This is a genomic window from Sedimenticola hydrogenitrophicus, assembly GCF_029017505.1.
Classification (GTDB): Bacteria; Pseudomonadota; Gammaproteobacteria; order Chromatiales; family Chromatiaceae; genus Sedimenticola; species Sedimenticola hydrogenitrophicus_A.
The window spans coordinates 1-115,343 of record NZ_JAQGEI010000010.1 but is presented as its reverse complement, the minus strand read 5'-3'; the positions used below and the strand labels follow the sequence as shown (position 1 = coordinate 115,343).

The 115,343-nt window shown below is 58.9% G+C and carries 104 protein-coding genes and 1 riboswitch (1 of these 105 running past the window's edge); of the genes, 69 read left to right on the top strand and 35 right to left on the bottom strand.

Features of this window, described 5'->3' with window-relative positions; genetic code table 11:
- From amrB to O9K64_RS08255, 3 genes are all read right to left on the bottom strand, one after another.
- Positions 1-2, bottom strand: a 2-nt sliver of a protein-coding gene (amrB, locus tag O9K64_RS08265) for an AmmeMemoRadiSam system protein B (protein WP_275097603.1). Its footprint begins 787 nt before the window's first position; a 2-nt sliver of its 789-nt coding sequence is all that appears in the window; the start codon is cut by the window's left edge — 2 of its three bases fall inside, at positions 1-2; its stop codon lies beyond the left edge, outside the window.
- Positions 3-314: 312 nt separating this feature from the next.
- Entirely contained in the window at positions 315-452 is a 138-nt protein-coding gene (locus O9K64_RS08260) for a hypothetical protein (RefSeq protein WP_275097602.1), read from the bottom strand.
- A gap of 5 nt (positions 453-457) precedes the next feature.
- Positions 458-856 carry a PilZ domain-containing protein gene (locus tag O9K64_RS08255; protein WP_275097601.1) on the bottom strand — a complete coding sequence of 133 codons (399 nt, stop codon included), beginning with the start codon at positions 854-856 and terminating at the stop codon, positions 458-460.
- Between the two features lie 489 nt (positions 857-1,345).
- Here O9K64_RS08255 and O9K64_RS08250 point away from each other — a divergent pair, with 489 nt between their 5' ends.
- The 4 genes from O9K64_RS08250 to rdgC all read left to right on the top strand — a co-directional run bounded on the left by O9K64_RS08250 (position 1,346) and on the right by rdgC (position 5,637).
- Positions 1,346-1,960 (top strand): response regulator transcription factor, encoded by a 615-nt coding sequence (locus O9K64_RS08250; protein ID WP_335342255.1) that lies wholly within the window; start codon positions 1,346-1,348, stop codon positions 1,958-1,960.
- A 67-nt stretch (positions 1,961-2,027) separates the two neighbouring features.
- Positions 2,028-3,479: a PAS domain-containing sensor histidine kinase gene (locus O9K64_RS08245; RefSeq protein ID WP_275097599.1), complete on the top strand. Its 1,452-nt coding sequence runs from the start codon at positions 2,028-2,030 to the stop codon at positions 3,477-3,479.
- 74 nt (positions 3,480-3,553) lie between these two features.
- Positions 3,554-4,639 carry an AmmeMemoRadiSam system radical SAM enzyme gene (amrS, locus tag O9K64_RS08240; protein ID WP_275097598.1) on the top strand — a complete coding sequence of 362 codons (1,086 nt, stop codon included), beginning with the start codon at positions 3,554-3,556 and terminating at the stop codon, positions 4,637-4,639.
- An 86-nt stretch (positions 4,640-4,725) separates the two neighbouring features.
- Positions 4,726-5,637 carry a recombination-associated protein RdgC gene (gene rdgC / locus O9K64_RS08235; RefSeq protein ID WP_275097597.1) on the top strand — a complete coding sequence of 304 codons (912 nt, stop codon included), beginning with the start codon at positions 4,726-4,728 and terminating at the stop codon, positions 5,635-5,637.
- A gap of 120 nt (positions 5,638-5,757) precedes the next feature.
- Here the strand turns inward: rdgC and queF are convergent, their stop codons facing one another.
- Positions 5,758-6,147: a preQ(1) synthase gene (queF, locus tag O9K64_RS08230; RefSeq protein WP_275097596.1), complete on the bottom strand. Its 390-nt coding sequence runs from the start codon at positions 6,145-6,147 to the stop codon at positions 5,758-5,760.
- A gap of 211 nt (positions 6,148-6,358) precedes the next feature.
- Here queF and smc point away from each other — a divergent pair, with 211 nt between their 5' ends.
- The 7 genes from smc (at position 6,359) to ihfB (ending at position 17,310) form a co-directional block, all read left to right on the top strand.
- The gene (smc, locus tag O9K64_RS08225) at positions 6,359-9,865 is read left to right on the top strand and encodes a chromosome segregation protein SMC (protein WP_275097595.1); all 3,507 of its coding nucleotides are present in this window, start codon (positions 6,359-6,361) and stop codon (positions 9,863-9,865) included.
- 102 nt (positions 9,866-9,967) lie between these two features.
- Complete coding sequence (locus O9K64_RS08220) at positions 9,968-10,798, top strand: cell division protein ZipA C-terminal FtsZ-binding domain-containing protein (RefSeq protein ID WP_275097594.1); 831 nt, start codon at positions 9,968-9,970, stop codon at positions 10,796-10,798.
- Positions 10,795-12,810 carry an NAD-dependent DNA ligase LigA gene (gene ligA, locus O9K64_RS08215; RefSeq protein ID WP_275097593.1) on the top strand — a complete coding sequence of 672 codons (2,016 nt, stop codon included), beginning with the start codon at positions 10,795-10,797 and terminating at the stop codon, positions 12,808-12,810. Before O9K64_RS08220 ends, ligA begins: the two co-directional genes overlap by 4 nt.
- 340 nt (positions 12,811-13,150) lie before the next feature.
- A complete protein-coding gene (gene aroA, locus O9K64_RS08210; protein WP_275097592.1) occupies positions 13,151-14,476 on the top strand; it encodes a 3-phosphoshikimate 1-carboxyvinyltransferase in 1,326 nt (441 codons plus the stop codon).
- Positions 14,477-15,142 (top strand): (d)CMP kinase, encoded by a 666-nt coding sequence (gene cmk / locus O9K64_RS08205; protein WP_275097591.1) that lies wholly within the window; start codon positions 14,477-14,479, stop codon positions 15,140-15,142.
- Positions 15,143-15,245: 103 nt separating this feature from the next.
- Positions 15,246-16,922, top strand: a complete 1,677-nt coding sequence (rpsA, locus tag O9K64_RS08200) for a 30S ribosomal protein S1 (RefSeq protein ID WP_275097590.1) — start codon at positions 15,246-15,248, stop codon at positions 16,920-16,922.
- A 79-nt stretch (positions 16,923-17,001) separates the two neighbouring features.
- The gene (gene ihfB / locus O9K64_RS08195; RefSeq protein ID WP_260291736.1) at positions 17,002-17,310 is read left to right on the top strand and encodes an integration host factor subunit beta; all 309 of its coding nucleotides are present in this window, start codon (positions 17,002-17,004) and stop codon (positions 17,308-17,310) included.
- Between the two features lie 597 nt (positions 17,311-17,907).
- Here the strand turns inward: ihfB and O9K64_RS08190 are convergent.
- Positions 17,908-18,078 carry a hypothetical protein gene (locus O9K64_RS08190; protein WP_260291735.1) on the bottom strand — a complete coding sequence of 57 codons (171 nt, stop codon included), beginning with the start codon at positions 18,076-18,078 and terminating at the stop codon, positions 17,908-17,910.
- A 574-nt stretch (positions 18,079-18,652) separates the two neighbouring features.
- Between O9K64_RS08190 and O9K64_RS08185 the strand changes: the two genes are divergently transcribed.
- From O9K64_RS08185 to O9K64_RS08170, 4 genes are all read left to right on the top strand, one after another.
- A complete protein-coding gene (locus O9K64_RS08185; RefSeq protein ID WP_275097589.1) occupies positions 18,653-18,850 on the top strand; it encodes a hypothetical protein in 198 nt (65 codons plus the stop codon).
- Between the two features lie 330 nt (positions 18,851-19,180).
- Positions 19,181-21,517: a Tex family protein gene (locus O9K64_RS08180; protein WP_275097588.1), complete on the top strand. Its 2,337-nt coding sequence runs from the start codon at positions 19,181-19,183 to the stop codon at positions 21,515-21,517.
- Between the two features lie 181 nt (positions 21,518-21,698).
- Positions 21,699-22,541, top strand: coding sequence for a polysaccharide deacetylase family protein (locus O9K64_RS08175; protein ID WP_275097587.1), 843 nt, complete (start codon positions 21,699-21,701; stop codon positions 22,539-22,541).
- 143 nt (positions 22,542-22,684) lie between these two features.
- Positions 22,685-23,026 carry an SET domain-containing protein gene (locus O9K64_RS08170; protein WP_275097586.1) on the top strand — a complete coding sequence of 114 codons (342 nt, stop codon included), beginning with the start codon at positions 22,685-22,687 and terminating at the stop codon, positions 23,024-23,026.
- An 8-nt stretch (positions 23,027-23,034) separates the two neighbouring features.
- Here O9K64_RS08170 and lexA read toward each other — a convergent pair whose 3' ends face one another.
- From lexA to bluB, 5 genes are all read right to left on the bottom strand, one after another.
- Positions 23,035-23,640, bottom strand: coding sequence for a transcriptional repressor LexA (gene lexA / locus O9K64_RS08165; RefSeq protein WP_275097634.1), 606 nt, complete (start codon positions 23,638-23,640; stop codon positions 23,035-23,037).
- Positions 23,641-23,718: 78 nt separating this feature from the next.
- On the bottom strand, positions 23,719-25,443 hold the full coding sequence (locus O9K64_RS08160; RefSeq protein ID WP_275097585.1) for a fused response regulator/phosphatase: 1,725 nt from the start codon (positions 25,441-25,443) through the stop codon (positions 23,719-23,721).
- A 400-nt stretch (positions 25,444-25,843) separates the two neighbouring features.
- Positions 25,844-26,296, bottom strand: coding sequence for a hypothetical protein (locus O9K64_RS08155; protein ID WP_275097584.1), 453 nt, complete (start codon positions 26,294-26,296; stop codon positions 25,844-25,846).
- A gap of 445 nt (positions 26,297-26,741) precedes the next feature.
- Positions 26,742-28,748 carry a sodium-translocating pyrophosphatase gene (locus O9K64_RS08150; protein ID WP_275097583.1) on the bottom strand — a complete coding sequence of 669 codons (2,007 nt, stop codon included), beginning with the start codon at positions 28,746-28,748 and terminating at the stop codon, positions 26,742-26,744.
- Positions 28,749-29,064: 316 nt separating this feature from the next.
- Positions 29,065-29,799 carry a 5,6-dimethylbenzimidazole synthase gene (bluB, locus tag O9K64_RS08145; protein ID WP_275097582.1) on the bottom strand — a complete coding sequence of 245 codons (735 nt, stop codon included), beginning with the start codon at positions 29,797-29,799 and terminating at the stop codon, positions 29,065-29,067.
- 45 nt (positions 29,800-29,844) lie between these two features.
- Positions 29,845-30,045, bottom strand: a riboswitch (cobalamin riboswitch).
- Positions 30,046-30,132: 87 nt separating this feature from the next.
- Here bluB and cobU point away from each other — a divergent pair.
- The 8 genes from cobU (at position 30,133) to O9K64_RS08105 (ending at position 37,632) form a co-directional block, all read left to right on the top strand.
- Positions 30,133-30,660, top strand: coding sequence for a bifunctional adenosylcobinamide kinase/adenosylcobinamide-phosphate guanylyltransferase (gene cobU, locus O9K64_RS08140; protein ID WP_275097581.1), 528 nt, complete (start codon positions 30,133-30,135; stop codon positions 30,658-30,660).
- A complete protein-coding gene (gene cobT, locus O9K64_RS08135; protein ID WP_420493161.1) occupies positions 30,657-31,706 on the top strand; it encodes a nicotinate-nucleotide--dimethylbenzimidazole phosphoribosyltransferase in 1,050 nt (349 codons plus the stop codon). The genes cobU and cobT overlap by 4 nt, the downstream gene beginning before the upstream one ends.
- Entirely contained in the window at positions 31,703-32,341 is a 639-nt protein-coding gene (locus O9K64_RS08130) for a histidine phosphatase family protein (RefSeq protein WP_275097580.1), read from the top strand. The genes cobT and O9K64_RS08130 overlap by 4 nt, the downstream gene beginning before the upstream one ends.
- 4 nt (positions 32,342-32,345) lie before the next feature.
- Complete coding sequence (locus tag O9K64_RS08125) at positions 32,346-33,086, top strand: adenosylcobinamide-GDP ribazoletransferase (RefSeq protein ID WP_275097579.1); 741 nt, start codon at positions 32,346-32,348, stop codon at positions 33,084-33,086.
- Positions 33,083-33,985, top strand: a complete 903-nt coding sequence (cbiB, locus tag O9K64_RS08120) for an adenosylcobinamide-phosphate synthase CbiB (protein ID WP_275097578.1) — start codon at positions 33,083-33,085, stop codon at positions 33,983-33,985. The genes O9K64_RS08125 and cbiB overlap by 4 nt, the downstream gene beginning before the upstream one ends.
- Positions 33,978-34,961, top strand: coding sequence for a threonine-phosphate decarboxylase CobD (gene cobD / locus O9K64_RS08115; protein ID WP_275097577.1), 984 nt, complete (start codon positions 33,978-33,980; stop codon positions 34,959-34,961). Before cbiB ends, cobD begins: the two co-directional genes overlap by 8 nt.
- Before the next feature lie 318 nt (positions 34,962-35,279).
- Positions 35,280-35,714 (top strand): hypothetical protein, encoded by a 435-nt coding sequence (locus tag O9K64_RS08110; RefSeq protein ID WP_275097576.1) that lies wholly within the window; start codon positions 35,280-35,282, stop codon positions 35,712-35,714.
- A 529-nt stretch (positions 35,715-36,243) separates the two neighbouring features.
- On the top strand, positions 36,244-37,632 hold the full coding sequence (locus tag O9K64_RS08105) for a TIGR03013 family XrtA/PEP-CTERM system glycosyltransferase (protein ID WP_275097575.1): 1,389 nt from the start codon (positions 36,244-36,246) through the stop codon (positions 37,630-37,632).
- Between the two features lie 15 nt (positions 37,633-37,647).
- Here O9K64_RS08105 and prsR read toward each other — a convergent pair whose 3' ends face one another.
- Together prsR and prsK are read right to left on the bottom strand one after the other, a co-directional pair.
- A complete protein-coding gene (prsR, locus tag O9K64_RS08100) occupies positions 37,648-38,994 on the bottom strand; it encodes a PEP-CTERM-box response regulator transcription factor (protein ID WP_305793077.1) in 1,347 nt (448 codons plus the stop codon).
- 26 nt (positions 38,995-39,020) lie between these two features.
- Positions 39,021-41,165 carry an XrtA/PEP-CTERM system histidine kinase PrsK gene (prsK, locus tag O9K64_RS08095; protein WP_275097573.1) on the bottom strand — a complete coding sequence of 715 codons (2,145 nt, stop codon included), beginning with the start codon at positions 41,163-41,165 and terminating at the stop codon, positions 39,021-39,023.
- Between the two features lie 453 nt (positions 41,166-41,618).
- On the opposite strand from prsK, the gene O9K64_RS08090 reads away from it, so the two are divergent.
- Positions 41,619-42,644, top strand: a complete 1,026-nt coding sequence (locus O9K64_RS08090; RefSeq protein WP_275097572.1) for an SDR family oxidoreductase — start codon at positions 41,619-41,621, stop codon at positions 42,642-42,644.
- 131 nt (positions 42,645-42,775) lie between these two features.
- The gene (locus O9K64_RS08085; RefSeq protein WP_335342256.1) at positions 42,776-44,092 is read left to right on the top strand and encodes a nucleotide sugar dehydrogenase; all 1,317 of its coding nucleotides are present in this window, start codon (positions 42,776-42,778) and stop codon (positions 44,090-44,092) included.
- A 9-nt stretch (positions 44,093-44,101) separates the two neighbouring features.
- Here O9K64_RS08085 and O9K64_RS08080 read toward each other — a convergent pair whose 3' ends face one another.
- Positions 44,102-44,947, bottom strand: a complete 846-nt coding sequence (locus O9K64_RS08080) for an ExeA family protein (protein WP_275097570.1) — start codon at positions 44,945-44,947, stop codon at positions 44,102-44,104.
- 830 nt (positions 44,948-45,777) lie between these two features.
- Here O9K64_RS08080 and O9K64_RS08075 point away from each other — a divergent pair.
- Both O9K64_RS08075 and O9K64_RS08070 read left to right on the top strand, forming a co-directional pair.
- Complete coding sequence (locus O9K64_RS08075) at positions 45,778-48,306, top strand: AAA family ATPase (protein ID WP_275097569.1); 2,529 nt, start codon at positions 45,778-45,780, stop codon at positions 48,304-48,306.
- Between the two features lie 76 nt (positions 48,307-48,382).
- The gene (locus O9K64_RS08070; protein WP_275097568.1) at positions 48,383-50,644 is read left to right on the top strand and encodes a DUF1631 family protein; all 2,262 of its coding nucleotides are present in this window, start codon (positions 48,383-48,385) and stop codon (positions 50,642-50,644) included.
- On the opposite strand, the gene O9K64_RS08065 is transcribed toward O9K64_RS08070, so the two are convergent.
- Positions 50,622-51,608 carry a GlxA family transcriptional regulator gene (locus O9K64_RS08065; protein WP_275097567.1) on the bottom strand — a complete coding sequence of 329 codons (987 nt, stop codon included), beginning with the start codon at positions 51,606-51,608 and terminating at the stop codon, positions 50,622-50,624. The two genes, O9K64_RS08070 and O9K64_RS08065, sit on opposite strands and share 23 nt — an antisense overlap.
- Positions 51,609-51,943: 335 nt before the next feature.
- On the opposite strand from O9K64_RS08065, the gene O9K64_RS08060 reads away from it, so the two are divergent.
- Positions 51,944-53,980, top strand: coding sequence for an NADPH-dependent 2,4-dienoyl-CoA reductase (locus O9K64_RS08060; protein ID WP_275097566.1), 2,037 nt, complete (start codon positions 51,944-51,946; stop codon positions 53,978-53,980).
- A 179-nt stretch (positions 53,981-54,159) separates the two neighbouring features.
- Here the strand turns inward: O9K64_RS08060 and O9K64_RS08055 are convergent, their stop codons facing one another.
- Positions 54,160-54,837, bottom strand: coding sequence for a Crp/Fnr family transcriptional regulator (locus O9K64_RS08055; protein WP_275097565.1), 678 nt, complete (start codon positions 54,835-54,837; stop codon positions 54,160-54,162).
- 310 nt (positions 54,838-55,147) lie between these two features.
- On the opposite strand from O9K64_RS08055, the gene O9K64_RS08050 reads away from it, so the two are divergent.
- Positions 55,148-55,441 (top strand): hypothetical protein, encoded by a 294-nt coding sequence (locus tag O9K64_RS08050; RefSeq protein WP_275097564.1) that lies wholly within the window; start codon positions 55,148-55,150, stop codon positions 55,439-55,441.
- A gap of 268 nt (positions 55,442-55,709) precedes the next feature.
- Positions 55,710-56,687 carry an HDOD domain-containing protein gene (locus O9K64_RS08045; RefSeq protein WP_275097563.1) on the top strand — a complete coding sequence of 326 codons (978 nt, stop codon included), beginning with the start codon at positions 55,710-55,712 and terminating at the stop codon, positions 56,685-56,687.
- Here the strand turns inward: O9K64_RS08045 and O9K64_RS08040 are convergent.
- Entirely contained in the window at positions 56,668-57,330 is a 663-nt protein-coding gene (locus tag O9K64_RS08040) for a pyridoxamine 5'-phosphate oxidase family protein (protein WP_275097562.1), read from the bottom strand. The two genes, O9K64_RS08045 and O9K64_RS08040, sit on opposite strands and share 20 nt — an antisense overlap.
- 103 nt (positions 57,331-57,433) lie before the next feature.
- On the opposite strand from O9K64_RS08040, the gene O9K64_RS08035 reads away from it, so the two are divergent.
- The 3 genes from O9K64_RS08035 to O9K64_RS08025 all read left to right on the top strand — a co-directional run bounded on the left by O9K64_RS08035 (position 57,434) and on the right by O9K64_RS08025 (position 60,626).
- A complete protein-coding gene (locus O9K64_RS08035; protein WP_275097561.1) occupies positions 57,434-58,906 on the top strand; it encodes a PLP-dependent aminotransferase family protein in 1,473 nt (490 codons plus the stop codon).
- 44 nt (positions 58,907-58,950) lie between these two features.
- Positions 58,951-59,397: a DMT family transporter gene (locus tag O9K64_RS08030; RefSeq protein WP_275097560.1), complete on the top strand. Its 447-nt coding sequence runs from the start codon at positions 58,951-58,953 to the stop codon at positions 59,395-59,397.
- A 284-nt stretch (positions 59,398-59,681) separates the two neighbouring features.
- Complete coding sequence (locus O9K64_RS08025) at positions 59,682-60,626, top strand: DUF3179 domain-containing protein (protein ID WP_275097559.1); 945 nt, start codon at positions 59,682-59,684, stop codon at positions 60,624-60,626.
- A gap of 25 nt (positions 60,627-60,651) precedes the next feature.
- On the opposite strand, the gene O9K64_RS08020 is transcribed toward O9K64_RS08025, so the two are convergent.
- From O9K64_RS08020 to O9K64_RS08000, 5 genes are all read right to left on the bottom strand, one after another.
- Positions 60,652-61,575: a TauD/TfdA family dioxygenase gene (locus O9K64_RS08020; RefSeq protein ID WP_275097558.1), complete on the bottom strand. Its 924-nt coding sequence runs from the start codon at positions 61,573-61,575 to the stop codon at positions 60,652-60,654.
- Positions 61,576-61,700: 125 nt separating this feature from the next.
- Positions 61,701-62,075, bottom strand: coding sequence for a 4a-hydroxytetrahydrobiopterin dehydratase (locus tag O9K64_RS08015; protein WP_420493160.1), 375 nt, complete (start codon positions 62,073-62,075; stop codon positions 61,701-61,703).
- Between the two features lie 73 nt (positions 62,076-62,148).
- Complete coding sequence (locus O9K64_RS08010) at positions 62,149-62,976, bottom strand: transglycosylase SLT domain-containing protein (protein ID WP_275097556.1); 828 nt, start codon at positions 62,974-62,976, stop codon at positions 62,149-62,151.
- Between the two features lie 126 nt (positions 62,977-63,102).
- Positions 63,103-63,903 (bottom strand): universal stress protein, encoded by an 801-nt coding sequence (locus O9K64_RS08005; RefSeq protein WP_275097555.1) that lies wholly within the window; start codon positions 63,901-63,903, stop codon positions 63,103-63,105.
- Between the two features lie 111 nt (positions 63,904-64,014).
- On the bottom strand, positions 64,015-64,851 hold the full coding sequence (locus O9K64_RS08000) for a Rossmann-like domain-containing protein (RefSeq protein ID WP_275097554.1): 837 nt from the start codon (positions 64,849-64,851) through the stop codon (positions 64,015-64,017).
- A 151-nt stretch (positions 64,852-65,002) separates the two neighbouring features.
- On the opposite strand from O9K64_RS08000, the gene O9K64_RS07995 reads away from it, so the two are divergent.
- The 3 genes from O9K64_RS07995 (at position 65,003) to O9K64_RS07985 (ending at position 67,743) form a co-directional block, all read left to right on the top strand.
- A complete protein-coding gene (locus tag O9K64_RS07995; RefSeq protein ID WP_275097553.1) occupies positions 65,003-66,457 on the top strand; it encodes an aminoacyl-histidine dipeptidase in 1,455 nt (484 codons plus the stop codon).
- Between the two features lie 126 nt (positions 66,458-66,583).
- Positions 66,584-67,462 carry a phosphoribulokinase gene (locus O9K64_RS07990; protein ID WP_275097552.1) on the top strand — a complete coding sequence of 293 codons (879 nt, stop codon included), beginning with the start codon at positions 66,584-66,586 and terminating at the stop codon, positions 67,460-67,462.
- Positions 67,463-67,506: 44 nt separating this feature from the next.
- Entirely contained in the window at positions 67,507-67,743 is a 237-nt protein-coding gene (locus O9K64_RS07985; RefSeq protein WP_275097551.1) for a segregation and condensation protein A, read from the top strand.
- 12 nt (positions 67,744-67,755) lie between these two features.
- On the opposite strand, the gene O9K64_RS07980 is transcribed toward O9K64_RS07985, so the two are convergent.
- The 3 genes from O9K64_RS07980 to O9K64_RS07970 form a co-directional block, all read right to left on the bottom strand.
- Positions 67,756-68,670 carry a carbon-nitrogen hydrolase gene (locus O9K64_RS07980; RefSeq protein ID WP_275097550.1) on the bottom strand — a complete coding sequence of 305 codons (915 nt, stop codon included), beginning with the start codon at positions 68,668-68,670 and terminating at the stop codon, positions 67,756-67,758.
- Positions 68,671-68,771: 101 nt separating this feature from the next.
- On the bottom strand, positions 68,772-69,863 hold the full coding sequence (locus O9K64_RS07975; RefSeq protein ID WP_335342254.1) for an agmatine deiminase family protein: 1,092 nt from the start codon (positions 69,861-69,863) through the stop codon (positions 68,772-68,774).
- A gap of 25 nt (positions 69,864-69,888) precedes the next feature.
- Positions 69,889-70,179: a hypothetical protein gene (locus tag O9K64_RS07970; protein ID WP_275097547.1), complete on the bottom strand. Its 291-nt coding sequence runs from the start codon at positions 70,177-70,179 to the stop codon at positions 69,889-69,891.
- Positions 70,180-70,338: 159 nt separating this feature from the next.
- Between O9K64_RS07970 and O9K64_RS07965 the strand changes: the two genes are divergently transcribed.
- Both O9K64_RS07965 and lolD read left to right on the top strand, forming a co-directional pair.
- Entirely contained in the window at positions 70,339-71,586 is a 1,248-nt protein-coding gene (locus O9K64_RS07965) for a lipoprotein-releasing ABC transporter permease subunit (RefSeq protein ID WP_275097546.1), read from the top strand.
- Positions 71,579-72,268 carry a lipoprotein-releasing ABC transporter ATP-binding protein LolD gene (gene lolD, locus O9K64_RS07960; protein WP_275097545.1) on the top strand — a complete coding sequence of 230 codons (690 nt, stop codon included), beginning with the start codon at positions 71,579-71,581 and terminating at the stop codon, positions 72,266-72,268. Before O9K64_RS07965 ends, lolD begins: the two co-directional genes overlap by 8 nt.
- Before the next feature lie 4 nt (positions 72,269-72,272).
- Here the strand turns inward: lolD and O9K64_RS07955 are convergent, their stop codons facing one another.
- Positions 72,273-72,785, bottom strand: coding sequence for a DUF2062 domain-containing protein (locus tag O9K64_RS07955; RefSeq protein WP_275097544.1), 513 nt, complete (start codon positions 72,783-72,785; stop codon positions 72,273-72,275).
- A 273-nt stretch (positions 72,786-73,058) separates the two neighbouring features.
- Here O9K64_RS07955 and O9K64_RS07950 point away from each other — a divergent pair, with 273 nt between their 5' ends.
- The 6 genes from O9K64_RS07950 (at position 73,059) to kdsB (ending at position 78,537) form a co-directional block, all read left to right on the top strand.
- Positions 73,059-75,371 (top strand): DNA internalization-related competence protein ComEC/Rec2, encoded by a 2,313-nt coding sequence (locus tag O9K64_RS07950; RefSeq protein ID WP_275097543.1) that lies wholly within the window; start codon positions 73,059-73,061, stop codon positions 75,369-75,371.
- Positions 75,372-75,497: 126 nt separating this feature from the next.
- Positions 75,498-76,112, top strand: a complete 615-nt coding sequence (locus O9K64_RS07945) for a MotA/TolQ/ExbB proton channel family protein (protein ID WP_260291684.1) — start codon at positions 75,498-75,500, stop codon at positions 76,110-76,112.
- Between the two features lie 6 nt (positions 76,113-76,118).
- Positions 76,119-76,544: an ExbD/TolR family protein gene (locus O9K64_RS07940; protein ID WP_275097542.1), complete on the top strand. Its 426-nt coding sequence runs from the start codon at positions 76,119-76,121 to the stop codon at positions 76,542-76,544.
- Between the two features lie 7 nt (positions 76,545-76,551).
- Positions 76,552-77,565: a tetraacyldisaccharide 4'-kinase gene (lpxK, locus tag O9K64_RS07935; protein WP_275097541.1), complete on the top strand. Its 1,014-nt coding sequence runs from the start codon at positions 76,552-76,554 to the stop codon at positions 77,563-77,565.
- Entirely contained in the window at positions 77,558-77,740 is a 183-nt protein-coding gene (locus tag O9K64_RS07930) for a Trm112 family protein (RefSeq protein WP_260291679.1), read from the top strand. Before lpxK ends, O9K64_RS07930 begins: the two co-directional genes overlap by 8 nt.
- 32 nt (positions 77,741-77,772) lie before the next feature.
- Positions 77,773-78,537 carry a 3-deoxy-manno-octulosonate cytidylyltransferase gene (kdsB, locus tag O9K64_RS07925; protein WP_275097540.1) on the top strand — a complete coding sequence of 255 codons (765 nt, stop codon included), beginning with the start codon at positions 77,773-77,775 and terminating at the stop codon, positions 78,535-78,537.
- A gap of 8 nt (positions 78,538-78,545) precedes the next feature.
- On the opposite strand, the gene O9K64_RS07920 is transcribed toward kdsB, so the two are convergent.
- Entirely contained in the window at positions 78,546-78,833 is a 288-nt protein-coding gene (locus O9K64_RS07920; RefSeq protein WP_275097539.1) for a hypothetical protein, read from the bottom strand.
- Between the two features lie 165 nt (positions 78,834-78,998).
- Complete coding sequence (locus tag O9K64_RS07915) at positions 78,999-79,367, bottom strand: hypothetical protein (RefSeq protein ID WP_275097538.1); 369 nt, start codon at positions 79,365-79,367, stop codon at positions 78,999-79,001.
- Between the two features lie 252 nt (positions 79,368-79,619).
- Between O9K64_RS07915 and O9K64_RS07910 the strand changes: the two genes are divergently transcribed.
- Entirely contained in the window at positions 79,620-80,102 is a 483-nt protein-coding gene (locus O9K64_RS07910; protein WP_275097537.1) for a low molecular weight protein-tyrosine-phosphatase, read from the top strand.
- Between the two features lie 102 nt (positions 80,103-80,204).
- Here O9K64_RS07910 and rne read toward each other — a convergent pair whose 3' ends face one another.
- Positions 80,205-83,408, bottom strand: a complete 3,204-nt coding sequence (gene rne / locus O9K64_RS07905; protein ID WP_275097536.1) for a ribonuclease E — start codon at positions 83,406-83,408, stop codon at positions 80,205-80,207.
- Between the two features lie 557 nt (positions 83,409-83,965).
- Between rne and rluC the strand changes: the two genes are divergently transcribed.
- The 4 genes from rluC to O9K64_RS07885 all read left to right on the top strand — a co-directional run bounded on the left by rluC (position 83,966) and on the right by O9K64_RS07885 (position 87,224).
- On the top strand, positions 83,966-84,928 hold the full coding sequence (gene rluC, locus O9K64_RS07900) for a 23S rRNA pseudouridine(955/2504/2580) synthase RluC (RefSeq protein WP_275097535.1): 963 nt from the start codon (positions 83,966-83,968) through the stop codon (positions 84,926-84,928).
- A 23-nt stretch (positions 84,929-84,951) separates the two neighbouring features.
- A complete protein-coding gene (locus O9K64_RS07895; RefSeq protein ID WP_275097534.1) occupies positions 84,952-85,605 on the top strand; it encodes an HAD-IA family hydrolase in 654 nt (217 codons plus the stop codon).
- A 92-nt stretch (positions 85,606-85,697) separates the two neighbouring features.
- Positions 85,698-86,672 carry a signal peptide peptidase SppA gene (gene sppA / locus O9K64_RS07890; RefSeq protein WP_275097533.1) on the top strand — a complete coding sequence of 325 codons (975 nt, stop codon included), beginning with the start codon at positions 85,698-85,700 and terminating at the stop codon, positions 86,670-86,672.
- Between the two features lie 174 nt (positions 86,673-86,846).
- A complete protein-coding gene (locus O9K64_RS07885; RefSeq protein WP_275097532.1) occupies positions 86,847-87,224 on the top strand; it encodes a hypothetical protein in 378 nt (125 codons plus the stop codon).
- A 227-nt stretch (positions 87,225-87,451) separates the two neighbouring features.
- On the opposite strand, the gene O9K64_RS07880 is transcribed toward O9K64_RS07885, so the two are convergent.
- Positions 87,452-87,655 (bottom strand): DUF1127 domain-containing protein, encoded by a 204-nt coding sequence (locus tag O9K64_RS07880; protein ID WP_275097531.1) that lies wholly within the window; start codon positions 87,653-87,655, stop codon positions 87,452-87,454.
- Between the two features lie 149 nt (positions 87,656-87,804).
- On the opposite strand from O9K64_RS07880, the gene O9K64_RS07875 reads away from it, so the two are divergent.
- The 4 genes from O9K64_RS07875 to O9K64_RS07860 all read left to right on the top strand — a co-directional run bounded on the left by O9K64_RS07875 (position 87,805) and on the right by O9K64_RS07860 (position 92,541).
- The gene (locus tag O9K64_RS07875) at positions 87,805-89,226 is read left to right on the top strand and encodes a PLP-dependent aminotransferase family protein (RefSeq protein ID WP_275097530.1); all 1,422 of its coding nucleotides are present in this window, start codon (positions 87,805-87,807) and stop codon (positions 89,224-89,226) included.
- The gene (locus tag O9K64_RS07870) at positions 89,223-89,849 is read left to right on the top strand and encodes an NUDIX hydrolase (RefSeq protein WP_275097529.1); all 627 of its coding nucleotides are present in this window, start codon (positions 89,223-89,225) and stop codon (positions 89,847-89,849) included. The genes O9K64_RS07875 and O9K64_RS07870 overlap by 4 nt, the downstream gene beginning before the upstream one ends.
- A 263-nt stretch (positions 89,850-90,112) precedes the next feature.
- The gene (locus tag O9K64_RS07865; RefSeq protein WP_275097528.1) at positions 90,113-91,561 is read left to right on the top strand and encodes an adenylate/guanylate cyclase domain-containing protein; all 1,449 of its coding nucleotides are present in this window, start codon (positions 90,113-90,115) and stop codon (positions 91,559-91,561) included.
- Positions 91,558-92,541: a hypothetical protein gene (locus tag O9K64_RS07860; RefSeq protein ID WP_275097527.1), complete on the top strand. Its 984-nt coding sequence runs from the start codon at positions 91,558-91,560 to the stop codon at positions 92,539-92,541. The genes O9K64_RS07865 and O9K64_RS07860 overlap by 4 nt, the downstream gene beginning before the upstream one ends.
- A 9-nt stretch (positions 92,542-92,550) precedes the next feature.
- Here the strand turns inward: O9K64_RS07860 and O9K64_RS07855 are convergent, their stop codons facing one another.
- The gene (locus tag O9K64_RS07855; protein WP_275097526.1) at positions 92,551-93,525 is read right to left on the bottom strand and encodes a PDC sensor domain-containing protein; all 975 of its coding nucleotides are present in this window, start codon (positions 93,523-93,525) and stop codon (positions 92,551-92,553) included.
- A 39-nt stretch (positions 93,526-93,564) separates the two neighbouring features.
- Positions 93,565-94,179, bottom strand: coding sequence for a Maf family protein (locus tag O9K64_RS07850; protein ID WP_275097525.1), 615 nt, complete (start codon positions 94,177-94,179; stop codon positions 93,565-93,567).
- 624 nt (positions 94,180-94,803) lie between these two features.
- On the opposite strand from O9K64_RS07850, the gene O9K64_RS07845 reads away from it, so the two are divergent.
- From O9K64_RS07845 to O9K64_RS07770, 16 genes are all read left to right on the top strand, one after another.
- Complete coding sequence (locus O9K64_RS07845) at positions 94,804-95,049, top strand: OadG family protein (RefSeq protein ID WP_275097524.1); 246 nt, start codon at positions 94,804-94,806, stop codon at positions 95,047-95,049.
- A gap of 67 nt (positions 95,050-95,116) precedes the next feature.
- Positions 95,117-96,895, top strand: coding sequence for a sodium-extruding oxaloacetate decarboxylase subunit alpha (gene oadA, locus O9K64_RS07840; protein WP_275097523.1), 1,779 nt, complete (start codon positions 95,117-95,119; stop codon positions 96,893-96,895).
- Between the two features lies 1 nt (position 96,896).
- Positions 96,897-98,030, top strand: a complete 1,134-nt coding sequence (locus O9K64_RS07835; protein ID WP_275097522.1) for a sodium ion-translocating decarboxylase subunit beta — start codon at positions 96,897-96,899, stop codon at positions 98,028-98,030.
- Positions 98,031-98,205: 175 nt separating this feature from the next.
- Positions 98,206-98,646 carry a YceD family protein gene (locus O9K64_RS07830; protein ID WP_275097521.1) on the top strand — a complete coding sequence of 147 codons (441 nt, stop codon included), beginning with the start codon at positions 98,206-98,208 and terminating at the stop codon, positions 98,644-98,646.
- A 40-nt stretch (positions 98,647-98,686) separates the two neighbouring features.
- Positions 98,687-98,866 carry a 50S ribosomal protein L32 gene (gene rpmF / locus O9K64_RS07825; RefSeq protein ID WP_260293861.1) on the top strand — a complete coding sequence of 60 codons (180 nt, stop codon included), beginning with the start codon at positions 98,687-98,689 and terminating at the stop codon, positions 98,864-98,866.
- A gap of 178 nt (positions 98,867-99,044) precedes the next feature.
- The gene (gene plsX, locus O9K64_RS07820; protein WP_275097520.1) at positions 99,045-100,070 is read left to right on the top strand and encodes a phosphate acyltransferase PlsX; all 1,026 of its coding nucleotides are present in this window, start codon (positions 99,045-99,047) and stop codon (positions 100,068-100,070) included.
- Positions 100,067-101,035 carry a beta-ketoacyl-ACP synthase III gene (locus O9K64_RS07815; RefSeq protein WP_275097519.1) on the top strand — a complete coding sequence of 323 codons (969 nt, stop codon included), beginning with the start codon at positions 100,067-100,069 and terminating at the stop codon, positions 101,033-101,035. Before plsX ends, O9K64_RS07815 begins: the two co-directional genes overlap by 4 nt.
- Positions 101,036-101,237: 202 nt before the next feature.
- Complete coding sequence (gene fabG, locus O9K64_RS07810; RefSeq protein WP_275097518.1) at positions 101,238-101,978, top strand: 3-oxoacyl-ACP reductase FabG; 741 nt, start codon at positions 101,238-101,240, stop codon at positions 101,976-101,978.
- Between the two features lie 194 nt (positions 101,979-102,172).
- Positions 102,173-102,406: an acyl carrier protein gene (acpP, locus tag O9K64_RS07805; RefSeq protein ID WP_029134634.1), complete on the top strand. Its 234-nt coding sequence runs from the start codon at positions 102,173-102,175 to the stop codon at positions 102,404-102,406.
- Positions 102,407-102,504: 98 nt separating this feature from the next.
- Positions 102,505-103,749, top strand: a complete 1,245-nt coding sequence (fabF, locus tag O9K64_RS07800; protein ID WP_275097517.1) for a beta-ketoacyl-ACP synthase II — start codon at positions 102,505-102,507, stop codon at positions 103,747-103,749.
- 268 nt (positions 103,750-104,017) lie between these two features.
- Positions 104,018-104,836: an aminodeoxychorismate lyase gene (pabC, locus tag O9K64_RS07795; RefSeq protein ID WP_275097516.1), complete on the top strand. Its 819-nt coding sequence runs from the start codon at positions 104,018-104,020 to the stop codon at positions 104,834-104,836.
- Positions 104,837-104,885: 49 nt separating this feature from the next.
- Complete coding sequence (mltG, locus tag O9K64_RS07790; RefSeq protein WP_275097515.1) at positions 104,886-105,884, top strand: endolytic transglycosylase MltG; 999 nt, start codon at positions 104,886-104,888, stop codon at positions 105,882-105,884.
- A 6-nt stretch (positions 105,885-105,890) separates the two neighbouring features.
- Entirely contained in the window at positions 105,891-106,535 is a 645-nt protein-coding gene (gene tmk / locus O9K64_RS07785; protein WP_275097514.1) for a dTMP kinase, read from the top strand.
- The gene (locus O9K64_RS07780; RefSeq protein WP_275097513.1) at positions 106,528-107,541 is read left to right on the top strand and encodes a DNA polymerase III subunit delta'; all 1,014 of its coding nucleotides are present in this window, start codon (positions 106,528-106,530) and stop codon (positions 107,539-107,541) included. The genes tmk and O9K64_RS07780 overlap by 8 nt, the downstream gene beginning before the upstream one ends.
- A gap of 7 nt (positions 107,542-107,548) precedes the next feature.
- The gene (locus O9K64_RS07775; RefSeq protein WP_260293873.1) at positions 107,549-107,908 is read left to right on the top strand and encodes a PilZ domain-containing protein; all 360 of its coding nucleotides are present in this window, start codon (positions 107,549-107,551) and stop codon (positions 107,906-107,908) included.
- A gap of 55 nt (positions 107,909-107,963) precedes the next feature.
- Entirely contained in the window at positions 107,964-108,740 is a 777-nt protein-coding gene (locus O9K64_RS07770) for a TatD family hydrolase (protein ID WP_275097512.1), read from the top strand.
- A 23-nt stretch (positions 108,741-108,763) separates the two neighbouring features.
- Here the strand turns inward: O9K64_RS07770 and O9K64_RS07765 are convergent, their stop codons facing one another.
- The 4 genes from O9K64_RS07765 to O9K64_RS07750 all read right to left on the bottom strand — a co-directional run.
- Positions 108,764-109,165: an acyl-CoA thioesterase gene (locus tag O9K64_RS07765; RefSeq protein ID WP_275097511.1), complete on the bottom strand. Its 402-nt coding sequence runs from the start codon at positions 109,163-109,165 to the stop codon at positions 108,764-108,766.
- A 78-nt stretch (positions 109,166-109,243) separates the two neighbouring features.
- Complete coding sequence (locus tag O9K64_RS07760) at positions 109,244-110,389, bottom strand: aminotransferase class V-fold PLP-dependent enzyme (protein ID WP_275097510.1); 1,146 nt, start codon at positions 110,387-110,389, stop codon at positions 109,244-109,246.
- 254 nt (positions 110,390-110,643) lie between these two features.
- A complete protein-coding gene (locus O9K64_RS07755; protein ID WP_275097509.1) occupies positions 110,644-113,265 on the bottom strand; it encodes an AAA family ATPase in 2,622 nt (873 codons plus the stop codon).
- A gap of 16 nt (positions 113,266-113,281) precedes the next feature.
- The coding region (locus O9K64_RS07750; RefSeq protein ID WP_275097508.1) for a type I restriction enzyme subunit R domain-containing protein at positions 113,282-115,343 on the bottom strand (2,062 nt) is incomplete at its 5' end.

Below are 115,343 nucleotides of genomic sequence, written 5' to 3'. Positions count from 1 at the left end.
ATGCGTGCGGGTCCTGGTCCTTGTCGGCAAGGAAAAACGGCCGATGGTTTGCTCTTTCAAATATAGCAGTCAGATGGCCCGGCTACAGGCGGCCCCCGACAGACTTCCGGGATGCGCTGAGCTCAGCGAACCGCAGTGTTGTCCATCGATACGGTCGCTTGCTCGCGGTATTCCGCACGTTTTTCGCTTACCGCCAAGTGGCTCTTCATGCAGCCGAGGCAGCTTGCGCTTTTCCGTGGCATGGCGAGGTTGAGATTCCACAGATCGATATCCGCACGCTTCGGTCGTTCCAGGCAGGTTCGTCCATCGGTTGTCTATTCGACTGTGTAGCCCTCGTCGCGCAGCAGCAGCGCCAGGCTGTCCAGCCTGTGGATGTCGTCATCCACCAGCAGGACACGCTGTCTGTCGGGTCTTTCAGCGTACGGCCGAACCGGGTTCGGCGTAACGGTCATCGCCTTTACCAGATACTGCCGCTGATCGAGGGTGGAGGGGGATCCTCCCGATTGCCATGGCGTACGACGTTCTGCGTCGGCGACTGCAACTGCTGGTTCAGCAGCTTCAGGACCGTATTGGTGTATTCACTATCTGGCGGGGCCAGCATCAGTCCAAGGCCCTGTCCCGAGCGGTGTACCACGAATGCCGACATACAGTGTCTGGTGCCGAGGCACTCCACGCATATCTTCACCAGCGGGTTGCGTCGCAGCCTGATGATCTCGTGCTTGTCCATCGGACTGATTTGCAGAAACAGGCCGTCAAGACTGATATTTTCCGTGGTGTAGGTTCCCCACCACTCTCCGCCATGCCAAAGGCTGACGGCGAGGGATTCCTTGATTCTCGGGCAATAGCGATGTTCCATGCTGCAGGGTCTCCAAGATTGCGATTCCATTTTGAGGGTTCCCCAGACCCTTTTCGGCAATAGCCTTACAACCAATGCGTTAGCCTATTCTGGCAAATAGAACCGCCCCGCCCGATAGGGGAATCCCCCATTCAGGGATCAGGGGATTGTCTTAACCGTACATTTATTGATGTATATCTGTATTTCTGCTTATCGGCTGGCTCTAGAATAGGACTTGGACTAAGGGCTCGCGCAAAAATTAGTTCCGGTATTCGGTCGCCACTGGACCCCGCCTGCGGTGTTACGCTTTTTGGCAAGGGAGCAGCCATTGCCTGCAAAGCGTGCCTTGCCGGAGTGGCCCAGTGACGCCCTCGGTACTACGGAATTATTCTTGCGCGAGCCCTAAGGGATTAAAGGGTAATTACGCACAACCGGACTCTAAGGCGGGCAATCCTGGCAATGGCAAAAAACGACTTGATACCACCTACAGGGCAGACGCGGATTCTCATCGTGGATGACCACCCACTGGTGCGCGCCGGCTTTCGGGCGCTGATCGGCGATGAACCAGACCTGGCGGTCTGTGGCGAGGCGTCCGGTTTCACCGAGGCGATGCGCCTGGCGACCGACCAGCACCCGGACGTGGTGATCGTCGACCTCTCCCTGGCCGAGGGCAGTGGCCTGGAACTGGTCAAACATCTGCACATGCGCCTGCCGGACGTGCGTCTGCTGGTCTGTTCCATGCATGACGAATCCCTGTTCGCCGAACGCGCACTGAAAGCGGGCGCCCGTGGTTACATCAACAAACAGGAGGCAACCGACCATGTGGTGGAGGCCGTGCACCAGGTGCTGCGCGGGGAGATCTACCTGAGCGATGCCATGACCCAGCGCGTACTGCAGGCGGAGGGGGGCGTTCAGCTGGGTTCCGTGGAGGCACTCACCGACCGTGAACTGGAGGTGTTCAGCTTGATCGGCCAAGGCATCGGCACCTCACGGATCGCGGAGCAACTGCACCTCAGTGTCAAGACCGTGGAGAGTCACCGGGAAAAGATCAAGAAAAAGCTGAAACTCCTCTCCGCCACCGAATTATCACGCTACGCCACCCAGTGGTCGCTGGAACGCAACTGACCGGTTATGTGCGGCAATCCGGGTGCTCATATCAAATCCCCGCGCCGGTCCCATCCGATGATCGGCCATGATTGACCGGCCCCCTCCCTCCATGACGGACCCGTGGCAGCGGATTGCCGCACTGGAAGCGGAGAATCGACGCCTGTGCGAGAGCGAGGGGGGATTCCGTGCCCTGTTCGAGCAGGCACCGGTCGGCATCTGCCGGGTGTCCCCGGATGGCAGACCCACCCATGTGAACCGGGCGCTGCAACGGATGCTCGGTTATAGCGAGGCAGAGCTGTGCGGCCGCCACTTCACCGAGTGGACCCATTCCGAGGACGTGACACAGGGGCTGCGCTGGATAGATCGGGTGCGCAAGGGCCGGATCGACAGCTTCAGCATGGAAAATCGTTTCCGCTGCAAGGACGGCCGGACCTTCTGGGCGCAGACTTCGCTCACCGGGGTCCGCGATGCGCGGGGTAAAGTGACCTGCTTCATCGCGGTCATGGAGGATATCCAGGCGCGCAAGCAGGGCGAGCAAGCGCTCGCCGAACAGGAGGCCCGCTACCGCGCGGTGATCGAGACCGCCGAGGACGGTTTCTGGATGCTGGACAGGGAGGGCCGCCTTCTGGCCGTCAATGATGCCTATGTGCGTCGTTCGGGCTACAGCCGGGAGGAGCTGCTCAGCATGGAGGTTGCCGACCTGGCTGCCCGGGAGTCGCAGGAGGAGATAAAAAAACATATCGAGACGGTGGTGTGCCAGGGCTGTCATCTGTTCGAAACCCGCCAACGCACCCGGGATGGCAAGGTCTGGCCAGTGGAGATCAACGTCTCCTACTCGCCGGGGGGGGGCGGTCTGCTTTTTGCCTTCGTCCGTGATATCAGCGAACGCAAATCGTTGGAGCGGAGGATTATCGAAGCGAGCACCGCCGAGCAGGAGCGCATCGGGCGCGAGATCCACGACGGTCTCGGCCAGCAGCTGACCGCACTCTCCATGCTGGCGCGCAGTATTCAGCACCGGCTGGACGCCGGTGGCCTGAAGGAGCTGGCGGGGGATCTGAAGGAGCTCGGGGGACATCTGCAGGCCGCACTGGAGGAGAGCCGTGCCATCGCCCGTGATCTGATCCCGGTCGAGTTTGATCCCGAGGGGCTGGTGGATGCGCTGGTCAAGCTCACCGACCGGGTCCGCCTCAGCAGTGGAGTAGCGTGCCACTGCCGACATGCCGGCCCGGTACGGGTCGAGAACAGCACCGTGGCGATGCAGCTCTACCGCATCGCCCAGGAGGCGCTGCACAACGCCGTCAGGCACGGGCTGCCGCAACGGGTCGAGGTCAGTCTGGAGGGTGGTCCCGACGGCCTGATGTTGAGTGTGCGGGACAACGGGATCGGCATCGGACCGGAGCAGAACCCCGGGAAATGCCTGGGGTTGCGTATCATGCGATATCGGGCGAATAGCATCGGCGCCCGGCTCAGTATTACCCCGGCCGCGGGCGGGGGGACCCTGGTACGTTGCGCGGTGCCGGTCGCGGAGAGCTGGTGATCCATGCCCCATTGGTCTAGGATTTTGATATAGGGTCTGCATCCACTGGGCGGTTCAGATCGCGGAGGTTGAAGATGCCGGCGACGGTCACCGATTATCCCACCAAGTACTGGCATCGGGTCGATGAGACCCGGGTGCAATGCGATCTCTGTCCGCGCGAGTGCAAAATCAAGGAGGGGCAGCAGGGGCTCTGTTTCGTGCGCGCCTGTCATGACGGCAAGATCGTCCTCACCACCTATGGGCGTTCCAGCGGTTTCTGTATCGATCCGATCGAGAAGAAGCCGCTGAACCACTATCTGCCGGGCACCCCGGTCCTGTCATTCGGCACGGCGGGCTGCAACCTGAGCTGCCGGTTCTGCCAGAACTGGGACATGAGCAAATCCCGCGAAATGGACACCCTGGCCGATGCCGCCATGCCGGCGGATATCGCCGCCAGGGCCAGTCGGTTGGGCTGCCGCAGTGTCGCCTTTACCTATAACGATCCGGTGATCTTCATGGAGTATGCCGTGGATACCGCGATCGCCTGTCATGAACTGGGAATCAAGGCAGTCGCGGTGACGGCAGGCTATATCTCGCCGGAACCGCGGGTGGAGTTTTATAAGTACATGGACGCCGCCAATGTCGATCTGAAATCCTTCAGCGATAAGTTCTACCACAAGTTGACCGGCGCTCACCTGCAGCCGGTACTGGACACCCTGGTTTACCTGAAGGAGCAGACCCGGGTCTGGTTCGAGCTGACCAACCTGCTGATTCCTGGGGAAAACGACAGCGACGAAGAGCTGAACCAGATGACCCGCTGGGTGGTGGAGAATCTCGGCCCGGACGTGCCGATGCACTTCTCCGCCTTCCATCCCGACTGGAAGATGCTGGATCATCCGCCCACCCCGCCGGAGACCCTGACGCGTGCCCGGGAGATCGCCCTGAGCAATGGGGTGCACTACGCCTACACCGGCAATGTGCATGACGCCGGCGGCGGCAGCACCTACTGCACCGGTTGCGGCAAGCTGCTGATCGAGCGTGACTGGTACGAACTGGGCGAGTGGCACCTCACGGCGGATGGTCACTGTGCGTACTGCGGCACCGCCTGTCCCGGGGTATTTGAGGAGACCCCCGGAAGCTGGGGCGCGAAACGGGTGCCGGTGCGCATGGGCGGTTGGTGATTAGGGCTGCAGATCACAAGATTGACGCTGGATAGGTAAGCGCGGTTCCGGGATAATGCCGGCTTTTTGCAGGAAACTATACCGGCATGTGGTTCAAGAACCTCCAGATATTCAAGCTCCTCACCCCTTTCGAACAGACCCCCGAAGCATTGCATGAACAGCTGACCGAACGCGCGGCAAGGGATTGTGGCAGCCTCGAACTCTCTTCCTTCGGCTGGCAGCCGCCACTCGGCCGGGGTGCGGAGTTGCTGACCCACGCGGCAAACGGCTGCGTCATGATCTGTGCGCGGCGCGAAGAGCGGCTGCTTCCCGCCTCCGTGGTCCGCGAACTGCTGGACGAGAAGATTGCCGCGCTCGAAGAGGCGGAGGCGCGCAAGGTCCGGCGCAAGGAGCGCGAAGAGCTCAAGGATGAATTGATTTTCGAGCTGTTGCCGCGCGCCTTTGTCAAATCATCCCGCCACTACGCCTATATCGACACCGAAGCGAACTGGCTGGTGGTGGATGCCTCCAGTGCCAAGCGGGCGGAGGAGCTGGTCAGCCTGTTGCGTGAGACGCTGGGTACCTTGCCGGCCAAGCCGTTGGATGTGGCCCAGGCACCGGCGTCGGTGATGACCGCCTGGCTGAACGGCGCTGAGTCATCGGCGGAGTTCCTGATTCAGGATGAGTGCGAGCTGCGGGATACGGTCGAAGCGGGGGGAATCATCCGCTGCAAGCAGCAGGATCTGGAGGGCGATGAGCTGCGTACCCACCTGGAGGCCGGCAAGCAGGTGGTCAAACTGGCCCTGGAGTGGGGCGAGCGGCTGGGATTTGTGCTGTCCGATGACCTGTCGATAAAGCGCCTGAAATTCCTCGATCTGATCCTGGAGGAGGCGGCCTCGGCCGAGGCCGAAGATGCGGCCACCCGCTTCGATGTGGATTTTGCCCTGATGAGCCTGGAGCTGCGGCGCTTCATCGCCCGGCTGGTGGAGACCTGCGGCGGGCTGGCCGAGGAGACCTGAGCCGTCGGCCTCTGTGGGGTGGTCTTGGCGGACACGCTCCGCCCTATAGGATCATGATGACCCTAGGGCGGACCGTGTCCGCCGTGAACCGCGGCCTTGGGAAAAAGCTCGGAAATTAGCTCAGGGCAGGGTGACCGGCACCGGCGGCTGCCAGTTTTCCGCCCGGTGTTCGGCGACCACCGTGGTATAGATACCGCCACGCACATTGAAGTCGGCGGTCAGGCGCATGAAGCGGGGCTGGGTGGCCGCCACCAGATCATTCAGGATCCGGTTGGTCACCGCCTCGTGAAACGCCCCCTCATCGCGGAATGACCAGGCATACAGCTTCAGTGCCTTCAGCTCGACGCAGAGCTTGTCGGCGATGTACTCGATGGTGAGCTCGGCAAAATCGGGTTGCCCGGTCTTGGGGCAGAGACAGGTGAACTCCGGTACCTCGATGCGGATGGTGTAGTCCCTCTCCGGCTGCGGATTGTCGAAGGTTTCCAGGGTCTTGCTGGGTTGGCTTGGCATGTGCGAATGTACTCGATCTGTGGAAGAAATTCGGCGATTATACGGGAGTTGCGGGCCGGTCTGAAGCGAGCGCCCGCGCCGACCGGAAAAATATTAACTATTACAAGTAATTATAGTTAATAATCAATAAGATAAATACACTATTTAAAGTAAAACAACCTGACCCGGTTCGCTTGTGTCCGGGGCCGCCTGTCTGTATGTTACCGAGTCTATGCGATTAGAGAAGATCAAACTGGCCGGATTCAAATCCTTTGTCGATCCGACGACCGTATATATGCCGAGCAATCTGGTCGGCATTGTGGGGCCGAATGGCTGTGGCAAATCCAACGTTATCGACGCGGTACGCTGGGTGATGGGGGAGAGTTCCGCCAAGATGCTGCGTGGCGAGTCGATGGCGGACGTGATCTTCAACGGCTCCACCAGCCGCAAGCCGGTCGGCACGGCCAGTATCGAGCTGGTGTTTGACAACAGCGACGGCACCGCCGGCGGCCAGTATGCCCAGTACAGTACCATCTCGGTCAAGCGCCAGGTCTCCCGCGACGGTCAGTCGAACTATTTTATGAACGGGGGGCGCTGCCGCCGGCGCGACATCACCGACCTGTTCCTTGGTACCGGCCTGGGTCCGCGCAGCTACTCCATTATCGAACAGGGCATGATCTCACGGCTGATCGAGGCGCGCCCGGAAGACCTGCGCGCCTTCCTCGAGGAGGCGGCCGGCATCTCCAAATACAAGGAGCGACGGCGCGATACCGAAAACCGGATTCGTCGCACCAAGGAGAACCTGGACCGGTTGAACGACCTGCGCGAGGAGATCGCCAAGCAGCTGCAGCACCTGCAGCGCCAGGCCAATACCGCCGAGCGTTACAAGGAGTATAAGGAGCAGGAACGGCGCCTGCAGGCCGAGCTGCTGGCCCTGCGCTGGCGCGGTATGGATGACGACATCAAACGCCGCGACAAGGAGATCCTGGAGCAGGAGACCGACCTGGAGGCGGTGGTCGCCCGGCAGCGGCGTCTGGAAGCGGATATCGAACGCGATCGCAGCGGCCATACCGAGGCCAATGACAATTTCAACGAGGTGCAGGGGCGTTTCTACGCGGTCGGCAGCGAGATCGCCCGCCTGGAGCAGTCGATCCAGTACGCCAAGGAGAGTCGTGCCCAATTCGAACATGATCTGCACCAGACCGAGCAGGCGTGGCAGGAGTCCAGCGACCACCGCCAGCAGGACGAGGCGCGCCTCGAAGAGCTGAACGCCAGCCTGGAAGAGCAGGAACCGCTGCTGGAACAGGCGCGGGAGATAGAACTGGAGTCCGCCACCCGGCTGGCGGACGCCGAGCAGGCCATGCAGGCCTGGCAGAATGAGTGGGAGCGCTTCAATCACCAGGCGGCGGAACCGGCCCAGACCGCCCAGGTCGAGCGTACCCGGATCAATCACCTGGATGACAAGGGTAGCCAGACGCAGAAACGGCTGGAACGCTTCATGGAAGAGCTGGAACGGCTCAACGACCAGCCGCTACTGGAGAGTATCCAGATCCTGGAGCTGCAGGAGCAGGAGCGCGAAGAGCAGTCGACGCTGCTGCAGGAAAATCTGACCACAGCGGCCGACAGCATCACCACGATTCGCCAGGCCAACCTGCAGACCGGGCAGCTGCTGGACGAGGCCCGCGCGGCACTGCAGACGGCACGCGGCCGGTATGCCTCGCTGGAGGCGCTGCAGCAGGCTGCCCTGGGCAAACAGGAGCACGCGGTCACCGAGTGGCTGGAGGACCAGGGTCTGGGAAAGGCCTCCCGGCTGGCCCAGGAGATCGAGGTGGAGTCCGGCTGGCAGCGGGCGGTGGAGACCGTTCTGGGCTTCCATCTGCAGTCGGTCTGCCGTGCCGGGCTGAATGACCTGCAGGGTGTCCTGGACACCTTTGAGAGCGGCGCCCTCAGCCTGTTCGATACCAGCATCACCGGGGAGGCCCCGGCTGCCGCGGCCGATGCGCTGCTGCACCGGGTCCAGGCGCCCTGGTCACTGGCCGGGCTGCTGGGCAAGGTACGCACGGCGGCCGACCTGGCCCAGGCCTATGCCCTGCGCGGCAGCCTGCAAGCCGATGAATCGGTAATCACCCCGGAGGGTGTCTGGCTGGGCCGCAACTGGTTGCGCCTGAGCCGGGGCGAGGACGAGACATCCGGTGTGCTGGCGCGTGAACAGGAGATCCGCCAGCTGGGTGAGCGGATCGACCAGTTGGAGGCGCAGGCGGAGCAGGCCGCGGCGGCGCTGGCCGAGGGGCGTGAGCGGCTGCATGCGGCGGAACAGGAGAAGGAACAGGCCCAGAAACAGCTCAACGAGGTGAACCGGGGACTCTCCGAGCTGCGCTCGCAACTGACCGGCAAGCGTACCCGTGCCGAGCATCTGAAACACCGGGGTGAAACCATTCAGCGCGAGATGGATGAGCTGCGCGAGCAGGCCGAGGCGGACCGGGAGGAGCTGGAGCTGTCGCGGGCGCGTCTGCATGCCGCCCTGGACGAGATGGAGACCCTGGGCGAACGACGGGAACTGCTGGTGCAGCAGCGGGAGAGCCTCAGCCGGACCCTGAATGAGATCCGCGAGGAGTCCCACCGGCAGCGCAACCAGGCCCATGCCGTCGCCCTGCAGATCGAATCCATGCGCAGCTCCCACGCCTCCCTGACCCAGAGTCTGGAGCGCATGCAGGGCCAGCTGGCGCACCTGACAACGCGTCGCGAGGAGCTGATGCAGGCCCTGGAAGAGGGGCAGGAGCCGCTGCTGGAGAAGGGCGAGGCCTTGGAACAGCAACTGGCCCTGCGGGTCGAGGTGGAGGCGGAGCTGGCCAGGGCGCGCGCCACCCTGGAAGAGATCGATGTCCGGGTCCGGCGGCTGGAGCAGGAACGTTCGGCCTGCGAACAGGAGGTGATGCGTCAGCGTACCATTATGGATCAGGCGCGGATGGGGCGGCAGGAGGTGCTGATCCGCTGCAAGACCGTGGAAGAGCAGCTGAAGGAGACCGGCTTCCAGCGTGAACAGCTGTTCCTGGAACTGCCGGGCGAGGCCGGTATCGAGGAGTGGCAGCAGCAGGTGGAGCAGATGGATGCCCGCATCCGCCGTCTCGGCCCGATCAACCTGGCGGCCATCGATGAGTACCAGGAGCAGTCCGAACGGATGAAATACCTGGATGCCCAGCATGCCGATGTGACCGAATCGCTGGAGACCCTGGAGAACGCCATCCGCAAGATCGACCGGGAGACCCGCACCCGCTTCAGGGAGACCTTCGACAAGGTCAATATCGGCCTGCAGGAGAAGTTTCCGCGCCTGTTCGGTGGCGGGCACGCCTATCTGCAGCTGACCGGCGAGGACCTGCTGGACACCGGCGTCACGGTCATGGCCCGGCCGCCCGGCAAACGCAATTCCAGCATCCATCTGCTCTCCGGCGGCGAAAAGGCGCTCACCGCGGTGGCCCTGGTGTTCGCCATCTTTGAACTGAATCCGGCGCCGTTCTGTATGCTCGACGAGGTGGATGCGCCGCTCGACGATGCCAACGTGGGACGTTTCTGCGAACTGGTGAAGTCCATGTCGGAGCAGGTGCAGTTCATCTTCATCAGTCATAACAAGATCACCATGGAGATCGCCAACCAGCTTACCGGCGTCACCATGCATGAGCCGGGCGTATCGCGCCTGGTCTCGGTGGATATCTCGGAGGCGGCCGCACTGGCGGCCATGTAGGCACGCCCGTGGGCCTTGCTGAATTGACGAAAAGCGTACAAAAAACGCCAGGGGCGCTGTACTATCAATCGCACAACACAACTCCAGTGAATCTGTAAACGAATGGATGCCGATATACTTCGTCTGATCTTGTTTGTCGCCGGCGTGGGCCTGATCTTGGGGATCTACTTCTGGGATCGCCACAAAAAGATCAATGCCCGGGTGCATGCCATACGCAAGGCGCAGCTGGAGACGGCTGACTCAGCCGAGAGGGCGACCGAACGGGTCGACCCCCGATGGAGCGACACACCGCAAGGCGAGGGTCCGGGGGAATCGCCGGTTGGCCCCACAGCGGTCGCCGCTGCCCATGATGAGACGCTGGAGGCCGACCTGGAACAGCTTGGTCGGATGGTGCATGAACCCTACCTTGAGGCGGAGCCAAAGCGACGTCAGGAGTCCTTCTCGTTTACCGCCGAGGAGCCCGATGAGGAACTGGACGAACTGCTCCGGGACGGGCTGCCGTGCCTGATTCTGCAAATAAACGTCGTCGCCTCAAACGGGACTTTTTCCGGGGAGGATATATTGCGGGTGGCCGGTGATGTGGAGCTGGAACACGGCGATCTGAATATTTTTCACCGCTACGACGCCACCGGCCACCGGCCGCGGGTGATTTTCAGTATGGCGAGCATGCTCGAACCGGGCGTGTTCCCGCTGGATAAAATGGACGCTTTCCGCACCCCCGGTCTGGTGCTGTTTGGCCAGCTGCCGGGGCCTAAGGATGGTCTGGCTGCCTTCGCCGACATGCTGTTTACCGCCGAGCGCCTGGCGGCGCTGCTGGAAGGTGAGCTGCAGGATGAGACCCACAGCGTGCTCAGCAAGCAGACCATCGAACATATTCGCGGGCGCATCCTGGAGCACCGCCGACAGCTGCAATTAGCTCTCAGTAAACGATGAGCATTCCCGCGGAGATTTCACAGCGTGCGGCCGAGCTGCGCGAGCAGCTCGATCTGCATAACTACCGCTACTATGTGCTGGATGACCCGCTGATACCGGATAGCGACTATGACCGGCTGATGCGGGAACTGCAGTCTCTGGAGCAGCAGTATCCCGAGCTGATTGTGCCGGACTCACCGACCCAGCGGGTCGGGGCCGAACCGTTGGGGGCATTTGGCGAGGTGCGGCACCAGGTGCCGATGCTGTCACTGGACAATGCCTTTTCCGATGCCGAGATGGTCGACTTCGATCGCCGGGTACGGGAGCGGCTGGGCGCGCAAGGCCCCATCCGCTACACCGCCGAGCCGAAGCTGGACGGGCTGGCCATCAGTCTGCGCTACGAGGCCGGCATGCTGGTACAGGCCGCCACCCGCGGCGATGGCAGCCGCGGCGAGGACGTGACCCAGAACGTGCGCACCATCCCCTCGGTGCCGCTGCGGCTGCTCGGTGATGACTGGCCGGCGGTGCTGGAGGTGCGGGGGGAGATCTACATCCCCCTGGCCGGCTTCGAACAGCTCAATCAACGGGCCCGGGCCCAGGGGGAGAAGGGTTTTGCCAACCCGCGCAATGCCGCCGCCGGCAGCCTGCGCCAGCTCGATCCCCGGATCACCGCGCAACGGCCGCTGGCCATGTACTGCTATGGCTTTGGCGAGATTGCCGATGGCCCGCTGGCCGAAACCCAGAGCGATAGCATCCGCCGCCTGACCCGCTGGGGACTGCGTATTTCACCGGAAATGCGCACCGTCGAGGGTATCGACGGCTGTCTCGGCTACTACCGCGAGATCGGTGAGAAACGCGACCGGCTGGACTATGAGATCGATGGCGTGGTGTTCAAGGTGGACAGCCTGGCGCAGCAGCGGCAACTGGGCTTTGTCTCGCGCGCGCCGCGCTGGGCCATCGCGCAGAAGTTTCCCGCCCAGGAGGAGATGACCCGGCTGCTGGCCATCGATGTCCAGGTGGGTCGGACCGGCGCCCTCACCCCGGTGGCGCGGCTGCAGCCGGTCACCGTGGCGGGCGTCACCGTCACCAATGCCACGCTGCATAACGAGGACGAGATCCGCCGCAAGGATATCTGGATCGGCGACAGCGTGATCGTCCGCCGGGCCGGGGATGTCATACCCCAGGTGGTCCGTTCGCTGCCGGAACGGCGTCCCGCCGATGCCCAGCCATTCACCATGCCGGCACAGTGCCCGGTCTGCGGCGCCGACGCGATACGCGACGCGGACGAGGCGGCGGTGCGTTGCAGCGGCGGTCTGTTCTGCCCCGCGCAGCGACGTCAGGCGATCCGCCATTTCGCCTCGCGCCGGGCCATGGATATCGAAGGGCTGGGCGACAAGCTGGTGGACCAGCTGGTGACCCTGGGCATGGTGGAGACGCCGGCCGACCTGTTCGGTCTGCAGCTTGCGGCGCTGGAAGGGATGGAGCGCATGGGCCGGAAGTCGGCGGAAAATCTGCTTAACGCCCTGGAGAAGAGCAAACAGACCAGCCTGGGACGTTTCCTGTTCGCCCTGGGTATCCGCGAGGTGGGCGAGACTACGGCGCAGTCGCTGGCCAACTATTTCGGTGAGTTGGAGCCGGTGATGCAGGCCGATGTCGAGGCGCTGCAGCGGGTCCCGGACGTGGGACCGGTGGTGGCCGAACATGTGTTCACCTTCTTTCGTCAGGCGCACAACCAGGAGGTGATTCGGGCGCTGATCGACGCCGGGGTGCGCTGGGAGCCCATCGCCGTGCCGGATGCGGCCAGCCAGACCCTGGCGGGCAAGGTGTTCGTGATCACCGGCACCCTCAGCCGGCCGCGGGAGGAGATCAAACAGCAGTTGATCTCCCTCGGCGCCAAGGTGACCGGCAGTGTCTCGAAAAAGACCGATTACCTGATCGCCGGCGCCGAGGCGGGCTCCAAGCTGACCAAGGCCGAAACCCTGGGGGTGGCCATACTCGATGAGGCGGGTCTGGACCGGCTGCTGGGGGAGTAGGGCGGTGCTCGCCGCGATTGGCGTTCGACGACATTACCTGTCCCGTATCTTAATGCCTGGCCACGTCAGTTAAATACGCAACTGCTTGCGAAAGTGGATCTGACTGTTTGCTTGACGGGTGTCCGCGGCCATGGATGGCCGCGGCAAGCCCCCAGGGATGGGTTTACGGCGTCCCGACAAGTAAGCAGGCAGATCCTCGCCCCACCCGAAGTTAGATGACGCCATCCTGTTTTAATGCACTAACCCATTGTTTCTTATTGTTGTTTGGTGTTTACTTGCGGCCCGTTTGGGGCTAAGCTGTGCGCCCTTTTCCTCCCTTGTCGCTATACTGGAGACTCCGTTGAGTTCAGCCGAAAATCTGGTTTTTCATGTCCGTCCGGGGGGCTGCTTGAGCGGCACCCTGCGCGTTCCGGGCGATAAATCGATCTCGCACCGTTCCATCATGCTCGGCTCGCTCGCCGAGGGAACGACCCGCATCAGCGGCTTTCTGGAGGGTGAGGACAGCCTGGCCACCCTGCGGGCGTTTCGTGCCCTGGGGGTGGATATCAGCGGCCCGGAGGACGGGGCGGTCACCATCCAGGGGGTGGGTATGCACGGACTGAAGACCCCGACGGGCCCGCTAGAGCTGGGAAACTCCGGCACCTCCATGCGCCTGTTGGTCGGGCTGCTGGCCGGCCAGGGACTGGAACTGACCTTGATCGGCGACAGCTCCCTCTCCGGACGGCCCATGCGTCGGGTGACCGACCCCCTGCAGCGCATGGGCGCGCGGGTGGAGACCACCGAACTGGGTACTGCACCACTGCGGATCCATCCGGTCGAAAGCCTGAAGGCGATCGACTACCCGCTGCCGGTGGCCAGTGCCCAGATCAAATCCTGCCTGCTGCTGGCCGGGCTCTATGCCGAAGGGACCACCCGGATCACCGAACCGGCCCCCACCCGGGATCACACCGAGCGCATGCTCAGCGGTTTCGGCTACCCGGTCGAGCGCACCGGGGCCAGTGTCTCCCTTGAAGGTGGCGGAACACTGACCGCCTGCGACATCGACATACCGGCGGATATCTCCTCGGCGGCCTTCTTTCTGGTCGGCGCCAGTATCGCGCGCGGCTCGGATATCCTGCTGCAACACGTGGGGATCAATCCGACCCGGGACGGGGTGATCAATATCCTGCGCCTGATGGGCGCGGATATCGAGATCCTCAACCGGCGGGATGTGGGAGGGGAGCCGGTGGCGGACCTGCGGGTACGCTCGGCCGGTCTGCGCGGCATCAGGATACCGGTGGATCAGGTACCGCTGGCGATTGACGAATTTCCGGCGCTGTTTGTCGCCGCCGCCTGTGCCGAGGGCGAGACCGTGCTGACCGGTGCGGAAGAGCTTCGGGTCAAGGAGAGCGACCGGATCCAGGTGATGGCCGATGGCCTGACCGCGCTGGGGGTACGTGCAACGCCCACCCCGGATGGGATCGTGATCCAGGGCGGGCAGATCCACGGCGGCCGGGTCGGCAGTCATGGTGATCACCGGATCGCCATGGCCTTTGCTATGGCCGCGCTGCGTGCCGAGGGTGAGATTCTGATCGATGACTGCAGTAACGTGAACACCTCATTCCCGGGATTCGTCAGACTGGCCGCCGCCGCCGGTCTGGCCATAGAAGGCGAAAAGGAGAACTGAATGGCACCTGTTATCACCATCGACGGACCCAGCGGCTCCGGCAAGGGGACCATTGCCAGCCGGCTCGCCGAGATCCTGGGCTGGCGTTGTCTCGACAGCGGGGCACTCTACCGGTTGCTGGGATACGCGGCGGAGCGGGCCGGAATTGCCTTCGATGATGTGAAACAATTGGCGCGGATGGCACTCAAAATGGATATCGAGTTCCGCGATGGGCGTGTCCTGCTCGATGGCGAGGATGTCAGCCTGGCGATTCGTACCGAACAGGCGGGCAATGCCGCCTCCAAGGTCGCCGCGTTACCCGAAGTACGCGAGACGCTGCTGACCTGGCAGCGGGCTTGCGCCGTCGAGCCGGGACTGGTGGCCGATGGCAGGGATATGGGCAGCGTGGTTTTTCCCGCGGCGGAGGTGAAGATATTTCTCGATGCCAGCGCGGAGGAACGTGCGCAACGTCGATATAAGCAGTTGATAGAGAAGGGTTTAAGTGCTAACCTAACGAGTCTGATTGCGGAGATTCGCGAACGGGATGACCGGGACCGGAACCGCAGTGTAGCGCCACTGAAGGCCCCTGACGGGGCGTTGATCGTGGACTCAACGGCACTCTCCATCGATGAGGTGCTGGAACGGGTGCTGGCAAGGGTCTATCAAACCCTGCCGGAGCTCGAGTAACTGGTGGCCCGTTAAAGGGCTGTTTTTTTTAACATCAACCCACGTCGACCGTGATGAATTCAGGTCGATATTTAATCGGTTCGCCGATTAGGATTATTAACCCATGACCGAAAGCTTTGCTGAACTTTTTGAAGAGAGCGTCGCGCAAACTCAGCTGCGCACCGGTGCCATCATCGTTGGTACCGTCCTGGAGATCACCAATGACGCCGTGATAGTCAATGCCGGACTGAAATCTGAAGGCGTTATACCCAGGAGTCAATTCCTGAACCTGAACGGAGAACTCGAAGTCTCCGTGGGTGACCAGGTCGAGGTAGCTCTCGACGCGGTAGAAGATGGATTCGGTGCGACCCGTCTTTCCCGTGAAAAGGCCAAACGCCATCACGCCTGGAAGGTCCTCGAAACAGCGTTCGAGGCGGAAGAGAATGTCACCGGCCGTATCAATGGCAAGGTTAAGGGCGGATTCACCGTCGAACTCGGCGAGATTCGTGCCTTCCTGCCCGGTTCACTGGTGGACGTCCGTCCTGTTCGGGATACCACCTACCTTGAAGGCAAGGATCTCGAATTCAAGGTGATCAAGCTGGATCAGCGGCGTAACAATGTCGTGGTTTCACGGCGTGCGGTGGTCGAGACCGAATACAGTGCCGAGCGTGAAGCGCTGCTGGAAAGTCTGCAGGAAGGCATCGAGATCAAGGGTATTGTCAAGAACCTCACCGACTATGGTGCCTTCGTCGATCTCGGCGGCATCGATGGTCTGCTGCACATTACCGATATGGCCTGGAAGCGCGTCAAGCATCCCTCCGAGGTGGTTGAGATCGGTGAAGAGATTGCCGTCAAGGTTCTCAAATTCGACCGTGACAAGCAGCGTGTTTCGCTCGGCCTGAAGCAGATGGGCGACGATCCCTGGACCAATCTGGCGCGTCGTTATCCCGAGAACACCCGTCTCTTCGGCAAGGTGACCAACCTGGCCGACTACGGCTGCTTTGTCGAGATCGAAGAGGGTGTCGAAGGCCTGGTTCACGTCTCCGAGATGGATTGGACCAACAAGAACATTCATCCTTCCAAACTGGTTCAACTGGGTGATGAAGTCGAGGTCATGGTGCTTGATATCGACGAGGAGCGTCGGCGTATCTCCCTGGGCATGAAGCAGTGCAAGAACAACCCCTGGGAAGAGTTTGCCGAGACCCACAAGAAGGGCGATCACGTCACCGGCAAGATCAAGTCGATCACCGACTTCGGTGTGTTTATCGGACTGGACGGCGGTATCGATGGCCTGGTTCACCTGTCGGATATCTCCTGGGATGAGGCTGGTGAAGAGGGTGTGCGTGATTACAAGAAGGGTCAGGAACTCGAGACGGTTGTCCTCTCGGTTGATCCGGAACGTGAGCGCATCTCCCTGGGCATTAAACAGCTCGACAAAGATCCCTTCTCCGCATACCTGGCAAATAATGCCAAAGGCGATATCGTCAAGGGTGTAGTGAAGGAAGTGGACAAGCGCGGTGCGGTCATTACCCTGGCCGAGGGGATCGAGGGCTACATCCGTGGCTCGGAGATCTCCAGGGATCGTGTTGAAGATGCACGTGCCGAACTGAAGGAAGGGGATGAAGTCGAGGCTCGCTTCCTGGGTGTGGACCGCAAGAACCGCACCATTACGCTCTCTATCAAGGCAAAGGACTTTGCTGAAGAGCAGGCGGCGATCAAGTCCTATTCCAGTGCTCCGACAGGTACCGCCACCCTTGGCGATATGCTGAAGGCACAGATGGACGAAGCATCCAAGAAGTGATCCGTTGCGGTAAACGCAGTTGATCTGGTAGCCGGAACCCGGTAACGGGTTCCGGCCTCATCAAGGGGATTCAAAAAGAATGACAAAATCTGAATTGATTGACGTCATCGCAAAAGAACAAAGCCACCTTGCCTACCGTGACGTGGAGTTGGCTATCAAATGCATGTTGGAACAGATGAGTCAGACCCTGGCCTCTGGGGAACGCATTGAGATTCGGGGGTTTGGGAGTTTCTCGCTTCACTTTCGCCCACCGAGACAGGGACGCAATCCAAAGACCGGTGCATCGGTGGCGCTGGCCGGAAAGTACGTTCCACATTTCAAACCGGGTAAGGAGCTGCGTGAGCGGGTGAATGAAAGTGCCGCCGGCGGATCCAAAATAACCGGCTGATCAACCATGACATCCTGAATTTTATGATCTGGCGGATTGTTTAATCTGCCGGATTATTTAATCTGGAAGCGTGGCTTCCAGCATTAAATAATGCTGGCGTCCCGAGGCAGCATTCCGCGGTCCTTTTTCCAGGCGACCCGCTTGCTCGTCGGCAGCTTGCTCTGCTGAGGGCCCGTCAACAAATACTCCCCATCCGGCTGGTCTTTTCGTCGGCGTTACGGCAAGGCTTATATAGTGTGACGGCGCTAAACCACGGATACACACAGATGGACACTGATGGGATAGGTCACGCAATGCGTGTTCCTGAGCCCCGCCGTACCACCGTCCGCCAGTTGGGATGCTTCCTTAACCAAAAATCCGTGTATATCGGTGTCCATCCGTGGTTCACTCCTGGCTCCGCAAACGGTGCATTGCATCCTCGGCTCCGTTATCGGTACATCCCTGTACCACGCCTCCCGCACCACTGCGCACCTCGAAAAGTATGGCTCATTCAATCGCGGGGAGCGATTGGCGTGCAATCCCGAAGGGGTGAAGCAGAGGCATGAGCGGAACGAACCGGCGTTCCCTCGCTACGATCGGTCACACCCGGCAGACATCCTAGACGGATATCGCCATGGCCAGGAAATAGACCGAGGTGACCACCGCAACCGAAACCAGGTGCAACCGCGATTCCGATCGGGAAGGTTTCCTGCTCAGATTGCATGCCATCAAACTGGGTATCTGATTGCGAACCTGATCCTGCATGATATAGCCGTTTTTATAGCTCATTGTGCTCACCTGATAGGTCAACTGTGGGGGCAATTGCGACGTTCACTCCCTGCGACGGTCGCACATCAGGACAGTCCTTGTTCTCTAGTGGTTCTATCCTAGCATCGATAGAACAAAAAGAGAACCACTATTTTGTGCCGGGTCAGGGGTCGGGGATAAAGGAGCAAAGCCGGGCAGCACCGAATGGCACTTACTTACGGCGAATTGCAGGATTTTCGTCATCCCGGCGCAGGCCGGGATCCAGACTGCTTAATGGTGGCGGTATTCCTGGATTATTCGCTTCGCTCACCCTTCGGGCCGACTTTCAGTCGTTCAACGCGCTTCGCGCTTTTGTCCGGCCTGCGCCGGAGAAGTGGTGCAGGGACGCACCGGTTACGGACCTAAGGATGGAATGACGGTGGTTCTTGGCTTAAGTAAGTGCCATCCCGGGTAGAGCCCATGATTTCCATAGTCTTTGCGTGATTTGCGGCTCAGCGAGATTCACGCCGGTCAGATGCAGGCCGGAGAGAGTCCTGGCAGGGGCCGAATAATCTCCTATATAATTGCTGCAGTATTTTTAAACGCTAACGACGCCATGCGGAACATGACTATCGATGCCTGTATAGAGGCAATTTGTAGAACAGGGTGCCAGGAGGTACGGCGTAAAATCCAGTTGTTGGAGCAGGGTCAGGCCTTGCCGGAACTGTCGCACCTCAGGCCGGAGGCGCAACAAGCGGTGCTGGACGAACTCAAATCCATCATGTCCGTTTATGCGGATAGCTGCAGCGTCTGAATCCCGCCGGCTGCTTTTATTCAGGCACCTGTCGGGCATGACCGGTCGTGGCGAGGCAAAGCCCGACAGGCTTCAGGGATGAGCAATTAGCGATTCATCGACATTATCGAATACTGTATTGAGCCGAGCCTGTTGGCCCGGCTCTGTTTTGTCCAGGGATGGACTTATGCCGTGGAGGCCAGGGATGGCCGTAGGGGCAACCCCCCCGTGGTTGCCCGGAGAAAGGGCAGGCACAGGGGCCTGCCCCTACGGGCCGCGAAAACCATGACTGGCCGGAGCGGCTTTCTACGCCTGCCTGGCGACAGCATATAACCGAGATCATAAGTTGTGATGCAGAAAATTATTAGTCAGATCGCCGAAGAGTTGAGTGTGGCAATGCCCCAGGTGATGGCTGCGGTAGGGCTGCTGGATGAGGGTGCAACCGTGCCATTCATCTCCCGCTACAGGAAAGAGAAAACCGGTGGCCTGGATGATACGCAATTGCGGAATCTGGAAGAACGCCTCGGTTATCTGCGCGAACTTGAGGAGCGGCGTACGACCGTGCTCAACAGCATCCGCGAACAGGGCAAACTGACCGAGGCGCTGGAAAAGGATATTGTCACCGCCGAGACCAAAACCCGACTGGAGGATCTCTACCTGCCTTACCGACCCAAAAGAAGGACCAAGGCGCAGATCGCACGGGAGGCCGGGATCGAGCCGTTGGCACTGAAACTGCTCGCCGATCCGACACTCGATCCGCAGGCGGAGGCGTCAGGATATATCGATCAGGACGCCGGTTTTGCCGATGAAAAGGCGGTGCTTGAGGGGGCGCGGCAGATTCTCATGGAGCGCTTTGCCGAGAATGCCGAACTGCTCGGCACATTGCGCGACTACCTCTGGAATCAGGGTGTCATCAAGTCTCAGGTGGTCAAGGGCAAGGAACAGGAGGCAGCCAAGTTCAAGGATTACTTCGAGTATGCCGAAGCGATTCGCCAGATCCCGTCCCATCGGGCATTGGCGCTGTTTCGCGGGCGCAACGAGAGTCTGCTGAATCTGGAGCTGGTTGTTGATGAGGCTTTTCAGGGCACCTCTCCCTGTGAAATGACCATCGCCCGTCAGGTGGGGGTTGAGGATCAGGGGCGTGCGGCGGATGCCTGGTTGAAAGAGTGTGTGCGCTGGGCATGGCGGGTCAAGATATTCAGCCACCTTGACCTGGAACTGAAGATGCGCCTGCGTGAGGCGGCGGAAGAGGAGGCCATCAAAGTATTTGGTCACAATCTCCATGACCTGCTGTTGGCGGCCCCTGCAGGCAACTTGCCGATTCTCGGGCTCGACCCGGGTCTGCGCACAGGGGTCAAGGTGGCCGTGGTGGATGCCACCGGAAAAGTACTGGATACGGCCACCATCTATCCGCATGCCCCGAAGAATCAGTGGGACGCCTCCATCGCATCACTGGCGGTGCTTGCCAAGCGCCACGGGGTTCGTCTCACGGCCATCGGCAATGGCACCGCCTCACGGGAAACCGACCGGTTGGTGGTTGACATGATCAAGCGCCATCCCGAGCTGAAGCTGCAGAAGGTGATGGTGAGCGAGGCCGGGGCGTCGGTCTATTCAGCTTCCGAGTTGGCATCGGCCGAACTGCCGGAGCTGGATGTGACCCTGCGCGGGGCCGTGTCGATTGCCAGAAGGCTGCAGGATCCGCTGGCGGAACTGGTGAAGATCGATCCCAAGGCGATCGGCGTCGGTCAATACCAGCACGATGTCAATCAGACACGCCTGGCCCGGCAGCTGGATAATATCGTGGAGGATTGCGTGAACTCGGTGGGCGTCGATATCAATACCGCCTCGCCCGCGTTGCTCGGCCAGGTTTCCGGATTAAACAGAACCCTGGCGGAAAATATCGTCCGGTACCGAAATGAACATGGTGCCTTCGTGGATCGGCGCCAGCTGCTGAAGGTGCCCAGGCTGGGTGATAAGAGCTTTGAACAGGCGGCCGGTTTTCTCCGCATCAATGCCGGAGACAATCCCCTCGATGCCTCCGCGGTGCATCCCGAAGCCTACCCGGTGGTGGAAAAGATTCTGCGCAAGGCGGGGCGTCGTATCCAGGATGTGATCGGCGACCGGTCATTCCTCCGCACGCTCCGGCCGGAGCAGTTTACCGATGAACGGTTTGGCGTGCCGACAGTCACCGACATCATCGCTGAGTTGGAGAAGCCGGGACGGGATCCCCGGGGCGAGTTTAAAACGGCCAGTTTCCAGGAGGGCATAGAAAAAGTGGCCGACCTGAAACCCGATATGGTGCTGGAGGGGGTGGTCACCAATGTGACCAATTTCGGTGCTTTTATCGATATTGGTGTCCACCAGGATGGGTTGGTCCACATCTCCGCCATGGCGGAAAAATTCATCAAGGACCCCCGCGAGGTTGTCAAGGCCGGTGATCTGGTCAAGGTCAAGGTGATGGAGGTGGATGTGGTGAGAAAGCGCATCGGCCTGTCCATGCGGTTATCCGATCAGAGCGACAGCGACAGCTCTAATCGTGGACAGGGGAATCGGGGACGCGGTGTCTCCTCGGGTGAAACAACCGCCAAGCCGAAACAGAAGCCGGCCAGGCAGCAAAAGCCGAACGCTCCGGCCGCCGGGGGTGCCATGGCGGCCGCACTTGCGGATGCGTTGAAAAAGAGAAGTTAGGTCTGCCCTTTACCCATAGGTGGGCCGGACTGCATCCTACACGCGTGTTCATCGGTATTTGTGGGGTAACGGGTGGAGCCAGGTCCAATTTTCAATCCGCTGTGTGTATACTTCCCAGCGAACGGTGCGTGAAGCGCTGTTGAACTGGTCCAAAACGTGTAATCAGGGGTGTATTTAGAAATTGCGACTGGCACTTAGAATCGAGGTAGGATCAGAGAAAGGTGCGCTTGAAGGGGTGCCGGTCCTGTTGCGCCTGCTGGATGAGCATCAGGTAAAGGCCTCGTTCTTTTTCAGCCTGGGTCCCGACTATACGCGCTACCCATTCGCACATCTCATCCCAACACTCATCAGACAACGACTGCCAGTTTCCTATATCGGCAGGCGCTGCAGGGACAATCTCCTGGCGGTGGCAAATGCCGGCCATGATATCGGCCTCTCTTCCTTCACTGCCCTGGATTGGCAACGCGATGTGGCCTTCAGAACGGCGGCCTGGACCCATAATGAGATGGCCCGGGCGGTGGAAAACTTCACCGGTCTGTTTGGCCGAGAGCCGCGCTATTACGCTGCCAGGGGGTGGCAGGTCAATCCCCATCTGCTAACGGAAGAGGAGGGATATGGGTTTGAGTTCGCATCCGATGTACGGGGCCATCACATCTTCCTGCCGGAACTGCAGGGAGCCCTCTCCCGTTGTCCACAGATACCGACGACATTGCCCACGCTGGATGAACTGCTGAGCCAGGAAGAGATCAACCAGGATAATCTGCATCAGTATCTGTATGCCGCCTGCCAGCGCATCATGCCCAATGGCGAAGTATTCAGCCTGTCCGCCGAGCGGGAAGGGGGTGAATTGCTCAAGGTGTTCGAGCGGTTGCTGGTGATGTGGAAGGGGGGGCAATGGGAGATCCGGTCCCTGAGTGAGCTTTTCGGCAGGATCGGGCAGGCGCCACTGAAGCGGCATCGGATCGGCTGGGGAACCGTGGCCGGGGAGACGCGGCATCTGGCCATGCAAAGCAGTGCCCTGTGAGCGGATTGCGGGACGACTGAACTGTGGATTGCCGGTTTCCGGGCATGCCCCGATAAATAGGGCCATATGTTCCGGGTGATTAGTTACCCATACGGAAAGGATATGCATGAGCCGACAATGAAGAATCGGCAGAAGGAGACGACATGTCATTACAGCTTCGGGTAAGAAACCGTGAACTCAGGGAGTTGGTTTATGCGGCTCCCTCAAAGATTCATGGCACCGGTGTTTTTGCCAGGCAGGAACTGAAAAAGGGCGACTATATTGGGACCTATCACGGCCCGACCGCGAGCCGGAATGGCACTTACGTACTCTGGGTCTACGATACGGATGATGAAGCGAATGCAATCGGGCGCAGCGGTAAAAATCTCCTGCGGTATCTCAATCACAAGATACCGGGCAACGCCGAATTCGACGGTTTTGATCTCTATGCCAGAGTCAGGATTGCAGTGAATGAGGAGATTACTTTCAATTATGAACCGACATAGCTCCGCTATCAGTGATAGCGTCTCATCTGGCCGACCAGGATCCCTTGTATCCGCACCTGATCCGGTGCGTAGGTCATGGGTGACATGGTGGAATTGGCGGGGTGCAGAATCACGCAACCCGGCTTCTGCTCGATGCGTTTGAGCGTGGCGTCACTGCCGTCCACCAAGGCAACGACAATTTCTCCGTTGCGTGCATGATCACGCTGTTCGATGATGATCTGGTCACCATCGAGAATTCCCTCTTCGATCATTGAATCGCCTTTCACCTGCAGGACATAACAGGGCCGGCCGGAATGTAAGAAGTCCGGCACCTGCACCCGCTCATGTTGTTCAACCGCCTCGATCGGCCGGCCTGCGGCGATATACCCCAGGAAGGGGAGCCCCTCCGTTTCATCCTGCCCCTCACCGGCGAGTCGTATGCCGCGCCGACGGTTATTCATCGGCTCTATCAGGCCCGCGTCGATCAGGGCCTGAATCTGCTTGTGCAACGAGCCCTTGGAGCTGAGTCCCAGGGCGCTGCAGAGTTCATCAAGTGTCGGGGGGTGGGGGAACTTGTCCAGATTGGCTAGCAGGTAGTCATATATCTCCTGCTGTCTGCGTGTCAGATGTTCAATCATGTCGCCCCCTGTTCTCTAGTGGTTCTATTATAGCCGAGAGAGAACAAATAGGAAACAGGCAGTCGTGAAATCGGATCAAATGGCCGCTTCAGTGACCCAGGAGAAGACTACTGCCACTTTGTTTCCCGGTTCTTCATAATTTACCGAATCACAGAGGGAGTGGAGTAATTGAATGCCCCGGCCACTCGGGCTGTTCAATTCCGGCGTCAGATAGTCGTCGATAATCGAAAGATCAAAACCGGGACCGCTATCTTCAACGCGGATTTTTATCTTCCCGCCCTGCGCTGTTTTATGACTCTGAATAGCGATGTTGATGAACCCCTGATCCAAATGCTGCAGACGCTTCTCGCGTTCGGCAAAATACTCGGCAAACCCATCCGTTGAACTCTTTATCTCCGAGTTCAGATTAAGCAGCCCGTGGTCAAGCGCGTTGACATAGAGCTCGCTGAGCAGGGTAAACAGCAGCCGACGATGCCGATGCAGTCCCTCCATTTCCTGGATATGGTTGATAAGCAGAGGGATGGGGTCGGTCTTGTTCAAACGATTGCCGGGCAGGGTGATGGAAAACTCCAGCGGATCGCCCTCGGCACCCGCCGTTGCCGGCACGGTTTCGCGTTTGAGCGGCGCGCTGGAAGCGGGGGCGATCGGCCAGAAGTTGTTTCCTTTCTCCGCCCACCTGGGCAGCAGTTCAGGCACGCAGGGGATATCCGCAAGGCTGATATCGTCGTCCTGGGGGGCATCCTCACAGAACGCCGTAAGCGCGCTGAGGACGCTGTCGAGGGCCGAGTCATCGGGTCGCTTTTCGAGCAGGGCCCGTTCGAGGCGCGCCTTGCCGAAATAGGCATTGTCCCTGTTTCGCGCCTCGGTAACACCGTCGCTCACCAGTAATATCCGGTCGCCCGGGGTGATCTTCGCGCGGACAAACCGCGCCTGATATTCAATATCAGGCGCTATCCCAAGCGGGAAGGATTGAGAGCTGAAGCGCTGGCGGATCGATCCGGACGCGCCATCCAGAAGCAGAATGTCCGGCATGCCGCAATTTATCACCTTGACATAATCGAGATCGTGGTTGATGGCGATGAACTGGATGGCAAAAAACATGCCGGTCGGCAGCAGGCTGTAGAGTTTCTGGTTGATCCCCGAGACGATCTGTTGTGGTGAAAAACCCTTTGCGGTCATGGCGCGAAACACTTCCGCCGCCGGCAGCGCACCGAATGCCGCCGCAAGACCATGTCCGGTGAAATCGCCCAACAGGATGTGGACGTCGCTGGACGGGGCATAGGCGCTTAACAGCACATCGCCGTTGAATTGCTCGGCCGGCTTGATAATGGTATTCAGGCAGTCCCGTTTGATATTGTCCGCGATCACCGCACCGTTAAATACCGTCTCCGCCATTTCCTGGTCCATTCGCATCTGGCCGTGCAGGCGCATGGCATCCGAATGGATCTGCCGCACCCGCTCGAAGGAGTGCAGCTTGGCTTTCAGCAGAATCGGCGATACCGGCTTGGTGAGGAAGTCGTGTCCACCCAACTCGATGCAGCTCGCGTAGGCCTTTTCGTCCGTCTGTGCCGATAAACAGATAAACGGGATGAACTTGCGGTCCCTGACCGAAAGCATCCGTCTCACCGCCTGATGGCAATCCTGCCCGGCGATCTCCTGATCGATGAAAACGATATTCGGTCTTTCGGTCGTGAAATAATCCAGCGCCACCTTTGGGTCCGCAGTCTCCAGTACCCGATAGCCGGCCGCCTCCAGGAGCGGCCGAAGCGTTTTACGGCTGTGTGCTTCATCAATGAGCAATGCAGTCTGCCCGTCCCGTCTGCCTTGCTGATGCAGTGGAAAACTTGGCTCAGGTATTGTCGGCATACGCGGTTACCTATACAGCCGGGAAAAGATCGATGAGACCAGCGAAATATATGTGGCTGTATCGGCCTGGCGGGGGATTTCTTGACAGGAGTGCCGGATTACCCGCCTCACTTCGGCCCCGCCGTAGAGCGGGTCGCATGGCGTGGTCAGGCACAGGTGGCCAGGCAGGCAAGCACACTGGCGGCGGGCAAGGAGCGTTTCAGTCAATCCCGACAGACTCCGGGTCTACCCAAACAGACTGGAACTTATAAATACTGAAATATTGGCCCTTTATCGCCTGGCGGCGCTACAACTAGGACTAAGCATATATTTCCGCTATTTCTGGCGGCCTACACTAGTGCGGCAGCGCCGCAAAACCGCCGCCGGGAGACCGTGTATCACCGGTGATTCCGGCATGCAGATAATCCAGGTGTATTCCAGGCCGCCGGCGATCCTGCCTGCGCTGTTCATGGAGCGCCTTGGGTGCCGCGGATGAGTGCTCCCTTTTGTCCCGTTTGAGGGAGCGGCGGAAGAATTTCCGGACCTCGACCGGCTTGCTCTTGAATGTTTCGCCGTCGAGCCGGTGAATCAGGCTGAGGGCGGCGGACGGGGGGGCAACATGGGCGATGCCATGGTATTCGACCTGCCCAAGTTTGGGGTCCTCGATGCGGCAGATATCACAATGTTCAAGGGTACCGAGGGGCGAGAACTGCAGCAGATACCACTTGGGCTTCAGGGCCGAGGTAATAAACTGCATCAGATCGAGCCGGGTGGTGGCATTGGGTAGCCTGCGAATGAAAATGTCCATGATCCACTCCCTGCATGCGCGCGCTAGGCATAGTCGATAACTTTGACCACGTTCTGGTCAAATAGATCCCGTTCCGGCATCGTCGGAGAAAGCCCCGCCTGTCCGGATACCATGCGAAATATAGCAGCACCGGCAGCCAGGTTGTGTAAATAAACTTACCTCAAGTTTCGGAGTTCAAAGGGCGTCGGTAGGGCGGGCCGCCCCCTTTCCGGGACACGCTGTGAATACATCCCTGTACGCTCGGCGTCGGCATCCATGCCTCCGACGGTCCCGGCAAGGGGGTGGCCCGCCCAGCGTCTGGAACTGAACTCCGAAGCTTGAGATATTACTATTTAAGAGGTTTCCAGGAGGCGCTCGGAGGCGGGCCGGGGAGGCGCGGCGACCGAAGCAGATCAGTCGCCGCCCCCATGATCCGGGCTAACCCGCGGATCACCGTTTTCCCGGGTCAGCCCAGTAGCGGGGCAATGACCAGGCTGACAATCGCCATGACGTTGATGAGAATGTTCATCGAGGGGCCCGAGGTATCCTTGAAGGGATCGCCGACGGTGTCGCCCACCACTGCGGCCTTATGGACATCGGAGCCCTTGCCGCCGAAGTTGCCTTTTTCGATATGCTTCTTGGCATTGTCCCAGGCGCCGCCGGCATTGGCCATCATCAGTGCCAGCAGCACACAGGCGAGCAAGGCCCCACCCAGCATGCCGCCGAGCGCCTCGGCACCCAAAATAAAGCCGATGACCATCGGTGCCGCTACCGCGATGACGCCCGGCAGAATCATCTTCTTCAGCGCGGCCGTCGTGGCGATATCCACACAACGCGCACTGTCGGGATCGGCGGTGCCTTCCATCAGGCCCGGTATCTCGCGGAATTGCCGACGGATCTCCTTGATCATGTCGAAGGCGGCATCACCCACGGCGGTCATGGTGATCGACGCGATCAGGAACGGCAGGACGCCGCCGATGAACAGGCCGATGAGTACGTGCGGGTTGTTCAGGCTGAGTGCGAAATCGGGTATGTTGGCGGAGACGGTCTCGACATAGGCGGTAATAATGGCCAGCGCCGCCAGTGCCGCGGCACCGATGGCAAAGCCCTTGCCGATGGCGGCCGTGGTGTTACCCAGTTCATCCAGGGAATCCGTGATTGCACGGGTGTCCGGACCCAGCCCACCCATCTCGGCAATACCGCCTGCGTTGTCCGCAACCGGCCCATAGGCGTCGATCGCCATGGTGATACCCACCGTCGCCAGCATGCCGACGGCGGCGATGCCCACGCCGTAAAGTCCTACCAGTGAGCTTGAGACGAAGATAATGGCACAGATGGTGAGGATCGGAATGACCACTGACTGCATGCCGATGGCGAGCCCCGCGATCATCACGGTGGCCGGGCCGGTCTCACCGGCTTTCGCAATCCGTATGATGGGTTTGCCGGCGGTGTAGTATTCGGTAACCAGTCCGATGATGATGCCACCGACCGCCCCGGAGAGCACGGCGCCCCAGACGGCGGCGGATACCCCGATCACCTTGATCAACGCCAGGGAGGTGATGATAAAGAGGACAGTCGCCCCAATGGTGCCGATTCGCAGCGCGACTTCCGGGCTCTTTGCCGAGTACTTGCGTACCAGCAGAATGCCCATGACCGAGCAGATCAGTCCCAGCGAGGAGAGCGCCAGGGGCAGGAACATCAGGTCCGCCTGCTTGCCCAGTGGGTCGAGGAAGTCGGCCGTCATGGTGGAGGCGATGGCAATGGTGGCGATCATGGCGCCGCAATAAGACTCGAAGATATCCGACCCCATGCCGGCCACATCGCCCACGTTGTCGCCCACGTTATCGGCAATGACACCGGGATTGCGTGGATCATCCTCCGGAATGCCCGCCTCGATCTTACCCACCAGGTCGGCACCCACATCGGCCGACTTGGTGAATATACCACCGCCGACACGGGAGAACAGGGCTACGGTCGAGGCGCCCATGCCGAACCCGTGGATGGCATGGGCCGTTTCCGGATCGCCCCCGAAGAAGAGGTAGAGGGTGCCAAGCCCAAGCAGGCCCAGCGAGGCGACCGAGAGGCCCATGATGGAACCGCCGAAGAAGGCGATGGAGAGGGCTTCGGATGCGCCTTTCTCGTGAGCCGCGGTGGTGGTTCTCACATTGGCCTGGGTGGCCGCGAACATGCCGATATAACCGGCCAGCGCGGATGCGCTGGCGCCCACGACGAAGGCAAAGGCGGTTTTCACCCCCAGCATGAACAGCAGCAGTACCACAAGGACAGCCGAGAAGGCAGCCAACATTTGGTATTCGCGCCGCATGAAGACCATGGCGCCTTCATGTATCGCTTCGGCAATTTTGGTGACTTTTTCGCCGCCGGTCTCGTAGCGCATGACCAGCTTGTAGATTTTTAAGGCCACAAACAGGCCCAGTATCCCCAGTAATGGCGGTAGTAAGTTACTTAAACTCATTTCTCCCCTCGTTTTTTTTATTCAACATAAAAAACAACTATCCGGGGTTAATGACAATGAGCGGCATTAACCCCTGAACAGACAGTCCTGATACAAGACGAATGGAACAACGGAACCGTACTGCTTCTGACGACGCAAGATAAATTACTCAAATAGGCTGATTAATAAAAGCAATCAAGAGTATATCCGAATCCGTTTCTATTGACAGTCCCTTGGGAAGGTGAAAATTTGCGCGAAATCAACGGACCCGGCCGGCCCGTGGCGGAGTGCAGAGAGCACCCGGGAGAGGCGAACGCCTCCCCCGGGTGGTTGCGGATCAATAGGCCGGTCTGGCCAGTTCTGTCAATAATCCCTGTTCTTCCTCCGGGTGACTGTTCTCCCAGTGGTCGAAGTAGACCAGCTCCTGAAGTGGCAACCGCTCCCGCCAGCCGGCGCTCTTCAGTTCCGGCTCGCTGAGGAAGTGCTCGACATAGCCCAGACAGAGATAGGCGACCGGGGTGACCTGTGCCGGCAGATTCAATAGCTTTTTGAGTTTTGACCGGTCAAATATACTGACCCAGCCGACACCGACACCTTCACCCCGGGCGGCGAGCCAGAGATTCTGTACCGCACAGACACTGCTGTAGACATCCATGGCCATATCATGGGTACGCCCGATGACAACCGGCCCGGCGCGTTCCCGGTCACAGGTGATCACCAGGTTTACGGGAGATTCCAGGATGCCCTCCAGCTTGAGTGAACTGTAGATATGTCGTTTCTCGGCCGTTTCGAACATCGCCTCGGCTTCCCGGTTGGCTTCGAGGAACAGCTGATGAACTTGTTGCCTGACCTCCCGGGAGCGTATCAACAGGAAATTCCACGGCTGCATGAAACCCACGGATGGCGCATGATGCGCCGCCTGTAACAGGCGGGCCAGGATCTCGTCCGGAATCGGGTCAGGCTTGAACTGCCCCCGGACATCGCGGCGCGAGTAGATCGCCTTGTACACCGCATGGCGTTCGGCGTTGCTGAAAACGTGCTCGAATTGGTGCTCAATAGATTGATTTTCCATGATATTCCCCTTGGCTGGAAAACCGAGGATAGGTGACCAGGTATCCTTCGTAATTGGGCTTCAGGCCGGTCTTCTGACTCAGGATCAACTTTTACGAATACCTTCCCGGCCAAAGCGACCAGTGGCTGACCAGACAGGTCCACCCGTAAAATCCCCATTACAGCGTTGGGCACGTAGCGGAGTTTCACCGCTTTCCCGATTCTCCCGGCCGCAAACCGGCCGGGCACCTGAAGTTGTATGGAACCGGGATTCTACATGATTTGCGTTTCAAGTTTACCTTCGATTATTTGGCCTCCATAATGGGCGCTTTTTGATCCAACGGGTAAGCATGGCGTGAAACAGCTGATTCTCGGGGGCGCCCGCTCAGGCAAGAGCGCCTTGGCGGAACGACTGGCAACGGAGTCGTCCGGTCGGGTTATCTATGTCGCCACGGCGGCACTGGTAGATGAAGATCTGGAGATGGAGCGGCGCATCAGGCGGCACCGGGAACGTCGTCCCGAGCACTGGCAGCTGATCGAGGAGCCGTTGAATCTCGCCGCCACCCTCCGCCAGCACTGCACTGGCGGACAACTGCTGCTGGTCGATTGCCTGACCCTCTGGCTCTCCAATATCCTGCTGCTGGATGACGGTCGGCACTTTCAGGAACAGACCGAGGCGTTGTTGTCGGTCGTGCCGGATTTGCCGGGCGAGCTGATCCTGGTCAGCAACGAGGTGGGACTCGGCATCGTGCCGCTGGGCGAGATCACCAGGCGTTTTCAGGACGAGTCCGGTTGGCTGCATCAGCGCCTGGCCCAGCTCTGTGACCGCGTGATATTCACCGTGGCAGGCCTGCCACTGACACTTAAAGGGGAACCACTTTGAAACCAGACTGGCTGAATGACCCGGTAGCGGTACCGGACCGGACCTATAGCGGTATCGCGACAGCGCGGCAACTGCAGCTGACCAAGCCGGCCGGATCGCTGGGCATGCTGGAGTCGCTGGCAATCCGCCTGGCGGTCCTGCAGGGCCGGGAGTCACCCCGGGTGGACAAGGTGTGGATAACGGTGTTTGCCGGCGATCATGGGGTTGCCGCTTCCGGGGTTTCCGCCTTTCCACAGGAGGTCACCGTACAGATGGTGGCCAATTTTTCCGCCGGTGGTGCTGCTATCAGCGTGTTGGCGGACTCCCTCGGCGCCACCCTGGAAGTGGTCGATGTCGGCACCGTGGCCGAACCGGCGGATCTGCCCGGTGTCATCAGCCATCGCGCCGGGGCGGGCACCGCCAATCTGCAGCATCAGGATGCCATGACCGCCGCGCAACTGGCTATCGCCCTGGATGCCGGTCGTGCCGCTGCCCGCAGGGCATTGGCTCAGGGGGCGGAACTGTTTATCGGCGGCGACATGGGCATCGGCAACACCACGGCCGCGGCGGCGCTGGGTTGCGCGCTGCTGGAGGTCGACCCCGAGCGGCTGGCCGGGCCGGGTACCGGTCTCGACCGGCAGGGTGTCTCCCACAAGGCCGCGCTGCTGCGAGGGGCACTGCAACGCTACGGGGACCTCATCCGTCAACCCCTGGAGGCACTGCGTTGTCTGGGGGGGTTCGAGATCGCCGCCCTGGCCGGCGCCTACCTCTGCTGTGCCCAGGCGGGTTTGCCGGTGCTGGTCGATGGCTATATCACCACGGCCGCCGCGCTGGTGGCGGTGCGCCACCGTCCCGAGGTGCGGGAGTGGCTGCTGTTCTCCCATCAATCGGCCGAGCCGGGTCATCAGTTGATGCTGCAGGCGCTGGACGCGCGGCCGCTGCTGAACCTGGGCATGCGCCTGGGCGAGGGCAGCGGGGCGGCGACCGCGGTGCCGCTGTTGCGCGCGGCCTGTGATCTGCACAACCGTATGGCGACCTTTGCCGATGCCGGTGTGGCCGGGGGGTGAGTGTGCCGGGAGTGGATCCGGAAACGGGCGCAGGCCCGACCACGATCGATCTGATCCGCCATGGCGAACCGGAAGGCGGTGTGCTGTTCCGCGGCTGGCGTGATGATCCGCTGAGCGATCGCGGCTGGCGGCAGATGCGTGAGGCGACCGCCGGCCACGCCCCCTGGGACCGCATCATCTCCTCGCCGTTGTTGCGTTGTGCGCAGTTTGCCGCCGAGTTGAGTCACAAGGCGGGTATCCCGATGGCGCTCGACGAGCGCCTTAAAGAGATCGGCTTTGGTGACTGGGAGGGTCGCTCACCGGAGATCCTGTATCGGGAATCGCCCCAACTGGTGGGCGCCTTCTGGAACAACCCCGTGGACTGCCCGCCACCGGGGGGGGAGCCGATGACCCGGTTTCAATCCCGGGTGGCATCGGCCTGGCGGGATATCCAGTCGCTGCATCAAGGCCAGCATCTGTTGATCGTCGCCCATGGCGGTGTCAACCGGATGATCATCGGCCAGGTGCTGGAGATCTCCCTGCGTCATCTGTTCCGGATAGAGCTGCCCTATGCGGGAATCAGTCGCATCCGTATTGAACAGGGCTGTCCGCGGCTGGTGTTTCATTGCGGATCACCGGCCCCTGAAAACGGTTGACTATATGATCAGGCAATTTCTCTTCGCATTACAGTTTCTGACCCGGTTGCCGGTCGCCGTGCCGGGTCCGCTGCCAGGTGAATCGGAGCAGGGGAGAAGCCTGCTCTACTATCCGCTGGTCGGTCTGCTGATCGGGCTGTTGCTGATGGCCACCGACAGTATGGCCGGTACTGCCGATCCCCTGCTGCGTGCCGTGCTGTTGCTGGTTGTCTGGGTGGTGGTGACCGGCGGATTGCATCTTGACGGGCTCGCCGATATGGCCGATGCCTGGATCGGCGGTCAGGGGGACCGGGACAGAACCCTGGAGATCATGAAGGACCCCACCTGCGGCCCCATGGCGGTCACTGGCGTGGTGCTGTTGTTGCTGGTCAAGCTGGCCGCGCTGCAGACGCTGACAACCCAGGGCGCCTGGGGTGTCCTGCTGGTGGCCCCGCTGCTCGGGCGGCTCAGTCTGATGGCGATCTTTCTCTATCTGCCCTATATCAGGCCGGTGGGTCTCGGTTCCACGCTCGCCGCGTATCTCCCGAGAGCGCAGGCCGTCCGGGTACTGCTGGCCTCGGCACTCTTCTGCCTGGTTATATTGGGGTGGTCCGCCGTGTGGATCCTGTTATCCTGTGCCGCGCTGTTTTATCTCTACCGCCAGGCCATCATGTCACGCATCGGTGGTTTCACCGGCGATGCGGCAGGCGCCATCTGTGAACTGACCGAGGCGATGTCGCTGGTAGTGGCGGCTGTGCTGCTATGAGTTTCGCGCTGATTCTGCCAGCGCTGTTGCTGGACCGGATTCTGGGCGAACCCAGGCGCTGGCACCCATTGATCGGGTTCGGCCGGATGGCGCACTATCTGGAGGACCGCCTGAACAGGGGCAGCGGCAAAGCCATGCGGATCGCCGGCAGCCTTGCCGTCCTGCTGCTGGTGACGCCCCTGGCCCTGGCTGCCCACGGTCTCAGTGGCTGGCTGGGTCCGCTGTTCGATATCTTGCTGCTGTATCTGGCGATCGGCGCCAACAGCCTGGCGGGGCACGCGCGTGCCGTAGCCGAGGCACTGCAAACTCCCGACCCGGAACTCGCCAGAGAGCGGGTCGGTATGATCGTCAGCCGGGATACCCAGGATATGCCGCACACGGCCATCGTCAGTGCCACCCTTGAGTCCGTGCTGGAGAACGGCGCCGATGCGATCTTTGGTGCACTGTTCTGGTTTTTGCTGGCCGGCGCCCCGGGGGTGGTCGTCTATCGGCTGGTCAATACACTGGATGCCATGTGGGGCTACCGTACCCCGCGCTTCCTGGATTTCGGCTGGAGTGCCGCGCGCCTGGATGACCTGCTGAACTGGTTGCCGGCCCGGCTGACCGCCCTGGCCTATGCCGTTGCCGGTGATTGGCGCGGAAGTATCCGCTGTTGGCACGAGCAGGCCGGCGCGCTCGACAGCCCCAATGCCGGCGTCGTGATGACGGCCGGGGCGGGTGCGCTCGGCGTGATACTCGGTGGTCCCTGTTGCTATGCAGGGTTAGAGAAAAACAAACCCTATTTCGGGACCGGGGTGGTTCCCGCAACGGGCGATATCTACCGTGCCATTGACCTGGTGCATAAAAGCGTGCTGTTGTGGGTGATTGGGATATTGATGGGAGGATGGCTGCTTGCTTGAGCATGGCGGGAGGCTGAGAGCCGCCGCGGAAGCCTATGGGATTCCGCTGGACGAGTGGGTGGATCTTTCGACCGGTATCAATCCGGACGGCTGGGCGGCCCCGCGGCCGCCCGATACGGTCTGGCAGCGCCTGCCGGAAGAGGCGGATGGACTGGAGCAGGCGGCGTGTGTCTACTATGGATGCCGCAGTCTGTTGCCGGTGGCGGGCTCGCAGCAGGCCATTCAGGTGCTTCCTGCACTCAGACCCGTGTCGAGAGTCGGGGTGGTCGATCCCTGCTACGGCGAACACCCGCACGCCTGGCGATACGCCAACCACCAGGTACGGACGATCGCCGCCGATGCGATAGAGGGCCGCATCGATGAGCTGGATGTGCTGGTCATTTGTAATCCAAATAATCCCGACGGCCGTGTTTTTACCCGGTCACAGTTATTGGCATGGCATAACAGGCTTTCAGTAAGAGGCGGCTGGCTGGTGATCGATGAAGCCTTTATGGATGCTACACCGGAACGGAGCCTGGCCAGCGTTACGCCCAGGGCCGGACTGATCATCCTGCGTTCGCTGGGCAAATTTTTCGGGCTTGCAGGGGCCCGGGTGGGATTTGTCCTGGCTGAAACAGCGCTGCTCGAGCGGATAAGGGTGAAACTCGGTCCCTGGAGCATTGCCGGGCCGTCACGCTGGGTGGCGAGCGCGGCACTGGCCGACCGGGCCTGGCAGGCGAGGATGCGTGGCGAACTCTCCCTGGCTGGCGCCCGGCTGCAAACGCTATTGACCCGTGCCGCTCTTGAACCCGCTGGAGGGACATTACTGTTCCAGTATGTAAAAAGTGCGGCTGCCGATTCGATTGCGGATCACTTGGCGCACCACGGCATCCTGGTGCGACGGTTCCCGGAGCAGTCGGCTGTTCGTTTTGGACTGCCGGGTGAAGAAGAGGCGTGGGATCGATTGGCGGATTGCCTGGCTCGGCGACCCAAATGAGCGCGCGGTCGATATAACTTGTCGGATTATTTTACAGCTCAGCGCGAAGCCGCGAATTATATTTCTTATATTACATAGAGATATATAGATGGCGTGAATATTGCCTAAACAATTTTGACTGGGAAAATAGCTTTAAAATAATACGAAGCCTGTTTGTAGGACATCGCCTACCCTGATTGTAGGTCTGATCTCCAACTGGATGCCGAATTTTTGCAAAAAAGGTAGTCCATAGGCTGATCTTCTATTGAACAACCTTCATGAAATGAACATGCGCTGGATCTGCAGGCGGACGGTTTTGGCATAGGGAAGGGCAAGAGCATGAGAGTGGTGCTTTACTTTGTCGCCTTTGGTTTTCTGTTCGCATTCGCCATCCCGATGCTGATCGGCACCTTTATCAACGAGGACGACCAGAATAGCCGGCAGCTGCGACAGGGTGCCGATCCGACTACCATCATGGGGGAGACCGCTTCCGGCATACCCGGGGATAGCTGCACATCCGAAGGGTATGACTATCTGATGACGGGTGACGGTTATCCGTATGTTCAAAGGCAAAATAATCCGTACATAGCGGCACTTATAAAAGATGATGTGGTAATCCTGATGGTCCATGAGAGTGATAATCTGGCTATACCGGTGTTGACGACAGGGCCGCTTCCAGAGGAGGTGGAGGGGCTTTCCGCTGCCCTGCGGCGTTGTGTCCGGAGCGATATAGCGCCCCGGGTTACGCCGCTGTCACTGCAGATTCAAGAGTGAATCCATTGCCTGTCTAATGCCTGCAAGCGGCCGGCGACAGGGTTCTACACAGCCTGCCAGGCCAGATATTCTCTGCCGGATTATGAATCAACTTCCCCGCCGAACTCTCCATATAAAGGCACATCAACGGGGATTTTGCGGGAGCCGGTCGCTCCGATTCAGGCGGTGGCGCGCCTTGACTTAGATCAGCCTGGGTAGGCAGATCCCGCGCTAGGGTTTACTATTACTGGACGATAGAAAGATTTTACCGGGGTATTCACGGCAGCGGGATAATTGAACTGACACGGTTTTGCCATTTTGCCGACATACTACCCGGGTAGAATAGAACAAAATTCGTCAAGGAAAGAATAAATAATCAGGGTGCAAGGGAGAATGTATGAGCGCTCAAGGCAGTCCAAACATTTCATTAGTCCGGTTCGAGAATGAGCAGCAAAAAGTACCGCATTCCGAATCCGATAGTGTATCCCCCGGTGTCGTGGCAAGCGACAAGATGAGAGTCTTTTCGCGCCTCCACTCGTTAAGAGGAAAGGTGCGGCTTTTCGGACACTTCTTTCACGCCCAGTTCCTCTTGCTCGCCGTCGTTGAATATCTCTCGTTTGTGTCGGTATACCTGTTCGTGTCGCCCCTGCTGGATACCACCAGGATTTCCGCGCCACTGGCCCAGCGTTGGCCGGAAGCGGCCTTCGCCGGCATGGTACTGGTCCTCGCCATCGCCTCCATGGGGCTGTACGACGCCCGCCAGCGGGAAGGCATCAAGGGGGCCTTGATCAGACTGATGGTGGCATGCCTCTCGGGTCTTCTGACGATGACCCTGCTGGATGCGCTTTTTCCGTTGTTTACCACGGATGCCGCCTATATCGGTGAATATGTCCTGCTGGCCTTTGTCTACTCGATAGGACTCAGAATCTACTTCTACAAATTTGTCGATGGGAATGTCCTGCAGCGGCGGGTCCTGGTGATCGGGGCTGGCCGCCGTGCCGCATCCATCGATAAACTCAGGCGCAAGACCGATCAACGGGGTTTTGAGCTGGCCGGTTATATACGAACCGCCATGGACGAGGCGGTCCAGGTGGGAAATCACAAGCTGCTCGATATTGATGACGATATCTGCCGTTATGCCATTGAGCATCACATCGACGAAATTATCATTGCACCGGATGACAGGCGCAGAAAATTACCCCTTGAAGGCCTTATCGACTGCCGCATGAGCGGCATAGCGATAACCGATCTGCTCGACTTTTTCGAACGCGAAACAGAAAAGATAAGGCTTGATCTTATCCAGCCAAGCTGGCTGATCTATGCGGAAGGCTTCAGGCGTAATATTCTCCGTTCCGTTGCCAAGCGTGCATTCGATATCCTGATCAGCTCGGTGATGCTGGTCATCTGTGCGCCGCTGATGGCGCTGACGGCAATAGCCATCCTGCTGGAGAGCAAGGGGCGGGGACCGGTGTTGTACCGGCAGGAACGTGTAGGGCGGGATGGGCGATGCTTTAATCTCTACAAGTTCCGCAGTATGCGCGCGGATGCAGAAAAGGATGGCGTGGCCCGCTGGGCGCAACCGAACGATTCAAGAATCACCGGGGTCGGCTCATGGATACGCAAATACCGCTTTGACGAGTTACCCCAGCTATGGAATATTTTTGTCAGCGACATGAGCCTGGTGGGGCCCCGCCCGGAACGCCCCGAGTTTGTAGAGCAGCTCTCCAAAGTGAATGCGCTGTATAAGGAAAGGCACCGGGTCACGCCCGGGCTGGCCGGCTGGGCGCAGGTCTGCTACCCCTACGGAGCCTCCAGGAAAGACTCCATGGAAAAGCTTCAGTACGACCTCTATTACGTGAAAAACCACGGACTGTTGTTTGATTTCTATATACTGGTGCAGACGGCGGAGATTATTTTTTTCAAGAAGGGTGTGCGCTAGGCGGCTTGCGGCCCCTCATGGCTTGATATCGTATTTTTCCATCAGACTGTAAAGAGTCGGGCGGGTGACGCCCAGAATCTTTGCGGTATCGGAAATGTTTGCATCTGTATGGTTAAGTGCGCGCAGAATCGCCTTGCGTTCGGCCTCCCCACGAACCTGTTTTAAATTTAACGGCATCGCCTCTGCATCCGGAGCGGCGAGCTCAAGATCTTCCAGGGTTATCAGCGGGCTTTCTGCCATAATCACCGCGCGCTTGACCCGGCTCTCTATTTCACGCACATTGCCCGGCCAGTCATAGTGTTCGACGGCAAGAATGGCATTTTTGTCGAAGCCGCTTATCTGCTGGTTATACTCTTTGCTGAAGCGCTCAAGAAACGCCTTGGCCAATACCAGCGCATCTCCCTCACGCTCCTTTAATGCCGGTATTTTTATGGTGACTTCACTGATCCGGTAATACAGATCTTCCCTGAAGCGGCCTGCTTCAATCAGGTTCTGAATATTCTGGTGGGTGGCGCAGATGATTCGCACGTCGATGGGGATCTCTTCGCGTCCACCGATTCGCTCCAGGACACGTTCCTGAAGAAAACGCAGGAGCTTGGCCTGAAGATCGATTGGCAGATCGCCGATTTCGTCCAGAAACAGCGTACCACCGTTGGCGTATTCAATCTTACCCCGGGTCTGTTTCGAGGCGCCGGTGAAAGCCCCCTTCTCGTAACCGAACAGTTCGCTCTCCAGCAGGTTTGCCGGTATGGCAGCACAGTTGATGGCGACCATCTTATGATCGGACCGTGGGCTGAGTTCGTGCAGGGCCTGCGCAAACAGCTCCTTTCCCGTGCCGCTGGCACCGAGCAGCAGGGTTGTTATGTTGGATGGGGCAACCTTCTCGATCGTCCTGCAAACCTTGATCATTTCCGGGCTGGTTGCAATGATGCCGTTGAGTGGGGTTTTGAACTGACTCTGCTGAAGTTTGATGTTTTCCTGCTCAAGCTCGCTTACATGATAGGCGCGGTTGACAATCAATGACAGGATCTCCGGTTCCACCGGTTTCTGGCAGAAATCGTAGGCGCCAAGCGCGATTGCCTTTACCGCATTCGTCCGGTCATTATCTCCCGTCACCACGATAATCTTCGTGCCCGGGGCAATGAAGAGTATCTCCTCCAGTGAGGCAAGTCCCTCGCTGACGCCGCCTGGGTCGGGCGGCAAGCCCAGATCGAGCGTTACAACCGCGGGCTGGTGGCGCCGGATTTGCGTGATGGCCTCTTCCCTGTCTCCCGCCATCAGCACCTCAAAATCATCAAAACACCATCGGAGTTGACTCTGTAGGCCAACATCGTCCTCGACGATTAACAGGTACTTATTCAAGTCCGTCACAAGCTTCCTCACTATGGCTAGTCCGTTATTACCAGGGTACTCACGCGGGGCAGGGCAATACGAAAAATCGAACCTTCCCCCGGTGTACTTTTGACACTGATATCACCGCTCAGGCTACGAATATACTCCCGGCTCTCATACACACCGATCCCCATGCCCGTCAGGCCCTTGGTGGAGTCAAAGGGGTGAAAAAGGCGTTGCTTTATGAACTCCTGATCCATGCCGGTGCCATTATCTTCAACCTCTACCACGGCCATATCCCCAGCTTGTACCACACTGATAATAACATGTCCGTCATTGGCTGTGGCATCCTGGGCGTTCTGAATAATATGGCCGAATACCGTCGCCAGCTGCTCCCTGTCCGCCTGGACAAAAAGTGTTTCCAGAGGTGCTCTGAGGAGAGGAGCGGGTTTTCCTGCAGCGTGCGCGGCGGTCACTTCTTCCAGCAGTGAACCCAGGTTGATCCGCTGTGAAGTGTTGCCCCGCATACCGCTCTTCATCTGTTCCATCAAGTTGGTCATGCGCATGACCGAGTTTCTGACCGTGCAGATCACATCATCTATGAATTCCGGCTTATGTTTATGCCGCTCGGCGTTCGATACAATCAGCGACTGTTGCGCAAGGATATTCTTGAGATCATGCACCACGTAGGCGGATAGTCGATTAAATGCCTCGAACTGCCGCGCCTGGGTCAGCGCCTTTTCCGAAAAATGCTGCGCCAGATGGCTGGCCGCCTGTTGACCGGCCATCTTCAGCAGATCCCTGTCCTCCCAGTTGATGGACCGCTGTGACGAGGAGGCGGCAATGACAATGAAGCCAAAAACGCCGTTCTTGAACAGCAGCGGCACAACCAGCCAGGCATTCTGAATTCCAGTCAGCCAGGCGGGTGGCGTGAATCCACCATAAAGATCCGGATTCCTTGCGTACTCCTCCAAGTCAACCAGCCACTGATTCTTCTCCAGAAAGGTGCAGAGCGGGTCATGTTCCGGCGTTATCCCCTGCACCGGTTCGGGCATGTTCAGGCTGCTGGTGAATTCGTATCGGCCGTTGTCGCGCCTGATCCAGAGTGCTCCCCCGCTGCTGTTGACCAGGGCCGACATGGCGCGCAGGATCCTTCCGGGTACCGCATCATCGCTGTCGGCAAGCGTCTGTGTGAACCTCAGCCACTCCTCCCGGTAATCATACTTGTAGTTGAAGAAGTGTTTGCTCAGGAAGACCCTGAGCTTGGCCCGTATGGTCCCGGAAAACAGGATAATAAGAAGCAGCGCCCCGGTGCCACTGAGGAACGCTATCTGCAGTGTGGAACCCCATGAGCCGCCGTAAAAACGGATGTAATAACCCGCCGAGGCCATCACCAACAGGTAAATGCCGGCCCCGATCAGGGTAACGGACTGGAAAACCACGTTGCGGGAGACGTAGATGTCCAGTGACCATTTGGGGTTGCGCGCAACCGAAATCGCGATCAGCGGGACCATCAAACCGTTGACTATGCCCCGGGCATTCCACAGGGCCGGGTTGAGCTGCTTGAACAGGAGGGCATCCGCGAACATGAAGAAGTCATAGGAGAATATGCAGCCGATGCCGATGCAGAGATGCTTGATCGCCCAGCGCTGCTCGAGGGCGGAGTTTCTGAAGAGCTGCTCCAGCAACAACAGGGCGATAATATTAAAGGCGACCCAGATTCCCAGCGTGGCATCATGGCTGACCAGGCCGGCGTTCGCCGTTAGCTTCGCGACCAGGGGAATGACGACCGTAATCACACTGGCAACGACCAGAAAAGCGGTGAACAGGTTTATCGGGGTGACACGCAGCAGGCCGCCCATTTTCTGACTGCTGTTGGACTGGACACTTTTCAACAGAAAGAGGCACCAGAAGGCATCCCGGCCCAACTCCAATAGCTGCAAGATACCGGGGAAAGTTATGAGGCGTAGAACAGAAAGTGCGGAAATTCCCGCCCAGAGAGCGGAAAGAGTGCTGGCCAGGATCAGCAAACGGCCCAGCGAACGGCCCCGCCAGGAGGTGATGAGCAACCCGGTCAGCGCCGCAAAGGCAATAAAAGCAAATAGATAACTGAAGAATCCTATATTCAATGCAGCATACTCTGGTTGTTTTAGGGCCCGCGCAAGGATAATTCCGTAGTACCGAGGGCGTTCCTGGGCCACGCTGGCAAGGCACGCTTTGCAGGCTATGGCAGCTCCCGGCCATCCATGGCCTCCGCGGCATAAGTCCATCCATGGACAAACCTGTTCCCTTGGCAAAAAGCGTAACGCCGCCAGCGGGGTCCAGGGTCGACCGAATACAGGAACTTATTCTTGCACGGGTCCTTAGTTCCGATACAGGGCAAGTTCAGCCGTGCTATAACGGTGGTGCATCATGGTCCCGATTGTACCCCGGTGTCCGGGCGTATTTGAACACCCCGCGGAGCCGGAGGGGAAATAAGGAATCGTCACTCATGTTAGCTTATTCCACTGGCCCCGGGGGGTGTTTGAAAGTACAATCTGCTGGATTATTAACAGCTTGGTTCAAATACCCAGGGCTGATCCACGGCGCGCCCGGAGGCCCCAGGATAGGGCGGCATCAGCAGGGTGAGGTAGGGCTAGAAAATGTCAGTGTTTATGCAAGTTCGGGACGAACTTCGGGACAATCCGCGTACCTGGTTAATCACCGGTGTCGCCGGTTTTATCGGTTCGAATCTTCTGGAAGAGCTGTTGCAGCTCGACCAGACGGTGGTGGGATTGGATAACTTTGCCACCGGTCATCCGCACAATCTGGAAAAAGTCCGTGGCCTGGTCAGTGACACGCAATGGCAACGGTTTACCTTCCATGAACTGGATATCAGGAGCATTGACCAGTGCAGGATAGCCGCTGAGGGGGTTGACTATGTACTGCATCAGGCCGCCCTGGGCAGTGTGCCCCGCTCAATCAACGATCCGTTAACCACCAATGACACCAACAGTAGCGGTTTTCTTAATATGCTGGTTGCGGCCAGGGATGCCGGGGTGAAGCGGTTTATTTACGCGGCCTCTTCCTCGACCTATGGGGATCATCCGGGCCTGCCGAAGCGAGAAGAGCTGATAGGCAAGCCGCTCTCACCTTATGCGGTGACAAAGTATGTCAACGAGTTATATGCGGATGTCTTCGCCCGAACCTACGGCATCGAATCGATTGGTCTGCGTTATTTCAACGTGTTTGGGCCACGTCAGGACCCCAAAGGCGCCTATGCCGCGGTAATCCCGCGCTGGATAGAGGAGCTCTACCGGGGGGTTACCTGCCGCATCAACGGCGATGGTGAGACCTCCAGGGATTTCTGTTTCATCGGCAATACGGTGCAGATGAATCTATTGGCGGCAACCACATCCAATCCGCAGGCAGTGAACCAAGTATACAATGTAGCATACGGTGCCCGTACCACGCTGAACGAGCTTTTCAGCGAAATCAGGAAGCGGCTTGCCCTGCGCCATGAGCGCATCGCCGATGCACAACCGGACTATGTCGAGTTCCGGGCCGGCGATGTCCGGCACTCGCAGGCGGATATATCCAAGGCAGTCGCGCTGCTTGGCTACGCCCCGTCCCACGATCTGCAGCAAGGGCTGGAGGTGACCACCCGCTGGTTTCTGGACGAGTTAGAGGCGGGTGCCTGAAACAGACAATTTTAAAAAATGGACCTGGCTTCACCGGTGAATCCCTCATTATCGAGTCCGAACCGGAAGAGTCGGCTCAGGTCGCCATAATGACCGGCCCGCTGTAACGGGCTCAACAAATATCAGGAATGATGATGGACAAAATTGCAGTCGTAGGTCTTGGTTATGTCGGTTTGCCACTGGCGGTGGCATTTGGTAAAAAACGCGATACGATCGGCTATGACCTGGATGAGAGAAAGCTGACCAATTATCGCAACGGATTCGACCCCAGTGGTGAAGTCGAGCCGGAAGATCTGGCCATTGCCTCCTATCTCGAATATACCAGTGATCCATCACGCCTTGTCGAGGCGTCGATCATCGTGGTGGCGGTACCGACCCCGATCGATCATGCCAGAAAACCTGACCTGGGTCCCGTGATCGGGGCGTGCCGGGCGCTGGCCGCTTACCTCAAGCCCGGGGCAACGGTGGTATTCGAATCCACGGTCTATCCGGGCTGCACGGAAGAGGTCTGCGTACCGATTATCGAACAGATATCCGGTATGCAGTGGGCCGGCCGTGACGGCGCCGACAGCGGTGATCGGCATAGCGGATTCTACATCGGTTACTCGCCCGAACGGATTAATCCCGGAGATAAGGAGAATCGGCTGGAGACCATTGTCAAGGTGGTCTCCGGAGATACACCGATTACCCGGGAGCTGGTCGCCGAACTCTATGAGAGCGTTGTCACGGCTGGAGTCTGCCGTGCCTCCACCATCAAGGTCGCTGAGGCGGCCAAGGTGATCGAGAACACCCAGCGTGATCTGAATATCGCCTTGATGAACGAACTGGCGATGATTTTCCACAAGATGGATATTGATACCATCGATGTGCTTGAGGCCGCCGGTACCAAATGGAATTTCCTGCCATTCCGGCCAGGCCTGGTCGGGGGGCACTGCATCGGGGTTGATCCCTATTACCTGACCTACAAGGCAGAGGCGGTGGGCTATCACCCCCAGGTGATTCTTGCCGGCCGCAAGACCAATGACGGCATGGGCAAATATATTGCCGAGCAGACGGTGAAACGGATGATTCGGGCCGGTCATTCGGTGAATGGCGCCAAGGTGGTCATCCTCGGTCTGACATTCAAGGAAAACTGTCCGGACCTGAGAAATTCCCGGGTTGTGGATATTATCGATGAACTGAAAAGCTACAACGTCGATGTGTATGTGACGGACCCTATGGCCGACCCGGAAGAGGCGGTCCAGGAGTATGGCGTCCAGTTACAGAGTTGGGATCAGCTGCCGCAGGCCCAGGCGGTGGTGCTGGCGGTAGCCCATAGTCAGTATCAGTCGCTCTCGGTAGCGGATTTTGCAGCAATCATGCATCAAGGTGCGGTCGTGATGGATGTGAAATCCAAGCTGGACAGAAGCGCATTCTCCAACGCCGGGATTGAGCTCTGGAGACTCTGACCTATCCGGTCACGCGGCGATATGCGGCAATGGCGAGGGTAGCATCTGATCATTGATCATTTGCTCCAAAACCGAATTGAGCTCGTCCGGGCCGATGAAATGCAGACCTTCCGTCATCCCAAACAGAAGCACCTGGCTGCAGATGAGATTGATCAAACGCGGGATACCGTGGCTGTAGGTGTAAATTACCGGGAAGATCTCATCCGCCAATTGGGGGTCATAATCCCAGCCCACCTGGATTAATCTGTGCCGGATATATTCAGCCGTGCCGCGCTCATCGAGCGGTTCGATGTAGAGCACGGCGTTTACCTGTTGATAAAGCCGTTTAAGGGATTCCGCGAGCACCAGTTCGCGCAGCGGTTCTCTGCCAATGAGAAAAATCTGAATCAGTGGTTCTGATTGCCACCTGAGCTCCATCAGCAGCTCTATCTTGCGCAGCGCTTCATTCTCCAGATTCTGCGCCTCATCAATGATTAACAGGGGACGCCGGCCGAGATTACGCATCTCTGAAAGCCGGGCCTTCAATTCACTGATGATTGTCGTCTCAGCGCCGATCAGTGGGTCGATACCGAAGCTGAAAGCGATCATCCTGATCAGGTCTGTGGATTGCAGCTGAGTGGAGACCAGATCGGCAGTGACAATGGGCTCATTCTGGATGGAGTTGATGAAGTCTCTCAGCAAGGCCGTCTTACCCGTTCCGGGCCTCCCGGTGACAAGCACAATGCCCTCGCCGCGGCGCAACGCATAGAGCATGTAGGTCTTCGCCTGGATGTAGCTGGTATGCCTATAGCCAGGCCTGGTGTTTGGACTGAGCCGGAAGGGGTCCGCTTCCAGGTGATAGAATTTTTCATACATGGTTATATTTATGGCAATGTCTGCCATCCTTGTTATTGATACCGGTCAGCTTTTTTCAGCTTCCCGATACCATGGTTGATCGCTTCCCTGGCAAATTTTCTTTCACATGGGTCCGCTAAGGGCTCGCGCAAGAATAATTTCGCAGTACCGAGGGCGTAACTGGGCCACGCTGGCAAGGCACGCTTTGCAGGCAATGGCCGCTCCCGGCCATCCATGGCCTCTGCGGCATAAGTCCATCCATGGACAAACCCGCTCCCTTGCCAAAAAGCGTAACGCCGCCAGCGGGGTCCAGTGGCAACCGAATACCGGAACTTATTTTTGCGCGAGCCCTAAGCATAGCAGTTGCCTCGCCTGTTGATTATACCCCAGGGATGCACTCTTTTACGGGGCTGCTATCCTGTTTACACGGGGGTGTATTCGTGCTGTGTGGTTCACAGGACTTTATAGCAGTAATTGCCCCAAATAGTTAATACGCTAAATCCTGGAATCTGTATCTGTTCACCTCGGAAGCTATTTCTTAATACGAACGACCTGCATGATTTATGCGCCTGGATTTAACTGGTATGATAAATATCACTCTAATGTACTGTTGTATATATATACGGTAACATACTGATTATCTGTAATTTGATCACATTTTTCCAAACCCGTGCATTGATCCTGTTGTGCTGTTGACCGGAAGAGAGGATGCTGAAGCGATAGCTGATTCAAGAGAGCCCCCCAGTCTTATCGCTACCCGTTGGGAATCGCCACAATAGAGGCATCGAGCGAGGAAAATAGTGATTTAACAACGCGATGGCGTACGCCTGACAAAGGATTGATCGTGTATTATGTATGAGTCTTTCTACAATCTGAAAGCCGAACCGTTCAGGCTGAGCCCTGATCATCGGTTCTGTTTCAGTCATAAGAGTTATGCCAAGGCCAAGGCATATATGCAGTATGCCATCCACAGGGCCGAAGGCTTTGTGATGGTGACCGGTAAACCCGGAACCGGCAAGACCACGCTGGTAAATGACCTGGTTGATGGCTTGTCGCAATCCACGATAGTGGTGGCCACCATCGTTAGCACACAACTCGAGGCGGATGATCTGCTTCGGCTTGTGGCATGCAATTTCGGACTCGATATCGATGCCCCGAACAAGGCGGTTGTGCTTCAGGGTCTCTCCGTGCGACTGCGGCGCTTCCATGAAGAGGGCACCCGGGCACTGCTGATTATCGATGAAGCACAGGACCTCTCCGCTTCGGCACTGGAAGAGCTCCGGCTATTAACCAACCTGCAACTGAATAATCAGCCGTTGCTGCAGATCTTTCTTATCGGCCAGGAAAATCTGCGTGATCTGATCCAGAAACCGAGTATGGAGCAGGTTCACCAGCGTCTCGTGGCCGCCTGCCATCTTGACTCACTGAGCGAGCCGGACACAAAGGCCTACATCCGACATCGCCTGGAGCGTGTCGGCTGGAGGGATGATCCGACGATCGATGAGGGTGTGTACCCGCTTGTGTTCCAGTTCAGTAAGGGTGTTCCGAGAAGAATTAACCTTATATGCAGCCGTTTCTTACTCCACGGTTGCGTGGAGGAAAAGCATCGCATCCGTGCCGCCGATGTAAGAACCGTGGTGCAAGAGCTGCAACTCGAGCAGTTGGCGCCGGCGGGCTTCGAAGCGGAACTGCCCTCCCTGATGGATGATGAAGAGTCGGACCTGCAGCCGGGTACGGATAATAACCCGCCGACAGCGCCGCTGATTGAGCGGACCGAACCTGATCTGGCCAAAACGGACCGGGCGGCCCGGAAAACCTCGGTCGCGACCACACCACTATCCCGCCCCCAACCGCGGGACGATGAGATTCCCCATTTCTGCTCGCTCGAGGAACAGACCAAGCGGGAAGGGAGTCATTCTCCCGATCAGACCCAGAGCACCGAAGAGGATGTAATCCAGGAGAATTATTTCTCGCTCGGCGATACCCTGGACCTGCCTTCCGAGCCGATACCTATCCGCCAACCCGTTGAATCACTTGTCGTCGAACAAGGTTATGGTGACCGGTTTGCCAAGGCGCAGCGGGAGAAAATGACCGCCGATCCAAGGACCCACTATTACAACGAATATCAGGCGCGCGCCCATCCCCGTGGTAACGCCGGCCGAAAGCGGAGTTTACTGGGCATAACGCTGCTGTTTATGTTCATACTCGTTGTGGCATCGATAACGCTCTACGTGATTCGTCCGCCACTGTTTCAAGACAGTATAGAAAGGCTTGAACAGAAAATCGGTGACGCCATATCCAGCCGGAGTGAACAGGCGGCGCTCACTCCGGACCGGAAACCGGCCAATACCAACAGCAACGATAATACTGCGAAGTATTTAGAGGCGACGGGCCTGGTCACGCAGGATGAGGCGGCACAACCCGCGGAGAGAGTCCGCGAGACGGCTCCGCGATTGTCCGGCGATCCCCCTGGCAACCAGATAGCACGCGACACCCCGCGAAACGACCGGGTGATCGACGAGCAAAAAAAAACGGCGCCGGTAGTTGAGCAAAGCGCTGTTTCCGCTACACCTGCCAATAGCGAAACCGCCCAGCATACCGACAATTCCGCACCGCCGAATCTGCATCCGATGGTCGATACCCCGGCGCCAATCATCCCCGTCGCGCTGGCACCCGAGGAAACCGGGCAAGCCGTCCCGGAGCTACCGATTCCGATCACACAAACCACTGTGCGGGTAGTGGAAGAGGAAACGGAAGAACCCGTTATGGCAGCAACACCCACGGCGGGTGATCCGCTTCCCATGGACGGTGCGTCGCCAGCACCCGCCGATGAACCGGCCTCGCCGGTAACGGTGGATTCTATTATTGATCAGGCCGCCATCAACGGCCGGATGAGCCAGGAGACGGTATCGACCTCGTACCCACCGCCGAAGCGCAAGGATATCCCGCGCACACCCACCAACGACCGCATACTCTACCATGAGCAAACTCGGGAGACGGCCGGGCTCCCGGCTGAACAGGCCAGCGGGCAGCGACCGGAGCGACAGGTACTCTTCAACAGCAACAGCACTGCGATTGGAGAGGAGTATGTCGGCCAGTTGTCCGAGGTGGTGGAGTGGTTGAAACGACACACCGAGGATACGGCCCGGATCATCGGATATGCGGATAACAGCGGGAACCGCTATTATAATCTGGAACTTTCGTTCAAGCGTGCTGACGCCGTAGCCGCCTATCTCGAAAAAAAAAACATTGCCAAAAGCCGGCTCCATGTTGAAGGACGCGGCGTTTATCCGGTGCTGAGAAGTCGCTCCGATAATAGAGCAAGAGCACGACACATGCAGCGGCTTGTGAAGATAGTCATAGTCCCACCGGTTAACTGAGCCGTCACCCATGTATGTTCCTGCACAATTCCTCCCTCCATTCAGATACCCGAGGTAGGGTGGCGCGTGATTTGGCATGAATAGAGTGTCAGCCGATGTTTTGCCAAAGTACCGACAACTGGTGACCGATTACGAATCGGCGACGCGGGATCACCTGAAGAACAGCCTCGCCCGGATGTTTTCCGAGGTCGAGCCCACGATGATCGATTTCGCCAGCAAAGCGGAAACGGATAACGCCCAGGTGCGTTTTTTTGACGCCATCAGTCATATACGCAACCTGAGCGGGGTCGTCACGCGGAACTACTTCGACACCCTGACAACAGGTTTCGGGGAGTTTATCAGCGGCCGGCCGATTCACTACCCCAAACCGATTATCGAGACGGATAGTGCCGGTCTGATCGGCATAGTTGATGATAATGACCTGGAGGTGCACATCGCCACCCAGGCGATGATCGAGAAATCGAAAAATAAACATTACCAGTCACTCTATCAGCTTGGCCAACGGCTGGCGGTTATCCGCCAGGGCAGGAGACTCGCACGACCCGATATTCCCGCCAGTCCAGACCATCTCGCGATAACCTTCCAGAGCGTCGCGGCCGATTTTGCCCTGGAGCATAAGCTGCTGCTCATACTCTACGTCCTGTTCGAGAAGCGTGTGCTGGGGAATGTCGGCACATTGTATGTGGAGATCAACCGCCTGTTTTCCGATGCCGGAATCTACCCCAATCTGACCCCCATGGTTAGCCTGATCCAAGGCAAATCGGAGAAGCGCCACAGGCGGGTATCGACCGAGACAAAAGCGCGAAGCTCAACCGATACGGAGTTTCTGCCGGCTGTCCGTAGCGCGCCGTTGACCAATAAGGATTTTGCCATCGGGGCGGAGGTTTTCCGGTCAATACTTTCGCTATTGACGGAGCGGCTCAAAACCGACCCGCGCTTTAAAAACCATCCGGAATATCGTCCGGGCGGCAACCTGGCACAGCTCAGAAGCAAGCCGGATCTGGTGCGGGCGATCAACCAGCTCGATACGCCAAGGCATTTGGACATGGGCCTGTATGCAACCGCCACGGCGGCTGCGGCGACGGCGGCCGATCGCAACGTTGCAACGATTGATTACCTGCAACAGCGGATTGCCGATGAACGGGAGGTCATCTACAGGAGCCTGGATACCAATACCATCCCGACTGCCGATCTGGATACCATAGAACTGGTCGGCATGCTGTTCGAACATGTGCTTGACGATCAGGATCTGGCCAGTATCACCAAGGCGCTGATTTGTCACCTGCACACGCCGTACCTGAAAGTGGCTATTCTCGATCAGGAGTTCCTGTCCAATCCTGAGCATATCGCCAGAAAACTGCTGAATCTGGTAGTGAATGGCGGTCGCCGTTGGGTCGATGAAAACAGTCTTGACGCAGGTATTTATCACACCATGCGTGACATGATTCAGACCATCATGGGTGATTTCAAGGATGACGTTTCAATATTTGAAAAGTTCCATGACGAGTTCCTCGATCACCTGCAGGCACTGGAACATAAAACAAAAATACTCGAGGAGCGGACCAGGGAGGCCACTCAGGGCAAGGACCGGCTGGAGTATTCCCGATTGCGCGCCGATGCGGTCTTGCGACAGCAATGCGCCGGGGTGCGGTTCCAGCCGGTTCTCTGGGGCTTTCTGTCCTCGGTCTGGAAAAACTACATGACCCTGCTGCTGTTGCGGGATCAGAAGATCGAACAACAAAGACAGTGGCGAACGGTCCTGATGGTGATTAACAGTATCATCAAACTGAATAACGCCTATGTGGATGCCCGCACGGGGGAGTGGCTGAAGCATGCCTGGCCGGGATTGAGGAAAAATATCGAGTCGGGGCTCGAATTTCTCGGCGATAACACTCCTTCGGAGTATATCGCCCTGCGTGAGGCGGTCCAGGGACTCCTGCAGGGGAGGGTGGCGGTAGCCGTTGAGACGGTGGCCGTCCGTTCCGACACGGTTGCCAATGTTCATGCTGAGGAAACGGCGCACTCGAAAAGATTAGTGGCATACCGGGTGGAGGTGCAAAAAAGCGATATCGGCACCTGGTTTGAATTCACCGCGCCGGATGGTAAGCTGCTTCGCGTCAAGAAGTCCTGGTATAGCCCGATAACCAATAATCACATGTTCATCGATCGCTTCGGCTTCAAGGCCTTTATGCTGTCCACGGATGAGCTGGTCAAGCGGCTGGACAACGGGACAGTACGCATTATTACGCCCAACCGGTACCCGTTCGTTGATCAGACCCTGAAGAGGATCTACAGTCTGTTGCGGGCCGGGAAGGCTATCTCCGCTGTTGGTGACTGAATGCGTTACGGTAATGCTGGGGTGAGATACCGGTTTTACGCTTGAACAACTTCATAAACGAACTGCTGTCTTCATAACCTACACTCTGGGTAACTAGTTCAACCGGCATCCGGCTGGATTCCAGGATTTTTTTCGCCATCTCTATCCGCAGTGACTGAAGGTAGGCGAGGGGCGTATCCCCCGTCGCCTGCTTGAACCGTCGCTTGAAGGTTCGGGAACTCATGCCAAAGCGTTCACCCAGCCGATCGATACTGATCTTCTCCGCCAGGTGAGCCTCCATCCACAGCTGGGCGGCGAGGACCGCTGCATCCTGGTGGTACTTCTGGTCCTGGCTGGTAGTGTACGGCGCCTGGGAGTGCTGCTTCCTCTCGATTACCAGCGCCTTGGCGGTCTGCACCGCAACGTCATGCCCGAAGTGCTGTTCAACGAGAAACAGGGAGAGGTCCAGCCAGGCGCTGCCGCCCCCGGCGCACAACAGATCTATCTCGTTGGTAATGAGCTGTTCCGGCCTGAGTCTTACCCGCGGGTAACGCTCGCGGAAGCGCTCCACATAGCCCCAGTGGGTGGTCGCCCGCTTACCATCCAGCAGGCCGGTTTCAGCCAACAGAAAACTGCCGGTGCAGCTGCTGACAATCTGGCTACCGTTGCCGTGCATCTCCCGCAGCCAGGTGATGGCCGCGGCATTGTTTTCCAGCGTCCTGTCGATATCGGCACCGATGGGCGGGATAAATATGATATCGCTCTCGCTTATTGCCGTGATGGCGGCATCCGGCTGCAGCGAGAGGCGATTCAGACAGCGAACCGCATGACCATCCTGTGACGCCAGTTGTACCTGGAAGCACGGAGCTGAAGTGGTTTCCTGAATCCTGTTCCAGGTAACCCCGACCAAGCTGAACAGATCCAGTACCCCGGTGATGACGGAGGAGAAGGCATAATCAAAGCAGTACAGGGTGATTTTTTTCATCGGGCAGCCGTCATGGCATTAATCGCCAGTAAATTGTCATAAGTGACAATTGCACAGAGCAGCCAAGGATGCAATTCTTTGCACAGTGTAACTACTCGCCCGGTCTGTAAGTGATTGGCCTGCCTTGTTGGCCGATCTTGATGGCGCCTCGAATCCGGCTCCTTTTTCAGATTCAAGCCTGCCCTTGTTTGAGCGAAGCGAGTTTGGGCAGGCGCTGAAAATGGGGCCGGATTCGAGGAGATAAGCCATCGTGTGAGGCCGGCAAGGCGGGCCAATCACCCCGTGAGTAGTTACTACACTGTTTCTTTCCGCCAAGCAAGGTTACAACCCCGATCATGACAACCCCTTATCCCCATCTGCTTGAACCGCTCGACCTCGGATTCACCACCCTGAAAAACCGCGTCCTGATGGGCTCCATGCATACCGGACTGGAGGATAAAAAGGCGGATTTCCCCAAGCTGGCGGCCTACTTTGCCGAGCGGGCGCGGGGCGGCGCCGGACTGATGGTGACCGGCGGCTTTGCCCCGACCCGGGCCGGCTGGCTGTCGCCGTTCGCCTCCAAACTGACCAATCGGCTTGAACTCGGCCGCCACCGGCTGGTGACCGACGCGGTGCACCGGGAGGGGGGGCGGATCTGCCTGCAGATCCTGCATGCCGGCCGCTACGGCTACACGCCGATCAACGTGGCACCCTCGGCGGTGAAGTCACCCATCACGCCATTCAAACCCCACGCACTCTCGGCCCGGGGGATACGCAAACAGCTTGACGGGTTTGTCCGCTGTGCCCGCCTGGCACAGCGCGCCGGCTACGACGGCGTGGAGGTGATGGGTTCCGAGGGATACTTTCTGAACGAATTTCTGGTCACCCACACCAACCGGCGCAACGATGCCTGGGGCGGCGCCTATCCGAATCGCATGCGCCTGCCGGTGGAGGTGGTGAAACGCATCCGGGCCGCGGTGGGCCGGGAGTTCATCATCATATTCCGGCTGTCGATGCTGGATCTGATTGAACAGGGCAGCAGTTGGGAGGAGGTGGTCGCCCTGGCGCGGGCGATCGAGGCGGCTGGCGCCAGCCTGATCAATACCGGCATCGGCTGGCATGAGGCACGTATCCCAACCATCGCCACCATGGTCCCCCGCGCGGGCTTCACCTGGGTCACCGGACGCCTCAAGGGCGAGGTGGGGATCCCGTTGATCACCACCAACCGGATCAACACCCCGGAGGTGGCGGAAGCGGTGATTGCGCGGGGCGACGCCGACATGGTCTCGATGGCCCGGCCGATGCTGGCCGATCCCGCGTTCGTACATAAGGCGGCGCAGGGCCGGGCCGATGAGATCAACACCTGCATCGCCTGTAACCAGGCCTGCCTCGATCATATCTTTTCCCATCAGCGGGCCACCTGTCTGGTCAACCCCAGGGCCTGCTACGAAACCGAACTCAACTATCCCCCCACCGAGCGACGCAAACGCATCGCCGTGGTGGGGGCGGGACCGGCCGGCCTGGCCTGTTCGACCCTGGCCGCCGGCCGCGGTCACGAGGTGCACCTGTTCGAGGCCGATAGCCGGATCGGCGGTCAGTTCAATATGGCCCGGCGCATCCCCGGCAAGGCCGAGTTCGACGAGACCCTGCGCTATTTCACCCGCCAGATCGAGCTGACCGGGGTGACCCTGCACGCCGGGCGGAAGGTGACGGTGGAGACACTGCTGGCCGCCGCCTACGACGAGGTGGTGATCGCCACCGGTGTCCTGCCCCGGACCCCGGCAATCAGCGGTATCTCCCACCCCAAGGTACTGAGCTATATCGAAGTGCTGCGCGAGCGCAAACCGGTCGGTGAGCGGGTGGCCATCGTCGGTGCCGGGGGGATCGGCTTTGATGTCGCCGAGTACCTCACGCACGCGGAGACGGCGACGCCCCCGGAGGAGGCGGTCGACGCGTTTCTCGGCGAATGGGGCATAGACAAGAGCCTGTCCGCCCGAGGCGGTGTTGCCGGGGTGCAACGGGAGGCGATGGTGCCGGGCAGAAAGATCTATCTGCTGCAACGCAAGGCGAGCAAACCCGGAGCCGGTCTGGGCAAGACCACCGGCTGGATCCACCGCGCCACCCTGAAGCACCGCCAGGTGGAGCTGTGGGCGGGGGTTCAGTATGAGCGGATCGACGATCAGGGGTTGCATCTCCTGGTCGATGACAGGCTGCGGTTGCTGGAGGTGGATAATGTCATCATCTGCGCCGGTCAGGAGTCGCGAACGGGGCTTTATGAGGCGTTGCGGGAGCAGGGGGTAAGCGCACACCTGATCGGCGGCGCCAAACTGGCGGGTGAGCTGGATGCGAAACGGGCGATTCGTGATGGCGCGGAGCTGGCCGCGGTATTATGAGCGCGAGTTTCGAAGTTCAAAAGGCGTCGTTCAGGGCGGGCTATTCCCTTTCCGGAACCGTCGGAGGCAGGGATGCCGACGCCGAGCGTACAGGGACGTATTCACAGTGTGTCCCGGAAAGGGGGTGGCCCGCCCGGCGTCTTGAACTGGACTCCAACCTTGAGTTATGAGGAGCGCGGTTACGCCTCAAAAGATTTCAACGCATCGATATCCAGTATGGTAATGGCGCCGTACTTCACGTCGACGATCTTCTCCGACTGCAGCACATGCAGCGCCTGATTGACCCGCTGGCGGGAGATGCCGGAGAGATTGCCCAGCTCCTCCTGGGAGATCTCCAGCTTGTAATGCATGCCGGGATAGAGTTCATGGTTGAACATGGAGGCGAGGGAGCGGGCAACCCGCGCTTCCGGTGACAGGAAACGGTCATATTCCATGTAGCCGATAAACTGGCCGAGGCGCTCGTTGAAATGGGTGAGCAGGAAACGGTTGAAGCCGATGCTCTCTTCCAGCAGGGTGAAAAATGTCCGTGCCGGCATGAAGGCGATGCGGGATTTGCGTAATGCCACAATGTCGTAGCGCCGCGGCTCGCGTTTCAGCAGCGAGCCCTCGCCAAACCAGCTGCCGGACGGGATGCCGGTGATAAAGGAGATCTGTTTGCCGGTGTGGGATTCACAGGAGATCTTGGCCAGGCCTTCGATAATGCCTACCCACTCTTCAGAGGGGGATCCTTTACGGCAGACGATATCCCCGGCATCGTAGTGCTTCTCATACAGCGTGCCCCTGACCAGCTGCTGCTGGGCAGGCGTCAGGCTCTCCATCCAGGGGCTCGTGCCAAGAAACTGTTCCAGGGATTCCATGGCTCCAAATGTCATCTGAATGACAGAAAACAGAGAAATGAGTTGTTATGATAGCAGATCACAAGGGAATGAAGTATCTAAGCTGATATTACGCTTATTACAAGTATTTTATAATAAAAACAGTAAGATGAGAGATGCCGGTCCGTTTCGTCTGTGTGCCGTTTTGCCCGGGTTCTGAAGCTGGCCGTGATCAAAGGCGAATACTATGGAGCATTGTGATATGTCTGCACGTATGATTTTTTCAGTCGCAAACGAGGCCTCTACATTTATCTCCCCCCTCCCCATAGCACAGCACGATGCATCCAGTGAGATGGATGATGCCGTCATCCAGATTCCCGATGATTGCTGGGAGCCGGTCGATTTTCTCGATGGCGATGAGACCGGGATACCAAGCCAGCTGCTGGCGACCCTTCATGTCAACACCTGTCCCATGCACTTTGAGGCCTACCTGGTGGATGAACAGGGCGAGATTTGTGATCCCCGCCACCAGCAGGCGATCAACCTGGTCAAGGTGGCCTTGCGGGATGACGAGCCCTGGAAAAGCTTCAACTATGGCGGCCATGAATACGTAATGATCGCCATTCCGTTCGGCATGGGACGCTGAACGACGACAGCGGACCGCTACGGGGCGCCCACTGGCACCCCGTTTCCGACTGAGTCCCTCCCACCAGAAACGCCTGCGTCCCGAGGAATTACGCTATCCCGACGCGTATATGCCCGGCCTGATTCCAACCCCTCGGCACGCGACCCACATAGCGAAACCAAAAGGCTGTGTTTATACTGCGGCTGCTTGTATGCTATGGGCCGATAAGCTGAACGGCCGGTTTTTTAATTCATGGTTTAACTCAGTACCATCGCCGGAGGAGGGCGGTATGATCTGTATCAGCTGCGGCAGAACCCATCGGTACATCGCCTCTTCCATTGATCAGGGTATGCACTGGCTGCGCCAGGATGAATCCACCCGGCTGGGTATCTGCTCCTTCTGTCAGGATGCCGTGGATGCCTGGGATCAGGGGGCCCGGGATGTCCGTGACCTGGCGAACGCCAGGTTGAAAAAGGAGCGTGAAACCGACCTGCCGGGCTGGTTGATCAAGCACGCAAAATTGCCATCGCTGCCGCATGTGCTGATTGAGGTCTATAAAGAACTCGAGTCGGAGACGGCCGGCATCGAGCGCATCATACAACTGCTTGAGACCGATCCGGGGTTGACCGCGCGGGCGCTTCAGCTGGGAAACTCCGCGTATTACGGTGCGGGGAAGCAGATCACCCGGGTGGAGGATGCCATCCTGCGCGTGGGGCCGTTCGACCTCTGGGCCCTGCTGATCTCGACCGAGGTCAAGAGCCTGTTTTTCGGCATCCGCCCCGATCTGATGGACATGAACAGTTTCTGGCGCCACGCCCTGTTCACTGCCTGCGCCTGCCGCATACTGGCGGAACAGCAGCGACTGGGATCGGCCGGCGATCTGTTCGTTGCCGGGTTGTTGCATGATATCGGCAAGTTGCTGTTTTTGCAGCTGATGCCGATTGAGTATGTGGAGGTGATTCATCGTCGGAACTGTGGCGATAAAGGGGCCGAACTGGAGGTGGAGCGGTTGGGTGTCAGCCACGCGCAACTCGGGGCCCGGCTGTTCGAGGCGTGGCAGCTCCCGGAGGCGCTGATAACCCTGACCGCCGGCCACCACGGCCCGGCACCGGCATCCGAACCGCTGGCGCTGCTGCGTCAGGCCGACGCGCTGGCACATACCTATCTCGATCAGAAACCGGCCGGCAGCGAGTCCCACGCACTGCCGGACCGGACCCTGCAACCAATACTTACGCTGTTTCAGCAACTCACGGAACTGGTGCTTTGACCGCGGCTGTCGGTCCCGGCTGACAGGTCCTTAGCTCGGGCTTCAGGTCCGGCGCGGGAATCGGCTCGGCCTCAATGCTGTGGATCGGAACCACCCCCGCCCAGACATCCAGCGGCACATCCTTGGGATTATCCAGCGGTGGGCCGCTTCTGATCTTTGCCGACGCCTCCTCGATTTCAAACCGGACCACCTGGGTCGCTTGCGCCTCCTGATCCGTGGCGGCCCGGGCCAGCGCCGTTCTGCCGGGGGCCAGGTGCTCGGTCAGTGCGACCAGCGCCGCCTGTTTCTCCTCCAGGGAAAGCACCGGCCTGGCGGTGCCGAATGCCACCACGGAGCGAAAGTTGAGCGAATGGTGAAAGGTCGAGCGCGCCAGTACCAGACCATCCAGGTGGGTCACCGTCACACAGGCCGGCATGCCGCCGGCCAGTTGCCGGAGCAGCCGTGAATTGGGAGCCCCATGCAGGATCAGCGCATTACCCTGGCGGGCATAGGCCATGGGGATCACAAACGGCTGGCCCTCCAGGTGGAAACCGACGTGACAGATCTTGCCCTGGTCGAGAATTGCATGGATGGTTTCCGGGTCATAATGGCCACGTTCCTTGTGTCGCTGTATGCGGTGTCTGCCGGGAGTGTTGCTGGTCATTTTTTATGCTCCATAATCAGTGAACTTGAGCTATGATCATTGACTAATGGACCTTGTAAAAGATCCAATTAATGGTTTTTTATTGGTACCAATATTGGGGGCGATGTTGCTGACACTGGATGGCGAGGGTGCGCTCTATATGCAGGTCTACCGCTCATTGAAGCAGCAGATCCTCGCTGGCCGCCTCAGGGAAGGGGAGCGGCTACCCGCCTCCCGGCTGCTCGCGGACAGTCTGGGGGTGTCCCGAAATGTGGTTCTGCAGGGATACGACCAGTTGAAATCCGAGGGCTTTATCGTCGGCCGGGTCGGCGCGGGCACCCGGGTGGCGGATCATCTTGCAACCGCAGATGTGAGAACCGGTCTGGCGGCGGCCAGGCGGCGTGGCGAAACCGTTTCCGCGGTCCGGCTGACGGAACAGGCCAATATCGCATTGGCCTACTGGCAAGCCCGGGCACAACCCGGGACGCTACCCACCCGCGCCCTCGACTATGATTTCCGTTATGGGGATGTCGAGGTGGATCCGCTCTCCGCGCGGATCTGGCGCCGCCTCAGCGGCCACCTGTTCACGCACAGCGTGCATCAGTATGGCCACCCCCAGGGCGAGCCCGTCCTGCGTGAAATCATTGCCGAGTATGCCGGCGCCGGCAGGGGATGTGACTGCGATCCGGGACAGGTGTGCATAGTCAACGGTTCTCAACAGGCGCTGGATATTCTGGCCCGGATGTTCCTCTCTCCCGACAGCCAGGTGATAGTGGAGGAACCGGGTTATCCAGGGGCACGCACGGCGTTTCAGGCAACCGGCGCCACACTGGTTCCGGTACCGGTGGATCTGGCGGGGATCAAGGTCGGACAGTTTCCCGATCCGGGCAGTGCCAACGGGTTGATCTACGTCACCCCCTCTCACCAGTTCCCGACCGGCTCGATCCTCAGCCTCCCCCGGCGACTGGCGTTGCTGGAGTGGGCGGAACAGCACAACCGATTTATCCTGGAGGATGACTACGACGGGGAGTTCCGGTATGCGGGGCGGCCGATCCCCGCGCTGCAGGGGCTCGACCCGGCGGGGCGCACCCTTTATGTCGGCACTTTTTCAAAAGTGCTGTTTCCCGCCCTGCGCATCGGTTACGTCATCCTGCCCGGCAATCTGGTCGAGCCGTTTGTCGGCCTGCGCTGGCTCTGTGACCGCCATACCGCGACCCACCAACAGCGGGTGCTGGCCGCGTTTATCCGCGAGGGTCATTATGAGCGTCACCTGCGGCGCATGCGCAAACGCTACCAGGGGCGACGCCGCGCGCTGATCGACGCGTTGCACCAGGCGTTCGGCGCGGAGATCGAGCTGCACGGCACCAATGCCGGTCTGCATCTGCTGGTCTGGTTCAGGGAGGACGCCTTGGCGGCGGGGGAATCCACATTGATTGCAGCGGCACGGGCGGCCGGGGTGGGGGTCTATCCGGTTTCACCCCTCTACCAGCGACCACCCGGGCGGTTGGGGCTGTTGTTCGGTTATGGCGGCATCCCGGAAGCGCGCATCGCGCCGGGCATAGCCCGATTGCGGCGGGTTTTCGCCGCGCTCCGGTGAAGGGGCGGCAGTGCTTCTAAAAATTAACAACCGACAAGGGGATCATGATGTCATCTAATCTGTTGCTACTCTCCGGCGTTGCGGTGATCGGCGGCATTGCCGTGGCGCTGCAGGCCCAGCTGATGGCACTGCTCGACCGCGGCATGGGGACGCTGGAGAGTGTGTTTATCACCTATGGCGGGGGCGGCCTGCTGATCGGCCTGACGATGCTGTTTCTGCGTGGTGGCAACCTGTCGATATGGCATACCATCCCCTGGTACGCCTATCTCTCCGGCGCCGCCGGTCTGATTATTGTCGCCTCGATCGGCTTCAGTGTGCCGAGACTCGGACTGGTCACCGCCTTCACGCTGCTAGTCGCCGCCCAGTTCATTGTCGGCGCCCTGTTGGATCACTTTGGTTTGCTCGGGGCCGAGGTGCGGGAACTCGATCTCCGCAAGATTGCCGGCATGCTGATCATGCTGCTGGGGGTGTGGCTGACGGTGCGTAGTTGATAGCAACAGGGCATCGCTGCAATAAATCGCTCCGTGACGCGGTCTCTATCTGATGAGGGTCTCCGCGCATGCGCCGGCAGAACCCGGATAAGGCCATTGCCGGAACACGAAGTACCCGATTGCGGCGAATTTTTCGTTTGTCTGCAAGGCGCACCAAGGGGAGCATAGCTGGGCCCATGTGACCCTTGGCGCAACGCCGTAGACGGACGAAAAGACAAGCAAGATGGTACTTCGTTTGACAGAAATGGCCTAAACTCTTCCTTCCGCACCAGAGAGGCGCACCGATGTTTCGCCTGTTACGCCGGTACCTTGACTTCAAGCTGATGATTTTCCTGCTGTTGCCGTTCTCCGCCACTGCCGAGCGGATTGGCGGATTCGAGATTGCCGCGGATCAGGCCTCGATTCCGCTGCGTGAGATCCACTCGGGTGGACCACCCAAAGACGGCATTCCGGCAATCGACCACCCCAGGTTTTTGCAGGCCGGGGAGGCCCATGATCTCGGGCCCGAGGAGCGAGTGCTCGGACTGAACCTGAACGGCATCGCCAAGGCTTATCCCATTGCGATCATGAACTGGCACGAAATCGTCAATGACCGGTTTGCCGATGAGCCCGTGGTGATCACCTACTGCCCGCTTTGCGGCAGTGGTGTGGCCTTTTCCGCGCGCGTGTCCGGTGAGACCTTGCAGTTTGGTGTGTCGGGTCTGCTCTATAACAGCGACGTGCTGCTCTATGACCGGAAAACGGACTCGCTCTGGTCGCAACTGCTGGCCCGCGCGGTCACCGGAGAGATGAATGGCACCCGGCTGGAGGTGCTGCCGTTAATGACGACAAACTGGTCGGAGTGGCGCGCGCAGCATCCCGCAACACTGGTTCTGTCACGCGCCACCGGGCATGTCCGGGATTATGACCGGGACCCCTACGCCGGTTATGAATCCAGTGAAGGGATCTACTTCCCGGTCAAACAGCAGGACCCACGCTACCATCCCAAGGAGCAGGTTTTCGGGTTGGAGATTGACGGTCGCTTCAAGGCCTACCCGGTTGCCGAACTGAGTCGTGCCGAAGGCGAGATCCGGGATCGGTTTGCAGGCCGCGCCTTTACCATACGCTACAATCCTGCCAGTCAGAGTGCCCGTTTTTTCGATTCGCAAGGCGGAGAGATACCGGTGATCCAATCCTACTGGTTTGCCTGGTATGCCTTCCATCCCGACACCGAGGTGTTCCGTCCCTGATCGGGTCAGGCACGACGGACTCTGATCAACGGTACTGGTCGATCCCGGTATCCCGCAGCCGGTCATAATAACGCGCCCGGTAGAGGTGGCGCACACCCTGCTCATCATCCCGAAACGCGGTACGGTCATGCAGGATATTGTTGCTGATCAGGCCCATGCCCGGCTCCAACCGGCCGCGGAAGATATAGGGTGAGTCACTGGCGAGGATCTCGCTCAGGGCATCAAGTGCCCGGCGAGTGAGCGGGTCATCGGACCAGATGACATGCCGGGTGCGTATGGTATAACGCATATGCAGGTTGCCACAGGGCATGATCGACAGGACCGGTCCGATCTCTTCCTGCCGGGCCACCTCGCCTTGGTTCAGGCGCGGCGGGATGGTCATCACCTCCGGGCCCATCAGCGCCGTGATGAAGGCGGGATCCTGGTCCCGCAGCAGGATGTAGGCGATTTCGTGATCGAGCAGGGCATTTTCACCGCCGCTGCCGGCGCTCTGCACACAGTGCAGGATCAGCGAGTGGATCTGCTCGTCCGGGCGGTTGTAATAGCCGTCCGTGTGCCATTTGATGGGGCGATTGGAGTAGGGGATGTACTGCTGTCTGATCCCGTCCGCGGCGACTTTCAGCGAGGTCAGGCCGGTGTCATCCGAGAGCCAGTTGTGGTTCAGGTGCCGGGCGCCGAACTGGCGTCCCAGCGAGAGCGGGATCTCGGGGTCCGGATCACTCCCGGTCTCGCTGATATAGATGGCCATATTGGCCTTGCGCACCCGTTGGCTGATGGCCTCGAACTCTGCGCGGGTCAGTTGGCGGGGATCCCTGACCGGTACCAGCAGCGCCTCCAGGGAAGCGGGGTAGTCCGCCAGTTTCCTGGACCGCCAACTCTGGTAAAGCGCTTCATTCGCCAGACTGAAAGGTGTTGCAAGCGGATTTTCGGCTACGGCTGTATGGGGCATCTGCGGAGTACCGTCGGGGTCATATTGGCGAAATATTAGCAATTACTAACACATGCCGCCAGTCGCCCGCACCGAATAGCCCTCACGGTATCGGTTCAGATGGTGAATTATGGCAATAATTCCCGCTAACCATCCTGTTCCAGCATTGGGAACAGCGCATCAATCTTGGCCGCGCAAATAAAATCATTTTCCGAAAGATTCTTGATCGCATGGGTGCTGTAACTTACCTTGCAGCGGTTGTACCCGACCTCCAGGTCGGGATGGTGGTCCTCGCCATTGGCTATCCAGGCCACGGCATTGACGAAGGCGATGGTCTGGTAAAAGTTCTTGAAGCGGAACTCCCGTGCAATGGCCTGGGTTGAACCGAGCAGTTGCCATTCCGGGGAGAGCCGTGCCAACAGCTCCCTGCACTGTGCCTCCGACAGTGGCGGGGTCTGCGGGTTGCAGACGCTGCAGTGTCTTTCCTGCAATGGTCCCGACCTTTCCTGTGCCTGTGTCATCGTTACACCTCGCTGTCACCTGTGAGTAATAACGCCAGGGTTCACTACACCAAGTATATCTGAACGGGCCGATTCAGTAGCTGATCGCGCTGAGGACGGGATTGCCGATCACCGGATGGACCGCCTTGCGATAATTGCGGGTGATGCGTTTAACATAGTTCCGGGTCTCTCGATAGGGCGGTACCCCACGATAGCTCTTCACCGCGTTCTCCCCGGCATTGTAGGCGGCCAGAACCAGGGGCACATCCCCTTCAAAGTGCCGTACCAGCCATTGCAGATAGGCCATGCCACCGTGCATGTTCTGTGAGGGGTCCCAGACATCGCTCACACCGAAGCGTCGCGCAGTGGCCGGAATAAGCTGCATCAGCCCCCGGGCGTCCTTTGAAGAGCGGGCCTGTGGATTGAAATTGGACTCGGCCCGGATCACTGCCAGCACCAGGTCGGCGTCGAGACCGTAGGCAGGTGCCCAGGCCCGCACCCAGTGCTCAATCTGCTGTCGATCCGGCTGTGCTTCCAGCGGCAGGCTACTGCACCGGTGGTCCCGGCGGGGCGCTACGCCGGACAGCCGGGTCAGCATCCTGGCAGCCATGGGATCGCCGGCCGCGGCGGCTTTTTCAAACCACCCGGCAGCCACCGCCGGGTCCTGTGCAACCCAGCGGCCATTGAAATGCATCCAGCCCAGCGCGTAGTAGGCCTCGGAGTCCCCCCGGTCGGCCGCCAGGCAGTAGAGCCGGAACGCCTTTTGGTAGTCCTGTTCCACCCCGCGGCCATGCTCATAGCGCAGCGCCAGTTGGCGCATGTCGCCCGCTTGCCGCGGCTTCTCCGCCGCGCAGAAGAGTGGCGTCAGCAGAAGTAATAAAAGAACCGAAGAGGCCCGGTAGTGCATGGCGTATTCACCCACATGACGATACCCATGCACTAGGCAAATATTATTCCATCCGTCAATTAATCATTAATATCAACTGGTTAATTATTCACCGGAGATTCAGGAACGGCCCAGTGTAAAATTCGCTGACAACACCCTCCGCTATTCGTGTACCACCAATACATCGCAGTTTGCGGTTTCGATCACGCGCTTCGCGGTGGCGCCCAGCAGGATGTGGAGGCCTTCCAATTTGTACGATCCGATGACAATCAGCCCGGCCTGCTGCCGGGCCGAGTAGTCGGCCACCGCCTGATCGACCGGCCCCGCAGTCACCACCACCTCTTGCTCCACTTCCAGCCCCTCGATGACCGAGGTGAAGGCCTCCAGGCCCCGCATGCGGAGATTTTTCGCCGCGCTCTCTTCATCCTTTCCCGCGGTAAAATTGTCCACCACGTTCAGCAGGGTCAACCGGGCATTGTAGCGTTTGGCCATTCGCACGGCCTTGTAGATGGTCATCAGCCCCTGGTCATTGAGGTCGGCGGCAACCACGATATGCCGGTAGTCATCGGGCGGGCGGTTGGCGTGCACCACCAGGACGTCGCACTCGGTCTGCTCGGGCATGGTTTCATCGCCGGCCTGAAGCAGCGGCTGCAGTTGTGCGTACCCGACATTGTCCAGGACCACCAGGTCGCCATTCACCGCGTTTGCCAGGCGGGCGAGCTGCAGCAAATTCCCCTGGGTACTTTTAGCCGCCGTGATCTCCGCATTCTCCGCCAGCAGCCGATCCATGGCCGCCGCCAGCGCTTCGACAGCGCTGCCGGACGGGGTGATATGGACCAACGTGACCTGGCTGTGGAGCTTGCTGGCGACATTGGTCGCCCGCAGGGCGGCCGGTTGTTCGCTCACGGTTGGCGAATAGAGGGCCACGATACTGTGATAGCCGACGGATTGCGTGGTCGTCATGGTACGGTTACCTGTTTGGTGTAAGGGAGGCTGACAACGGCTGGCGCGTGGCCACCGCACTCGCCGCGACGGCCATGTTGCCAGTGGACGGGCGGGCTGTGCGAACGCCGCTCACACGGCCTCTCGGCAGGCCGTCCGCAGCAGGGAATCGAGTCCCGGATAATACTCCCGGTCCAGCTGATACTTGCGTCCGCAATCGCCCCAGGAGCCACCCTGGGCGATGGCGCGTTCAAGATCGCGCGGCCGGTCGATGATCACCCCGCCGCTGGAGCGGATGCCCAGATCGAACAGCAGATCGGGAAGTCCGCTGGCGCTGGGTCCGATCAGGTGGATCTTCGCCGGGTCGCCGGCCGCCTCGACAATCGACTCGATGCTGTTGTTGATCAGGGTCGACGCGGTACACAGAACGGTGTCGCAGCGGGCCAGTGCCTGTGGTGTGGTGAACAGCTCCAGCCCCAACTCCGGTGGTACCCGTTCCGGCTGCTGCTCGATCACGATGACCTCCGTGCCCCGGGCCAGATAGCGTTCAACCAGGGGTCTGAAGAACCCCACCACTCCGATCCGACCCTCGGGCCGGTCGCCGTCGTCCGGCTTGCCGGCGGTGGTCGGATCAAAACCGGCACGCTTCATCAGGTACTGGCTGAGGGCATTGAACGCTCCCAGTGCCAGGGCGCTACGCGGCAGGTCGATTCCGTCCAGCCCGCGGGCGATTTCGGAAGGCGATTCCGCGATGGAGTGGTGCGCGTTCTGGCGAAGCCATTCCAGGGTGTCGCCCAGGCAGCTATAAAAGGGGCCGGTGCTGCCGTCGCTCAGGACCACGAAACCGAAATTATCCTTGATATCCTCGGCCACATCGGCGACCGGCAGCAATACCCGGGCGATGGGCGGAAGCCGGAGGGCGTTGTCGATCCGTTTGATCAGTCGACGATAGTTGGAGAGATACGGCATTGAGTGTGACCCGGCATTGGTTTTCTTAACTATAGATGGTCCAGTCGGTGCGTGAGGGGTGAAATTGGAGCGTATGGCGATTGCCCCCGGGAATGTCGGGGGATACCATAATCCCGCCAATCCTGGCCCATCCCTTGGATCGTTGTCTCCCATGAATGATGCAATTTCACAACTCCTGCCTCAGCCCGTCTGGAGACATTTTTACCAGCTGACCCAAATACCCAGACCGTCGCATCATGAGGCGGCGGTACAGGACTACGTCATACAGGTGGGTGAGCGCCTGGGACTGCAGACCATCAGGGACCCGGCGGACAATATCCTGATCAGAAAACCGGCCTCGGCCGGCATGGAGTCGGCACCCGGCGTGATTCTTCAAGGGCATCTCGATATGGTCCCGCAGGCCAATGCCGATACCTTGCACGATTTCACCCGGGATCCGATTTGGGTGCGCATTGAGCAGGAGTGGGTCAAGGCAACCGGCACTACCCTGGGGGCGGATAACGGCATCGGCGTGGCGGCGACCCTGGCCGTGCTGGAGTCGCGCCAACTCAAGCACGGCCCGCTTGAGGCACTGTTCACCAGTAACGAAGAAGACGGCATGTCCGGTGCATTCGGTGTCCGGCCCGATCTGCTCCAGGGGGAAATATTGCTGAACATGGATTCGGAGGATGAGGGGGTCCTCTGTATCGGCTGTGCCGGTGGCGCCAATGCCACCAGCTCGCTCTCCTACCCGGCCGAGCGCGTCGCCAGCGGGTGGCTCGGCTATCGGCTCAAACTGAGCGGGCTCAAGGGGGGGCACTCCGGGGTGGATATCCACCGGGGCAGGGGCAATGCCAACAAGCTGCTGGCGCGACTGTTATCCGCTGCCGAGGCGGAATGTGCTATCCGGCTGTGCGCCTTCAACGGAGGCAACATGCGCAATGCCATACCGCGAGAGGCGACCGGTGTGTTCCATGTGCCGGCCTCGCGTGCGGCCGACCTGAAAGGGCTGCTCGAGACCCGCTGGGCGGCGATGGCATCGGAGCTCGCGGCGGTGGAGCCTGATCTTGCGATGGAGCTGCAGGCGGATGCAACCGCCGACCAGTGGCTGCCGGGGAGCCTGCAGCAACAACTGCTGGATGCCCTGATGGCCTGCCCCAACGGGGTGCTGCGCATGAGCGACAGCATGCCCGGGCTGGTGGAGACCTCCACCAACCTGGCCATTGTGCGAGTGAGCGACGGCCGCATCGAAATCAAAAGCCTGATCCGCAGCTCCATCGACTCGGCCCGGGATGCGCTGTGCGCGGTTCACCGCTCGCTGTTTCGGCTGGTCGGTGCGGAAACCGTGATCGATGGGGAATACCCCGGCTGGAAACCCAATCCGCATTCGCCGCTGCTGCAGACCATGCGCCAGGCCTACCAGGACATCTTTGACACCCCGGCCGAGATCGGCGCCATCCACGCCGGCCTGGAGTGCGGCATCATCGGCGGGCGCTATCCCGGTCTCGAGATGATCTCCTTTGGCCCCACCATCCGCTATCCGCATTCCCCGGATGAGTGCATGCATATCCCCTCGGTGCAGCGGTTCTGGGACCTGTTGGTGGCCACACTGGCGCGTCTTCAATAATCGGTCGCAAACTGAAAAGTATCTATAAAACAGGGCGATATCCATAAGTAGTGGCGGTCTGGTGCATAAGAAAAATTGAATGTATGGCGCATTGCATCAATCGCGGTGGTGTATTACGGTTTCGCAATGTCTACTAAACATCCCATTATTGTCATCACCGGTTCATCGGGCTCTGGTTCGAACCGGGTGAGTGATGTATTCAGCCATATTGCCTGGCGTGAGAAGATCAGCCACCTGATCGTGGATGGCGGCGCATTTCACCGCTATGCGCGGGACGAGATGGCGCGGCAGGTCGAAGAGGCCTGTGCCGATGGCCGCTATCTCAGCCACTTCAGCCCCGAGGGCAATCGGCTGGACCTGCTGGAATCCCTGTTCAGGGAGTTCTCATCCCACGGCACCGGCGAGTACAGACACTACCTGCATACCGAGGAACAGGCGATACAGCACCAACAGGAGGCCGGTACCTTTACCCCCTGGACGTCGCTGCCGCCGGATCTGGACCTGCTGGTCTATCAGGGCCTGCACGGCGCATTCGCCGGCCCCGGTGTCGATATACTGCAGCATGTGGATCTGACTCTGGGCGTCGCGCCCATTGTCAATCTGGAGTGGATTCAGAAGATTCATACGGATATCAGGAACCGGGGCTACACCCTGGATGCGGTACGCGCCGCCATCCAGCACCGGCTGCACGACTATGTCCATTACATCACCCCACAGTTTTCGAATACCGACATCAACTTCCAGCGCATCCCCCTGGTGGATACCTCCAACCCGTTCGATGCCCGGGATGTGCCGGGGAGTGACGAGAGCATGGTGGTGATCAGCTTCCGCGAACCCAGGAAGCATGACTTCTCCATATTGCTGAAACGGATTGAGGGTGCCTTCATGTCACGGCGCAACTCCCTGGTGGTGCCCGGCGGCAAGATGGAGTTCGCCATGGAGCTGTTGTTGAACCCCCTGGTGCATGAGATGATGGAACGGCGGCGTCAGCTAGAGGAGTTCTGATTATCACTACCGACAACAGCAAAGACCGGGCGATACTCGAGGCGATGCGCAAGGTGCTGACCGCGGTCATCCGTGACACCACGCCGCCGCCGGGTATGCGGCACCCCCTGACCGATGAGACGATTCAGGATGTAAGGCTCTGCCTGGGACTGATTACGGCGCGGGAAAAAGAGCTGGGTGAGGAGGCGGGCGTTACGGCACAGCGTCCCTACTATGCGGATGAACGCCCCACCTCGACGGTGGTGCCGTTTGACCTGGGCAAGGGCAAGGACCCGGAGTAGGGGCTAGGTAACTTACTCGTCGATCTCTTCTATGATCTCGTCTATATAGCGCCGCTGCAGATCGGCAAAGCTGTCGATCCGGCGATCCCTGAGAAAAGGCCAGATGCGCCGCACCGACTCGCTGCGCCGCAGATCGACATCCACCAGCAGGATATCCTCGTTGACGCCCGCCTCCCCGAGCAGCTCGCCCTGGGGCCCACAGATGAACGAGTTACCCCAGAAGCGGATCCCCTGGCTGTGGCCCGATGGGTCCGCTTCATGGCCGACCCGGTTGCAGGCCGCCACCGGCAGACCGTTGGCGACAGCGTGCCCCCGCTGCACCGTGACCCAGGCGTCGCGTTGCCGCTTCTGTTCCTCCTCGCTGTCGCCCGGATCCCAGCCGATGGCGGTGGGGTAGAGCAGCAGTTCGGCACCGGCCAGGGCCATCAGTCGGGCCGCCTCCGGGTACCACTGATCCCAGCACACCAACACACCCAATCTGCCGAGGCTGGTATCGATCGGCCGGAACCCCAGATCACCGGGGGTGAAGTAGAATTTCTCGTAGAAGCCGGGATCGTCCGGGATATGCATCTTTCGATAGCGTCCGGCCAGGCGTCCGTCGCTGTCGAACACCACCGCGGTATTGTGATAGAGGCCGGCGGCACGCTTCTCGAACAGCGAGCTGACGATCACCACGCCCAGTTGCGCGGCCAGGGCGCTGAAAAGTTCGGTCGAGGGGCCGGGAATTGGCTCCGCCAGATCAAACAGCCGGGTCTCTTCCGTCTGGCAGAAGTAGGGGGTGTTGTGCAACTCCTGCAGCAACACCAGCTGACCACCCGCCGTGGCTGCCCGGCGTATCCGCTCACTGATAAGGGCCAGATTGTCATCCCGGTTGCTGCTGCAGGGGTGCTGGATCAGGGCGATCTTGATGGCTTTTCTGCTATTCATGGCTATGGATTCAAGGCTGGATTCTATGCCCCTGAGCAAACGGGGCGCAACGGGTCTGTACTGATTTAACCGCATTGGATCGGCGCCCACAACCCCGCTGTTCAGGCCGGCAACGACGCTTCCGCGGGGGACAATGTCACCTGTGCGGGAAACTGCATGGTGATACAGTGCAGGCTGCCGTTCTGGCGAATCAACGGCAGGCAGTCGATCGGGATAATCTCACGCTGCGGAAAACAGGCCTGCAGCGCGCGGATCGCCGCCGCATCCTGTGGAATATTATACACCGGGAGCAGTACCGCGCCGTTGATGATCAGGAAATTGGCATAGCCCGCCGGCAGGCGGTCGCCCTGTTTGGATAAAATCGGCGGAATCGGTGGCAGTGCTATCAGCCGGTAAGGTTGCCCATCCCGTTGTCTGAAGGCGCGTAGTTCGGCGGCCATGGCCTCCAGCTCCGGATAGTCGGGATCTTCCGCGGTTGCCGTGGCGTAGAGGATGGTCGCCGGGTCGGCAAACCGGGCCAGGGTGTCGATATGGCCGTCGGTGTCGTCGCCGGAGAGATGACCATGCTCCAGCCACAGGAAGCGATCGAATCCCAGCTGCTGGGAGAGTATGGACTCCACCTGGTCTGCCGTCAGGTCGGGATTCCTGCTGCGGGTCAGGACCGAACTGCGGGTGGCCAGCAGCGTCCCCAGCCCATCGGTCTCCACGGCCCCCCCTTCGAGCACCAGGGGTACGCTGCGCTGTTCGGTTGCGGCGAATACCCCGGCACGGAACAGCTGCTGATTGATCCGGGTATCCAATTCGGCCGGATACTTTCCGCCCCAGCCGTTGAACTGGAAATCCAGCAACAAGGCACCTTTCTCGCCGATACAGGTCAATGGCGCGTGGTCCCTGGCCCAGCTGTCGTTGGAGGGGGCGATGGCGAAGTGCAACCGTTCGGGAGCAATTCCCGCTGCGGCAAGCTTCCCGCTGATGAGCTTATGATGTCGCTCGTTCTGGCAGACGATCAGCAGCCGCTGGAAGCGGGTGACCTGCCGGCTGATGGCGAGGTAGACCTGGTCAACCTCGGCAAGATGGTCGGCCCAATCGGTCTGCCGATGTGGCCAGGTCAACATGATCGCGGATTGGTTCGCCCACTCGGCAGGCAGGAGATACTCGGATGTCAAGGGTGTGTGGTCCCATTGGAGCGGCACCGGCGATTGGCCGGTGCCTGACAGATCAGCGGTGAACGACCGTGTTGATCACGTACTCGTTTTCAAAGTAGACGGTGAAATCGGCATAGACCCAGCGGGTAATCGGCGGCTCGCCGACCCAGGGCAGCTCTTTTTCGGGCTCCCCGAACCGGGCGCGAACCGCGTCCATGGTCTGTCCGGCGCGAGGACGCACCAAGCCCTCGCTGCTGTTGGCGGGAGCCTGCTCGATGGCATCGAGCAAGAGCACATCGGCTGATGCCAACGGGGTGACGGACGAGAGCGCAGCAACCAGCAACAGTGTTGAAATGGGTTTCATGATATTGGAACTCCTGTCCTCTTATTCTCTAAAGTAAAATATAGCATTTTGATCTAGTTCCCGAAACACAAAGGTGTTTTTTTATCCAGGGATGGATTTATGCCGCGGAAGCCTTGGATGGCTGGGAGCGGCTTTCGGAATATGGTTTAATGCGCGCCTATGTATAAGCCTCTCGAACTGTATATCGGATTGCGGTACACGCGTGCCAAGCGACGCAACCACTTCATCTCCTTCATCTCGCTGATCTCCATGCTGGGGATCATGCTGGGCGTGGTGGCGTTGATCGCGGTGCTCTCAGTTATGAATGGCTTTCACAAAGAAGTCCGTGAACGAATTCTCGGAATGACTTCTCACGCCACCATCTCCTCTTATCAGAACAATCTGACGGATTGGCAGCAGGCGATGGAGTTGTCCACCCGGCACCCCAACGTGGTTGGGCAGGCGCCCTTCATCGAGGCCCAGACCATGTTGACCAATGGGCAAAAGGTGAACGGGGCCATCCTGCGCGGGATTCTGCCGGAGTACGAACCGCGGGTCTCGGAAGTGGGCGAACATATGCTGACCGGGCGTCTCGATCAATTGGCTGCCGGCGGTTTTGATATCATCCTGGGCAAGGAGCTGGCCCTGCTGCTGGGGGTCGGGGTCGGCGACAAGGTGACGGTGGTCACACCGCAGATACGCATCACCCCCGCCGGCGCCATGCCGCGGCTGAAGCGCTTCACGGTCAGCGGTATCTTCGAGGTCGGCATGGGGGAGTATGACCGGGGACTGGCGCTGATCCACATGCAGGACGCCGCCAGACTGCTGAAGCTTGACGAAGGCGTCACTGGCGTCCGGCTCAAGCTCGACGACCTCTACCTGGCCCCCCAGGTCTCACGCGAGCTGGCGAAACAGCTACCGGGGGTCTACCGGGTCAGTGACTGGACCTTCCAGCATCGGAATTTCTTCAGCGCGTTGCGCACCGAGAAGCGCATGATGTCGCTGATCCTGTTCCTGATCGTCGCCGTGGCGGCCTTCAATATCGTGTCGACCCTGGTGATGGTGGTGACGGACAAGCAGAGCGACATCGCCATCCTGCGCACCCTGGGCATCTCGCCGCGTAGCATCATGGGCATCTTCATCATCCAGGGGGCCACCATCGGCTTTGTCGGGACCCTGCTGGGGATTGGCGGCGGCATCCTGCTGTCGCTGAATCTTGAATCGCTTGTTAAATCGGTCGAAGGGTTCTTTGATGTGAACTTTCTGGATCCCAATATCTACTACATCAGCACCCTGCCGTCCGATCTGCACTGGGATGATGTGGGCATGATCAGTATCAGCGCCTTCTTCATCACCCTGGTGGCCACTCTCTATCCCGCCTGGCGTGCCTCCCGTACCCAGCCGGCCGAGGCGTTGCGGTATGAGTGATCAGACCAGCGTGATCGAATGCCGGGATCTGACCCGGACCTTTGTCGATGGAAAACTAACCGTGAAGGTGCTGAACGGCATCACCCTGCGCATCGGCCGCGGTGAACGGGTCGCCATCGTCGGCAGTTCCGGCTCGGGCAAGAGTACGCTGCTGCACTGTCTGGGGGGACTGGACCGGGCCACCGGCGGGCAGATCCTGGTTGACGGTCAGGACTTGGAACGCATGAACGAGAAGGCGCGGGGCCTGCTGCGCAACCAGGCCCTGGGGTTTGTCTACCAGTTTCACCACCTGCTGCCGGAGTTCACCGCCCTGGAGAATGTCGCCATGCCGTTGATGATCGGCAATCATCCGGTGCCCGAAGCCCGGCGACGGGCGGAGCAGATGCTGTCACGGGTCGGCCTGGAGCACAGGCTGGACCATAAGCCGGCCGAGCTTTCCGGTGGCGAACGCCAACGGGCCGCGGTGGCCAGGGCACTGGTCAGCCACCCGCGCTGTGTACTGGCCGATGAGCCGACCGGAAACCTGGACCAGAAAACGGCAAGGCAGGTCTACGAACTGATGCTCGAGCTGAACCGGGATCTGCAGACCAGCTTTATCGTCGTGACCCACGACATCGCGCTGGCGGAAAGTATGGACCGGGTGCTGCACCTCTCCGATGGCGTGTTGAACGGCGAGCCCTAAGCGCCTATTTCTGACCCCGCCGGTTTTTCCAGTTCGAGATGATGTGCATGCGCCAGAGTCCGCGAATGGAGAGGTAGCCCAGGAGGGCGGCAATCAGTGCGCACACCAGGCTACCCAGGTAGAGCGGTAGCCAGATATTTCCCATGCTGTGGCTGAACCATGCCATGGTCGGTTCAAAGTGGCCGTTGGCCGCCGGAGTGCCCAGGATCCAGGTGCCGACCAGATAGGTGAAATAGAACATCGGCGGCATGGTGAGCGGATTGGTGACCCATACCAGGGCCAGCGAGATCGGCATATTGACCCGGGTCGGTATGGCGGTGGCTGCGGCGGCAATCATCTGGAAGGGTATGGGAATGAGGGCCCAGAATAGCCCGACGGCAAAGGCACCGGCGACAGAGCGGCGGTTCATGTGCCAGAGGTTCGGATCGTGGAGAAGCTGACCAAATACCTTGAGGTGCCGGTGATTTCGAATCGTCTCGCGATTCGGGGTAAATCGTTTGATCAGGTGTTTCGGCATACAACCTCTTCTCAACCATGCAATCCCCCTGTCAAGGGCAGAGTATTGAATCATGCCCACACCCTTTTGACCAGTATATGCACGATATGCACGGTAAATATCGATTGCCGGCGGGCGATTCAGACCGGGTGGTCAGCGACCTGAGGCCGGCGCGAGGAGCGGCCGGTTCAGCCGGCCCGCGCTTCCCGGTATGTGGGGGCAGATAGCGCTGGCGTTAAACGGCCATAAGACTTAATCTACTGCTTCGTTAAATATCTGACCCAGGGAAGGGAGATGATTTACACCACGGTCGCCTTTGTGTCCGGTGTTGTGCTGCTACAGTTCCAGTCGACACTGCCTCCGTTGTCCGCGTGGCCGCTGTTATTGCCGCTCTGTCTGTTTGCCTGGCGATACCGCGCCAATCCACTCATTCAGCTGCCCGCCACCCTGCTGTGTGGGTTCTTCTGGGCCGCCGTCATGGCCCATTCCGCACTGGATGCCGCGCTGCCGGAAGCCCTGGAAGGGGCCGATTTACTGGCCACCGGTGTCATCGAATCGCTTCCGGATGTAACCGCCGATCGAACTCGCTTCTGGTTTCAGGTCGAGCAACTCGCCGACGCGCAACAGACCTACCCCGTTCCCGGTCGGGTGCTGTTGAACTGGTATCGGCATGCCCCGGCGCTGTCGGCGGGTGACCGCTGGCAGTTCTCGGTGCGCCTGAAACGCCCCCACGGTCTGGCCAATCCCGGCGCGTTCGACTATGAAGCCAGCCTGTTCCAGAAGGGGATCCGGGCCACCGGCTACATCCGTGGCGGCCCTGTGAACCGCCGCCTGGGTAGCGTAGCTATCGGCTATCAGTTTGAGCGGATGCGCCAAGCCATCGCCGAACGCATCGACTCGGTGCTGCAGCCGGGAGAGCCGGCAGGTCTGGTGCGTGCCCTGATGATAGGCGATCGCAGCCGCATCTCGCCGGCGGAGTGGTCGGCATTTCGCAAGACCGGCACCAATCATCTGGTGGCGATATCCGGACTGCACATCGGCATCGTCTCCGGCATCGGTTTTTTTCTCGCCAGTGGGCTATGGCGGCGCTCCGCCAGGCTCTGCGGCCTGATGCCCGCCCCCCAGGCGGGCGCCGTTGCCGCCCTGATCAGCGGCTTCTGTTATGCCGGACTGGCGGGCTTCGCCATCCCCTGTGTCAGGGCACTGGTGATGTTGTCCGCGATGCTCGGCGGCGTACTCTGCCGCCGCCCCGTTCAACCGGAACGGAGTCTCTGTATGGCCTTGCTATCGATCGTGCTGCTGGATCCGATCTCGGTGATATCGCCCGGTTTCTGGCTCTCTTTCGGGGCGGTGGCGGTGATTCTGCTGGGCATCCTCGGCCGGCTCAGACTGAAGGCGGCACTCATGGCGGGGCTGTTCAGGGTGCAGTGGGTCGTAGCCCTGGGCCTTGCCCCGCTACTGCTTTTGCTGGGCTTTGAGCTGCCGATCGTCTCCCCCCTGGTGAATCTCATCGTGGTCCCACTCTTCTCACTGCTGCTGGTGCCGCTTACGCTGCTCTCGGTGACCACACTGATGCTGTGGCCGACCCTGGGGAGCATGCTGCTGGCCGCCACGGCCTGGTTGCTGGGACAGACGCAGGGGCTCCTGGCCCTGGTGGCGGAGTATAGCGAAACCATCACCCTGGCCGGCGTCCCTCCGCTGTGGATGCTGCTGGGCATGCTGTTGAGCATCCTGTTGCTGTTGCTGCCGGCAGGCATCCCTGGAAGGTGGCTGGGATTGCTGCTGATCTGGCCGCTGCTGTTCCACCGGCCTGCGTCACCTCCCCGGGGCGAGGTCTGGATGACCATGCTCGATGTGGGACAGGGGCTGGCCATCGTACTGCAGACCTCGCGGCACGTGCTGCTCTATGACGCAGGACCCCGGTTTCCATCGGGATTTGATACCGGGGCGGCGGTAGTGCTGCCCTACCTGAGGAGCCGGGGTGTGGAGAAAATCGACCGGATCATCGTCACCAATGGTGATATGGATCACCGTGGCGGGTTGGCATCCGTGCTGCAGGAGCTTCCCTCGGGAACGCTGTTGAGCGGTGAGCCGGAGCGTATTCCCAGCGGCAGACCGGTGCGCTGCGCGGCCGGTACGCACTGGACCTGGGACGGGGTACGCTTTGAGATACTGCACCCGGACGCCGCTTCACACTGGCGGGGCAATGATGCCTCCTGTGTGCTTGCCGTCGCCACGGCCGCCGGGCAGCTGTTGCTGACCGGGGATATCGAAGCGGCAGCAGAGGAGCGCTTGATTGCGCACCATGGGGAGCGCCTGGCGTCGACAGTGGTGACGGTGCCGCATCACGGCAGCGCCGGTTCTTCGAGCATGCGGTTCATCAACGCAACCGGCGCACGCTACGGCCTGATATCGGCCGGCTACCGCAACCGTTATGGATTCCCCAAGGCGGTGGTACGGCAACGCTGGCAGGCGAGGGGGGCGACTCTGCTGAATACCGCCGAAGCCGGTGCGATATCCCTGCGGTTCACGGCGGACGGCCGGATCGAAGGCCCCTTCAGTTATCGCAAGACCCACCGGCGTTACTGGATGTCGACACCCTTCTGACAACCGATCGGGATGGGAAATGCCTAACAGCTTTCGATCACGGCATGGAATACAGTATGATACTGCTCATTTGGTGGGGCGGGTTGCCCTGATCCGCACAAACCAACTCCAGAGGGACTAGATAAGGTGTTTGAACTGGTTAAGGCCGGTGGCATACTCATGCTGCCTATCATCGCATGCTCCATCGTCGCCCTGGCGATCATTATCGAGCGGCTCTGGGCGCTTCGATCCAGACGCGTCATACCGAACAACCTGGTGGCCCAGATCTGGCAGCTGCATAGCAAGGGGCAGCTCACCAACGCCCACGTGGTGACCGTCAAGGAGGGCTCCCCCCTGGGACGTATCCTGTCCGCCGGCCTGGCCAATCGCCAGCATTCCAGGATTGTGATGAAAGAGGCGATAGAGGAGGTGGGTCGTCAGGTGGTCCATGAGCTGGAGCGCTACCTGAACACCCTGGGCACCATCGCCTCCATCGCCCCCCTGCTGGGGCTGCTGGGTACGGTGATCGGCATGATCAAGGTATTCGCCGCCATCATGACCGCGGGTGTCGGCAATCCCACCGTGCTCGCCGGGGGCATCTCCGAGGCCCTGATCACCACGGCTGCCGGCCTCTCCGTGGCCATTCCCAGCCTGATGTTCCACCGCTACTTCGGCGGCAAGGTGGATCGGCTGGTGATCAAGATGGAGGAGCAGGCGCTGAAAATGGTCGAGGTGATGCAGGGCGAGCGTGAGCAGGAGTAAATCGAGGTGAATCTACGCCCCCATCGCAAGGAGTCACCCGAGCTGAACCTCACCCCGTTGATCGACGTGGTGTTCCTGCTGCTGATCTTCTTCATGGTCTCCACCACCTTCGACAAGGAGTCGCGGATCAAGGTGGAACTGCCGACGGCTGCCACCCAGGATGAGCAGGTGGAGGCGGAAAAGGTCCTGGCGATTACCGTCGATGCCAGCGGGCGCTTCTACGTGGACGAACGGGAGGTGGTGAACACCGAGGCCGACACCCTGAAGCGGGCCATCGAAAAGGCGGCCGGCATGCGTCGGGACCTGCCGGTGATCATCAAGGCGGATGCCCGTACCCCCTTTCAGTCGGTGTTCAAGGTGATGGATGTCACCAGTCAACTGGGCTTTGTCAACATGACCTTTCCCGGCAAGCAGCCGGTAGAGGGCAACTGACCGATCCGTGAAACGTCTGGATCACTACTGGTATAGCTACAATCCGGTTTCCGTAGCCCTGCTGCCGCTCTCCTGGCTGTTTAGCCTGGTCAGCCGGCTCCGGCGATGCGCCTATGCGGTCGGGCTGTTTACCACGAAAAAACTACCTGTCCCGGTCATTGTCGTGGGCAATATCAGCGTCGGCGGTACCGGCAAGACACCACTGGTAATCTGGCTGGCGCGACACCTGCAGGATCTGGGTTACAAGCCGGGTATCATCTCCCGGGGCTATGGTGGCAAGGCAACCGAGTGGCCGCTGCCGGTAGTGCCGCAAAGCGATCCCACCCAGGTGGGGGACGAGCCGGTGATGCTGGCCAGCCGAACCGGCTGCCCGTTGTGGGTGGGGCCCGACAGACCCGCAACAGCCCGGGCGCTGCTTGCCACGGCCGATTGCAACATCCTGATCTCCGATGACGGGCTGCAACACTACGCACTCCACCGCGACCTGGAGATCGTAGTGCTCGACGGCGCAAGGGGGCTGGGCAATGGGTTGTCTCTGCCGGCCGGTCCGTTGCGTGAGGGTGCTTCACGACTGGCCCAGGCGGACCTGGTAATCGCCAATGGGCCTTCGACACCTGGGCTGGAGACGTTTGGCCTGACAACACTGGCCGACTACCGGATGAATCTGGTACCGGGACAACTGATCAATCTGGCGGCCCCGTCCCTCGCGGTCGGGTTGGACTACTTTGAAGATCAGCCGGTACATGCCATGGCGGGCATAGGTAATCCGGAGCGTTTTTTCGACACCTTGCGTGCGGCGGGCCTGCGGCCGCGCACCCATCCGTTCCCCGATCACCACCGCTTCCGCGAGGCGGAGATAACCCCGGATGATGCCCTGCCGGTAATCATTACCGAGAAAGATGCGGTAAAATGCGCTCCATTCGCCCATCGGCGGCACTGGTACCTGGAAGTCAGTGCGCAACCGGATACGGGCTTCATACAACAGCTGGATCAGCGGATAAGTGAGATTGGAAATGGATAAAAAATTGCTTGATATCTTGGTGTGCCCCCTGTGCAAGAGCAAACTGACCTATAACAAGAAGGCGGCTGAGCTGATCTGCAAGGCGGACCGTCTGGCCTTCCCGATCCGTGACGGTATCCCGGTCATGCTGGAAGAGGAGGCGCGGAGCCTGCCGGCGGACGAGGAAGTCGAATAATCCATCCGTCGTCTCGCCTTTTCGGAGTCAGCATGAACTTTAAAGTAGTCATACCCGCCCGCTATGCCTCAACCCGGTTGCCGGGTAAACCGCTGCTCGAAATCGCCGGGAAACCGATGATTCAGCACGTGCACCAGCGTGCCGTCGAGAGTGGCGCCGAGCAGATAGTCGTGGCTACGGACGATCAGCGAATCGCTGCATGTGTCCGGGGGTTTGGCGGCGAGGTCTGCCTGACCGATTCGCGCCACCGCAGCGGCACCGATCGCATTGCCGAGGTGGTGAAACAGTTTGCCTGGACAGCGGATCAGATTGTGGTCAATCTTCAGGGGGATGAGCCGGACATGCCCGCCACGCTGCTGCACCAGGTGGCGCTCGATATGGAACGGCATGCGGATGCCGTGATGACCACACTCTCCGCCGATCTGAGTGACGGGGCGCAGCTGTTTGATCCGAATGTGGTCAAACTGGTAACCGACGCCAAAGGCTACGCCCTCTACTTCAGTCGCGCACCCATCCCCTGGAACCGGGATGAGTTTGCCAGCCAGGAGCGGTTACCGGCAACGCTCCAGGGGTATCGACGACATATCGGGCTATATGCCTACCGGGCCGGCTTTCTGGAACGCTATATACAATGGCCACCCGCTCCCCTGGAACTGCTCGAGTCGCTTGAGCAGCTTCGGGTGCTCTGGTATGGCGAACGGATACACGTCAGTGCCGCCGGCATGGTGCCGGGGCAGGGGGTGGATACGCCGCATGACCTGGAGCGGCTCAATCGGCAGTTCCGGCAGCAGCGATGATTCCAGTGCTAATGATGAGTAGTGCCTGAAGCGAGCTTATTGGCAAGCAGTTCCATGAGTTCATCGGAAAGGGTATCCGGGACCTTGCCGAACAACGGAATCAGGATGGTTTCCGGTCCTTTTCTGGAGGGTTCGCCAAACAGATTGGTCTGGATCACCGCCTTGTTGGATGGATCGGCAAGCACCAGGACCCCTTCATCCGCCAACACCTCATGGAGCACCCACTCCTTGCCGAGATGGTTGAAATGGCTGCCGATCAGTGAGCGGATACGCAGAATAAAATCCCGATCTTGCAAAGTAATCTCCAGGCTGTCGCGAAAATGCCGGGGAATACCGACCCTGTCAAAAGCATATAGGTACGGAACCGGCGAATTCAACCACACTAAAATCACGCATAAGCGTGACCTCGGACCCTAAGCCGGGAAAAATAAGCCGGATAGGAAGAGCAGGGACGTTATCAGCTAAAAATGACCATAGGAGGAGAGCAGATCGCCTTTCCTGCGGCCATGGTTCTTGCGTCGCTCATCTTGATCTTCGGCGCGATGGCTTTTTCTGCGTTCCGCCCGAAAGCGTCTTGATTTGGCAGCGCGACGATCGACAATTCCTTCATATACACAATGGCATTCGGGGGCGGTACAGCCAGGCAATGGCAGTTGTGGCGGTTGGTCGATCGGATACACCTGATCCATATGATTGATCGCTGTTTTACAGCCACAACGGGCAATCCGCAGCAGGATAAAACGATCGTAATGTCTGATCTTCGCCAATTCAGCCTTGCGCATTTCGTCGAGGCTCAACGGCCGGGGCTCTTCTTTGGAAAACCATTTCATGATATTTGCTTCCGGTCTGTACGCGATCCACTCCCTTCATTGATTATAGGCGATGTTTTACTAGGCGTTGGTAAAGATGCGCTAAACCCAATCCGCCCGGCATGCGGCTGTGCGACCCGACTTCACCGCACGTGATACGGCCTATAATCGTTTCCGGAACCGCACGCTGGGTATTTGTAATCAAGCGCCCGGAAAGGTACTATTTTCCACCTAGATATGATCTTTAAATAACAGTATATTTATTTGATAAATATGAAAAAAATATCAGTTCTATTCGTTTGCATGGGCAACATTTGCCGTTCACCCACCGCGCACGGTGTGTTTGAACGGATGGTTCGGGATGCCGGACTCGCCGCGTTGATCGAGGTCGACTCCGCCGGCACCCATGCCTATCACATAGGTAAATCGCCCGATCCCCGGTCCCAGGAAACCGCCCTCGGGCGCGGTATCGACCTGAGCGGACAACGTGCCCGCAAAGCGGCCAGGGAGGATTTCGAGCAGTTTGACTATGTGATTGCAATGGACAGGGATAACCTGGCTAACCTGCTGACGATCGCGCCGGATGCTCATAGAACGAAACTGCATCTATTACTCGATTTCGCCCCCGAGCTGGGAGTCCGGGAGGTACCCGACCCCTATTATGGCGGCAGCGGGGGATTCGATAGGGTTTTCGACCTGGTGACGGCCGCGGCGGAAGCCCTGTTGGTAACCATCAGAGAAGAGCATCACATCTGATCGGACGGAAACGGATACCGTTATTTCTTTCCAGGCCCTAAAGCGAAGAGGCGGCCAATGGGCCGCCTCCGTTTCAGTTGTTAACTCAGTGTGATGGCCCTGTTAGCCTTCCTTGTCCGACGCAGGCGGGTTATCCGCTTGGTTGCCGGAAACCGGGCTCTTTGCCGGGGCGGGGGCGTCCGTGGGTTTATCGGCCTCGGCCGGCGCGACCGGCTTGGATTCCGCTGCCGGTGTTTTGCCGGGCGGATTTGAAGATTCCGCCGTGCCGCTCGGCTTGGTCTCGACCTGACGCAGGGGTTGTGCTGCGGTGAGCGGAGATTTGGGCGCTTCCGAAGCCACGGGCGCCGGTCTTGCCGGGCGCTCCGCCACCGGTTTTGCCGGGGTTGCGGCCTCTGCTGGTGGTTTGACCGCATCCGCCTTGGTCTCGACCTGGCGCAGGGGTTGTGCTGTGGTGAGTGGAGACTTGGGCGCTTCCGAGACCACGGGCGAGACCACGGGCGCCGGTCTGGGCGGGGGCTCCGCCACCGGTTTTGCCGGGGTTGCGATCTCTACGGGTGGTTTGACCGCCTCCGGTTTGGTCTCGACCTGGCGCAGAGCGGGCTCCGGTGACTCGCGCTTCACTGGGGTGTCCGCTTTACCCTCACTCTTCTCCTTGGTTTTTGCCGCAGTTTTAGGTTCGGCCTTTGGTGCGGTCGGCCGATCCTCCGATTTGACCGGCGGCTTCTCCGCCGCGACTGTCGGGGTGGATTCGCTGCCCGCACTCTTGTCGGATGGTGCCGGTTTTTCTGCCGTCTCTGTCGTTGCCGCGGTGGAGGTGCTGCGCGCCTCGACGGCCGGCACCGGTTTCTCGACGGTGTCCGATCCTGCCTTGTCAGCATTCCGTGTGACGGCGGGGGTCTCCTGAACCCGCGCTTCGCCAGGCTCCGAAGCAGGCACCGCGCCTTCATTGCCCGAAATGGCTGAAACTTCCCTACCCGGCGCATCACTCCCGGCACCCGGTTGACTGGGTTGGCGGGAACGCAATGCTCTGCCTTGTTGGCGTGACTGAACCGTCGACGACTCACCGCGCTCTTTTTTCGTCACAGCCGCATTCTCCGCCGGCTCAGGCTTCGCTTCTTCGCCATTGTCGGTCGTTACGGCCGTTGTCGTCTCGTTATCACCCGGGCTTGCCTTGCGCCGCCGCCGGCCGCCGCGACGGCCGCGACGGGAACTGCGCTTCTGTTCCTCGCCCGCCACTGCCTGCTCGGTTGCCCGGTTCTCCTCTGCGGTGGTCACCTTTTGACTGGTGTCACGCTTCTCTCCGGCGGTTGCCACCTTTTGACCGGTCTCGCGCTTCTCCTCATCGCTTTCCGTGCGCTTGTCGGCCTGACTGCCGCCACTCTTGCGCTGAACAGGTTGTTGCTGGCGGCCCTCGTCCACCTTTTTCTTTCCAGGCGGCTTCGGTTTGCCGGGGCGGCCGGCACTCGACCGACGACCCTCTTCCTGGCTCTCCCGGGTACGCCTGTCCCGTGTTCTGGGCTCTTCCGCACGCTTTTCGCTAGGCCGTGTTCTCGGCTTGGGTTGTTGTTGCCCGCTGGTTTCGACCGCTTCGGTATCGTTGCCGATGATAGCCTTCCACAGCTTGCTGAAGAATCCTTTCTCACGCGGCAGTTCCGGCCGTACCTCCTGGATCGGTCGCTGCTGCGGGGTCGGTGCAGGGGAGGAGGGGATGACCCGTTTGACGGTCGGTTCTTCCGTTTTGGTCTCCTTGGGTCTCGCAAAGCCGGGAGTTCTATCCTCCGGTTCCATCATCATTTTGTAGCTGGCGGTCTCTTCGGCGCCTTCCAGTACATCCTGCTCACGAATGCGCTCGATTTCGTAATGTGGCGTGTCCAAATGGATATTTGGAATCAACACTACATTCACATCCTGGCGCTGCTCGATGTCGTGTATCGCCTCGCGCTTTTCGTTCAGCAGGAAGGTCGCCACATCCACGGGCAACTGGGCGTTGATCCGCAGGGTATTTTCCTTCATGGCGTGCTCTTCGATAATCCGCAGCACGGAAAGCGCCAGGGATTCGACCCCGCGGATAAAGCCATGCCCGTCGCAGCGGGGGCAGACATGCAGCATGGACTCACCCAGGGAGGGACGCAGCCGTTGACGCGAGAGTTCGAGCAGCCCGAAGCGCGAAATCCGCCCCAGCTGGACGCGGGCACGATCCTGTTTCATCGCCTCCTTGAGACGATTTTCAACCTCCCGCTGATTACGGGTGGGGGTCATGTCGATGAAATCGATGACAAACAGGCCGCCCATGTCACGCATTCTGAGCTGGCGGGCGATCTCGTCCGCCGCCTCCAGATTGGTGTTCAGTGCCGTCTCTTCGATATCGGCGCCCTTGGTGGAGCGGGCCGAGTTGATGTCGATGGAGGTCAGCGCCTCGGTGTGATCTATCACGATCGCCCCACCGGAGGGCAGACGCACCTCGCGCTGGAAGGCGGATTCGATCTGACTCTCAATCTGGTAACGACTGAACAGCGGTACTTCATCGGTGTAGTGGCGCAGTTTTCGGACATTATGCGGCATCACCTGTTCGATGAACTCGCACGCTTCCTTGTAGACCTCGGGGTGGTCAATCACGATCTCGCCAATATCCGCGCGCAAATGGTCACGGATGGAGCGGATGATGACATTGCTCTCCTGGTAGATCAGGAAGGGGGCGGATTTCTCTTTCGCCGAGGTTTCGATCGCTTCCCACAACTGCAGCAGATAATTGAGATCCCACTGCAGGTCTTCCTTGCTCTTGCCGATCCCGGCGGTACGCACGATCAGGCCGGCCCCATCCGGGATCTCCAGGCCGGACATGGCATCCCTTAACTCGTTTCGTTCCTGGCCCTCGATACGCCGGGAAATACCGCCGGCACGCGGATTATTCGGCATCAGCACCAGATAGCGGCCGGCGAGGGAGATGAAGGTGGTCAGGGCAGCGCCCTTGTTGCCACGCTCTTCCTTCTCGATCTGGACTACGACCTCCTGTCCCTCTTTGATCGCGTCCTTGATCTGTACGCGCCCGCCAGACTCTTTGGCGGCAGCGGTAAAGTAGTTTCGGGAGATCTCCTTGAGCGGCAGGAAGCCGTGGCGGTCCGAACCATACTCTACAAAGGCGGCTTCGAGACTCGGTTCTACGCGAGTGACTTTCCCTTTGTATATATTGGCTTTTTTCTGTTCTCTGCCGGCGGTTTCTATATCCAGGTTGTATAATTTCTGGCCATCCACGATGGCTACCCGCAACTCCTCAGGCTGAGTTGCGTTGATCAACATACGTTTCATATTGTGATATTCCCAGGGCGTGCTTTCTTCGTTCAGGAACCGGACAGGGTTGAATTTCACCTGGCATCACCGGGCCAATCCCAGTATCCAGATTCCTATCGAAAGCGAGAGCCACACGCGTGATTGGAAGAGGTGCTTGACCTGTTCAACACGCAGCAACTTTGAAGCACGCCGTTAATTATGTACATCGTGTGCATCTGCAATACGATGCGTTCTTTGTTATGCGTAGGGCAGGCAGTGGAGCTGCGGATCGATCTATCTCACCGGAGTGAGAGATCTGATCGCCCGGCAATAACAGAACGCCACCCGGTCGGGGGGACGTTCGGTGATCAGTTTGCTTATAGCGGCAACAGATAGCCCCATTAGCTAAATTCACCGCTGACGCGTGATTATATCCGTCTTAAGCAGGTGCAGCAAATCGCGCGTGACCGGGGCCGATCGACGTCGGCCCCTGCGCCTTGCCTGGAACCCGATATGAGAATATTATTCTCATTGATGGGCCGGCAACTGCCCAACAACTGCTTGGTGTCGTTTCCGAAACTGGTATCATACGCCCGATGTCATACTCCCAGCCGATCAGCAGTGCCGTACATACCCTGAATATAGAATCGGGTTATGACGGGCAGCGTATTGACAACTTCCTGATTAACTATCTCAAGGGGGTTCCCAGGAGCCTGGTCTACAGGATACTGCGTCGCGGGGAAGTGCGCGTCAACAAGGGCCGCATCAAGGCGAATTATCGCCTGCGGACAGGTGATCAGGTGCGTATCCCCCCGGTCCGCATGGCCGAAAAGGATACCCAGGAGAGGGTGGACAGCCGCCAACTGGATCGGCTCGAAAAGGCCATAATCTTCGAAGATAAGCGATTGTTGGTACTGAATAAGCCGTCAGGGGTTGCCGTGCATGGCGGTAGCGGCCTCAGTTTTGGCGTCATCGAGGCACTGCGCCAACTGCGCCCCGAAGAGCGCGAGCTTGAACTGGTGCATCGACTGGATCGCGAGACCTCGGGGTGCCTGCTGATTGCAAAGCGCAGAAGCGCCCTGCGTACGCTGCATGAACTTATGCGCTCCAATGGAATCGATAAGCGTTACATTGCGCTCGTGCAGGGACACTGGGGGCGCGATCGTATTGAAGTTGACGCACCACTCCTGAAGAACACCCTGCAGGGGGGGGAGCGGATGGTGATGGTCGATCCGCGCGGCAAGGAATCCGTCACCCGCTTCAGTGTCAGGGAACGGATGGCCGAACTAATGCTGGTGGAGGCCAGGCTGATGACCGGACGCACCCATCAGATCAGGGTTCACGCGGCCCATCTGGGAACCCCGATACTGGGTGATGAAAAATACGGTGATGCCAGCGCCAACCGGGACATGAAGGCGGCGGGCCTGAAGCGCCTGTTTCTGCACGCCGAAACATTGAAATTTCGCTGGCCCGACGAGAAGCAAGACCAGGTATTCAGGGCGCCGCTTGAACCGGCGCTGGAGGAGCTGTTGCAGCGGCTTCGGGTAAAGAGTGCATGAACTGAAGTGGTACCGGACAACCCATGACACGTAACTTCAAACTCCTGGTATTTGACTGGGACGGCACATTGATGGATTCGGAGGCACGAATCGTCTCCTGTGTCCGCGCCGCCACCCGGGATATGGCGATCGAAACCCCGCCTGACGAGCAGATCAGGAACATCATCGGGTTGGGGCTGAAAGAGGCGCTGGAGATGCTGTTCCCAGGCTCCAACGAGCCATTCAAGGAGCGCTTCATCGATTGCTATCGCCACTATTTCCTGAATGAGGACAGCACGCCCTCGCTGCTTTTTCCCCGCGCCCTGGAGGTGCTTAATCGGCTGGCGGAACAGGAGTATCTGCTGGCGGTTGCCACGGGGAAGGGGCGACCGGGCCTGAACAAGGTATTGGATGAGACCGGCCTGGGACCGTTGTTCCATGCCACTCGATGCGCCGACGAGACCTTTTCCAAGCCGCACCCGGAAATGTTGCTGCAGATCATGGATGAACTGGGCGTGGAGCCGGCGGATACCCTGATGATCGGCGATACCGAGTACGATCTGCAGATGGCCATCAACGCCGGTACTCACGGACTGGCGGTGAGCTACGGGGTGCATACGGTGGATCGTCTCAACCGCTTCAGCCCGGTGGGTTGCCTGGACGATATAGGGGAACTGGCCGACTGGCTGAATCAGTGAGCCGGGACGCGAACCATCGCACAGCAGAGGATTATTCTTGCAGTTGCGGGCTATAAACAAAGAACTGACTAATCAATAACAGAGCGAGAGAGATGGACGATCTGGAACAAGAACGGGTGAAACGCAAGGATGGCTGGGAACGCGAGTTGCTGGAAAAACTGGCCATGGCCTCCATCATCGAGCAGCGCCGCTCCCGGCGCTGGGGGATATTCTTTAAACTGCTGACCTTCACCTATCTGGTGATTCTGCTGCTGCTCTGGCTGCCGGACTCACTTACCGGAGACGCCATGACAACGACCAAGGAGCACACGGCGTTGGTCGAAATCAACGGCGTGATTGCGGATGATAGCGATGCCAGTGCCGATAACGTGGTGACCGCCCTGCGTTCCGCCTATAAGGACAAGAAAACCAAAGGGGTGGTCCTGCGTATCAACAGCCCGGGCGGCAGTGCGGTGCAGGCGGGCTACATCAATGATGAGATCAAGCGCCTCAAAGCGAAACACCCTAAGATTCCCGTGTATGCGGTCGTCACCGATATGGCCGCCTCGGGCGGCTACTATATCGCGGTGGCGGCTGACGAAATCTACGTGGACAAGGCCAGTATCGTTGGCTCGATCGGTGTACTGATGAGCACCTTCGGATTCGAACGCGGGATGGAGAAGCTGGGTGTTGAGCGCAGACTGCTGACCGCCGGTGAACATAAAGGCATACTCGATCCCTTCTCCCCCCTGAAAACCGAAGAGAAACAGCATGTGCAGGAGATGCTGGATCAGGTGCACCAGCAGTTTATTCAGGCGGTAAAGGATGGCCGCGGCGAGAGACTGAAGGAGCGCGACGATATCTTCAGCGGACTCTTCTGGTCCGGGGAGGAGAGCATCAAACTGGGCCTCGCCGATGGCCTGGGTAGCAGCAGTTATGTGGCGCGTGAACTGATAGGTGCCGAGAACCTGGTCGATTATACCCGCTCCGAGGATTTGCTGGAGCGATTCGCCAAACGCATCGGTGCCGGCGCGGCCGCGTTTGTCTCCAGCCGTGTCGGCTTGGGGATCGACCCGGCCATTCGCTGAGCGCCCCACCGCCGTCGGGTGGGGCGGTAAGGGGGTGGCGGGCCTGCGCCTCCGCAGACCTGCCATTGCGTCGCCGCGCCGGCGTGGTTTCTGTTGCCACTGTCCGCTGGTCAGGCGTACTATCGGGTGTGCGAGCCCCAGGCCCAAACACCAGAGATAGCCAGCAAAAATCCTATGATCGGCCCCGTTGACTCCAATTGCGCCAAGACCCTCTGCAAAAGCCACCGCAAGGTGAGCTCGCCGGCCTCGGAGGGGGAGGCGAATATTTTCTTCAATCTCTGCCTGGATCGCGTTCACTACGCCCCCGAACGCAACGCCATCTACTTTGTCGACTCCAGCTATATGCAGGTGGCGGAAACTATCGGGTTGGTCCTGCGCGGCCTGGGCTGCGAACCGCAGATCGAACAGCTCTATCTGGACCAGTTGAACATCTTCAAAAGCCTGAAACGGGTGCAGCTTGACCAGGCCCAGGCCCGGGCGGTCATGGTCGCCCTGCGCATGCAGGGTATGCAGATCACCGTCTCAAAATGTAACAACTCACCCGGTCTGTAAGTGATTGGCCTGCCTTGTTGGCCGATCTTGATGGCGTCTCGAATCCAGCCCCTTTTTCAGATTCAAGCCTGCCCTTGTTTGAGCGAAGCGAGTTCGGGCAGGTGCTGAAAATGGGGTCGGATTCGAGGAGGCAAGGCAGGCCAATCAACCCGTGAGTAGTTACCTCAAAGCAGCAGTAACCCGATCGCCCGGTAAGGCCCGCCTGCCGTTGGCGGGCGGGCGATGGGTCACGCCTTCCAGAAGGGCTTGGTCGCCTCCTGTTCGGCATCGCAACGACTAATGCCGATATCGCTCAACATGCGATCATTCAATTGCAGCAGTGCGCGGCGCTGCCGTTGCCGCTGGTACCAGAGGGTGATCAGCTCACTCAACCGGTAGCGGGGGCGGCTGCTCTGCCGCTGAACCATGAGCTTGCGTAAGATGATTTCCATTGAACTGCCCCCCTGGTGGTTTGATGAGAGACAGTTTATGCGTTATTCTGTAACCGTTACAGATTCACAATACTGATATCTATTGCGTTACAGTTTTCTGTTTTATCCATCTGTAAGGCATCCAACAGGGCTCATCTGTACTGGTTAATATGAAAAAATATGAACAGGTAGCGCAAACACTGAGTGAACAGATTGCCCGTGGAATCTATAAGACGGGTGATCGGCTGCCCTCGGTCCGCCACCTTAGCGGGCAGTTGGGTGTGAGCATCTCCACCGTGCAAGAGGCCTATCTTCTGCTGGAACAGCGGGGTATCACCGAGGTTCGGCCAAAGTCGGGGCATTTCGTCACCCAGCAACAGCAGCGCCTGCTCGATCTGCCGGTGACCCAGGCCTATTCGGCACGCCCCAAGGAGACCAGCACCTGGGCCAAGGTGTTTCATGTGCTCTATCAGACGGAAACCGCCGATGCGCTCTATTTGGGGCGGGCGGTACCCAATCTCTCACTCGGCACCCTGAAGCCGTTGCAGCGCTCACTCGCCGCGCTGACGCGGCGCGGCGAGCTGAGGGGACTCTCCTATGACTATATTTTCGGCTGCGATGAGCTGCGCAAGCAGATCACCCGCCTTGCCGTGGACTCCGGCTGCAATCTCTCCGCCGACGAGGTGATCATCACCTCGGGTTGCCAGGAGGCGCTGGCCAGCAGTCTGCGGGCATTGACCCAGCCGGGGGATACGGTGATTGTCGATTCCCCGAGCTTTTATGGTTCGCTGCAGGCAATTGAGGCGTGCGGCCTGAAAGTGCTGGAACTGCCGACCCATCCGGAGCAGGGCATCAGCCTGGAGGCGATGGAACTGGCGCTGGAACAGTGGCCGGTAAAGGCCTGCCTCATCACCCCCACCTTCAACAATCCGCTGGGCTACACCATGCCGGATGAACGCAAGGCCAAGCTGGTCGAGTTGCTGGCGCGCTTCGATATGCCACTCATCGAAGATGACATCTATGGGGATCTGGGCTATGAAACCCCACGGCCGCGGACCCTGAAATCGTTCGACAAAGCGGGCCGGGTCATCCTCTGCTCCTCCTTCTCCAAGACCCTGGCGCCGGGCCTGCGGGTGGGCTGGGTGGCACCGGGGCGCTACGCCAGCGGTGTCATGCACATGAAATACATCTCCAGCATGAGCTCGGCCACCCTGCCGCAACTGGCGGTGGCCGACTTTATCTCCCGGGGCGGCTATGACCGCCACCTGAAGAAGGTTCGCGCGGTGTACCAAAGGGGGCGGGATTACCTGCTGGAGTGGATCACCCGCTATTTTCCCGACGGCACCCGTGTCTCCAATCCCCAGGGGGGATACCTGCTCTGGGTCGAGTTGCCGGAGACGGTCAACTCCATGGCGCTGACCACGGCCGCGATGGAACAGGGCATCGGAGTGGCGCCGGGCGAACTGTTCTCCAGTACCGGCAAATATAACCACCACATCCGGTTGAATTATGCCGATTGTCCTACGGCAAAAATCGAGAAGGGGGTTAAACTGTTAGGTGGGATAGCGGCAGCGATGGATCAATCGGCATGAGTCAGTTCGAGTTGGATTGCACGAGTATCTCCAGGATACTTGCCGACAAAGGGCACCAGTTGCCCGAGCCGGTGCGGTATCCGGACGGCTACTTCAGCACGCCGCCCGAACCGGCGTCGGTGCTGATGCCGCTATTCAGGGATGTCGATGGATGGCGGGTGCTGTATATCCGGCGTGCCGAACACGAACTGGACCGCCACAGCGGGCAGGTGGCCTTCCCTGGGGGGAAGCTGGACGCGGTCGATCGGGATGCCCACGATGCCGCCTTGCGCGAGGCCCAGGAAGAGATCGGGTTGGATCCGGCACATGTCTCCATACTGGGGAATCTGAAGTCCTATCGCACCATTAGCAATTACCTGGTGACACCGGTAGTGGCAGAGATCAATTGGCCGGTGCCCCTGGTGCCGGACAGCCGTGAAGTCAGCCGGGTTTTCAGTATTCCGGTTGCCTGGCTGGCGGACCCGGCCAATCATCAGGTGAGCTGGCGAACATTGAAAATGGGCGATGCCGGCGTACAGGTGATTCATTTCCAGCGTTATGAAGGCGAACTGCTGTGGGGGATTACGGCCAAATTGACCGTCAGCCTGCTCAATCTGATCGGTCTGCTGGCTGACCGGCGGTAAGGGCTCGCGCAAAAATAAGTTCCGGTATTCGGTCGCCACTGGCCCCCTCCGCCGGCGTTACGCTTTTTGGCAAGGGAACAGCCATTGCCTGCAAAGCGTGCCTTGCCGGCGTGGCCCAGTAACGCCCTCGGTACTACGAAATTATTCTTGCGCGAGCCCTAAAATACGGGGCTTCCGGAAACGGGGCTCCATTTCGGTTACTCAGACGTGCTAAAATTGCCCGGCTGGTTAAACCCCGGTTCACCGCGCACTGGCGCTCAAGAATGAAAAAACTGACCCGATGGCTTGAATACTCATCACTGCCGCTTGCCCTCAAGTGGTCGGTGGTTATCGCCTGCTTCGTTTCGCTGGTGATGGGATTGCTCGGCTGGTTTCTGATCAATCAACAGACCGCTACCTACCTCCAGCAGAATGATATTCTGGGTGGGGTCGTGGTCGATCAGTTGGCTTTCGCCGCCGGCGAACCGCTGCTTGCCGGCGATGATCTCAGTCTCCTGGTACTGGTCAGTCAGCAGGAGAAGAACGCCCTGATTATTGGTATGCAGGTGTTTGACCTCAACGGAGTGCTCAAGGCAAGTGCCGGCATCGCGCCGATTGGCGATATCCTGGCACTGGTGAAGCATGACGATAGCAAACGCCAACTGCCCTGGCATACGCCTTATGTCAATGCGGTCTCGTTTTTCAGCACTATCAAGTTCAAGGATGTCACCACCGGATACGCTGTGGTCAGCATCGATCAGGGGCCACTGAAGCAGCAGCTCAACGCGCTGACCGGCGCCCTCATCACCACCACCATGAGTCTGATACTGATCGGCGTGCTGCTCTCATTTCCCCTGTCCCATCGACTCTGCCGGCCGATTTATCAGCTGGTCAGGGTGGGCGAGGCCATCGACAGCGGCGATACCCGAACCCCCATCACCATCGGGCGCAAGGATGAGATTGGCCGGGTACTCGATGCCTTTCAGCGCATGGCGGAGGGCATGGAGAAGAAGCGCGAGGTGGAACAGGCGTTTTCACGTTTTCTTTCGCCCACCATCGCGCACCAGGTGCTGAACCGGCCCGAGGGCAGCGAACTGGGCGGCATCACCAAGGAGGGCAGCGTCCTGTTCTGCGATGTGGTCGGTTTTACCGAATTGTCGGAGTACCTGTCGCCTCAGGAGGTGGGGGGGCTGCTGAATCAGTACTTCAACTACTTTTCCATCGCCGCGGACAGCTGCAACGGCACGGTGGATAAATTTATCGGTGACTGCATCATGATCCTCTTCGGCGTGCCCGAAGCGGATGGGTCACATGGCCTGCACGCCGTCACCTGCGGCGTGCTGATTCAGGAGATCGCCATCCGCATCAATCACCAGCGGGAAAAACAAGGCTTGCCGCTGGTGCAGTTCAAGATCGGTATCAACAGTGGGCAGATGCTGGCGGGAAACCTGGGAAGTGTTGAGCGCATGCAGTATACGGTGGTGGGTGATACGGTGAATCTGACGGCGCGCATTTGTGATATCTGCACCCCCGGCCAGATTCTGGTAACCAAGGCGACCCTGGCTCAGCCGGGCATCGGGTCTTTGGTGAAAACCATCCCGCAAAATACCGTCAAGGTAAAGGGGCGCCGCCAGTCGGTCACGACTTACCTCATTGATAGCGAATCATTTATCGCCGAATCCCGACTTCAGGAAAGCCTGGATAAAATACTGCCGATGGAGGCGGTTTCGTGAGGATTCTATCGATTCTTCCATTCATTATCCTGCTCACCGCCTGCAGCGCCATTTCAACAAAAGCCCCCCCTGCGGCAAACACGGCACCCCCATCGGTGATGATCAACCAGGCCAGAACCCTGCACCAACAGGAACAGTGGCATGAGGCGCTGGCGCTGCTGAACGAGGGGGTAAAGCAATACCCCGAGGCGCTTCAGATTGCCGAGTTACGATCGGAAATCATGCGTGACTGGGAAATTCGGAAACGCAACAAGGAAGACTGGATTCTGGTCCAGGAGACACGCGCCCTGCAGCACAAGATCCCCTATCTGGAGGAGCTGGCCGTGATCGATCCGAATAACTACATCACCAAGTCCCGTCTGTTGTTCTGGAAAAATCTGCTGGAATCCAAAGTGGCCGGGTTGATCGCCTGCGGTTCGGTGCATCTGCACCTCGATCAACTACTGGCAGAGGCCTGTACCACGCTGGCGGAACAGATCAAGCCGACCCAGGAGAGCAAGCATCTGCTGGGGAAGATCGAGCAGGCGCATGCCGAGCAAAAACGTACCGAACGCACACAGCAGGCGGTGCAGAAGAAACGCAACACCGCGCAACAGCGTGAACGCCTGCTGCAGCAGGCGGTGCAGGAGAAACGCAACACTGCACAACAGCGTGAACGCCTGCTGCTGCAGGCGCGGTCGCAACTGGCCGACGATGCCATCGCCGATTCCATTGTCTCACTGAAGCGGCTGCTAGAGTTGGTGCCGGAGGATGAGGAGGGGAAGGCATTGCTGGAACAGGTGACCCGGTTACGCGATAAGCGGGTGATGAAACTGATTGTATACGGTGATGCGCTCTACCGCGATCAGCAGATCGAACAGGCCGTTGTCGTCTGGGAGTCGGCGGAAAAACTGGACATGGGGCGGCAGGATGTAGCGGCCCGCCTAGAGCGCGCCACGAAGATATTGGAACGGCTGCAGGAGATCCGGGAGAATCCCTGACCCACCGGATCAGGCATCCACCGCCGGGCGATTGGTCGAACCGATATCACCCGACCAGAAGGCGCTGCCGGGATTGAGAAATTCACTCCAGGGGATGTAGTGCGAACCGTCGCATGAGAAATTGAGACCGACCAGTCCGTTAAAGATATTGATGGATCCGGAGCGCAGATACACCGTCTCATCCGCCAGGCGCAATTTCTTGAAGCCCTCCAGGATCGGTTTGATCCTGTCTTGCGGCAAGACCGCACTGGATGAATAGGGGCGGACCGGGTAGGCCAGACAGATATCCGGGTCGATCAGGTCCTCAACCTCCAGGATGCGGTAGCGATAGGGATCATCCACCAGCCACAGGGTGGCCCGGCTGCTGGAGAAGTGGAGCTTTCCGTGAAACACGCCACGCTGGGCGATCAGCTCCTCCATGATGGACATGACTTCATCGATATGGCTGTCCAGGACGCTTTTGATCCGGGTCTGCTGAAACAGCAGCCCGCGGATCGAGGGGTCCCCCTTCATCTGCCGCCATTGATCCGGCTCCTCATACAGCTGTTGGGTCAGCGGCAGATCGCGCAGGTCGAAATCGGCACCGAGTAACCCGATCACGCGACCATCCCGCCTGACCAGTTGAATGGCGGTTATACTGGGCCGGCCGGAAAGCAGGCTGATATAGGCCTCGGAGAGATTGTAATCGACCGCCGGGTAGACGCTATTGAGGTAAGGGCGGCTGGAGCGGTCGCGGCCGAAGTGCTCGGGAAGACGGCCGCTGCCGTTGATATTGTCCGATAGCTGGATCGCGTCGGTCCCCAGGGCGTAGATATAGGCGCAGTAAGGCAGCTCGGCGAGATGGGTCGCGAGTACCTCGTCAAGCGCCTCCCGATCGGGCCAGACGGCGCTGCAGGCCCCGGCAATGCGCCCCAGGATAGGCCGGATCAGCGTGCCGAGGGCGCGCCGCTGCTTGCTGATGCTTCTCTGTATGGGGCTGTTCATAACTGCTGCCAGCGACAAAAGGGAGTTATTACGGCATGCTCAGGGGACCTTGATCCCCTCGGCATCCAGGAAGGCGATCAGCCGGATAAGCGGCAGTCCGATCAGCGCATTCGGATCATCCCCCTCCAGGCGTCGGAACAGGGAGATACCCAGCCCTTCGGACTTGAAACTGCCGGCGCAGTTGTAGGGTGTTTCCGCATCGAGATATCGTTCGATCTGCTGCCGGTCAAGGTTCCGGAAATGGACATGGTAGGGTTCGCAGGCAACCTGCGTCGTGCCGGTGGTGCCGTTGATCAGGCAGAGACCGGTATAAAAGGTCACCTGTCTCCCCGAGGCCCGCGCAAGTTGGCGGATGGCATTGTCGCGATTGCCCGGTTTGCCGAGTATCCGCTGATCAATACAGGCCACCTGATCCGAGCCGATCACCAGTGCTGCGGGATGCCGCTCGGCCACCGCCGCCGCCTTGGCCCTCGCCAGACGAGTCACCAACTGCTCCGGGGTTTCATTTTCCAGCGGACGCTCATCGACCTCAGGCGAATCAACGTCGAAAGAGAGGCCGAGTTTCTCCAGCAGGGCGCGTCGAAAAGGGGAGGTTGATCCGAGTACGATGCGGGGCTGTGCCGAACTCTCCGCGGAAATATTACTGTTGTTCATGCGTTCCAATACTCTGTCAGGATGATATTGACTAGTTCAGCGCCCCTGTGGTGTTTTGCCGCAAGGCGCGTCGTGCAGGCAATGCCCGGTCCTTGTCAAGCGACGCAACGCGGCGGCGGGACACCACAGGGGCGCCCTTCGGGTTGGCCTGTCCGCGCCCCTGGCCGCGTTGCGGCTCTTGCAAAGGACCGGGCCATTCGCTGCGAGCCGCGCCTTGCCAGGAACGCGGACAGGCCAACTGAATACGTCAATATCATCCTGACAGAGTACTAATGGCTGGCTGCTGGATATCGGACAATGCTACCAAATAACCCCTTGGCAGTGCAGGAAATGTGCGGATAATTGGTGTAAAAATATTTGCAATGCTACCACTATATTGCAATGTCTTGACATTTTTAAAACACATAGATACATTAAAAAAAAGCATTGAAATTATCAATACTTAACATCTATTAAGGATATACATATTTATTATCAATGAGTTATAAAACCACATGTTTCACATAGACTTGACAAGAGGCCCCTGCATCCCATAGAAATGCAGCCCGAATTAAGTCATTGCTAATGTTAAATCGTCACACTGTAACTCCACGGACAGAGAAGCGGGACGAAGGGGCTGACCACATGCACGTATCCGATCTGCTGGTTGAGGGAGTTAATCTCATGCTACTGGGCATGGGCAGCGTGTTTCTCTTTTTGACCGTTCTGGTGCTTGCAATGAACGGGGTTTCACGTCTGGTTGCGCCCTTCGCAGAAGTTGACGCCTACCAGAACTCACGTCAGCCTGGATCATCACCGATCGACAAAGAGAACGCGGAGATCATCGCGGTGATCTCCGCAGCAATCAGCCGTTATCGAAGCAAACCCTAGCAGCCGCCTTTAAGCCGTACCCGAAGGCCGCTTCTTTACGCATCACTGTCTGGTTAAGTAAATCCCTATGACCCATAACACCAAGCTCGGCATTACCGACGTCGTTCTGCGCGACGCCCATCAATCACTGTTCGCCACCAGACTGCGGATTGAAGATATGCTGCCCATCGCGGCCAAACTGGATCAGGTGGGCTTCTGGTCGCTGGAGACCTGGGGTGGTGCCACTTTCGATTCCTGTATCCGTTTTCTGGGCGAGGACCCCTGGGAGCGGCTGCGGCTGCTGAAGCAGGCCATGCCGAATACCCCGCAGCAGATGCTGTTCAGGGCACAGAACATCCTCGGTTACCGGCATTATGCGGATGACGTGGTGGAGCGGTTTGTCGAGCGCGCGGCCGCCAACGGCATGGACATCTTCCGCATCTTTGATGCCATGAACGACCTGCGCAACCTGGAAACCGCCATCAAGGCGACGCTGAAAGTGGGCAAGCATGCACAGGGGGCCATCTCCTACACGGTAAGCCCGGTGCACGATACCGAGTACTGGCTGGACATGGCCAAGGGCCTGGAGGCCATGGGGGCCAACTCCATCTGTATTAAGGATATGGCAGGCCTGCTGAAACCCTATGTCGCCTACGATCTGATCACCCGGATGCGTGAAGCCGTCGATCTGCCTATCGCGCTGCACTGTCACGCCACCACCGGGCTCAGTACCTCCACCATCGTCAAGGCCGCGGAGGCCGGCGTCGACATGGTGGACACCTCGATCTCCTCCATGAGCATGACCTACGGGCACTCGCCCACCGAATCGGTGGTCTCCATTCTCCACGATACGCCACGGGATACCGGGCTCGACATTCACCTGCTGGAAGAGATTGCCGCCTATTTCCGTGAAGTCCGCAAGAAGTACGCCGGCTTCGAGGGCTCGTTGAAGGGGGTGGATTCCCGTATCCTGGTTGCCCAGGTTCCCGGGGGCATGCTCACCAATATGGAGAATCAGCTCAAGGAGCAGGGCGCCACAGACCGCCTGGATGCGGTATTGGAAGAGATTCCCCAGGTTCGTAAAGATCTGGGTTATATCCCCCTGGTAACCCCCACCTCACAGATCGTCGGTACCCAGTCGGTGCTCAACGTGCTCAATGGTGAGCGCTATAAATGCATTACCAAAGAGACCGCCGGGGTCCTTAAGGGCGAGTACGGCGCCACGCCGGCACCTGTCGACAGTGAACTGCAGGCGAGGGTGCTTGAGGGGGCGGAGCCGATCCACTGTCGTCCCGCCGATCTGCTGGAACCGGAGATGGAAAAATTGACCCGGGAGTATCAGGCTCTTGCCGCGGAGAAGGGCATAACGGTTGCCGAGAACCTGGTCGAGGATGTGCTGATCTATGCGCTGTTCCCACAGATCGGCCTCAAGTTCCTGGAAAACCGCAACAACCCGGATGCCTTCGAACTGGCCCCGCAGATCGCGCAGCAACCGCCCGCGACCGCCCCGGCTCCCTCACTGCCCGCTGCACAAGACCCGGAATCCTATACCGTGACGGTCAACGGCAAGCCCTACAGCGTGACGGTTTCGGCGGGCGGCGAGATTCAGCAGGTGGTTCAGCAGCCGGCACCCACAACCGCCGCTGCCACCACCGGCGAGGCGATACCGGCACCGCTGGCGGGCAATATCTTCAAGGTCAAGGTGACGCTGGGCCAGCAGATCAATGCGGGCGACGTGATCGTGATCATGGAGGCGATGAAGATGGAGACCGAGGTGCGGGCGACCCGGGGCGGGACCGTGGAATCCATCGTCGCCAAGGAGGGAGAGGCGGTCCAGGTGGGTGATCCACTTGTGATCCTCTGCTGACATGAACGGCGCTGAAGCACTCTGGCAATCCATGGGGATTGCCAATATGACCTGGGGCCAGCTGTTGATGATGCTGGTCGGCTGTCTGTTGATCTACCTGGCCGTCGCCCGGAAATTTGAGCCGCTGCTGCTGTTGCCGATCGGCTTTGGCGCGATCCTGAGCAATATCCCCGAGGCGGGCATCGCCCAGGCGGGCGGGCTCTTATACTATATCTATAGCATCGGCATCGAGACCGGGGTGTTTCCCCTGCTGATCTTCATGGGGGTGGGCGCCTTGACCGATTTCGGCGCGCTGATCGCCATGCCCAGCACGCTGTTCCTGGGGGCCGCGGCCCAGTTCGGCATCTTCGCCACCCTGATCGGCGCGTTGACCCTGAACCTGATCCCCGGCTTCGATTTCAGCCTGGCGGATGCCTCGGCGATCGCCATCATCGGCGGCGCCGACGGGCCGACCGCCATCTTCCTGGCCTCACGGCTGGCGCCGGACCTGCTGGGTGCAATCGCGGTAGCGGCCTACTCCTATATGGCGTTGGTCCCGATCATTCAGCCCCCCATCATGCGCCTGCTCACCACTGAAAAAGAGCGGAATATCGTCATGTCCCAGCTGCGCCCCGTCAGCCGGCTGGAGAAGATACTGTTTCCCTTCACCGTCCTGCTGCTGTGTATCCTGTTCCTGCCCTCTGCCGCACCCCTGATCGGCATGCTGATGTTCGGCAACCTCCTGAAAGAGGCGGGTGTGGTGGACCGGCTGAGCCGCGCGGCCCAGAATGAGATCATCAACATCGTCACGATTTTTCTCGGCCTGGCCGTCGGATCCAAGCTGTCGGCGGATAAGTTTCTCACCCTCGAGACCCTGGGTATCCTGGCCCTGGGCGCCATCGCCTTCTGTATCGGTACCGCCGCGGGCGTTCTGATGGGGAAAGTGATGTGCAAGATCAGTGGCGGAAGGGTCAATCCACTGATCGGTGCTGCCGGGGTATCCGCCGTGCCCATGGCAGCGCGCGTGGTGAATAAGGTCGGCCTGGAGAGCAATCACCACAATTTCCTGCTCATGCATGCCATGGGGCCGAATGTGGCGGGTGTGATCGGCTCTGCGGTCGCCGCCGGGGTATTGCTGGCGGTGGTAGGAAACTGATCGGTCGCAGCCCACCAAGATGGTGAACGCACGTTATTTTTTTGACGTTTCCCGAGTCCCGTAATATCATTGCGCGCTTATGTCGTCGCGACTTCCTGAATTCATAGATCCCCGGCGCCTTGCGAACCAGGGAGCAGGGTTTTCCGGGACGGTGGAACTGGGTGGATTTCCCCGTTTGAGCGAGGCACTCATGGATCCCGTGGGTATCGCCAAGTTCAATCTGGAGTTCTATCGGGACAACCGGAAACGGACGCGAATAAAAGGACAGGTTCAGGCTGATCTGGTACTGGAGTGCCAGCGCTGCCTGGGCGCAATGATCTTCCCGGTCAAGGCGGAACTCGACCTGGCCGTCATTCAGGTGCCGGAAGAGGCGGAGAGCCTGCCGGAATCCTGCGATCCGGTTTGGGTCGAAGAGGAGACATTGCGACTGTTGGACCTGGTGGAGGACGAGTTGATACTGGCCATCCCCCAGGTGCCGAGACATGAACCTGATGCTTGCGGGGTTGCTAGTGTGAATCCGGTCAATGGAGAGACAGCGGATCAGGAACAGGAAGATGATGCATCAGACAAGCCGAATCCATTTGCCGTACTGGCCGGATTCAAGTCTGATAAATAGTTTAAATTTAATTGCTTATTGTAAATCAGGAGCTTGAACCATGGCGGTCCAGCAGAACAGAAAAACTCCTTCCAAACGTGGTATGCGTCGTTCGCACGATGCACTGCGGGGCGAAACCCTCTCCATCGATCCAACCTCTGGTGAGACCCATCTTCGCCACCACGTCTCTCCTGACGGTTTCTACCGCGGCCGCAAGGTTGTCAGCGGTAAGGGCGAATAAACCCTCATTACCGTGGGCAGTATGATAGTGGTTCATCACAACCGTCCTTTTGGGACGGTTGTGCTTTTTTGCGTCCGCAAAAGCAGTTCAAGGGTCCGGAAATGAACAAGCGACCGCAGTCCGTTCCCGGGCCACGGGTTTGCTCTCTCGCCGACCCTGACCTCCCGAGGAGATGTAGTTGAGCGATCGGATTAGCATAGCCTTGGATGCGATGGGTGGGGATTTCGGCCCTTCCGTGGTGGTACCTGCCGCCCTCGATTTTCTGAAGCGGGATCAGGATGTTGACCTGATCCTGGTCGGACAGGAAGCGGCGATAAAAGAACACCTGGGGGGACGGCAACCTGACGCACGGCTGCGCATCATAGCCGCCTCGGAAGAGGTCGGCATGGACGAACTGCCCTCCAAGGCGCTGCGCGGGAAAAAGGACTCTTCCATGCGTGTCGCCATCAATCTGGTCAAAGAGGGGCAGGCTCACGCCTGTGTCAGTGCCGGGAACACCGGCGCCCTGATGGCGATTGCCCGATTCGTTCTGAAGATGCTTCCCAATGTGGATCGTCCGGCCATTATTACCGCGCTGCCCTCAATGACCGGACACACCTGGGTGTTGGACTTGGGGGCGAATGTCGAGAGCAGTTCCGATCACCTGTTTCAGTTTGCCGTGATGGGAAGTGAACTCGTTGCCTCGGTCGATGAGGATATCCCCAACCCACGCATTGGGCTGTTGAATATCGGCCAGGAGGAGATCAAGGGCAATGACCAGGTAAAGCGGGCGCATGAGCTGTTGAGCAACAGTTCACTCAATTATATTGGATATATCGAGGGCGACGGTGTCTATACTGGTGAAGTCGATGTGGTAGTGACCGATGGGTTTGTCGGAAACATTGCATTGAAAAGCGCGGAAGGCGTCGCCAAAATGATAGCCTATTACCTGAAAAGCGGCTTTAAACGTAATATATTCACCAAACTGGCCGGCTTTCTGGCCATACCGGTCATCAACGGCTTCCGCAAAAAGATCGACCCGCGCCGGTATAACGGGGCCAGTCTCCTGGGTCTGCGCGGCATCGTGATCAAGAGTCACGGCGGAGCCGATGTACTGGCTTTCGAGAATGCCATCCAAATGGCCAAGAAGGCAGTCCACAACAACGTCCCGGAGCGCATAGCCCATGGGGTCGAATGTCAACTTGAAAAAAGGGCAAGCGTGTGACCTATTCCCGCATTATCGGAACAGGCAGTTATCTGCCGGAGAAGGTACTGACCAATGACGACCTGGCGCAGATGGTCGACACATCCGACCAGTGGATCAGGGAACGCACCGGGATACATAAACGGCATATTGCGGCCGATGGCGAAACTACCTGCGATCTGGCCGAACATGCGGCACGCAATGCCATAGCCGCCTCGGGAAAATCCATCGCGGACATCGACCTGATTGTGGTCGCGACCACCACGCCGGATCAGATATTCCCCAGCACCGCCTGTCTGCTGCAGAGCCGGCTGGATATCCACGGTTGTGCCGCCTTTGACGTGCAGGCCGTCTGTACCGGGTTTATTTACGCCCTGGGTGTGGCGGACAACTTTATCCGTGCGGGCAATGCCACCTGCGCACTGGTAATCGGCGCCGAGACCTTTTCACGTATCCTCAACTGGCAGGACCGCGGCACCTGCATCCTGTTCGGTGACGGTGCCGGAGCGGTGGTCATCGAGAAGAGTGACGAGCCGGGCATCCTCTCCACCCACCTGCATGCGGATGGTGATTATGCCAATCTGCTGCAAGTCCCGGAAGGCGTTTCCAAAGGCTATGACGTGGTCAGGCAAAATGCCGCCTTTGTCGAGATGAAAGGCAACGAGGTGTTCAAGATGGCGGTGAACACCCTGGGCCGCATCGTTGACGAAACCCTGGAAAAAAACGGTATGCGGAAATCGGATGTGAACTGGCTGATCCCGCACCAGGCCAATATCCGCATCATTCAGGCCACGGCACGCAAACTGCGCATGCCCATGGAGCAGGTCGTCGTCACGGTCCATGAACATGGCAATACCTCCGCGGCCTCCGTGCCAATGGCACTGGATGTCGCCGTGCGCGATGGAAGAATCAAAAAAGGGGAAACCCTGCTGATGGAGGCCTTCGGTGGTGGTTTTACCTGGGGCTCGGTACTGGCAAGGTTTTAACTGATCTAACCTGATCTTTCCATAAATCGCTCGCCAAGACGTTAAGGAACGCAAAGTAAAACACGGATATAATGCCGCAACGTCGCGGCAGGCGCTGCGAAGGGCGTTAGGCTGCCAGCTGTTCGGTAGGTCGTGTTTTTGAGCCTTTGCGAGCGGTGCGTCTCTGCGGGAATAATTCGGTACAGTACGTTTGGAGATAGAGATGCTTGAAAATGAGATTGCACTGGTAACCGGGGCGAGCCGGGGTATCGGTGAGGCCATTGCCGCAGGACTCGGCGAGCAGGGCGCCACAGTGATTGGCACGGCAACTTCTGAATCCGGTGCGGCCGCCATCACGGCCCGCTTCGCAGAGGCCGGCATCAAAGGGCAGGGGATGGTCCTGAATGTGACGGATCCCGACTCCATTGATACCGTGCTGAAGGCAATCGCAGAAGGCTTCGGCGCCCCCAGTATTCTGATCAACAACGCCGGGATCACCCGGGACAATCTGCTGATGCGCATGAAGGATGAGGAGTGGGATAGCATCCTGGATACCAATCTCACTTCGATCTATCGATTGTCCAAGGCCTGTCTCCGTTCCATGATGAAGGCACGCAAGGGTCGCATCATCAGCATCGGCTCCGTGGTCGGTTCCACCGGAAATGCCGGCCAGACCAATTATGCCGCGGCCAAGGCGGGGATGATCGGTTTCACCAAATCGCTGGCGCGGGAAGTGGGCTCACGTGGCATCACCGTCAACGCCGTGGCCCCCGGTTTTATCGATACCGATATGACCCGGGAACTCCCGCAAGAGCAACACAAAAAACTGCTTTCCGAGATCCCTCTGGCGCGCCTGGGCGCGCCCAAAGAGATTGCCAACGCCGTCGTTTTCCTTGCTTCATCCGCCGCGGATTACATCACCGGTGAGACATTACACGTCAATGGCGGCATGTACATGGGGTAAACCCTAATAATTTCCCATGCACTCGAGCTTTAAGTAATGAATGTATTGGGTTGTTATTAAAGTATTTTTTTCTGTCATCAAAAAACAAGAGATTTAAGGTCAATTTGCTTTGAACTTTTGAGGTTTGATGAATACAATACCCGTCGGTCGTGTGACAAGCCGACCATATTTTTTTACCGGAGGAATTTAAGAACATGAGCTCTGTCGAAGAACGTGTTAGGAAGATAGTTGTTGAACAGCTGGGTGTATCAGAAGATGAGGTGACCCTGGAAGCCTCTTTTGTGGACGATCTGGGTGCAGACTCTCTTGACACAGTTGAGCTGGTCATGCAACTGGAAGAAGAGTTCGGTACTGAAATTCCAGATGAAGACGCTGAGAAGATCACCACTGTCAAGCTGGCGGTTGAGTACATCAACGCACACAGCTGATCCACACTCACCCGTTCAATACAAGGCCGCACAGCCGTCTATAGCGACTGGTTGCGGCTTTTTGCTATACAAAGATCCCAATAGGGGGTAGGTCTCAGATGTCTGGAAGAAGGGTCGTTATAACTGGGCTCGGCATGGTGGCTCCGGTTGGACACACGGTTAAAGAAGCCTGGGAGAGCATACTCGCAGGCAAGAGCGGTATTCAACCGATCACGCATTTCGATATTGAACCTTTCAGCGTCCATTTCGGCGGTCCGATCTACGGATTCGACGTGACCCAGTACGTACCCAAGAAGGATGTGAGAAAAATGGATAAGTTCATCCATTACGGCATAGCCGCCGGCTCACAGGCGATTGAGGACTCCGGACTGGAAATCACTGATGAGACGGCCCCACGTATTGGTGTGGCGATCGGCGCCGGTATTGGCGGCATCACCGGAATCGAGAACAGCTATCAGGCCTATCTTGATGGTGGTCCAAGAAAAATTTCTCCGTTCTTCGTGCCCGCCAACATCATCAACATGGTGGCCGGCAATCTCTCCATCAAATACGGTCTGCGCGGCCCCAACTACTCGATCGTATCCGCCTGCAGCACCGGAACACACAATATCGGTGAGGCGACCCGCCTGATCCGTCACGGCTACGTGGATGCCATGGTGGCCGGTGGTGCGGAGATGGCGACTTCGCCGGTCGGTCTGGGTGGTTTTGCCGCCGCCCGTGCCCTCTCAACCCGTAATGACGATCCCCAGGCGGCTAGCCGGCCCTGGGACCGGGACCGGGATGGATTCGTGCTCAGCGATGGCGCCGGTGTGCTGGTGCTCGAAGAGTATGAGGCGGCAAAAGCCCGTGGGGCCAACATCTATGCCGAGATCGTGGGTGTGGGCATGAACTCGGATGCCTATCACATGACCGCGCCATCGGTGGGCGGTGAAGGCGCCAGCGAGTGCATGCTGCTGGCACTGAAAGACGGCGGCATCAACCTGGAGCAGGTCGACTACATCAACGCCCACGGCACCTCGACACCGGCGGGTGACATTGCCGAGACCTTCGCGGTGAAGCGGGCCTTTGGGGATCACGCCTATAAACTGGCGGTCAGCTCGACAAAATCCATGACCGGCCACATGTTGGGTGCCGCCGGTAGCGTCGAGGCCGTTTTCTCCGCATTGGCCATTCGCGATCAGGTCGCACCGCCTACCATCAATCTGGAAAACCAGGATCCGGAATGTGATCTTGACTACGTGCCGAACACCGCCCGGAAGATGAAGATTGACGTGGCCATCTCCAACTCCTTCGGCTTCGGGGGCACCAACGGCACACTGGCGTTCCGTCGCCTGACCGATTGATCCTTGTTGAACCGGTTTGCACGCCAGACGATGCCGCTGCCGGCCATCCGGCTTGTCGCCGTAGGGGCAGGCCCCTGTGCCTGCCCGTTCCCCGGGCAACCACGGGGGGTTGCCCCTACGCCAATCCATGGCCTCCGCGGCATAAGTCCATCCCTGGACAAAAAACGCCTGATCCCGGGCGTTTTTTATTGTCGGTACTATTAATGAAGGCCGCTTCCGGCTATCTTTCTGTCAGTACTCCCAGGCCAGCGAATCGTGAGGAATACGCTTGTTGATCAATGGCGAAAAAGAGACCCGGGTTGCGGCAACTGACCGCGGATTGCAGTTCGGCGATGGACTGTTCGAGACCGTTGCCATAAAAAATGGCCGCCCCTGCCTGTGGCGACGCCACATGGAAAGACTGTCGAGCGGCTGCTCCCGATTGGGTATCGAACCGCCCGACGCCGACCAGCTATATGAAGAGGTAATGGCCGAAACCGGTGAAGAGACGCAGGGTGTCATAAAGATCATTGTGACCCGCGGACCGGGACGCAGGGGATACCGTCCGCAGCCGAATCACACACCGACCCGTATCCTCAACTGGAGTCAGTATCCGGTTTTCCCCGAGCAGGTCTACCAACGTGGCATCGTGGCCCGTCTCTGCTCCACCCGGCTTGGGTGGAATCCGGCACTGGCTGGACTGAAGCATCTCAATCGCCTGGAACAGGTTCTGGCCAGATCCGAATGGAACGACCCATCAGTCCAGGAAGGGCTGATGATGGACACGGCCGATTGTGTGATTGAAGGCACCAGTTCCAATCTGTTTGTGGTTCAGGACGAGAGAATCTATACCCCTGATCTGAGTCGCTGCGGTGTCGCGGGAGTCATGCAGGGCGTGGTGATCGAGGTCGTCCAGAACCTGAATATTCCCATCATCATCACCGACATCTCGCTGCACGACCTGTGGACCGCGGATGGACTCTTTGTAACCAATTCGCTGATAGGCATCTGGCCGGTTCGGGAGCTTTCCGGCCAGGAATTTTCGGTGGATGCGATACCGGAAAAACTGCTTGAGGCAGTTCTGGAACAGGGTTTCAATCATGCCTGATGATCTTTTTCCCTCTCTATCCAGACGCTAATCCGGTAAAATTGTCCTGATGTTTTATCGACTGATTGGAATACTCGTTCTTGGCGGAAGCTTCGCCCTTGCCTGGGTGATGATGTCACTCAACAGTTTCAGCAGCAACCCCATGCAGCTACCCGATGCGGGGGTCAGCTACGAGCTGATGCCCGGCAGTTCACTCTCGGCCGTGGCCAGGGATCTGGAACAGCGGGGCTATCTGGAGAGCGCGTTCTATTTCCAGTTAATGGCCCGGCTGGACGGTCAGGCCAGCCGCATCCAAGCGGGTGAATACCATCTCGCGTCTGGGTTGACGCCGAAATCATTGCTGGCGCTGCTGGTTTCCGGCCGGGTCGTGAGCCACACGCTCACCCTGGTGGAGGGGTGGAGTTTTCAGCAGGTCCTGGTGGCCGTGGCGGGGCATCAAGCCCTGAAGAAGACGCTTTCCGGTCTCTCCGATGAGGAGATCATGGCTAAGCTGGGATTTCCCGACATGCATCCGGAGGGTCGGTTTCTGCCGGATACCTACCATTTCCCGAAGGGCACCAGCGATCTGGACTTCCTGAGACGTGCGCATCGCGCCATGGAGCAGCTATTGGCGCGTGAATGGGCGTCGCGGGAGCCGGATCTGCCCCTGAAAAGCCCCTACGAGGCGCTGATAATCGCCTCGATAGTCGAAAAAGAGACCGGGCGGGCAGAGGAGCGTCCGGAGATTGCCGGCGTGTTTATCCGGCGGCTCAGAAAAGGCATGCGGCTGCAGACCGATCCGACGGTTATCTATGGCATGGGGAAGGCCTTCAACGGAAATATCAGACGTAGTGATCTGCGCCAGGATACCCCTTACAATACCTACGTCCACGGTGGGCTACCGCCGACCCCCATCAGCATGCCGGGGGCAGACGCACTGCATGCGGTATTGCATCCGGCCGAGGGCAAGAGCCTCTACTTCGTCGCCAAGGGTGACGGCTACCACCATTTTTCCGACACCCTGGCTGAACATAACAAGGCCGTAAGAAAATACCAGTTGAAGCGATAACTGAATATGACAGTCACCAAAGGAAAGTTCATCACGGTAGAGGGAGGCGAGGGGGCTGGCAAGAGCTCCAACCTGGCCTTTATCCGCGATCTGCTGGAACAGTCGGGAGTCGAAGTGGTTTTCACCCGTGAACCCGGTGGCACCGCCCTGGGGGAGGAGATCCGCGACCTCCTGTTGGGCCACAAGCACACCGGTATGGCCAAGGACACCGAACTGATGCTGATGTTTGCCGCCAGGGCGGAGCATCTGGCACGGATCATTTTACCGGCCCTGAATGCCGGGAAATGGGTACTCTGTGACCGATTCACCGACGCCTCCTACGCCTATCAGGGTGGCGGTCGCGGGATCGAGATGGCGCGGATTCGCGCACTTGAGGAGTGGGTGCAGCAGGGTCTGAAACCCGATCTGACCCTGTTGCTGGATCTGCCGATCGAGACCGGGCTGGATCGTGCGGAACAGCGCTCCGAACCGGATCGCTTCGAAGTGGAGCAGCACGCCTTTTTTGAACGGGTGCGATCGACCTACCTGGAGATTGCCCAAAGTGACAGCCAGCGCGTCCGGGTCATTGACGCGGCGGTGCCACTGGCCCAGGTACAGGCGCAGATTCGTCTCATCATAGAACGGTTCGTGCAGGAACAGCACCATGGATGATCATCTGTCGGCGAGCCTCGTCGATGAGGCCGTTCTGCCCTGGCAGGAGGCGAACTGGCAACGCCTTCTGTCGGCAAGGCAATCGGAACGCCTGCCCCATGCGCTGTTGCTGACCGGCGGTGTCGGCCTGGGGAAATCCTGGTTTGCGCATCGTTTGGCGGCATCACTGTTATGCAGTGAAGTGCGGGGAAACGGCAAGCCGTGCGACAGTTGTCAGAACTGTCGGCTACTACAGGCGTCGACCCACCCGGATTTCACCTTGCTGCAACCGGAAGAGCCGGGCAAGGTGATCAAGATCGATACCATCAGGGAGTTCACCCAAAAGGGTGCCCTCACCAGCCGTTCCGGCGGTTTCAAGGTAATTATCATCGAGCCGGCCGACGCACTGAATAGCGCTGCGGCAAACAGTCTGCTGAAGACTCTGGAAGAACCGGTGGACCGCACCGTGATCATTCTGGTGACCGCCCAGTCGGGGCGTCTCCCGGCAACCATTCGCAGCCGCTGCCAGCGTTATCACTTCACGCCCCCGGATGAAAGCGCCGCGCTCGCCTGGTTGAGCCGGCAGGTGCAGGGGACGGCCGATCTCCGGTTACTCCTCTCGCTGGCCGCTGGCGGCCCCTTGCTGGCGGTGAAATATGCTCGGGATGGCACCTTGGAAGAGCGCGCCAGGATGATCGAGGAGCTGACATCGGTCCTGAAGGGCGCACAGGACCCGCTCACGGTGGCACTGCGTTGGAGCAACCTGGAGCAGGACGGCGTCCTCAAATGGTTCAGCGGCTGGGTGATCGACCTGATAAGGGTAAAGATTGCGGTAGAATCTGCCAATATAATCAATGTGGATCAAAGGGATCGCTTGCAAGCGCTGGCGCGAAAGGTAAACTCTAGAAGACTGTATGCGCTGATGGACCGACTGTTTGAGGCAAACCGGACACTGGGTAGCCAGCTGAATACACAGATGCAACTGGAGAGCCTGCTGCTGGATTGGGCGGGTATTGGAGTTGAGTGATAGTGGTATGTCTGTAACGAATGCACCGACAGCCCGACAGGGTATTCTCTCTTTGACCATCAAGGACAAGAATGCCCTGTACGCAGCCTATATGCAGTACGTAAAAAATGGCGGGCTTTTCATTCCCACCAATAAGAAATATAACCTGGGAGATGAGGTATTCATGCTTCTGACCTTGATGGAGGAGACGGAACGCATACCAGTGGCCGGCAAGATCATCTGGATCACTCCGGTAGGGGCCGAAGGCAACCGTGCGGCGGGTATCGGCGTTCAGTTCAGCGATCAGGATGGCGGTATGGCGAGAAACAAGATCGAGGGCTACCTGGCCGGCGCCCTGAAATCCGATCGTCCCACACACACCATGTAGGCGGCTGCTCCGTCAGGTCAGCCGGCCTTCTTCCCAGTACAGCCAAGAGTTTGGAATGCTTGTAGACTCCCATTGCCACCTGGACCGCCTGGACCTGGCGCCCTTCGATAACAACTTCCAGACCCTGCTCGATTCCACCCGGGCGGCCGGCGTGGGTCATATCCTCTGCGTCTCCATCGATCTGGAGAGCTACCCGGCGATGCTGGCCCTGGTAGAAGATCAGCCCGACATCTCCATCTCCGTAGGAGTCCACCCCAATGACCGGGACCGCCAGGAACCCAGTCCGGAGGAGTTGGCGACACTCGCCCGGCACCAGAAAAACGTGGCAATCGGCGAGACCGGTCTCGACTATTTTCGCAGCGAGGGGGACCTGGAATGGCAGCGGACGCGCTTCCGGCGCCATATCGCCGCGGCCAGGCTCTGTAGCAAGCCGCTGATTATTCACACCCGGGCGGCCAAGGAAGACACCCTGCGTATCATGCGGGAGGAGGGGGCCGATAGCGTCGGTGGGGTAATGCACTGCTTTACCGAGGATTGGGACATGGCCCGGCAGGCGCTGGATCTGGGTTTCTACATCTCATTCTCCGGCATCATCACCTTCAACAGCGCGGCCGATCTGCGGGAGGTGGCGAAAAAGGTACCGCAGGACAGGCTCCTGATCGAGACCGATTCTCCCTACCTGGCGCCGATACCCCATAGGGGGAAATCCAATATTCCGGCCTATGTGGGGTACGTCGCAGATAAGATTGCCGAACTCCGTGGACTCACCCGTGAACAGCTTGAAGCACTCACGACAGATAACTTCAATAGATTATTTTTAACTGATAAATAAGTTAGTTACATTATCTTTGTGATCTATTTTTTAAGTATTTTCGGCCGGGAGTCCTCATCCAGCCCCACGTAGGTAATGGAGGCCACGGCCACCCGCCCGACGGTATGGGGATCCCTGTCCCGCTCCGCATAGACTTCCACCTTGACCCGAATCGAGGTGTTCCCCTTACGCTCGACTTCGGCATAACAGCTCACCAGATCCCCCACATGCACCGGCTTTTCGAACTGGAAATCGTGCACGGCGACCGTCACCACCCGGGCGTCGGCCACCTGCATGGCGATGAGACTGCCGGCAATGTCGACCTGGGACATCAGCCAGCCACCAAAAATATGCCCGGAAGGGTTGGTGTCCGCCGGCATGGCGAGAACCCTGACCGTTAACTGACGTTCACCGGGATTGCGCTCTTCGATGGGGTATTTACTCATGATATGAATTTACGTTCCTGGGAAGTTGTTATTAACTAAGCTAATAGTATATTTTATACAATAGGTTAACGAGTATTATTAATCAGTTTTATTAGTTATTACCCGATCCAGAATCTGTAGCGCATCGATCAGTTTACGCTGCCCGGTATAGAAATGGGGCGAGAATCGGATACCACCGCCACGCGCCGCGCAGATCACCTGGCGCTGCATCAGCTCACGATATATCTTCTCCTGGTCGCCGCCGCGCACCTTGAAGGTGACTATACCGGAGCGTCGCTCCGGATCGGCCGAACTGATTAGTTCAAGTCGTGGGTGATCCGAGATCAGCTGGACCAGCAGATCCGTGTTGCGCAGGATATCCGCCGAAATGCGCTCCAATCCGATCTCCCGTATCAGCGAAAGACTGCTGTTGAGCGCATGAATTCCCAGCATATTGGGGCTACCGCACTCAAAGCGGCGTCCGCTGCTGGCCGGATCCGTCGCCAGAGCATCGAAATCCCCAGCGGTTTCCAGCATGTGCCAGCCGAACTGATGCAGCGTGAGCTGCTCACGGATACGCTTGTCGGTATACAGCAGCGCCACGCCCTCCGGTCCCAACATCCATTTATGGCCATCCGCCACCACGAAATCAGCACCGACCTCGGCCACATCAAAGGCCAGGGCACCCAGGCTCTGAATCGCATCCACACAAAACAAGACATTGTTTTTATTGGCATATTCCCCGATTCGCAACAAATCCATCCGCAACCCGGACGCATACTGCACGGAACTGACACTGATCAGCCGGGTATTTTTGTCACAGGCCGCCAGCAGCGCGGCCTCGGGCTCCTGGCCAGGGCCGGGGTCGATCATCCGGGCCGTCACCCCATAGCGCTCCAGGCTCTGCCAGACCACTCGATTGGACGGAAACTCCTGTTTCAGAAACACCACATTCTGGCCAGCTTGCCACTCCAGACCGTGGGCGATGGCCGACAGTGCCTCGGACGTGCTTTTCTGAATGGCAATATCATCCGCGGACGGCGCATTGATCAACCAGGCCAGGTTGTCCCGCAACTGGCGCTCCGTATCCATCCACTGCAGGTAATTGCTGGCGCCGAGCCGGGCATTTTCCTCGGCGAAGCGCTTAACGGTCTCCGCCGTACCTAACGGCCAGGGGGAGACCGCCGCATGGTTCAGATAGATCAGATCATCACTCAGAGCGAATGGATTTTGCGTGTTGTTCATTTTAACCATCGTGGGATTACCGCTGTTGATTTGCAGAATAGCGGTCTTTACCAAGATAAATCCAGCCCCTGAACAACATTGTCAATGGTATTCTGCCTAATCAATAATTGCGCATAATGTATATTATGTTAAATAACTAAGATAGAGGAATCAGCCTGGAATGCCGTGCGGTGGTCGTTTGCAACAACTACTAAAGAAATTTTGCAATAACGCCTAAAATTCACCCCCCTTAACCGCGCTCTGTCTAATCAATCTCAGTGTTTCTGGTTTGCCCCGATTGCTGCGATGATCGCCTTCAACTCGTCAATGTCGTCTTTGAACTCGTCTGGCGTTGGTACTTGCTTCTGACCATCGGCTGAAGCGTCGTGAGCATCGACCACGTCATTGCATCGTTGGTAAAGCTCTTGAATACGCGTGTTCTCCGCAGCTGTGAATCCCTTTATTACTTTGTCGAGCATCTTCGGCTGGATGTAGTCGCTAAATCGCTGGACAGTCCCGGCCAGCACTTCATCCTGAACTGCCCGCTCAACGGTTGCTCGTAACTTTGAATAGCAGCTCCGCATCTCCTGTACTTGCTCATCATTGGGTTGTGCCGCTCCCCATTCACGGTTCATCTTTCGCTGGAGCTGCTCCAACCTGTCGACCCGTTGGCTGACTTTCTGCTGATCCCATGGCAAGCCATTTCGCACATTGCCTGGGCGTTGATTGTCCCATTCGAGATGATGAATCTTATGCTTCACGCCTGTGCGTTTGATTTGATCACGCAGCTGCCCAAGAAATGACGCATCGTGCGTAAATACAATAACTTGTCTGTTCTGGGCTTCTTCCACCTGACGTTTAGCGACCAAGTGCCGCCGCTGATGATCCAACGAGGAAACCGGGTCGTCGAAGCAAATGCCTCCTCGATGGTTGGCCAGCTGAAGTTCTGCGAAGAACGATGACAGCGCTATTGCTCGTTGCTCGCCTTCACTCAGCACTTCTTCGAGCTTTTCCTGGCGACCAGACCCGTTGAAATCCAAGCTGAGCGTTTGTTGCGGGATTCCACGCCTGACTCTCGTATCAAGGACTACACGAACTTCCCTCACTTTAAGCCGACGAAACTCGGATTTCAGCGCCGTGAACAGCTCGTCGTTCACGTGAACTTCGGATAACTCTTTGGTTTTATTAGAAATCGTCCGTGTATCAAGCGCCGCATTGCACTTGGTGAGCAAGTTCTTCCGCTTCATGTTGATGAGGCATGTAGTCACCGCATGTGCAAGCGTTGCGAATTGCTTCTTGGCATTGAGTTCCGACTTCTGTTGTTCCAATTCGGCGCGTTTCTTCGGATCGAAAGCTCGCGAATATCGACGTGCCGCTTTCAACTGAGCTGCGGCTCGTTGCCTGAGCCGACCGCGAATATCCGATACATCAAACTCGTCGATTCCCGCATAGTTTCGAGACTTGATGGATGCAAGAAGTGCGTCTGTACGTTCTCTTAGCTGCGTTTCAAGATCAAAGGTGTCGTTTGCCAGCTGAGCGTTGAGGCGTTCCAGTTCCCCACGCAGGGTTTTGGTGGGATCAAAACCAACCTTTCGGGCCGAGACTCGCTCAATCAACTTGTCGTATTTCGCTGTCTGTTCGCGCAACGTTGTGGAAGCCTCGTTTGCCACGAACGCCTTGAACTTAGAAAGCCTATTCGCGCCGTCGTCACTCAAAGGCTGTTGGCATAACACGCATTTCTCGCCTGTTTTCGATGGGAGGTCGTCGTTTTCGGCATAGTCCGCAGCTTGTGCGAACTTCTGCGCAGCCTCGAAAAGCACCTTCCATTCCCTACCCCCGGTGCCCTTCAAGGGTTCTTCGTCGGTATGGAGCAATTTGCTGGCAGCCTCGACCGCCTTTTCCGCCGTATCCAAATTATCCAGGATCACACGGATCACTTTGATGGAATTTGCAGTGAGGTGCTTTCCTTGTTCAGAAACCTCGTTTGCCAGAGCCTTCAATCTCTGATACGAACCGGTCAGCTCGTCTGCTTTGTCCTTCGGAGAGTCCTCAGCAAGGGTTTTTATCAGCGCTTCAAGTTCCTGTTCGTCTTCTGGACTGAAGTCAGCAAACGGCTCCAACGTTTTTTCGTCTGTGAGGTGGCTTAAGCCCGTCAGCACCCTACCGATTTCGGTGCCTCCCTTGAGGTGTTCAAAATCTGCCGAACTTGTGTTTAGTGCGGCAAGTTCCCGATCCACCCGCTGTCGTAACTCAGGTAACACGACATCACCAAAGTTTTTGACGATGTCCAATCCATACGGCAGGTAAGCAACATCCTGGTTGGGTTTCAGGTATATTCGGGCGCATGAGCTATCGAATACTGAAATCGTTGCCAGTTCTTCCGGAGAGGCTCGATTCATCTGCCACGGAATCTGCTTTGAATTCCCATTTTCTTGCAAATCGAAGAGTGCGCTGGGTACGGCTGCCCGTGCTGCCGCGTCGGTCAAATCCGTGTGTATCTTTTCACTATCTTCGCGTGCGCGGCACGCTTTCTTCATTACCCGCGCATAACCGGACTTTCCGCTACCGTTTGCACCATAGATGACCGTGATCCCAGCCGGTTCGAAAGACAGGGTCTGTCCGCCAGCGAGGCGGTTGACGTTTTTTAGCTTCCGCAACGCCAATACTTCGACGTGCGGTGCTTGCGCGGGATTCACGGGTATGTGCTCAGCGGCAAGTGGCTGTGGCTCAGGTTCATTTCCATCTCCAAGTCCGTGTGCAGCCAGCATCATGCTGAACAGCTCGTCATAGTCCCCTGGCTCCAGCACACCATCCCGGATCAACAACCGGCGAAGTGCGTCCTGCTTCCACGGGGACAGGGTTTGCGACCAGCCCAAGATTTCGTCCATAAGCACCATTTCGCCTTCTCCCTGCCTATCGTTGAGTGTCTGTAAGTAGCTTTTGGATTAATCCGTCGCCTTGCGAAAGCAATCTCGCTATCGAGGCGTCAAAAGCCCGCTTGAACTCCGGGTCCTGCGCGTAGCTCTTGTACAAATCCAATTCCCGGCGACGTTCTTTGCTGACGGCGTTCTGGATGAGTTTCTCCAAAGCCAGTTGGCTGTTCTGTTTGTCGGGATTGTTGACGACCTGGGTCTCGTAGCTTGGGTCTTCCATGACGTGTTTGGCGATATTGATGAACTTGACCCGCTGTTCTTCCGGGGTGGCATCCCAGCCTTGGAACCAGCGTTCGTTGAATACCTTGATGATCTCGTCCAACGGGTCTTTGTGCTCTTCGTCTACGGGTACGCCACGAGGATTTGGGTTTTGTGGGTCAATCTCACTTTCAGTGCTGTCTAGCCCGATTTCTTCCCTGAGCTTTGTTCTTTCGAGGCCGTAAGTGGACAGGTCGACGCTCTCCAGCAGTTCGTCGAGGACGTCTTTATCCTTGTCCTTGATCTTCAGCTTGGGGATCAAGAACTTGAGGAACCAGTGCAGCTTTTCCCAGACGATGTTGTCGAATGACAGAATGCAGGCGACTTGGGCGTAGATTTTGACGAACTGTTTGGCCTTGATCTTGAAGTCGGCTTTCACGTCATCGTCTAGTTCCAGTTCGCTGTTGAAACGCTCTGCACAGGTATCGATGATCGGGCTGAGTTGTTCGGCTGGCACGCTTTTAAAGAACAGCTCGTTGAATTGCTCGACTTCATGCCATTCGTAGACACCCTCTTCGTCCAGTGACTCCTTCAGCTCGTGGAGCACATTCACATCGGTGGCCGATGACAGGCTGGTTGCCGTGTAGAACGGGTCGAACGCCTTCTTGATAGAGTCGGTGGTGTTGAAGAAATCGAGAACGAAGATGTCTTCGGTGCGCTTGCCGAGCTTGTGATTGCAGCGGTTCAGGCGGGACAGGGCCTGCACAGCCAGCACGCCTTGCAGCTTCTTGTCCACGTACATGGTGGTCAGCTTGGGCTGGTCGAAGCCAGTCAGGTATTTGTTGGCAACCACCAGCAGGCGGTATTCGTCGCTGTCGAACTTGTCTTCGATGTCCTTGCCGGGAAAGCCGTTGATACTGTCTTCGGTGTACTCAACACCGTCGACAGTCTTCTTGCCCGAGAAGGCAATCACTGCCTTGAAACCGGCCCTGCGATCTCTCAGTAGGTCGCGAATCTTTTGGAAATAGTGAATCGCCGTCTCAATATTGCGGGTAACCACCATTCCCTTGGCCTTGCCCTTGAGCTTCTTGGCCGCGACCACATGGTCCATAATGTGGTTGACCATAATCTCGGCTTTGACGGCGATGGTCTCCTTGTGGCCTTCGACATAGGCACGCAGCTTCTTCTGCGCCTTGGCACTGTCGAACAACGGGTTGTCCTGGATGGACTTTTCGATCTCGTAGTAGCTCTGGTAGGTGGTGTAGTTGGCTACCACATCGAGGATGAAGCCCTCCTCGATGGCCTGCTTCATGGAATACAGGTGGAAGGGCCTGAAGGTGCCGTCCGGTTGCTGCACGCCGAAGCGTTCCAGGGTGGCGTTCTTCGGCGTGGCGGTGAAGGCAAAGTATGAGGCATTGCCGCGCATCTTGCGGCGGCGCATGGCCTCCAGAATCCTGTCCTGAACCTCGTCCTCGCCGTCGTCGTACTGGCTGCCCTCGCCCAGCGACTTGTTCAGGTTGTCCGCCGCTGAGCCGGATTGAGAACTGTGCGCCTCGTCGATAATGACAGCGAAATGCTTGTCCGATAAGTCGTCGATACCATCCACGATGAAGGGAAACTTCTGGATGGTGGTGATGATGATCTTCTTGCCGGATTGCAGTGAGTTCTTGAGGTCTTGTGAACTCTCGGCATGGGCGACGATGTTCTTTACCTCGGAAAACAGCTTGATGTTGTTCTTCAGCTGCTTGTCCAGCACGCGGCGGTCAGTGACCACCACCACGGAATCGAAGATCGGGTGGTGGCTGCCCGGCTTGTATTGCTCGATCAGCTGGTAAGACGCCCAG

Excerpts from the sequence above, each read along its gene's own strand:
- O9K64_RS07985 (WP_275097551.1), top strand. The coding sequence starts at position 67,507 with ATGCGCAAGGTGCTGACCGCGGTCATCCGTGACACCACGCCGCCGCCG.
- O9K64_RS08075 (WP_275097569.1), top strand. The coding sequence starts at position 45,778 with ATGTATGAGTCTTTCTACAATCTGAAAGCCGAACCGTTCAGGCTGAGC.
- O9K64_RS07765 (WP_275097511.1), bottom strand. The coding sequence starts at position 109,165 with ATGAGTAAATACCCCATCGAAGAGCGCAATCCCGGTGAACGTCAGTTA.
- O9K64_RS08110 (WP_275097576.1), top strand. The coding sequence starts at position 35,280 with ATGAGAGTGGTGCTTTACTTTGTCGCCTTTGGTTTTCTGTTCGCATTC.
- kdsB (WP_275097540.1), top strand. The coding sequence starts at position 77,773 with ATGAACTTTAAAGTAGTCATACCCGCCCGCTATGCCTCAACCCGGTTG.
- O9K64_RS07880 (WP_275097531.1), bottom strand. The coding sequence starts at position 87,655 with ATGGAAATCATCTTACGCAAGCTCATGGTTCAGCGGCAGAGCAGCCGC.
- O9K64_RS08190 (WP_260291735.1), bottom strand. The coding sequence starts at position 18,078 with ATGAGCTATAAAAACGGCTATATCATGCAGGATCAGGTTCGCAATCAG.
- O9K64_RS08005 (WP_275097555.1), bottom strand. The coding sequence starts at position 63,903 with ATGACGACCACGCAATCCGTCGGCTATCACAGTATCGTGGCCCTCTAT.
- O9K64_RS08220 (WP_275097594.1), top strand. The coding sequence starts at position 9,968 with ATGGATGCCGATATACTTCGTCTGATCTTGTTTGTCGCCGGCGTGGGC.
- fabF (WP_275097517.1), top strand. The coding sequence starts at position 102,505 with ATGTCTGGAAGAAGGGTCGTTATAACTGGGCTCGGCATGGTGGCTCCG.
- sppA (WP_275097533.1), top strand. The coding sequence starts at position 85,698 with ATGGACGATCTGGAACAAGAACGGGTGAAACGCAAGGATGGCTGGGAA.
- O9K64_RS07970 (WP_275097547.1), bottom strand. The coding sequence starts at position 70,179 with ATGAAACCCATTTCAACACTGTTGCTGGTTGCTGCGCTCTCGTCCGTC.
- O9K64_RS08150 (WP_275097583.1), bottom strand. The coding sequence starts at position 28,748 with ATGAGTTTAAGTAACTTACTACCGCCATTACTGGGGATACTGGGCCTG.
- O9K64_RS08030 (WP_275097560.1), top strand. The coding sequence starts at position 58,951 with ATGATGTCATCTAATCTGTTGCTACTCTCCGGCGTTGCGGTGATCGGC.
- O9K64_RS08020 (WP_275097558.1), bottom strand. The coding sequence starts at position 61,575 with ATGCCCCATACAGCCGTAGCCGAAAATCCGCTTGCAACACCTTTCAGT.
- O9K64_RS07875 (WP_275097530.1), top strand. The coding sequence starts at position 87,805 with ATGAAAAAATATGAACAGGTAGCGCAAACACTGAGTGAACAGATTGCC.
- mltG (WP_275097515.1), top strand. The coding sequence starts at position 104,886 with ATGTTTTATCGACTGATTGGAATACTCGTTCTTGGCGGAAGCTTCGCC.
- O9K64_RS08080 (WP_275097570.1), bottom strand. The coding sequence starts at position 44,947 with ATGTATGAAAAATTCTATCACCTGGAAGCGGACCCCTTCCGGCTCAGT.
- O9K64_RS07980 (WP_275097550.1), bottom strand. The coding sequence starts at position 68,670 with ATGAATAGCAGAAAAGCCATCAAGATCGCCCTGATCCAGCACCCCTGC.
- O9K64_RS08025 (WP_275097559.1), top strand. The coding sequence starts at position 59,682 with ATGTTTCGCCTGTTACGCCGGTACCTTGACTTCAAGCTGATGATTTTC.
- O9K64_RS08040 (WP_275097562.1), bottom strand. The coding sequence starts at position 57,330 with ATGACCAGCAACACTCCCGGCAGACACCGCATACAGCGACACAAGGAA.
- smc (WP_275097595.1), top strand. The coding sequence starts at position 6,359 with ATGCGATTAGAGAAGATCAAACTGGCCGGATTCAAATCCTTTGTCGAT.
- cmk (WP_275097591.1), top strand. The coding sequence starts at position 14,477 with ATGGCACCTGTTATCACCATCGACGGACCCAGCGGCTCCGGCAAGGGG.
- O9K64_RS07965 (WP_275097546.1), top strand. The coding sequence starts at position 70,339 with ATGTATAAGCCTCTCGAACTGTATATCGGATTGCGGTACACGCGTGCC.
- O9K64_RS07780 (WP_275097513.1), top strand. The coding sequence starts at position 106,528 with ATGGATGATCATCTGTCGGCGAGCCTCGTCGATGAGGCCGTTCTGCCC.
- rpmF (WP_260293861.1), top strand. The coding sequence starts at position 98,687 with ATGGCGGTCCAGCAGAACAGAAAAACTCCTTCCAAACGTGGTATGCGT.
- rne (WP_275097536.1), bottom strand. The coding sequence starts at position 83,408 with ATGAAACGTATGTTGATCAACGCAACTCAGCCTGAGGAGTTGCGGGTA.
- O9K64_RS08245 (WP_275097599.1), top strand. The coding sequence starts at position 2,028 with ATGATTGACCGGCCCCCTCCCTCCATGACGGACCCGTGGCAGCGGATT.
- bluB (WP_275097582.1), bottom strand. The coding sequence starts at position 29,799 with ATGGAAAATCAATCTATTGAGCACCAATTCGAGCACGTTTTCAGCAAC.
- O9K64_RS07835 (WP_275097522.1), top strand. The coding sequence starts at position 96,897 with ATGAACGGCGCTGAAGCACTCTGGCAATCCATGGGGATTGCCAATATG.
- O9K64_RS07930 (WP_260291679.1), top strand. The coding sequence starts at position 77,558 with ATGGATAAAAAATTGCTTGATATCTTGGTGTGCCCCCTGTGCAAGAGC.
- O9K64_RS08260 (WP_275097602.1), bottom strand. The coding sequence starts at position 452 with ATGACCGTTACGCCGAACCCGGTTCGGCCGTACGCTGAAAGACCCGAC.
- O9K64_RS07910 (WP_275097537.1), top strand. The coding sequence starts at position 79,620 with ATGAAAAAAATATCAGTTCTATTCGTTTGCATGGGCAACATTTGCCGT.
- queF (WP_275097596.1), bottom strand. The coding sequence starts at position 6,147 with ATGCCAAGCCAACCCAGCAAGACCCTGGAAACCTTCGACAATCCGCAG.
- O9K64_RS07850 (WP_275097525.1), bottom strand. The coding sequence starts at position 94,179 with ATGAACAACAGTAATATTTCCGCGGAGAGTTCGGCACAGCCCCGCATC.
- O9K64_RS07995 (WP_275097553.1), top strand. The coding sequence starts at position 65,003 with ATGAATGATGCAATTTCACAACTCCTGCCTCAGCCCGTCTGGAGACAT.
- rpsA (WP_275097590.1), top strand. The coding sequence starts at position 15,246 with ATGACCGAAAGCTTTGCTGAACTTTTTGAAGAGAGCGTCGCGCAAACT.
- O9K64_RS08180 (WP_275097588.1), top strand. The coding sequence starts at position 19,181 with ATGCAGAAAATTATTAGTCAGATCGCCGAAGAGTTGAGTGTGGCAATG.
- O9K64_RS07855 (WP_275097526.1), bottom strand. The coding sequence starts at position 93,525 with ATGAACAGCCCCATACAGAGAAGCATCAGCAAGCAGCGGCGCGCCCTC.
- O9K64_RS07950 (WP_275097543.1), top strand. The coding sequence starts at position 73,059 with ATGATTTACACCACGGTCGCCTTTGTGTCCGGTGTTGTGCTGCTACAG.
- O9K64_RS08085 (WP_335342256.1), top strand. The coding sequence starts at position 42,776 with ATGATGGACAAAATTGCAGTCGTAGGTCTTGGTTATGTCGGTTTGCCA.
- O9K64_RS08090 (WP_275097572.1), top strand. The coding sequence starts at position 41,619 with ATGCAAGTTCGGGACGAACTTCGGGACAATCCGCGTACCTGGTTAATC.
- O9K64_RS07955 (WP_275097544.1), bottom strand. The coding sequence starts at position 72,785 with ATGCCGAAACACCTGATCAAACGATTTACCCCGAATCGCGAGACGATT.
- O9K64_RS08015 (WP_420493160.1), bottom strand. The coding sequence starts at position 62,075 with ATGACACAGGCACAGGAAAGGTCGGGACCATTGCAGGAAAGACACTGC.
- O9K64_RS07865 (WP_275097528.1), top strand. The coding sequence starts at position 90,113 with ATGAAAAAACTGACCCGATGGCTTGAATACTCATCACTGCCGCTTGCC.
- rluC (WP_275097535.1), top strand. The coding sequence starts at position 83,966 with ATGTCATACTCCCAGCCGATCAGCAGTGCCGTACATACCCTGAATATA.
- O9K64_RS08155 (WP_275097584.1), bottom strand. The coding sequence starts at position 26,296 with ATGGACATTTTCATTCGCAGGCTACCCAATGCCACCACCCGGCTCGAT.
- oadA (WP_275097523.1), top strand. The coding sequence starts at position 95,117 with ATGACCCATAACACCAAGCTCGGCATTACCGACGTCGTTCTGCGCGAC.
- O9K64_RS08060 (WP_275097566.1), top strand. The coding sequence starts at position 51,944 with ATGACAACCCCTTATCCCCATCTGCTTGAACCGCTCGACCTCGGATTC.
- O9K64_RS07760 (WP_275097510.1), bottom strand. The coding sequence starts at position 110,389 with ATGAACAACACGCAAAATCCATTCGCTCTGAGTGATGATCTGATCTAT.
- cbiB (WP_275097578.1), top strand. The coding sequence starts at position 33,083 with ATGAGTTTCGCGCTGATTCTGCCAGCGCTGTTGCTGGACCGGATTCTG.
- O9K64_RS08035 (WP_275097561.1), top strand. The coding sequence starts at position 57,434 with ATGTTGCTGACACTGGATGGCGAGGGTGCGCTCTATATGCAGGTCTAC.
- lolD (WP_275097545.1), top strand. The coding sequence starts at position 71,579 with ATGAGTGATCAGACCAGCGTGATCGAATGCCGGGATCTGACCCGGACC.
- O9K64_RS07870 (WP_275097529.1), top strand. The coding sequence starts at position 89,223 with ATGAGTCAGTTCGAGTTGGATTGCACGAGTATCTCCAGGATACTTGCC.
- O9K64_RS08000 (WP_275097554.1), bottom strand. The coding sequence starts at position 64,851 with ATGCCGTATCTCTCCAACTATCGTCGACTGATCAAACGGATCGACAAC.
- O9K64_RS07885 (WP_275097532.1), top strand. The coding sequence starts at position 86,847 with ATGATCGGCCCCGTTGACTCCAATTGCGCCAAGACCCTCTGCAAAAGC.
- O9K64_RS08045 (WP_275097563.1), top strand. The coding sequence starts at position 55,710 with ATGATCTGTATCAGCTGCGGCAGAACCCATCGGTACATCGCCTCTTCC.
- O9K64_RS07770 (WP_275097512.1), top strand. The coding sequence starts at position 107,964 with ATGCTTGTAGACTCCCATTGCCACCTGGACCGCCTGGACCTGGCGCCC.
- O9K64_RS07990 (WP_275097552.1), top strand. The coding sequence starts at position 66,584 with ATGTCTACTAAACATCCCATTATTGTCATCACCGGTTCATCGGGCTCT.
- O9K64_RS08050 (WP_275097564.1), top strand. The coding sequence starts at position 55,148 with ATGGATGATGCCGTCATCCAGATTCCCGATGATTGCTGGGAGCCGGTC.
- O9K64_RS08255 (WP_275097601.1), bottom strand. The coding sequence starts at position 856 with ATGGAACATCGCTATTGCCCGAGAATCAAGGAATCCCTCGCCGTCAGC.
- O9K64_RS08185 (WP_275097589.1), top strand. The coding sequence starts at position 18,653 with ATGCGGAACATGACTATCGATGCCTGTATAGAGGCAATTTGTAGAACA.
- O9K64_RS08070 (WP_275097568.1), top strand. The coding sequence starts at position 48,383 with ATGAATAGAGTGTCAGCCGATGTTTTGCCAAAGTACCGACAACTGGTG.
- O9K64_RS07775 (WP_260293873.1), top strand. The coding sequence starts at position 107,549 with ATGTCTGTAACGAATGCACCGACAGCCCGACAGGGTATTCTCTCTTTG.
- fabG (WP_275097518.1), top strand. The coding sequence starts at position 101,238 with ATGCTTGAAAATGAGATTGCACTGGTAACCGGGGCGAGCCGGGGTATC.
- O9K64_RS07755 (WP_275097509.1), bottom strand. The coding sequence starts at position 113,265 with ATGGTGCTTATGGACGAAATCTTGGGCTGGTCGCAAACCCTGTCCCCG.
- ihfB (WP_260291736.1), top strand. The coding sequence starts at position 17,002 with ATGACAAAATCTGAATTGATTGACGTCATCGCAAAAGAACAAAGCCAC.
- tmk (WP_275097514.1), top strand. The coding sequence starts at position 105,891 with ATGACAGTCACCAAAGGAAAGTTCATCACGGTAGAGGGAGGCGAGGGG.
- amrS (WP_275097598.1), top strand. The coding sequence starts at position 3,554 with ATGCCGGCGACGGTCACCGATTATCCCACCAAGTACTGGCATCGGGTC.
- O9K64_RS08125 (WP_275097579.1), top strand. The coding sequence starts at position 32,346 with ATGATCAGGCAATTTCTCTTCGCATTACAGTTTCTGACCCGGTTGCCG.
- O9K64_RS08065 (WP_275097567.1), bottom strand. The coding sequence starts at position 51,608 with ATGAAAAAAATCACCCTGTACTGCTTTGATTATGCCTTCTCCTCCGTC.
- O9K64_RS07845 (WP_275097524.1), top strand. The coding sequence starts at position 94,804 with ATGCACGTATCCGATCTGCTGGTTGAGGGAGTTAATCTCATGCTACTG.
- acpP (WP_029134634.1), top strand. The coding sequence starts at position 102,173 with ATGAGCTCTGTCGAAGAACGTGTTAGGAAGATAGTTGTTGAACAGCTG.
- O9K64_RS07915 (WP_275097538.1), bottom strand. The coding sequence starts at position 79,367 with ATGAAATGGTTTTCCAAAGAAGAGCCCCGGCCGTTGAGCCTCGACGAA.
- O9K64_RS08170 (WP_275097586.1), top strand. The coding sequence starts at position 22,685 with ATGTCATTACAGCTTCGGGTAAGAAACCGTGAACTCAGGGAGTTGGTT.
- O9K64_RS08055 (WP_275097565.1), bottom strand. The coding sequence starts at position 54,837 with ATGGAATCCCTGGAACAGTTTCTTGGCACGAGCCCCTGGATGGAGAGC.
- rdgC (WP_275097597.1), top strand. The coding sequence starts at position 4,726 with ATGTGGTTCAAGAACCTCCAGATATTCAAGCTCCTCACCCCTTTCGAA.
- ligA (WP_275097593.1), top strand. The coding sequence starts at position 10,795 with ATGAGCATTCCCGCGGAGATTTCACAGCGTGCGGCCGAGCTGCGCGAG.
- O9K64_RS07895 (WP_275097534.1), top strand. The coding sequence starts at position 84,952 with ATGACACGTAACTTCAAACTCCTGGTATTTGACTGGGACGGCACATTG.